This window comes from Mesorhizobium sp. SEMIA396, assembly GCF_024518615.1.
Lineage (GTDB): Bacteria > Pseudomonadota > Alphaproteobacteria > Rhizobiales > Rhizobiaceae > Mesorhizobium.
On the sequence record NZ_JANIFC010000013.1, the window covers coordinates 1 to 111,589 of the forward strand.

Annotated in this window: 116 protein-coding genes and 4 tRNA genes (1 of these 120 cut by a window edge); 29 read left to right on the forward strand and 91 right to left on the reverse strand. The window is 61.3% G+C overall.

The window, feature by feature from the left end:
* From NP503_RS26635 to NP503_RS26680, 10 genes are all read right to left on the reverse strand, one after another.
* Positions 1-829 (reverse strand): biotin/lipoyl-containing protein (locus NP503_RS26635; RefSeq protein WP_127272715.1); only part of this gene is annotated, 829 nt, incomplete at its 3' end.
* Between the two features lie 18 nt (positions 830-847).
* Positions 848-2,248, reverse strand: a complete 1,401-nt coding sequence (locus tag NP503_RS26640) for a pyruvate dehydrogenase complex E1 component subunit beta (RefSeq protein WP_127271464.1) — start codon at positions 2,246-2,248, stop codon at positions 848-850.
* 15 nt (positions 2,249-2,263) lie between these two features.
* Positions 2,264-3,301, reverse strand: coding sequence for a pyruvate dehydrogenase (acetyl-transferring) E1 component subunit alpha (pdhA, locus tag NP503_RS26645; RefSeq protein WP_127272717.1), 1,038 nt, complete (start codon positions 3,299-3,301; stop codon positions 2,264-2,266).
* 193 nt (positions 3,302-3,494) lie between these two features.
* Positions 3,495-3,818: a septum formation initiator family protein gene (locus NP503_RS26650; protein WP_127270588.1), complete on the reverse strand. Its 324-nt coding sequence runs from the start codon at positions 3,816-3,818 to the stop codon at positions 3,495-3,497.
* 162 nt (positions 3,819-3,980) lie between these two features.
* On the reverse strand, positions 3,981-5,255 hold the full coding sequence (gene eno / locus NP503_RS26655; RefSeq protein ID WP_127273626.1) for a phosphopyruvate hydratase: 1,275 nt from the start codon (positions 5,253-5,255) through the stop codon (positions 3,981-3,983).
* Between the two features lie 374 nt (positions 5,256-5,629).
* Complete coding sequence (locus tag NP503_RS26660) at positions 5,630-5,995, reverse strand: PRC-barrel domain-containing protein (RefSeq protein ID WP_127270592.1); 366 nt, start codon at positions 5,993-5,995, stop codon at positions 5,630-5,632.
* A gap of 85 nt (positions 5,996-6,080) precedes the next feature.
* Positions 6,081-6,284 carry a dodecin family protein gene (locus NP503_RS26665; RefSeq protein WP_013531476.1) on the reverse strand — a complete coding sequence of 68 codons (204 nt, stop codon included), beginning with the start codon at positions 6,282-6,284 and terminating at the stop codon, positions 6,081-6,083.
* A gap of 96 nt (positions 6,285-6,380) precedes the next feature.
* A complete protein-coding gene (gene kdsA, locus NP503_RS26670; RefSeq protein ID WP_236383487.1) occupies positions 6,381-7,241 on the reverse strand; it encodes a 3-deoxy-8-phosphooctulonate synthase in 861 nt (286 codons plus the stop codon).
* Entirely contained in the window at positions 7,238-8,128 is an 891-nt protein-coding gene (locus tag NP503_RS26675) for a VOC family protein (RefSeq protein WP_127269947.1), read from the reverse strand. The genes kdsA and NP503_RS26675 overlap by 4 nt, the downstream gene beginning before the upstream one ends.
* A gap of 112 nt (positions 8,129-8,240) precedes the next feature.
* A complete protein-coding gene (locus NP503_RS26680; protein WP_023812050.1) occupies positions 8,241-8,531 on the reverse strand; it encodes a Dabb family protein in 291 nt (96 codons plus the stop codon).
* 557 nt (positions 8,532-9,088) lie between these two features.
* Between NP503_RS26680 and NP503_RS26685 the strand changes: the two genes are divergently transcribed.
* Complete coding sequence (locus NP503_RS26685) at positions 9,089-10,345, forward strand: cyclopropane-fatty-acyl-phospholipid synthase family protein (RefSeq protein ID WP_127269951.1); 1,257 nt, start codon at positions 9,089-9,091, stop codon at positions 10,343-10,345.
* A 121-nt stretch (positions 10,346-10,466) separates the two neighbouring features.
* Positions 10,467-11,465: a glycerophosphodiester phosphodiesterase family protein gene (locus NP503_RS26690; protein ID WP_127272399.1), complete on the forward strand. Its 999-nt coding sequence runs from the start codon at positions 10,467-10,469 to the stop codon at positions 11,463-11,465.
* A 34-nt stretch (positions 11,466-11,499) separates the two neighbouring features.
* On the opposite strand, the gene NP503_RS26695 is transcribed toward NP503_RS26690, so the two are convergent.
* Both NP503_RS26695 and NP503_RS26700 read right to left on the reverse strand, forming a co-directional pair.
* Positions 11,500-13,476, reverse strand: a complete 1,977-nt coding sequence (locus NP503_RS26695) for a bifunctional 2',3'-cyclic-nucleotide 2'-phosphodiesterase/3'-nucleotidase (protein ID WP_127272400.1) — start codon at positions 13,474-13,476, stop codon at positions 11,500-11,502.
* A gap of 146 nt (positions 13,477-13,622) precedes the next feature.
* Positions 13,623-14,888, reverse strand: coding sequence for an NAD(P)/FAD-dependent oxidoreductase (locus NP503_RS26700; protein WP_127269074.1), 1,266 nt, complete (start codon positions 14,886-14,888; stop codon positions 13,623-13,625).
* Between the two features lie 163 nt (positions 14,889-15,051).
* Here NP503_RS26700 and NP503_RS26705 point away from each other — a divergent pair, with 163 nt between their 5' ends.
* Positions 15,052-15,705 carry a 5-formyltetrahydrofolate cyclo-ligase gene (locus NP503_RS26705; protein ID WP_127269075.1) on the forward strand — a complete coding sequence of 218 codons (654 nt, stop codon included), beginning with the start codon at positions 15,052-15,054 and terminating at the stop codon, positions 15,703-15,705.
* 145 nt (positions 15,706-15,850) lie between these two features.
* Here the strand turns inward: NP503_RS26705 and NP503_RS26710 are convergent, their stop codons facing one another.
* Complete coding sequence (locus NP503_RS26710) at positions 15,851-16,324, reverse strand: Lrp/AsnC family transcriptional regulator (protein ID WP_127269076.1); 474 nt, start codon at positions 16,322-16,324, stop codon at positions 15,851-15,853.
* A 155-nt stretch (positions 16,325-16,479) separates the two neighbouring features.
* On the opposite strand from NP503_RS26710, the gene ald reads away from it, so the two are divergent.
* Both ald and NP503_RS26720 read left to right on the forward strand, forming a co-directional pair.
* Positions 16,480-17,595, forward strand: coding sequence for an alanine dehydrogenase (ald, locus tag NP503_RS26715; protein ID WP_023812057.1), 1,116 nt, complete (start codon positions 16,480-16,482; stop codon positions 17,593-17,595).
* A 206-nt stretch (positions 17,596-17,801) separates the two neighbouring features.
* A complete protein-coding gene (locus NP503_RS26720) occupies positions 17,802-19,109 on the forward strand; it encodes an outer membrane protein (protein WP_127273684.1) in 1,308 nt (435 codons plus the stop codon).
* Between the two features lie 235 nt (positions 19,110-19,344).
* On the opposite strand, the gene NP503_RS26725 is transcribed toward NP503_RS26720, so the two are convergent.
* The 6 genes from NP503_RS26725 to NP503_RS26750 form a co-directional block, all read right to left on the reverse strand.
* The gene (locus NP503_RS26725; RefSeq protein ID WP_127273685.1) at positions 19,345-19,812 is read right to left on the reverse strand and encodes a DUF1203 domain-containing protein; all 468 of its coding nucleotides are present in this window, start codon (positions 19,810-19,812) and stop codon (positions 19,345-19,347) included.
* 156 nt (positions 19,813-19,968) lie between these two features.
* Positions 19,969-20,526: an OmpA family protein gene (locus NP503_RS26730; protein WP_127271734.1), complete on the reverse strand. Its 558-nt coding sequence runs from the start codon at positions 20,524-20,526 to the stop codon at positions 19,969-19,971.
* Positions 20,527-20,642: 116 nt separating this feature from the next.
* Positions 20,643-21,215: a GNAT family N-acetyltransferase gene (locus tag NP503_RS26735; protein WP_206517198.1), complete on the reverse strand. Its 573-nt coding sequence runs from the start codon at positions 21,213-21,215 to the stop codon at positions 20,643-20,645.
* Entirely contained in the window at positions 21,212-22,078 is an 867-nt protein-coding gene (gene sseA, locus NP503_RS26740; protein WP_127270594.1) for a 3-mercaptopyruvate sulfurtransferase, read from the reverse strand. Before sseA ends, NP503_RS26735 begins: the two co-directional genes overlap by 4 nt.
* Positions 22,079-22,117: 39 nt before the next feature.
* Entirely contained in the window at positions 22,118-22,861 is a 744-nt protein-coding gene (locus NP503_RS26745; RefSeq protein WP_127270595.1) for an alanyl-tRNA editing protein, read from the reverse strand.
* A complete protein-coding gene (locus tag NP503_RS26750; protein ID WP_127270597.1) occupies positions 22,861-23,895 on the reverse strand; it encodes a cysteine synthase A in 1,035 nt (344 codons plus the stop codon). The genes NP503_RS26745 and NP503_RS26750 overlap by 1 nt, the downstream gene beginning before the upstream one ends.
* A 328-nt stretch (positions 23,896-24,223) precedes the next feature.
* Between NP503_RS26750 and NP503_RS26755 the strand changes: the two genes are divergently transcribed.
* The gene (locus NP503_RS26755; protein WP_023812065.1) at positions 24,224-25,045 is read left to right on the forward strand and encodes an SDR family oxidoreductase; all 822 of its coding nucleotides are present in this window, start codon (positions 24,224-24,226) and stop codon (positions 25,043-25,045) included.
* A 78-nt stretch (positions 25,046-25,123) separates the two neighbouring features.
* Positions 25,124-26,098: a carboxylesterase gene (locus NP503_RS26760; protein ID WP_127271723.1), complete on the forward strand. Its 975-nt coding sequence runs from the start codon at positions 25,124-25,126 to the stop codon at positions 26,096-26,098.
* A gap of 103 nt (positions 26,099-26,201) precedes the next feature.
* On the opposite strand, the gene NP503_RS26765 is transcribed toward NP503_RS26760, so the two are convergent.
* Positions 26,202-27,623, reverse strand: coding sequence for a DEAD/DEAH box helicase (locus NP503_RS26765; RefSeq protein WP_127269639.1), 1,422 nt, complete (start codon positions 27,621-27,623; stop codon positions 26,202-26,204).
* Between the two features lie 408 nt (positions 27,624-28,031).
* Between NP503_RS26765 and NP503_RS26770 the strand changes: the two genes are divergently transcribed.
* Positions 28,032-29,564 (forward strand): acyl-CoA carboxylase subunit beta, encoded by a 1,533-nt coding sequence (locus tag NP503_RS26770; RefSeq protein WP_127269638.1) that lies wholly within the window; start codon positions 28,032-28,034, stop codon positions 29,562-29,564.
* A gap of 40 nt (positions 29,565-29,604) precedes the next feature.
* Here NP503_RS26770 and NP503_RS26775 read toward each other — a convergent pair whose 3' ends face one another.
* A complete protein-coding gene (locus tag NP503_RS26775; RefSeq protein ID WP_127373035.1) occupies positions 29,605-31,608 on the reverse strand; it encodes a hypothetical protein in 2,004 nt (667 codons plus the stop codon).
* A complete protein-coding gene (locus tag NP503_RS26780) occupies positions 31,605-33,149 on the reverse strand; it encodes an NAD(P)H-hydrate dehydratase (protein ID WP_127272668.1) in 1,545 nt (514 codons plus the stop codon). The genes NP503_RS26775 and NP503_RS26780 overlap by 4 nt, the downstream gene beginning before the upstream one ends.
* Positions 33,150-33,507: 358 nt before the next feature.
* On the opposite strand from NP503_RS26780, the gene NP503_RS26785 reads away from it, so the two are divergent.
* Together NP503_RS26785 and glnA are read left to right on the forward strand one after the other, a co-directional pair.
* Entirely contained in the window at positions 33,508-33,846 is a 339-nt protein-coding gene (locus NP503_RS26785) for a P-II family nitrogen regulator (RefSeq protein WP_006205430.1), read from the forward strand.
* A gap of 65 nt (positions 33,847-33,911) precedes the next feature.
* Positions 33,912-35,321, forward strand: coding sequence for a type I glutamate--ammonia ligase (gene glnA, locus NP503_RS26790; protein WP_127269124.1), 1,410 nt, complete (start codon positions 33,912-33,914; stop codon positions 35,319-35,321).
* Between the two features lie 742 nt (positions 35,322-36,063).
* Here the strand turns inward: glnA and NP503_RS26795 are convergent.
* Positions 36,064-37,104 carry a glutamine synthetase beta-grasp domain-containing protein gene (locus tag NP503_RS26795; RefSeq protein WP_127260164.1) on the reverse strand — a complete coding sequence of 347 codons (1,041 nt, stop codon included), beginning with the start codon at positions 37,102-37,104 and terminating at the stop codon, positions 36,064-36,066.
* Between the two features lie 316 nt (positions 37,105-37,420).
* Here NP503_RS26795 and NP503_RS26800 point away from each other — a divergent pair, with 316 nt between their 5' ends.
* A complete protein-coding gene (locus NP503_RS26800) occupies positions 37,421-37,618 on the forward strand; it encodes a DUF2735 domain-containing protein (RefSeq protein ID WP_127269123.1) in 198 nt (65 codons plus the stop codon).
* A gap of 96 nt (positions 37,619-37,714) precedes the next feature.
* On the opposite strand, the gene NP503_RS26805 is transcribed toward NP503_RS26800, so the two are convergent.
* The 9 genes from NP503_RS26805 to NP503_RS26845 form a co-directional block, all read right to left on the reverse strand.
* Positions 37,715-39,604, reverse strand: a complete 1,890-nt coding sequence (locus NP503_RS26805; protein WP_127276400.1) for an MFS transporter — start codon at positions 39,602-39,604, stop codon at positions 37,715-37,717.
* A gap of 190 nt (positions 39,605-39,794) precedes the next feature.
* On the reverse strand, positions 39,795-40,586 hold the full coding sequence (locus tag NP503_RS26810; protein ID WP_127270981.1) for an ATP12 family chaperone protein: 792 nt from the start codon (positions 40,584-40,586) through the stop codon (positions 39,795-39,797).
* Between the two features lie 12 nt (positions 40,587-40,598).
* Positions 40,599-41,471 (reverse strand): DMT family transporter, encoded by an 873-nt coding sequence (locus tag NP503_RS26815; RefSeq protein ID WP_164748929.1) that lies wholly within the window; start codon positions 41,469-41,471, stop codon positions 40,599-40,601.
* Positions 41,472-41,518: 47 nt separating this feature from the next.
* Positions 41,519-42,499: an RluA family pseudouridine synthase gene (locus NP503_RS26820; protein WP_127271590.1), complete on the reverse strand. Its 981-nt coding sequence runs from the start codon at positions 42,497-42,499 to the stop codon at positions 41,519-41,521.
* A gap of 62 nt (positions 42,500-42,561) precedes the next feature.
* Positions 42,562-42,936 (reverse strand): fluoride efflux transporter CrcB, encoded by a 375-nt coding sequence (gene crcB, locus NP503_RS26825; RefSeq protein WP_127268771.1) that lies wholly within the window; start codon positions 42,934-42,936, stop codon positions 42,562-42,564.
* Positions 42,937-43,007: 71 nt separating this feature from the next.
* The gene (locus NP503_RS26830; protein WP_127268772.1) at positions 43,008-44,666 is read right to left on the reverse strand and encodes a hypothetical protein; all 1,659 of its coding nucleotides are present in this window, start codon (positions 44,664-44,666) and stop codon (positions 43,008-43,010) included.
* 160 nt (positions 44,667-44,826) lie between these two features.
* Positions 44,827-45,657 carry an aspartyl/asparaginyl beta-hydroxylase domain-containing protein gene (locus NP503_RS26835; RefSeq protein WP_127268773.1) on the reverse strand — a complete coding sequence of 277 codons (831 nt, stop codon included), beginning with the start codon at positions 45,655-45,657 and terminating at the stop codon, positions 44,827-44,829.
* Positions 45,658-45,828: 171 nt separating this feature from the next.
* Positions 45,829-47,136, reverse strand: a complete 1,308-nt coding sequence (locus tag NP503_RS26840; RefSeq protein ID WP_127268774.1) for a replication-associated recombination protein A — start codon at positions 47,134-47,136, stop codon at positions 45,829-45,831.
* 48 nt (positions 47,137-47,184) lie between these two features.
* Entirely contained in the window at positions 47,185-48,672 is a 1,488-nt protein-coding gene (locus NP503_RS26845) for a DegQ family serine endoprotease (RefSeq protein WP_127268775.1), read from the reverse strand.
* A gap of 83 nt (positions 48,673-48,755) precedes the next feature.
* Here NP503_RS26845 and NP503_RS26850 point away from each other — a divergent pair, with 83 nt between their 5' ends.
* Positions 48,756-49,460 (forward strand): hypothetical protein, encoded by a 705-nt coding sequence (locus NP503_RS26850; protein ID WP_127271593.1) that lies wholly within the window; start codon positions 48,756-48,758, stop codon positions 49,458-49,460.
* A 22-nt stretch (positions 49,461-49,482) separates the two neighbouring features.
* Here the strand turns inward: NP503_RS26850 and rplQ are convergent, their stop codons facing one another.
* The 31 genes from rplQ to rpsL all read right to left on the reverse strand — a co-directional run bounded on the left by rplQ (position 49,483) and on the right by rpsL (position 68,585).
* Positions 49,483-49,914 (reverse strand): 50S ribosomal protein L17, encoded by a 432-nt coding sequence (gene rplQ, locus NP503_RS26855; protein WP_013531439.1) that lies wholly within the window; start codon positions 49,912-49,914, stop codon positions 49,483-49,485.
* Positions 49,915-50,018: 104 nt separating this feature from the next.
* The gene (locus NP503_RS26860; RefSeq protein ID WP_023812081.1) at positions 50,019-51,029 is read right to left on the reverse strand and encodes a DNA-directed RNA polymerase subunit alpha; all 1,011 of its coding nucleotides are present in this window, start codon (positions 51,027-51,029) and stop codon (positions 50,019-50,021) included.
* 102 nt (positions 51,030-51,131) lie between these two features.
* Positions 51,132-51,521 (reverse strand): 30S ribosomal protein S11, encoded by a 390-nt coding sequence (gene rpsK, locus NP503_RS26865; protein WP_006205444.1) that lies wholly within the window; start codon positions 51,519-51,521, stop codon positions 51,132-51,134.
* 161 nt (positions 51,522-51,682) lie between these two features.
* Positions 51,683-52,051 carry a 30S ribosomal protein S13 gene (rpsM, locus tag NP503_RS26870; RefSeq protein ID WP_013531437.1) on the reverse strand — a complete coding sequence of 123 codons (369 nt, stop codon included), beginning with the start codon at positions 52,049-52,051 and terminating at the stop codon, positions 51,683-51,685.
* A 209-nt stretch (positions 52,052-52,260) separates the two neighbouring features.
* Positions 52,261-52,857, reverse strand: coding sequence for an adenylate kinase (locus NP503_RS26875; RefSeq protein ID WP_013531436.1), 597 nt, complete (start codon positions 52,855-52,857; stop codon positions 52,261-52,263).
* Entirely contained in the window at positions 52,854-54,194 is a 1,341-nt protein-coding gene (gene secY, locus NP503_RS26880) for a preprotein translocase subunit SecY (protein ID WP_127271595.1), read from the reverse strand. The genes NP503_RS26875 and secY overlap by 4 nt, the downstream gene beginning before the upstream one ends.
* 192 nt (positions 54,195-54,386) lie before the next feature.
* Positions 54,387-54,863 (reverse strand): 50S ribosomal protein L15, encoded by a 477-nt coding sequence (gene rplO / locus NP503_RS26885; protein ID WP_013531434.1) that lies wholly within the window; start codon positions 54,861-54,863, stop codon positions 54,387-54,389.
* A gap of 22 nt (positions 54,864-54,885) precedes the next feature.
* Positions 54,886-55,083 (reverse strand): 50S ribosomal protein L30, encoded by a 198-nt coding sequence (gene rpmD, locus NP503_RS26890; protein WP_006205449.1) that lies wholly within the window; start codon positions 55,081-55,083, stop codon positions 54,886-54,888.
* Between the two features lie 24 nt (positions 55,084-55,107).
* A complete protein-coding gene (rpsE, locus tag NP503_RS26895) occupies positions 55,108-55,671 on the reverse strand; it encodes a 30S ribosomal protein S5 (protein WP_006333394.1) in 564 nt (187 codons plus the stop codon).
* Positions 55,672-55,819: 148 nt separating this feature from the next.
* On the reverse strand, positions 55,820-56,179 hold the full coding sequence (gene rplR / locus NP503_RS26900; protein ID WP_027038735.1) for a 50S ribosomal protein L18: 360 nt from the start codon (positions 56,177-56,179) through the stop codon (positions 55,820-55,822).
* 124 nt (positions 56,180-56,303) lie between these two features.
* Entirely contained in the window at positions 56,304-56,837 is a 534-nt protein-coding gene (gene rplF, locus NP503_RS26905; protein ID WP_013895694.1) for a 50S ribosomal protein L6, read from the reverse strand.
* An 89-nt stretch (positions 56,838-56,926) separates the two neighbouring features.
* The gene (rpsH, locus tag NP503_RS26910; protein ID WP_013531431.1) at positions 56,927-57,325 is read right to left on the reverse strand and encodes a 30S ribosomal protein S8; all 399 of its coding nucleotides are present in this window, start codon (positions 57,323-57,325) and stop codon (positions 56,927-56,929) included.
* A 12-nt stretch (positions 57,326-57,337) separates the two neighbouring features.
* Positions 57,338-57,643, reverse strand: a complete 306-nt coding sequence (gene rpsN, locus NP503_RS26915; protein WP_013895695.1) for a 30S ribosomal protein S14 — start codon at positions 57,641-57,643, stop codon at positions 57,338-57,340.
* Between the two features lie 27 nt (positions 57,644-57,670).
* A complete protein-coding gene (gene rplE, locus NP503_RS26920) occupies positions 57,671-58,249 on the reverse strand; it encodes a 50S ribosomal protein L5 (RefSeq protein WP_127270613.1) in 579 nt (192 codons plus the stop codon).
* Positions 58,242-58,556 (reverse strand): 50S ribosomal protein L24, encoded by a 315-nt coding sequence (rplX, locus tag NP503_RS26925; protein WP_013531428.1) that lies wholly within the window; start codon positions 58,554-58,556, stop codon positions 58,242-58,244. Before rplX ends, rplE begins: the two co-directional genes overlap by 8 nt.
* Before the next feature lie 12 nt (positions 58,557-58,568).
* The gene (rplN, locus tag NP503_RS26930; RefSeq protein ID WP_006205457.1) at positions 58,569-58,937 is read right to left on the reverse strand and encodes a 50S ribosomal protein L14; all 369 of its coding nucleotides are present in this window, start codon (positions 58,935-58,937) and stop codon (positions 58,569-58,571) included.
* Positions 58,938-59,020: 83 nt separating this feature from the next.
* Entirely contained in the window at positions 59,021-59,260 is a 240-nt protein-coding gene (rpsQ, locus tag NP503_RS26935) for a 30S ribosomal protein S17 (RefSeq protein WP_010909280.1), read from the reverse strand.
* A gap of 11 nt (positions 59,261-59,271) precedes the next feature.
* Positions 59,272-59,472 carry a 50S ribosomal protein L29 gene (gene rpmC / locus NP503_RS26940; RefSeq protein ID WP_006205459.1) on the reverse strand — a complete coding sequence of 67 codons (201 nt, stop codon included), beginning with the start codon at positions 59,470-59,472 and terminating at the stop codon, positions 59,272-59,274.
* 13 nt (positions 59,473-59,485) lie between these two features.
* Complete coding sequence (rplP, locus tag NP503_RS26945) at positions 59,486-59,899, reverse strand: 50S ribosomal protein L16 (protein WP_013531427.1); 414 nt, start codon at positions 59,897-59,899, stop codon at positions 59,486-59,488.
* Between the two features lie 27 nt (positions 59,900-59,926).
* Positions 59,927-60,652: a 30S ribosomal protein S3 gene (rpsC, locus tag NP503_RS26950; protein ID WP_013531426.1), complete on the reverse strand. Its 726-nt coding sequence runs from the start codon at positions 60,650-60,652 to the stop codon at positions 59,927-59,929.
* Positions 60,652-61,041, reverse strand: coding sequence for a 50S ribosomal protein L22 (rplV, locus tag NP503_RS26955; RefSeq protein WP_006205462.1), 390 nt, complete (start codon positions 61,039-61,041; stop codon positions 60,652-60,654). Before rplV ends, rpsC begins: the two co-directional genes overlap by 1 nt.
* A 2-nt stretch (positions 61,042-61,043) precedes the next feature.
* Positions 61,044-61,322, reverse strand: coding sequence for a 30S ribosomal protein S19 (gene rpsS, locus NP503_RS26960; RefSeq protein ID WP_006205463.1), 279 nt, complete (start codon positions 61,320-61,322; stop codon positions 61,044-61,046).
* A gap of 16 nt (positions 61,323-61,338) precedes the next feature.
* Positions 61,339-62,172, reverse strand: a complete 834-nt coding sequence (gene rplB, locus NP503_RS26965; protein WP_024505067.1) for a 50S ribosomal protein L2 — start codon at positions 62,170-62,172, stop codon at positions 61,339-61,341.
* Between the two features lie 22 nt (positions 62,173-62,194).
* Positions 62,195-62,488 carry a 50S ribosomal protein L23 gene (locus tag NP503_RS26970; RefSeq protein WP_013531424.1) on the reverse strand — a complete coding sequence of 98 codons (294 nt, stop codon included), beginning with the start codon at positions 62,486-62,488 and terminating at the stop codon, positions 62,195-62,197.
* Entirely contained in the window at positions 62,485-63,105 is a 621-nt protein-coding gene (gene rplD, locus NP503_RS26975) for a 50S ribosomal protein L4 (protein WP_013531423.1), read from the reverse strand. Before rplD ends, NP503_RS26970 begins: the two co-directional genes overlap by 4 nt.
* Entirely contained in the window at positions 63,105-63,833 is a 729-nt protein-coding gene (rplC, locus tag NP503_RS26980) for a 50S ribosomal protein L3 (RefSeq protein WP_013531422.1), read from the reverse strand. The genes rplD and rplC overlap by 1 nt, the downstream gene beginning before the upstream one ends.
* 61 nt (positions 63,834-63,894) lie before the next feature.
* Positions 63,895-64,203 carry a 30S ribosomal protein S10 gene (gene rpsJ, locus NP503_RS26985; protein ID WP_010909272.1) on the reverse strand — a complete coding sequence of 103 codons (309 nt, stop codon included), beginning with the start codon at positions 64,201-64,203 and terminating at the stop codon, positions 63,895-63,897.
* 69 nt (positions 64,204-64,272) lie between these two features.
* Complete coding sequence (tuf, locus tag NP503_RS26990) at positions 64,273-65,448, reverse strand: elongation factor Tu (RefSeq protein ID WP_013531404.1); 1,176 nt, start codon at positions 65,446-65,448, stop codon at positions 64,273-64,275.
* Positions 65,449-65,546: 98 nt separating this feature from the next.
* The gene (fusA, locus tag NP503_RS26995; RefSeq protein ID WP_027027748.1) at positions 65,547-67,637 is read right to left on the reverse strand and encodes an elongation factor G; all 2,091 of its coding nucleotides are present in this window, start codon (positions 67,635-67,637) and stop codon (positions 65,547-65,549) included.
* 29 nt (positions 67,638-67,666) lie between these two features.
* Positions 67,667-68,137 (reverse strand): 30S ribosomal protein S7, encoded by a 471-nt coding sequence (rpsG, locus tag NP503_RS27000; RefSeq protein ID WP_008875664.1) that lies wholly within the window; start codon positions 68,135-68,137, stop codon positions 67,667-67,669.
* Between the two features lie 76 nt (positions 68,138-68,213).
* On the reverse strand, positions 68,214-68,585 hold the full coding sequence (rpsL, locus tag NP503_RS27005) for a 30S ribosomal protein S12 (protein ID WP_006333356.1): 372 nt from the start codon (positions 68,583-68,585) through the stop codon (positions 68,214-68,216).
* 498 nt (positions 68,586-69,083) lie between these two features.
* On the opposite strand from rpsL, the gene NP503_RS27010 reads away from it, so the two are divergent.
* The gene (locus NP503_RS27010; RefSeq protein WP_127273529.1) at positions 69,084-69,365 is read left to right on the forward strand and encodes a transcriptional regulator; all 282 of its coding nucleotides are present in this window, start codon (positions 69,084-69,086) and stop codon (positions 69,363-69,365) included.
* A 182-nt stretch (positions 69,366-69,547) separates the two neighbouring features.
* Positions 69,548-70,474, forward strand: a complete 927-nt coding sequence (locus NP503_RS27015; protein ID WP_127271910.1) for a Gfo/Idh/MocA family protein — start codon at positions 69,548-69,550, stop codon at positions 70,472-70,474.
* A 374-nt stretch (positions 70,475-70,848) separates the two neighbouring features.
* On the opposite strand, the gene rpoC is transcribed toward NP503_RS27015, so the two are convergent.
* The 12 genes from rpoC to tuf (NP503_RS27075) all read right to left on the reverse strand — a co-directional run bounded on the left by rpoC (position 70,849) and on the right by tuf (NP503_RS27075) (position 87,360).
* Complete coding sequence (rpoC, locus tag NP503_RS27020) at positions 70,849-75,045, reverse strand: DNA-directed RNA polymerase subunit beta' (protein WP_013531415.1); 4,197 nt, start codon at positions 75,043-75,045, stop codon at positions 70,849-70,851.
* 147 nt (positions 75,046-75,192) lie between these two features.
* On the reverse strand, positions 75,193-79,329 hold the full coding sequence (gene rpoB, locus NP503_RS27025; RefSeq protein WP_127271908.1) for a DNA-directed RNA polymerase subunit beta: 4,137 nt from the start codon (positions 79,327-79,329) through the stop codon (positions 75,193-75,195).
* 251 nt (positions 79,330-79,580) lie between these two features.
* Positions 79,581-79,958: a 50S ribosomal protein L7/L12 gene (gene rplL / locus NP503_RS27030; RefSeq protein ID WP_023762907.1), complete on the reverse strand. Its 378-nt coding sequence runs from the start codon at positions 79,956-79,958 to the stop codon at positions 79,581-79,583.
* 54 nt (positions 79,959-80,012) lie between these two features.
* On the reverse strand, positions 80,013-80,531 hold the full coding sequence (gene rplJ / locus NP503_RS27035) for a 50S ribosomal protein L10 (RefSeq protein WP_013531412.1): 519 nt from the start codon (positions 80,529-80,531) through the stop codon (positions 80,013-80,015).
* A gap of 395 nt (positions 80,532-80,926) precedes the next feature.
* Positions 80,927-81,625 (reverse strand): 50S ribosomal protein L1, encoded by a 699-nt coding sequence (gene rplA, locus NP503_RS27040; protein WP_013531411.1) that lies wholly within the window; start codon positions 81,623-81,625, stop codon positions 80,927-80,929.
* Between the two features lie 4 nt (positions 81,626-81,629).
* A complete protein-coding gene (gene rplK / locus NP503_RS27045) occupies positions 81,630-82,058 on the reverse strand; it encodes a 50S ribosomal protein L11 (RefSeq protein WP_013531410.1) in 429 nt (142 codons plus the stop codon).
* A 159-nt stretch (positions 82,059-82,217) separates the two neighbouring features.
* Complete coding sequence (gene nusG / locus NP503_RS27050; protein WP_013531409.1) at positions 82,218-82,745, reverse strand: transcription termination/antitermination protein NusG; 528 nt, start codon at positions 82,743-82,745, stop codon at positions 82,218-82,220.
* A 27-nt stretch (positions 82,746-82,772) separates the two neighbouring features.
* A complete protein-coding gene (gene secE, locus NP503_RS27055; protein WP_013531408.1) occupies positions 82,773-82,976 on the reverse strand; it encodes a preprotein translocase subunit SecE in 204 nt (67 codons plus the stop codon).
* 397 nt (positions 82,977-83,373) lie between these two features.
* A tRNA-Trp gene (locus tag NP503_RS27060) sits at positions 83,374-83,449 on the reverse strand.
* Positions 83,450-83,641: 192 nt separating this feature from the next.
* Positions 83,642-84,139, reverse strand: a complete 498-nt coding sequence (locus NP503_RS27065; protein WP_127268201.1) for a metal-dependent hydrolase — start codon at positions 84,137-84,139, stop codon at positions 83,642-83,644.
* Between the two features lie 250 nt (positions 84,140-84,389).
* Positions 84,390-86,030: a hypothetical protein gene (locus NP503_RS27070; protein ID WP_127268200.1), complete on the reverse strand. Its 1,641-nt coding sequence runs from the start codon at positions 86,028-86,030 to the stop codon at positions 84,390-84,392.
* A gap of 154 nt (positions 86,031-86,184) precedes the next feature.
* A complete protein-coding gene (gene tuf / locus NP503_RS27075; RefSeq protein WP_013531404.1) occupies positions 86,185-87,360 on the reverse strand; it encodes an elongation factor Tu in 1,176 nt (391 codons plus the stop codon).
* Between the two features lie 447 nt (positions 87,361-87,807).
* Between tuf (NP503_RS27075) and NP503_RS27080 the strand changes: the two genes are divergently transcribed.
* From NP503_RS27080 to NP503_RS27090, 3 genes are all read left to right on the forward strand, one after another.
* The gene (locus NP503_RS27080) at positions 87,808-88,800 is read left to right on the forward strand and encodes a helix-turn-helix transcriptional regulator (RefSeq protein ID WP_127273425.1); all 993 of its coding nucleotides are present in this window, start codon (positions 87,808-87,810) and stop codon (positions 88,798-88,800) included.
* Between the two features lie 12 nt (positions 88,801-88,812).
* Positions 88,813-89,700, forward strand: coding sequence for a DMT family transporter (locus NP503_RS27085; protein ID WP_127272744.1), 888 nt, complete (start codon positions 88,813-88,815; stop codon positions 89,698-89,700).
* Between the two features lie 114 nt (positions 89,701-89,814).
* The gene (locus tag NP503_RS27090) at positions 89,815-89,952 is read left to right on the forward strand and encodes a hypothetical protein (protein WP_164749104.1); all 138 of its coding nucleotides are present in this window, start codon (positions 89,815-89,817) and stop codon (positions 89,950-89,952) included.
* A 75-nt stretch (positions 89,953-90,027) separates the two neighbouring features.
* Here NP503_RS27090 and NP503_RS27095 read toward each other — a convergent pair whose 3' ends face one another.
* A complete protein-coding gene (locus NP503_RS27095) occupies positions 90,028-90,285 on the reverse strand; it encodes a GlsB/YeaQ/YmgE family stress response membrane protein (RefSeq protein ID WP_013531402.1) in 258 nt (85 codons plus the stop codon).
* 132 nt (positions 90,286-90,417) lie between these two features.
* On the opposite strand from NP503_RS27095, the gene NP503_RS27100 reads away from it, so the two are divergent.
* Positions 90,418-90,888 carry a YidB family protein gene (locus tag NP503_RS27100; RefSeq protein ID WP_127268141.1) on the forward strand — a complete coding sequence of 157 codons (471 nt, stop codon included), beginning with the start codon at positions 90,418-90,420 and terminating at the stop codon, positions 90,886-90,888.
* Between the two features lie 74 nt (positions 90,889-90,962).
* Here NP503_RS27100 and NP503_RS27105 read toward each other — a convergent pair.
* Both NP503_RS27105 and NP503_RS27110 read right to left on the reverse strand, forming a co-directional pair.
* Positions 90,963-91,036 (reverse strand) — tRNA-Gly (locus NP503_RS27105).
* An 89-nt stretch (positions 91,037-91,125) separates the two neighbouring features.
* Positions 91,126-91,210, reverse strand: a tRNA-Tyr gene (locus NP503_RS27110).
* A gap of 198 nt (positions 91,211-91,408) precedes the next feature.
* Between NP503_RS27110 and rlmB the strand changes: the two genes are divergently transcribed.
* Positions 91,409-92,260, forward strand: a complete 852-nt coding sequence (gene rlmB, locus NP503_RS27115) for a 23S rRNA (guanosine(2251)-2'-O)-methyltransferase RlmB (protein WP_127273424.1) — start codon at positions 91,409-91,411, stop codon at positions 92,258-92,260.
* 50 nt (positions 92,261-92,310) lie between these two features.
* Here rlmB and NP503_RS27120 read toward each other — a convergent pair whose 3' ends face one another.
* From NP503_RS27120 to gcl, 3 genes are all read right to left on the reverse strand, one after another.
* Entirely contained in the window at positions 92,311-93,240 is a 930-nt protein-coding gene (locus tag NP503_RS27120) for a 2-hydroxy-3-oxopropionate reductase (RefSeq protein ID WP_127271587.1), read from the reverse strand.
* Positions 93,241-93,467: 227 nt separating this feature from the next.
* Positions 93,468-94,265, reverse strand: a complete 798-nt coding sequence (hyi, locus tag NP503_RS27125) for a hydroxypyruvate isomerase (RefSeq protein WP_127273670.1) — start codon at positions 94,263-94,265, stop codon at positions 93,468-93,470.
* Positions 94,266-94,275: 10 nt separating this feature from the next.
* Positions 94,276-96,057, reverse strand: coding sequence for a glyoxylate carboligase (gene gcl / locus NP503_RS27130; RefSeq protein ID WP_127272421.1), 1,782 nt, complete (start codon positions 96,055-96,057; stop codon positions 94,276-94,278).
* A gap of 214 nt (positions 96,058-96,271) precedes the next feature.
* On the opposite strand from gcl, the gene bhcR reads away from it, so the two are divergent.
* Entirely contained in the window at positions 96,272-97,093 is an 822-nt protein-coding gene (bhcR, locus tag NP503_RS27135) for an HTH-type transcriptional regulator BhcR (protein ID WP_127272422.1), read from the forward strand.
* Here the strand turns inward: bhcR and NP503_RS27140 are convergent, their stop codons facing one another.
* The 4 genes from NP503_RS27140 to NP503_RS27155 form a co-directional block, all read right to left on the reverse strand.
* The gene (locus tag NP503_RS27140) at positions 97,094-97,453 is read right to left on the reverse strand and encodes a hypothetical protein (RefSeq protein WP_127268085.1); all 360 of its coding nucleotides are present in this window, start codon (positions 97,451-97,453) and stop codon (positions 97,094-97,096) included.
* A gap of 182 nt (positions 97,454-97,635) precedes the next feature.
* Positions 97,636-97,941 carry a BA14K family protein gene (locus NP503_RS27145; RefSeq protein WP_127268086.1) on the reverse strand — a complete coding sequence of 102 codons (306 nt, stop codon included), beginning with the start codon at positions 97,939-97,941 and terminating at the stop codon, positions 97,636-97,638.
* A gap of 576 nt (positions 97,942-98,517) precedes the next feature.
* Complete coding sequence (locus tag NP503_RS27150) at positions 98,518-98,739, reverse strand: hypothetical protein (RefSeq protein WP_127268087.1); 222 nt, start codon at positions 98,737-98,739, stop codon at positions 98,518-98,520.
* Between the two features lie 224 nt (positions 98,740-98,963).
* Complete coding sequence (locus tag NP503_RS27155) at positions 98,964-99,131, reverse strand: hypothetical protein (protein WP_127268088.1); 168 nt, start codon at positions 99,129-99,131, stop codon at positions 98,964-98,966.
* Positions 99,132-99,287: 156 nt separating this feature from the next.
* On the opposite strand from NP503_RS27155, the gene NP503_RS27160 reads away from it, so the two are divergent.
* From NP503_RS27160 to NP503_RS27175, 4 genes are all read left to right on the forward strand, one after another.
* Positions 99,288-99,363, forward strand: a tRNA-Thr gene (locus NP503_RS27160).
* A 99-nt stretch (positions 99,364-99,462) separates the two neighbouring features.
* A complete protein-coding gene (locus tag NP503_RS27165) occupies positions 99,463-100,896 on the forward strand; it encodes a tyrosine-type recombinase/integrase (protein ID WP_164749065.1) in 1,434 nt (477 codons plus the stop codon).
* Positions 100,897-101,021: 125 nt separating this feature from the next.
* Positions 101,022-102,323: a hypothetical protein gene (locus NP503_RS27170; RefSeq protein WP_127268090.1), complete on the forward strand. Its 1,302-nt coding sequence runs from the start codon at positions 101,022-101,024 to the stop codon at positions 102,321-102,323.
* A gap of 10 nt (positions 102,324-102,333) precedes the next feature.
* On the forward strand, positions 102,334-103,044 hold the full coding sequence (locus NP503_RS27175) for an SOS response-associated peptidase (protein ID WP_127268091.1): 711 nt from the start codon (positions 102,334-102,336) through the stop codon (positions 103,042-103,044).
* Positions 103,045-103,185: 141 nt separating this feature from the next.
* On the opposite strand, the gene NP503_RS27180 is transcribed toward NP503_RS27175, so the two are convergent.
* Both NP503_RS27180 and NP503_RS27185 read right to left on the reverse strand, forming a co-directional pair.
* Positions 103,186-104,793, reverse strand: a complete 1,608-nt coding sequence (locus tag NP503_RS27180; protein ID WP_127268092.1) for an AAA family ATPase — start codon at positions 104,791-104,793, stop codon at positions 103,186-103,188.
* A 90-nt stretch (positions 104,794-104,883) separates the two neighbouring features.
* Positions 104,884-105,225 (reverse strand): hypothetical protein, encoded by a 342-nt coding sequence (locus NP503_RS27185; protein ID WP_236383438.1) that lies wholly within the window; start codon positions 105,223-105,225, stop codon positions 104,884-104,886.
* A 79-nt stretch (positions 105,226-105,304) separates the two neighbouring features.
* On the opposite strand from NP503_RS27185, the gene NP503_RS27190 reads away from it, so the two are divergent.
* Positions 105,305-105,559 (forward strand): hypothetical protein, encoded by a 255-nt coding sequence (locus NP503_RS27190; protein ID WP_164749064.1) that lies wholly within the window; start codon positions 105,305-105,307, stop codon positions 105,557-105,559.
* A 209-nt stretch (positions 105,560-105,768) separates the two neighbouring features.
* Here NP503_RS27190 and NP503_RS27195 read toward each other — a convergent pair whose 3' ends face one another.
* The 4 genes from NP503_RS27195 to NP503_RS27215 all read right to left on the reverse strand — a co-directional run bounded on the left by NP503_RS27195 (position 105,769) and on the right by NP503_RS27215 (position 107,884).
* A complete protein-coding gene (locus NP503_RS27195) occupies positions 105,769-106,275 on the reverse strand; it encodes a hypothetical protein (RefSeq protein ID WP_127272366.1) in 507 nt (168 codons plus the stop codon).
* A gap of 179 nt (positions 106,276-106,454) precedes the next feature.
* Complete coding sequence (locus NP503_RS27200) at positions 106,455-107,072, reverse strand: hypothetical protein (protein WP_127271074.1); 618 nt, start codon at positions 107,070-107,072, stop codon at positions 106,455-106,457.
* 185 nt (positions 107,073-107,257) lie between these two features.
* Positions 107,258-107,500, reverse strand: coding sequence for a DUF982 domain-containing protein (locus NP503_RS27205; RefSeq protein ID WP_127271076.1), 243 nt, complete (start codon positions 107,498-107,500; stop codon positions 107,258-107,260).
* 105 nt (positions 107,501-107,605) lie between these two features.
* Positions 107,606-107,884 carry a hypothetical protein gene (locus tag NP503_RS27215; RefSeq protein WP_164748846.1) on the reverse strand — a complete coding sequence of 93 codons (279 nt, stop codon included), beginning with the start codon at positions 107,882-107,884 and terminating at the stop codon, positions 107,606-107,608.
* A gap of 1,109 nt (positions 107,885-108,993) precedes the next feature.
* Here NP503_RS27215 and NP503_RS27220 point away from each other — a divergent pair.
* From NP503_RS27220 to NP503_RS27235, 4 genes are all read left to right on the forward strand, one after another.
* Positions 108,994-109,557, forward strand: coding sequence for a recombinase family protein (locus tag NP503_RS27220; protein WP_127268728.1), 564 nt, complete (start codon positions 108,994-108,996; stop codon positions 109,555-109,557).
* 285 nt (positions 109,558-109,842) lie between these two features.
* A complete protein-coding gene (locus tag NP503_RS27225; RefSeq protein ID WP_127268729.1) occupies positions 109,843-110,436 on the forward strand; it encodes a hypothetical protein in 594 nt (197 codons plus the stop codon).
* 221 nt (positions 110,437-110,657) lie between these two features.
* Positions 110,658-111,434 carry a hypothetical protein gene (locus NP503_RS27230; RefSeq protein WP_127268730.1) on the forward strand — a complete coding sequence of 259 codons (777 nt, stop codon included), beginning with the start codon at positions 110,658-110,660 and terminating at the stop codon, positions 111,432-111,434.
* On the forward strand, positions 111,431-111,589 hold the 5' end (the start) of the coding sequence (locus NP503_RS27235; RefSeq protein ID WP_127268731.1) for a hypothetical protein. It continues 225 nt past the right edge of the window; 159 of the gene's 384 nt are visible here — the first part of the coding sequence; the start codon lies at positions 111,431-111,433; its stop codon lies off the right edge, out of view. Before NP503_RS27230 ends, NP503_RS27235 begins: the two co-directional genes overlap by 4 nt.

Here is a 111,589-nt window from a genome sequence, read left to right on the forward strand (position 1 = left end):
CGCCCTTATCGGTCTTCTTCACCGGGGCTGCCGCATTGATCTGCGTGCGCAGCGCCAGCAGCGCATCGAGTTCGCAATCGAGCGTCAGGTAGAAATGCGGGATGGTGGTCTTGGCTTCGACCAGGCGCCGCGCGATGGTCTTGCGCATATTGTCATGCGGGACGAGGTCGTAGGAGCCCTGTTCGAACAGTTTCAGGATCTGATCATCCGACATCGCCTTCACCGCAGGCGCAGGAGCGCCAGCAGGAGCCTTGGCGGCAGGCGCCGCCTGGGCACCTCCACCGGCAATCGCCGCGTCGACATCCGCCTTCACCACCCGGCCATGTGGGCCGGTGCCAGTCACGGCAGACACATCGACACCGGCCTCCTTCGCGATGCGGCGCGCAAGCGGCGACGCGAAGGTGCGCTCGCCGGCCGCATGGCCGTTGGCAACCGGAGCCGCATCTGCCTTGGATGCGGTCGCGACCGGTTCGGCCTTGGGTGTCTCAGCCTTCGGTGCGTCAGCCTTGGGAGCCTCCGCTTTCGGCGTCTCGGCTTTGGCCGGTGCAGCACCGCCCCCGCTTTTCGCGGCGGCGCCTGCATCCTCACCTTCGGCGGCGAGCACGGCGATCAGCGCGTTGACCTTGACGCCTTCGGTGCCGGCGGGAACGACGAGCTTTGCCACCGTGCCCTCATCGACAGCCTCGACTTCCATCGTCGCCTTGTCGGTCTCGATCTCGGCAATCACATCGCCCGGCGAAACCTTGTCGCCCTCTTTCACAAGCCACTTGGACAGATTGCCCTCTTCCATCGTGGGCGACAGGGCCGGCATGGTGATGTTGATTGGCATTTTGTCCTCCCGCCCGGTTCAGCGATACGTGACGGCTTTGACCGCCTCGATGACTTCGCCGACATTCGGCAACGCCAGCTTCTCGAGGTTCGCCGCATAAGGCATCGGCACATCCTTGCCGGCGATGGTGATGACCGGCGCGTCAAGAAAATCGAAGGCGCGCTGCGACACCTGGTTGGCGATATGGTCGCCGACCGAGTTCTGCGGATAACCTTCCTCCACCACCACCAGGCGGTTGGTCTTCTTGACCGAGGCGATGATGGTGTCGAGATCGAGCGGCCGGATCGTGCGCAAGTCGATGATCTCGGCATCGATGCCAAGGCCACGCAGTTCCGCTTCAGCCTTGACCGCATAGGTCATGCCGATGCCGAAGGAGACGATGGTGACGTCCTTGCCTGATTTATGGATGCGCGCCTTGCCGATCGGCAGCACGAAATCGTCGAGCTTCGGTACGTCGAAGGACTGACCGTAGAGGATTTCATTCTCGAGGAAGATGATCGGATTGGGATCGCGGATCGCAGCCTTCAACAAGCCCTTGGCGTCAGCGGCGGTGTAGGGCATCACCACTTTCAGGCCCGGAATGTGGCTGTACCAGGCGGCATAGCACTGCGAGTGCTGAGCGGCGACGCGTGCGGCGGCACCGTTCGGTCCACGGAACACGATCGGCGCGCCCATCTGGCCGCCGGACATATAGAGCGTCTTGGCGGCCGAGTTGATGATCTGGTCGATCGCCTGCATGGCGAAGTTGAAGGTCATGAACTCGACGATCGGCTTCAGGCCGGCCATCGCCGCACCCACGCCAACGCCGGCAAAGCCATGCTCGGTGATCGGCGTGTCGACGACGCGCCGCGGCCCGAATTCCTGCAGCAGGCCTTGCGTGATCTTGTAGGCGCCCTGGTATTCGGCAACCTCCTCGCCCATGACGAAGACATCGCCGTCGCGGCGCATTTCCTCGGCCATCGCATCGCGCAGCGCTTCGCGCACCGTGGTCGAGACCATTTCCGTGCCGGCCGGAATGTCCGGATCGGCGGCGATTTCCGACTTCGGAGCAGCAGCCACCGGCGCAGCCGGCTTTGCGGCCTCCGCCTTATCCTCTGCCGCCGCCGGAGCCTCTGCCTTTGCAGGCGCTTCCGCCTTGGCGGGCGCCGCGGCCTTGCCGATATCCCCGGCACTTTCGCCGTCCTGTAGCAGCACGGCGATCGGTGTGTTGACCTTGACGCCTTCGGTACCGGCGGCGATCAGGATCTTGCCCAGCGTGCCTTCGTCAACGGCTTCGACTTCCATCGTCGCCTTGTCGGTCTCGATCTCGGCGATGACGTCGCCGGCGACGACTTTGTCGCCCTCGTTCTTCAACCACTTCGAAAGATTGCCCTCTTCCATGGTCGGCGAGAGAGCGGGCATGAGAATTTCGATCGGCATGTCCTTGCCCTCCCGTTACAATACGATATCGGTCCAGAGCTCGGACGGATCCGGCTCCGCGTCGTTCTGGGCAAATTCGGCGGCATCCGCGACAATGTCGCGGACCTCCTTGTCGATGGTCTTGAGCTCGTCCTCGGTCGCCCACTTCTTTTCCATCAGCCGTGCCTTGACCTGCTCGATCGGATCATGGTCCGAGCGCATCTTCTGCACTTCTTCCTTCGAGCGGTATTTCGCCGGGTCGGACATCGAGTGACCGCGATAGCGGTAGGTCTGCATTTCGAGAATGATCGGCCCGTTGCCGGCGCGGCACCATTCGGTCGCCTGGTCGCCGGCGGCCTTGACGGCGCGGACATCCATGCCGTCGACCTGGATGCCGGGAATCTTGAACGAGGCGCCACGGTGCGAAAAATTGGTTTCCGCCGAAGAGCGCGACACCGAGGTGCCCATGGCATAGCGGTTGTTCTCGATGATGTAGATCACCGGCAGCTTCCACAGCGAGGCCATGTTGAAGCTTTCATAGACCTGGCCCTGGTTGGCCGCGCCATCGCCGAAATAGGTCAGCGAAACATTGTTGTTGTCGCGGTAGCGGTTGGCGAAGGCCAAGCCCGTGCCGAGCGACACCTGCGCGCCGACGATGCCGTGGCCGCCGTAAAAGTGCTTTTCCTTTGAGAACATGTGCATGGAGCCGCCCTTGCCCCGGGACAGGCCGCCCCGACGCCCGGTCAACTCGGCCATGACGCCGCGCGGCGACAGTTCCATCGCCAGCATGTGGCCGTGGTCGCGATAGGCGGTGATCATCTGATCGCCATCGATCAGTGCCATCTTCATGCCGGTGACGACCGCTTCCTGGCCGATATAGAGGTGGCAGAAGCCGCCGATGAAACCCATGCCGTAAAGCTGGCCGGCCTTTTCCTCGAAACGACGGATGAGCAGCATGTGCCGGTAAGCGGCAAGCTCTTCGTCCTTGGTGAATTCGGCAGGCTTGGGGGCCGAAAGCCCCGATTTGCCGTCGGATTTGGATTTGGCAGGCGCTTTTCTGGCGGCGGTGGCCATGCATCACTCCCTGTTGGCGTCTCTTTGTGGACATTAGAGCAGATGAAATCTGCTCTGGGGAGATCAGCTCTTCCCCACCGATTTAAGGGAGGCTAACACGCGTCAAAGCGTTGCGCCATGCCGAATTTGCATAGCTGGCATGCGCCTAAGCGATTAAAATCATTGAAAATATTGATGATTAACTTGAAATCAGTTATTTCGACGAGGTCGGCAACATAATGGTGATTTCGTCAGCCTGGGACAGATTGAGCGCCTTGCGTGCCTGCTCATCGAGCATGTCCTTTTCGAGCGTGCCTTCATGCATCAACCGAACGCGGCGCTCGAGTTCCATGCGGCGCGCCTTGATCACATCGAGCTGGCCTTGCAGCGCCACCGTCTGGGCTTCCAGCTGATATTTCGAATAGATGCCGAATTCGCCGTGATAGGCGTGAAAGCCGAAATAGGCCAGGAACGCCACGCAAAGCGAGGGAATGATCAGTCGGCCGGTGTTTCTCTGCTTGTGCTGACGCGTCCACATGATCCAAATCCTCGCGGCCGCGAACTCAGGCGGCTCACGATCTTTTTCGCCCGATTGTGCTTAACGGACGGTTACGGGTGTCCTGTTGGGCGGCGTCGAAACAAAAAAGGGCGGGAATGCTCCCGCCCTTTTGTCCGGTATCGATGAGCCGGTGTTTCTGGATCAGCCCTTGACCACCGACTTGCCGGCATAGCTTGCCTGCTTGCCGAGTTCTTCCTCGATGCGGATCAGCTGGTTGTACTTGGCCATGCGGTCGGAGCGCGACAGCGAGCCTGTCTTGATCTGTCCGCAATTGGTGGCAACCGCGAGATCGGCGATGGTCGAATCCTCGGTTTCGCCCGAGCGGTGCGACATGACGGCAGTGTAGCCGGCCTTGTGCGCGGTCTCTACGGCGTCGAGCGTTTCCGTCAGCGAGCCGATCTGGTTGACCTTGACGAGGATCGAATTGGCAACGCCCATGCGGATGCCGTCGCGCAGCCGCGCCGTATTGGTGACGAACAGGTCGTCGCCGACCAGCTGCGTCTTTTTGCCGATCAGGTCGGTCAGGTACTTCCAGCCTTCCCAGTCGTCCTCGGCCAAGCCGTCCTCGATCGAGATGATCGGATAGTCGGCGGCAAGCTTGGCCAGGTATTTGGCCTGGGCCTTGGGATCGCGCGTCTTCTTCTCGCCCTCATAGACGTAGTTGCCGTCCTTGAAGAACTCGGTCGCGGCGCAATCGAGGCCGAGCGCGATCTCGTCGCCCGGCTTGAAGCCAGCCTGCTCGATCGATTCCATGATGAAATCGAGCGCCACCGGCGCGCTTTTCAGGTTCGGGGCGAAGCCGCCCTCGTCGCCGACATTGGTGTTGTGGCCGGCGTCTTTCAGTTTCTTGCGCAGCGTATGGAAGATTTCCGAACCCCAGCGGACACCTTCGCGCAGCGTCGGCGCGCCGATCGGCAGGATCATGAATTCCTGGAAGTCGATCGGGTTGTCGGCATGCGCGCCGCCATTGATGATGTTCATCATCGGTACCGGCAGGAGATGCGCCTTGGTGCCACCGACATAACGGTACAGCGGCAGACCGGCGGCATCGGCGGCCGCCTTGGCCACCGCCAGCGACACACCGAGAATGGCGTTGGCGCCAAGCCGGCTCTTGTTGGGCGTGCCGTCAAGCTCGATCATGGTCTGGTCGATATGGATCTGGTTTTCGGCTTCCATGCCGCCGATGGCCTCGAACAGCTCGCCGTTCACCGCTTCGACGGCCCTGAGCACGCCCTTGCCGAGATAGCGGGCGCCACCGTCGCGCAGTTCGACGGCCTCGTGGGCGCCGGTCGAAGCACCCGACGGCACCGCCGCGCGGCCCATCGAGCCGTCTTCGAGAATGACATCGACCTCGACGGTCGGATTTCCACGGCTGTCCAGGATTTCACGCCCGACAATGTCGATGATGGCGGTCATTTGCGATGTCCTCGATTGATCTGAAGAATGCCGCACGTCTTAGCCAAAGTGCTGCAAAAGGCAATCGGCCGGCCGGCAATTATTGCCGCGGCATCAGCCTCTGAACGATTCACGAAGCGCAAATCGCTGTCATCATAAGTCATGCACGGTCGGCTGACTTCCGGTTAAGGTGCAGCGCGCGGGGCGAAACAGGAGGAGTTTCGCCATGTCCCAGTTGAGTGGTATCGTGAGTCTGTTCCTGATCGCGGCGGCATTCCTGACGTCGTGCGACAATCAGCAGTCGCCGCCGAAGGCGATGGCCCCCTTACACGTCAGCGAATAAGCCAGAATACAAAGCGGCCCCGTCTCTCGACGGGGCCGCTTTGTCGTTGCTGTCAATGCCAGTAAGGCGTGACCTTGTAGTAATTGTAAGATTCGTCGCGCGCCGCCTCGCCATCCGCCCCGCTCAATTCGTTGATCGAATAGGCAGGCGCCGCCCTGAGTTGTTCCTTGGAAAACGGCACGACATAGCCACCCTTGTCCTCATCATAGTCGAGGCTCGCCCACGGAATGGCGTGATATTTTTCGCCAATGCCGAGGAAGCCGCCAAAACCGATCACCGCGAACATGATGCCGTTCGTCATCTTGTCGAGCATCACATCCTCGATGCTTCCGATGCTCGTGCCTTCGGTATTGTAGACCGATGTACCGATGACCCGTGAGGCGGCGATGGCTTGGGTGTGACCTGTCTGGGTTGTCATGATTGTGCTCCTCATTGTGGTTTAGAACCATACTTGGACAATGAGGGGCGCGGGCGAAGGTTCCCGACTTTTCGGCGACGCCCGGTCACTCCGCGAGGATGAAGGTAACCTTCATATTGACGCGATAAGCAACAATCTTGCCGTCTTGGACGACGATCTTCTGGTCCTGGATCCAGGCGCCCTCGACGTTCTTCAGGGTTTTCGAGGCGCGCGCAATTCCCTGTTCGATGGCGTCCTGAAAGCTCTTCTTCGACGACGATGTGATTTCGGTGACGCGGGCGACGGACATGGCTTCCTCCTGCCAAAACGCTCAGTTGCAAGGCAAGCGTATAGCCGGCTCGTGCCTTCCACAAGCGCCGGCGGTCGGCAGGGTATGCGTCCGGCCTTAGAGGCCCTTGGCGATACGGTCGAATGCCATCAGCCGCTCGAGCAGGGCTGGCATGTCCTTTAACGGCAGCATGTTCGGACCATCCGACGAGGTCGAATTGTCAGGATCCTGGTGGGTCTCGATGAACACGCCGGCAACGCCGACAGCGACGGCCGCGCGCGCCAGCGTCTCGACAAAACGACGTTCACCGCCCGAGGACCCACCCTGCCCGCCCGGTTGCTGCACCGAATGGGTGGCATCGAAGATCACGGGCGCGCCGATTTCGGCCATGATGGGAAGAGCGCGCATGTCGGAGACCAGCGTGTTGTAGCCGAAGGAGGCGCCGCGCTCGGTGGTCAGCACATTGGCATTGCCGGATCCGGTGATCTTGGCGACGACGTTCTTCATGTCCCAGGGGGCGAGGAACTGCCCCTTCTTCACATTGATAACCTTGCCGGTCCTTGCGGCGGCGACCAGCATGTCCGTCTGGCGCGACAGGAAAGCCGGAATCTGCAGGACATCGACATGCGGCGCGACGATCGCGCACTGCTCCTCGGTGTGGACATCGGTCAGCACGGGGAGCGAAAATTCCTTGCGCAGTTCGTCGAAGACGGGAAGGGCTGCGTCCATGCCGGCGCCGCGCGTCGCCGACAGCGAGGTGCGGTTGGCCTTGTCGTAGCTGGTCTTGTAGACGAGGCCTATGCCGAGCCTGCCGGTCAGTTCCTTCAGTGCGCCGGCCATGTCGAAGGCATGCTGGCGCGATTCAAACTGGCACGGGCCGGCGATCAGGGACAAAGCCGCCCTGTTGTCGAAGACGACATTGCCGACGGCTACAGACGAATTGGGCGCCATCGAATTGGACGCTTGCGGCTTGCTCATGGGATCTCCCGGAAGATAAAGGCCGCGCCCTGTCCGGGTGCACGCCGCACGACGATATCATTGCCCGCTATATCGTGTTGGACGGAATTGGCTGCAAGCAGCCTTGATGTCACATCGGCGTTCCGAACCGAAAAGACCACCGCTGCGAAGCGTAGATCTGTCGGCGCGCCGGCCGGCAGGCCGAAGCGCGCGGTGAAAGCCGCGCGGTCAAGCACGCTCAAATCCGCATTCGGCAAGGGAAAAATGCCGCCCTGCCCGTCGGCGGCCGGATCATCCACCGCCACGGAAATCAGCCCATGCTGCTTTCCGGGCGCATCGCTGACCGCCAAGATCTCGACAATTCCGGTCGCGCCGTTGGCGTGGGCCTGCAAAGCCGTGCGATCAACATCAGGCGCGTTGACCCGCTCGCAGGCAAACAGGAAGGCGTCCGTGGCCTCGGCTCCGGCCGCAAAGGCGAGCTTGAACGACGCGACGTCGCTTTTGCCGGCCGGGTCGGTGAAGGCGCGCGAAAAACCCAGCATGTCTCCCGCCGAGATGCCGGCATCGACATAGCGTGCATGGTCGGCATCGGCATTGCCCGTGCCCAGAACAATGGCGGAAAATCCCTCGTCGCCGTTGCTGTCGCGATAGGCGCGATCACGCGCGACGAAGACATTGCCGTCTGCGATAGCCTTTGCCGCCACCTGCTCGTCGCCGACCGCCAAAGGTTCGAGATAGGTGCCGTCGGCCAGGAAAACACAGCAGTTTTCCGTTCCGAACGGATGGATACCGGCCGGGGCAACGACGAAGCCAAGCGCGGTGAGCCGGCCTCGCGCCACATCGAGGCTGTGCGTCGGCAGCACCAGATGATCGAGCGGATGAGTGCCTGCGGCTGCGGTTTTGGTCATGCAGGCGCGATGTGCATCATTCCGCAAAGCCGTTCAAGACTTGATCGCAATACCGGCCAGTTCGCCCGTCAATTCACCGGCCGTCGAAAGGCGCCCTTGGAGCAAGGTTCGATCAGCTCCCCGCGACGACATCGGCGGAATAGCGCAGTTCACGCATTGGTTTGACCTTGCTGGTGGTCTGCGCGTAGAGCGGGTGCGCCTTGTAGGCGGCCAGCGCGGCGTCATCGGCGAACTCCGCATAGACGACCACGTCGACCTCATCGGACAGCGGGTCCACCTTGGTGTTGAGCGTGACCTCGAACAGGCTGGAATGAGGAATGTCGCCGAGCGCCAGCAAGCCGGTGCGCACGGCCTCGACATCCTCTTTTCGCCGCGCGCTGAAGAAAACGATATGCCGGATCAACCCCGCCTCCTCGATCAAAGTGCCGGGGTCTTTTGTGACGGCAGGACGTTGGCGTCAATCGACAAGGATGTCGCGGCTGCTGCCACTGGAGTTAAGCTTTGCTGGTAACATATCGCACAACATGGCTAAGCTCTCTCACAGCGGTGTCGAGATAGCGGCCCTGATTGTACATGCCATCCCAGATCAAAAAAAATGCGATGGCGGCAATGACGATTACATAACGCATGGCTAAATCTATCGCACAAGGAATTCTGCGGTCATAGGCGTTTTTTGACGCGCTGCGCCTTGGCTGTGCACAGGCACAGATGCCCGCCGGCGGGAGCAATCTGCTTGGCACAGCCCCGCTTGCAGCCTGCCCCTTGAAGTTTCCCCGCATGACGTGGAAGATTGTCGCACGGATTCACCGGGAAGCGCTGAAGCTCTGGTAGGGGGCGCGCACTTCGTTCGAGCCCGCTCGCCGACGAACCGGTCGCGGCGGCGTTCGAAGCTGGCGAATGATCCAAGAGAACCGTGGTCCGGCAATTTGCGCCGGCACCGCGGAAATCCAGGGGCATGAGATGGCGCAAAAGGAACATGTTGGCGTAGCATTGAGCGACGCGGTCAGGCTCGATGAATTCAACTTCGCGGAGATCGTCAAAGGTCTGCCGGCGAAAGCGCGCATGGTGCTGTCGGCGGCGATGAACCTGCCTCGCGGTTCGCTCAGGGTGAGGCTGCCGGACGGCCGCGCCGTGCTCGTCGGCGGCAAGGGACCTGGCCCGGATGCCGAACTGGTGCTGAAGAATTGGCGCTTGCCCGGCCGCGCCTTTTCCGGCGGCACGATCGGCGTTGCCGAATCCTATATGGACGGCGATTGGGAAAGCCCTGATGTGACCAGCTTCCTGGAGCTGTTCGTGGTCAATTCGGTCATTGGCGAGCGTATCGCGGGCGGCACCAGTTGGCTGATCAACACCGTCCAGCGCATCCGCCACTGGTTCAACCAGAACACGCGCACCGGTTCGAAACGCAATATCTCGGCGCATTACGACCTCGGCAACGCCTTCTACAAGGAATGGCTCGATCCGAGCATGACCTATTCCTCGGCGCTCTACACGACCGGTGCCAACGACCTGGAAGGCGCCCAGGCCGCCAAATATCGCGCTCTGGCGAAGGATACAGGGATCGGTCCGAAGGACCATGTGCTGGAAATCGGTTGCGGCTGGGGTGGCTTCGCCGAATTCGCGGCGCGCGAGATCGGCTGCCGCGTGACCGGGCTGACGATCAGCCGCGAGCAGCACGATTTTGCCACGGCTCGCATCGCCAGGGCTGGTCTTGCCGACAAGGTCGACATCAAGCTGCAGGATTATCGCGACGAAACCGGCACCTATGACCGCATCGCCTCGATCGAGATGTTCGAGGCGGTCGGCGAGAAATACTGGCCGGTGTTTTTCGGCAAGATGAAGGCCTGTCTAAGGCCTGGCGGCACCGCCGGCCTGCAGATCATCACCATCAACGAAGCCGCCTACGACACCTATCGCGCAAGGCCGGATTTCATCCAGCGCTACGTCTTCCCGGGCGGCATGCTGCCGACGCCGTCGATCCTGAAGGCGCTCGGCAAGGATCATGGCCTTGCCCATCTGCGCGAGCGCGTGTTTCCGGACGACTACGCGCGCACGCTTGCCGAGTGGCGCCACCGGTTCTGGGCGTCATGGGAAAAGATCGTCCCGCTCGGCTTCGACGACCGGTTCAAGAAGCTCTGGGAGTTCTACCTGCACTATTGCGAGGCCGGATTCCGCGCCAGCTACATCGACGTGCGCCAAGTGGTCTACAAGGCGTAAGCCGACACGCTCTTGAACAGGCTATGTCGAGCATGATCGCGACATAGCCGCGTCGTCGCCGTCAAAAAGTCCGATCGCGAAGCAGAATGCCGCGCAGGACGGACGAATCGGAAATCACCTGATGCGCAGACGGACGATCTTCTTCGGCGTCATTGGTGTCGCTGCGGTGGGCATCTGGCTCAACAACACCTCGCTGTTATCGAGTCGCCCCGCCGGCAAGCCGGAGATGCTTGCCCATCGCGGCCTTGCCCAGGATTATTTGCGCGCAGGCATGACAGGACAGACTTGCACGGCCAGTCGCATGTTGCCGCCGCGCCATGGCTACCTCGAAAACACAATTCCCTCGATGGAGGCCGCCTTCGCGCTGGGCGCTGACGCGCTCGAACTGGATGTTCACCCGACGACGGACGGCAAGTTCGCCGTCTTCCATGACTGGACGCTGGATTGCCGCACGGAAGGCAAGGGAGAAACGCGCAGCCATTCCATGGCCGAGTTGAAGACCCTCGATGTCGGCTATGGCTATACGGCGGATGGCGGCAAGACCTTTCCATTCCGCGGCAAGGGTATCGGCATGATGCCATCGCTGGATGAGGTTCTGGCGCACTTCCCGGCCCGCCGCTTCAACATCAACGTCAAGAGCAACGATCCGGGCGAAGGCGAAAAGCTGGCCGCCTGGCTTGCCACGCTGTCTCCAGCCGAGCGCGGTTATCTGTCGGTCTATGGTGGCGATAAGCCGATCGCCGCCGTCAAGGCAGCACTGCCGGACATGCATACGCTAAGCCGCGCATCGCTGACGCAATGCATCCTGCGCTATGCCGCGATTGGCTGGAGCGGCTACGTTCCGGATGCCTGCCGCAGAGGCACCTTGCTCATCCCCGTCAACGTCGCGAAATGGATGTGGGGGTGGCCGAACCGGTTTCTCGATCGCATGCAACGAGTCGACAGCCGCGTCTATCTGCTCGGCCCTTATTCCGGCGGCGACTTTTCGCAAGGGCTCGACGATCCCGAACTGATCAAGCAACTGCCGGACGGCTATTCCGGCGGCATTTCCACGGATGCGCTGGATCTCGTCATGCCTGACATCAAGGAACGTTTCGGCTCGGATCAATCCACGCCGTAAGGGGCTTGGATCGAGCCGCCCCGCAGCCCACCCTTCAAAGCAGGATGCGGTATTTCGCGAAGCCCGCCTCGCCCTCGCCCGCCGGTTCGATCTTCAGCGATTTCACCTGCGCAATGAAATCCTTGGCCCTGGGGCCGGTTTCGAAGACGGCGCTGGCTCCAGGCAGCGGTGCGAACGACCAGTTGTCGTCCGCCGACGGGTTGATCGTGCCCTCGCTGACGATATAGCGGACGATGACATCGCGATTGGTGTCCGGCGCCTCGTAGATGATCTTCGAGGCATTGATGTCGGGGAAATTGCCGCCGCCACCGGCCCGGTAATTGTTGGTCGCGATGACGAATTTCTGTTTAGGATCAATTGGTTTTCCATCGAAACTCAGGTCGACGATCCGATTGGCGCCAGCGTTGGCCAGCCCGCCCTTGGCATCGTATTTCGACGGCTGCGACAGATCGATCTTGTAGGTGACGCCGTCGATGACGTCGAAATTGTAGGACGGAAAATTAGTGTTGATGAGGGCCTGGTCGGCCTTATCAGGCTCGATCCGGTTGAAGATGCCGGCCGACATTTCCAGCCATTCCTTAACCTGCGCACCGGTGATTTCGACCGCACGCACGGTGTTGGGATAGAGATAGAGGTCGGCAACGTTCTTGATGGCGATGTCGCCCGCCGGCACGTCGGTATAGTAGTCGGCGCCGTTGCGCCCGCCGGCCTTGAACGGCGCGGCCGCCGACAGCAGCGGCACATCCTTCCATTGCGTGTTCTTGAGGATATCCCTGAGGTACCAGGTCTGCGCCTGGCTGACGACCTGCACCGACGGATCGTCGGCGACCAGCGCGAAATAGGAATAAAGCGGCGCGGAGGTCTTGCCGACGGGACGCCGCACATAGGCCAGCGTCGCCTGGTGGTCCTGGTCGAGGGCCGCGATGATGCGCTTGTCGTCCGGGACAGTCGGCTTGTTCTTGTTGTCGAGGCGTTCGAAGATCGGCCGCGCTTCGGAGGTGGCTGAAACGACCTTCCATTTCGACCCGTCACGCTCCAGCATCAGGTCGATCAGCCCCATATGCGAGCCCCAGAAACCGCCCATGACGGCGGGTTTGCCCTGCAGCGTGCCCTTTTGCGTGTCGACACCGTCGAGCGACTGGAAATCCTTCTTGCCGGGGAACACCAGATGCTGGTGGCCGGTGAACACCGCATCGATGCCGTCGACGCCGGCGACGAAGAACGAGGCGTTCTCCATCATGTCGCCCTGCTTCACGTCGATGCCGGAATGCGACAGCGCAAGGACGATGTCGGCGCCCTCCTCCTTCATCTGCGGCACCCAGGCCTTGGCCGCCTCGACGATGTCGCGCGTCTTGACGTTGCCCTCGAGGTTCTTGAGATCCCAGACCATGATCTGCGGCGGCACGAAGCCGATGATGCCGATCCTGATCGGCTGCTCGGCGCCCGAACCGTCCTTGATCTTCTTGTCGAGGATGACATAGGGCTTGAGATAGAGCTTGTCGTCGCGCGGGTTCGCGGCAAGCTCGGTGCCGCGGATCAAATTGGCGCAGACGAAGGGAAAATTGGCGCCGGCCAGCACCTTATCCAGGAACGACAGGCCGTAGTTGAACTCGTGGTTGCCCAGCGTGGAGCACTCGTAGCCAAGCAGGTTCATGCCTTTCATGATCGGATGCAGGTCGCCGTCCTTCAGCCCCTTCTCATAGGCGATGTAGTCGCCCATCGGATTGCCCTGCAGCAGGTCGCCATTGTCGATCAGCATCGAATTCACGGCTTCCTTGCGCACAGCATCGATGAGAGACGCCGTGCGCGACAGGCCCAGCGTGTCGTTCGTTTTGTCGGCGTAGTAATCGTAAGGCAGCACGTTCACATGGATGTCGGTGGTCTCCATGATCCGGAGATGGGCCTGGTTGCCTTGAGCGCGGGCGGAGAACGGATGCAGCATAATCAGTGCCCCTGCGGCGGCGCCCGCAAGGAGATCGCGGCGGGATATGGGATGGAGCAGTTGCGACATGTTTTCTCCTTCGACAACTGACAAGCCCTGCCCCGAAGCGAACTTCGCTCTGAAACCTGCTTAAGTCCATTCAACAAGTCGCGCGCATGAAGCCGCCACTCGATCAGCAACGGATGACGTGCGGATGAACGATCGGGGCGAGGAAATCAGCCCTTGTCGTCGTCGCCTTGGGTGATCAGCCGCGCGCTGCGCTGGCCTGTCGCGTAGATCCATAGCCAGCTCAGCGAAACCGCAAGCCGGTTGCGAAAACCGATCAGGAAATAGATGTGCGCCACTCCCCACAGCCACCAGGCCGCCCAGCCGGTCAGCTTGAGCCAGCCGAAATCGATCACCGCGGCGCGCTTGCCGATCGTGGCGAGATCGCCGGCATGCCTGTAGTGGAAAGGACGCGCGGTCGTGTCGCCGCCGAGCCTGGCCTTGATGGTGGCCGCAACATGTCGGCCCTCCTGCTTGGCGGAAGGCGCGACGCCGGGCACCGGCCGGCCATCGGGCCGCAGCACAAGGGCGGCGTCGCCGATGACGAAAATCTCCGGGCTGCCAGATACAGTCATATCGGGCTCGACCAGCACCCTGCCCGCGCGGTCCGCCTTCGCTCCCAGCCATTCAGCGGCCGGCGAAGCGGCAACGCCGGCTGCCCACAGGATCGTTCGGGCTGCCAGTTGCTTATCGCCAAATACAACACCTTCGGCGTCGCAGCTCGTGACGGCCCGGCCGAGCTCGACAGTCACACCGAGCCGCTCGAGCGCTTTGCTGGCATAGTCGGAAAGTTTCGGTGCGAAATTGGCCAGGATGCGGTCGCCGGCCTCGATCAGCACCACACGCGTCTGCCGCGTGTCGATGTTGCGGAATTCGCCGCGCAGCGTGTCATGCGCCAGCTCGATGATGGTGCCGGCAAGCTCGACGCCGGTCGGCCCGCCGCCGACGATCGCAATGGTCAGCAACGCCCGGCGTTTGGCGGGATCGGTCTCCCGCTCGGCCTGCTCGAAGGCCAGGAGAATTCGCCTCCGAATGCTGGTGGCGTCCTCCAGCGTCTTCAGGCCCGGGGCGAAAGGCTCCCATTCGTCGTGGCCGAAATAGGCGTGGCGGGCACCGGTGGCGAGCACCAGCGTGTCGTAGGCGACCGCGCTGCCGTCATCGAGCAGCACGCGCTTGCCGGCGCGGTCGACACCGGTGACATTGGCGAGCAGGGTCGTCACATCCTTGCGCTTGCGCAGGAGGTGGCGGATCGGCCAGGCAACCTCGGAGGTGGCCAGCGCCGTCGTCGCCACCTGATAGAGCAGCGGCTGGAAGAGGTGATGGTTGCGCTTGTCGATCATGGTGATACGCACCGGAGCGCCAGCAAGTGCACGGGTGAACTCGAGACCGCCGAAACCCGCGCCGACAACGACGACATGATGCCTGGCTTCATTCATTTCGTTCACCCCGATGGCAAGATTGGCTGTCCTGGATGTAGGTATTTTTGTGCAATGCAACAACAGATGGACGGTGCCCGAGACTCGTCGTTCCATGTCGTGAATGCACATGTTGTATCGTATCGCGAGGTATAGCGTCATCGAACACGCGATGAGGTGAGGCATGGCCAACGATCGTGACGACGATGCTCCGGCGCAGTATTCTTCGCCGCCCTGTTTCATGCACGAGCTCGATCCGGAATTCCGTGCGCCTTCGAGCGACTGGATCGATGTGAGACGCTGGCGCAAGGCCGAACGCGAACGGCTGATCGCTGCGCGTCTCGCCGTTTCGGCCGACGCGCGAGCGGTAATGTCGCAACGCATCGCCGATGGCCTCGACGCGATCATCGGCGAGATCGCCGGGCGCATGGTCAGTCTCTACTGGCCGTTTCGCGGCGAGCCGGATTTGCGGCCTTGGATGGCGTCCATAAACGAACGCGGCGGCCGCACCGCCCTGCCCATCGTCATCGACAAGGGGCACCCGCTGATCTTCCGCGCCTACAAAGCGGGCGACCGGCTGGAGAAAGGTGTCTGGAACATCCCGATCCCGGCCGAGGGCGATCCGGTGCTGCCGGACATCGTCATCTCGCCGATCGTCGGCATCGATCCCCAGAACTACCGCCTGGGTTATGGCGGCGGCTTCTTCGACCGCACGCTGGCAGCGATGCCGTTCAAGCCGCTGGTCATCGGCGTCGGCTACGAGCTGCAACGCATCGCGACCATCTACCCGCAGCCGCACGATATCCCGATGGATCGGGTGGTAACGGAGGCCAGCTAGTCCAGGCTGTGCTGAGATTCAGGTCAGGCCGAGTCGAAAATGGTCGCTTCCGAGAACGGGAGCGGAGCGTACTTTTCGTACGCGAGCACCGGAAGCGCAGGGAGCTACCATTTGCAGGCCGGCATCACCTGAATATCAACGCAGCCTAGGCCATTTCCGGCTTCATGCCCATGGCGGTCCTGTCGACGATTTCGCGTAGCGCAAAGGACGAATTGATTTTGGTCACATGCGGCATTGCCGACAGCCATTCCTTGTGGATGCGCTCATAGTCGACGAGATCCTTCGCCGCGATCCGCAGGATGTAGTCGTACTCGCCCGACATCAGGTGACAGGACAGCACGTTCGGGCAGCGTTTGATCGCCGCCTCGAAATCCGAAAGCGTCTTCTCGAACTGTCCCGACAGCGATATGTGCACGATCGCCGTCATCTGGTGGCCGAGTGCTGCATTGGAAAGCCGGGCATGATAGCCGCGGATGGTTCCGGATTTCTCCAGATTGTCGAGCCGGCGCGAACAGGCCGACTGCGACAGGCCGACCTTCTCGGCCAGTGCCGCATTGGGTATCCTGCCATCCTTCTGCAAAGCCTCGAGAATGGCGATATCAATCCTGTCGAGCCGCATTTTTCGTGAATCCTGCGAATATCCAGCTATTTCGCGCAACGATTATCGAAACCTGCCGGTTGGCGCAAGCGCATTCGCAAACACCTGCGCAACGATTCGTGGTTCACTCCATCCATACAGGGAACGAGCCCAAAGGGCCGGATCAGGAGAAGAAAATGCGCGTCGGCTGCCCCAAGGAAATCAAGAACCACGAATACCGCGTCGGCCTCACCCCCGGCTCGGTCCGCGAATATGTCGCCCATGGCCACGAAGTGCTGGTTGAGACCGGGGCCGGTGCCGGCATCGGCGCCGATGACAACGCCTATCGCGCCGCCGGCGCCACGATTGCCAAGACGGCCGCCGAGGTGTTCGCCAGGTCGGACATGATCGTCAAGGTCAAGGAGCCGCAGCCCAGCGAATGGGCGCAGCTTCGCGAAGGCCAGATCCTGTACACCTACCTTCACCTTGCTCCGGATCCGGAGCAGACCAAAGGCCTGCTTGCGTCCGGCGTGACGGCAATCGCCTACGAGACCGTGACCGACGACCGTGGCGGCCTGCCGTTGCTGGCGCCGATGTCGGAAGTTGCCGGACGTCTGTCGATCCAGGCCGGCGCCACGGCGCTGCAGAAGGCCAATGGCGGCCGCGGCGTGCTGCTCGGCGGCGTGCCCGGCGTGCTGCCCGGCAAGGTCACCGTGCTCGGCGGTGGCGTCGTCGGTCTGCACGCGGCCAGGATGGCGGCCGGCCTTGGCGCCGACGTCACCATCATCGACCGCTCGATCCCGCGCCTGCGCCAGCTCGACGACCTCTTCGCCGGCCGCGTCCACACCCGTTACTCGACTGTCGAGGCGCTGGAAGAAGAGTGTTTTTCGGCAGACATCGTCGTCGGCGCGGTGCTGATCCCGGGTGCCGCGGCGCCAAAACTGGTTTCGCGCGAAATGCTGTCGGGCATGAAGAAAGGCTCGGTGCTGGTCGACGTCGCCATCGACCAGGGCGGCTGCTTCGAGACCTCGCACGCCACCACTCATGCCGAGCCGACCTATGAGGTCGACGGCGTCATCCACTATTGCGTCGCCAACATGCCCGGTGCCGTGCCGGTCACTTCGGCCCACGCGCTCAACAACGCGACGCTGCACTATGGCCTGCAGCTTGCCGACAAGGGCCTGAAGGCGCTGGTCGACGATCATCACCTGCGCAACGGCCTCAATGTCCACAAGGGCAAGATCACCAACCGGGCAGTCGCCGAGGCGCTCGGCTACGAACTGGTCGAGCCGAAAGCCGTTCTCGCCGCCTGATTTTCGCGAGAACAGCTCCTTTCAATCCAGCCCGCCGGTTCCAAGCCGGCGGGTTTTTTCTTGCGAGCCTGTTTTTCAGGCAAAGCATGGCGTCGAAAGATGTGACGCAACGGCACTTTGCTCATCATTGTTGCATATTTGTCATTCCCGTACCGACCGACTCCCTGCTAGAGACATTCTGGGTTTACTCATTGGGGTACGGGCATATGTTCATTCGCACATCCGCGAAATCTTTTCTTCTTGGTGCTGTTTCTGCTGTGGCTTTGATGTCTGCTGCTCATGCAGCAGATGTCGTCCAGCCGGTAGAAGAAGCTGCCGGCTTTAACTGGAGCGGCCTCTACGTTGGTTTTGGCGTCGGTGCCGGTGCCAACGTACACGAGCTCGGCAGCGATTTTATTCCAATCTCGCTGAACGGCATTGGTGGCGAAGGCGTCTATGGTGAGCTGACGGTTGGCTATGACTATATGGTCTCGCCCCGGTTCCTCATCGGCGGTCTGCTGGACGCTCACGTGGGCAACATCAAGACCACGCTGGACATTACGGGGTTCGACGCTTCGATCAAGGAAACCTACGGTTTCGACGCTGGCCTGCGTCTCGGCTACCTCTTGACGCCGAACACTCTGGGCTACGTGCTGGGTGGCTATTCCTGGCAGAAGTACAAGCTCGATACGAACGCCGGCTTCGACTTTGATTGGGATCAGAGCGGGTATTTTGTCGGAGGTGGCATCGAAACGGCCATCAACAGCAATTGGACGATCAAGACTGAGTATCGCTATACGGGCTTCGGGACCAAGGACGATCTTCTTTCCGAGGCTGGCATTGTCGGAGTACCGGACGGTCTCCTGAATCTTGACACCTCGCGCCATACTTTCCAGATCGCAGCCAATTACCGTTTCGGTGCACAGAACGGCGGCGGCGCTGCCTTCGAGACGCCAGCCTACAACTGGACCGGCTTCTATATCGGTGGCGCTGGTGGCGCCGGTGCGTCCGTGCATCAGATCAACGTTCCGCCGCTCGGCGACCTGGAATTCAATGGTCTCGGTGGCGAAGGTGCCTTTGGTGAACTGAACGTCGGCTACGATCATGACTTCGGCAGCTGGGTCGCAGGCGTCATGGTCGATGCACGCTACTCCGGCATGACTTCCAAGCTGGATCTCGGCGGCGGGTCGATCAACGTCGATACCGACTATGGGTTCGATGTGCTGGGCCGCGTCGGCATGAAGATGAACGAATCGACCCTTGCCTATGCGCTTGCCGGCTACAGCTGGCAGCATTTCGATCTGAACGCTTCCGACCCGATCGGCGACATTCTCGACTGGGGTTCCAGCGGTTTCTCGGTTGGTGGCGGCCTGGAAACGGCTCTGTCCAGCAATGTCACCGTTGGCCTCGAATATCGCTATTCGCAGTTCGCCGAGAAGGACTTTTCTTCGGAATTCGGCGCACCCGACGACACCCTTACCTCGACTTCCTCTTTCCACACCGTGCGTCTCGGCGCGAAGTACAAGTTCAACTAAAAGGCCCTCCAGCCAAACAGTTGCAGCCCGTCGGCCATGCCGGCGGGCTTTTTTTTATTGCTCGAATCTTTCCGCGCCAAACGCAGGCAACAAAAAAGCGGAGCCAAAGCCCCGCTTCCTCGATGTCGAGATTTACCGCCGGTTCATCCGCGGTCGGCAAATCGATCGACAATAGCTTTCTATCGCGAATATGCGACGGGAGTACGACAACTGTTTCCAGCGGCTAATCTCAGCCTCAAGCGCGCTCGATGCGGCACTGGTAGCAATTGTTGCGCGCCGAACGGACATGGACGTAGGCGATCTCGTCGCGTTCGAACAGCGTCTCGGCCCGTGCAGCAATTGCCGTGGTCGGGATGACGCCGCCGCTGCCGTAGACGATGCGATCATCCCTGCCATAGCCGCGCACGATGTAGTCGGGGCTTTCGAGAATCTCGGGCAGCGCCTCGCTCTCGGCAGCGCGGTCGCATTCCTCGCCATGCAGGAAGATCGGCCCCGTTTCAGCATAGGGCTGAAGCTGCGGGAATGGCCGGTACGCCAGAACAAGATAGGCGTCGCCGGCGGCGATGTTCTTCAAGCAATGCCGGCAAGGCATGCCGTCACCGTCGGAGATCTTTCGCTCGGGCATTTGGCCATAAGCATCGATCCCGCCGCGCTGCAGCGTCCTGACACCTTCGGTCGGCAAAGCTTTGAACTGGATGGTCATGGAAAATCTCCGGTGTGGTCTACCGGAAATTATCCCTTTGAACTCTCGCCGCCCACCCGATTCCTGCCAGATATCGAAGAGCCGGTCGCCCGTCGGCGACCGGCTCTCATCAAGTCCCGTCGAAAGCGCCGTCTAACTAAAATTCAGAGCTGCGGCTCAACGGATGAAATCGTCGAAGCGGCGCAGTGTCACCCGGCGATTCTGCCAGTTTTCGTTCTGCGTCTGCACCAGCAAAAACTCTTCGCCATAGCCGACTGTCTCGAGAGCATGACCCGGCACGCCGAATTCGCGCACCAATGTGCGCTTGAGCGAAGCGGCGCGCTGTTCGGACAGAGCCTGATTCGACTGGAAGGAGCCGACGGCGTCGGTGTGGCCCTCGATCAGCACGCGGGCGCCGCGATCGCGGCGCAGGATGCGCCGCAGCGCGTCGGCAATGGTCTCGATCTTGTCGTATTGCGAGTTGGCAATAGCCGCCGAACCGAAGGCGAAGTTGATCGACTGGATATCGATCGAGCGGGCCATGCGGCGCAAATCCGGGCGCCGCTTGAATTCGCGGATGGTGACGCGCTCGTTCGGCCGCAATTTCACCCGCGGCGCCGCCTCGAGCTTCCGCTCGATCGTCGCGGCCGAAGGCGTTGTCGCCTGGGCTGCGGCGAGGCTTGGCATGGCAATTGCCGCGATCAGCGCGGCGGCAAGTGTACGGCGGGTCAGCATATCTTCGTCTCCTTCGGCCTTGGCCGCATTGATGGTGCCGGCAACATGCCAAAAACAGCCTGAAGGGCCGATGAACGGCGGGTTCAGATTCGAACCCGTGTCAGCTTCCGGCTAGTCTAGGGCCGCATGACGCTGGCCGCGCGCTCGGTGAAAGGCAGCGGATGGACGATTTCCCTCTTTTGCGCCACCGGTGCAAAGCCGAGCTTCTGGTAGAGCGGCAGAGCCGCCGGATGATCGAGCGTGCAGGTCTGCACCGTCACCCGCTTCGGCCCATGCGACCATGCGGCGGCGATCGCGGAGCCCAGGAACCAGCGGCCGATGCCTTGCCCGGTGGCATGTTCCATCATGCCGAAATAGGCGAGTTCGACTTCTTCCGGCAGATGCGGCTTGAGATCGAAGAAGCCGGCGGGCGCGCCGTCGAGGTAAAGGACCCTGATGTCGCGATCCTCACGATGGATGCCGGCGGAAAGCTCGTCGTCATCCAGCCTCAGCACATTGACCCAGTGCCATTTGCGCCCCACCCGGTCCATCAGATAGCGGTAAAAATGCAGCGGAATGTCCTTGGTCTTCAGCAGCGCGACCTGACGGTTATACGGCACAGGCGGCGAATAGGCCGGAGGCACATGCATCTCGAGGAACGTCACCGTGACTTCGATGTCTTCCAGCGCGCCGTTTTCCACCGTCTTCATTCCTTGCCGATCACAACGGGGCCGGTCACGACAGGCGTGTCGGAAAGCCCGCCCCACTCCGTCCAGGAGCCGTCGTAAAGCCTGTTGTTTGTATGGCCAAGCGTTTCCAGCGCCAGCGTCACCACCGCCGCGGTAATACCGGAGCCGCATGAAGTGACGACAGGTTTCGACAGATCGATGCCGGCCTCCTCGATCACCTTGCGCAGACGGTCCTTCGACAGCAGCTCGCCATTTTCCGACAGCGCCGAATAGGGCAGATTGCGCGCGCCGGGCATATGGCCGGAGCGGATACCCGCGCGCGGCTCAGGTTCAGTGCCGGTGAAGCGGCCCGGTCCACGGGCGTCGGCGATCTGGCTCGCCTTGGTGTCGACGATCCCGCGCATGTCGGCGAGGCTGGCGACGCGCCCGGCGTCGAAATCGGCATGAAACACGCTTGGCGCGATCTTGGTCGGTTCGGCCGTCACCGGCCTGCCGGCGGCTTTCCAGCCATCGAAGCCGCCCTCCAGAATATAGGTCTGAAAGACGCCCATCACCCGGAACATCCACCACGCCCGGGGTGCGGAGAAGAAACCCGGCCCGTCGTAGACGACGATGGTGTCATCGGCCGAAACGCCCATGGCGCCGACATACTGGGCAAAATGCTGCGGCGACGGCAAGGTATGCGGCAGGGGCGAATCCGGGTCCGAAACGGCATCCTGATCGAGAAAACGTGCGCCCGGGATATGGGCCGACTCATACTCGCCGCGCGCATCGCGCCTCTGCGCCGGGAGATACCAGGATGCGTCGATGATCGTCAGGCCCGGCTCGCCGAGACGTTGCTGCAGCCAGTCTGCGTCGACGGTGAAGGGGCTGTCCTCGGCCATTTTGTTCTCCTGCTCGCTTTTTGGCGATCACTGTCCTGTTCAGTTTGCCGGCATCGGCCCAAAGCGGATGCGGAAGCGCCGGTTCTCGCGGCCCTTCTTCTCGATCTTGCCGATGTGGATTTCGCCGACTTCGGCGGTGCTTTTCACATGGGTGCCGCCGCAGGGCTGGCTGTCCACCGAAGCGTTGTCGCCGATACAAACCAGGCGGATCTTGCCTGTGCCCACCGGCGGCCGAACGTTCTTGGATTTCACCAGGCCGGGATTGGCGGCCAGGTCTTCGTCACTGATCAGCCTGACAAAGATCGGATGATCGGCCCGCACCAGGTCCATCAGCCCGGCGGTGACGTCCTCCTTGGTGAAGCCGGCATCCGGAGCGTCGAAGTCGACACGGCTGTCGTCCTCGGAAACCGAGGCACCGGTGATCGGGAACGGGCAGACGACGGTGAGCAGATGGCAAGCCGCGTGCATGCGCATCAGGAGATGCCGCCGCTCCCAGTCGATCGCCAGCCTCAGCGCCTCGCCTGGCTGCGGAACCGCCTGCTCCGGCGCCGGCACGTGTATGATCTCGTCCTTGGTCTCACCGGTGAGGGTGGCGGCAATGACGATACGGCTGCCGTCGCCGCGTTCGAGATACCCGGTATCGCCCGGTTGGCCGCCTGAAGTGGCGTAGAAGATGGTCCGGTCGAGGATGATACCGCCGCGATCGTTGACGGCAACGACCGTTGCGTCCGCCGTCCGCAGATAGGCATCGTCGCGAAACAGGGCGTCCGTCCTGTTTGCCATCACGCGACCTTTTCGAACGGCACCGGAATTGTGCTCTTCAGTTCCATCCAGCCTGGCACCGGCAGCTGCTTTTCGCGCAGGAATTCCGGGTTGAACAGTTTTGATTGATAGCGCGTGCCATAATCACAAAGAATGGTCACGATGGTGTGGCCGGGACCTAATTCCCTGCCCAGACGGATCGCGCCGGCTATGTTGATGCCGGTCGAGCCGCCGACGCAAAGGCCCTCTTCCTGGATCAGGTCGAAGACGATCGGCAGCGCATCCTCATCGGGGATCTGGAATGAAAAATCCGGCGTGAACCCTTCGAGATTGGCGGTGATGCGCCCCTGCCCGATGCCTTCGGTGATCGAGCTGCCTTCGGACTTCAGCTCGCCGCTGGTGTAGAAAGAATAGAGCGCGGCCCCCAGCGGATCGGCGAGCGCGATCTTCACATCCCGGCTTTTGGCCTTCAGTCCGGAGGCGACGCCGGCCAGCGTGCCGCCAGAACCGACCGCCGACACGAAACCGTCGACCTTGCCGCCGGTCTGGTTCCAGATCTCCTCCGCGGTGGTGCGGATATGGCCGTCACGGTTGGCGACATTGTCGAACTGGTTGGCCCAGATGGCGCCGTTCGGTTCTGTCTTTGCCAGTTGCTCGGCCAGCCGCCCCGACAGTTTCACGTAGTTGTTGGGATTCCTGTAGGGCACGGCCGGCACCTCGATCAGCTCAGCGCCGAGCAGCTTGATCGTGTCCTTCTTTTCCTGGCTCTGCGTATCGGGAATGACGATGACGGTCCGGTAGCCGAGCGCCTTGGCGACCAGCGTCAGCCCGATGCCGGTATTGCCCGCCGTTCCCTCGACGATCACGCCGCCGGGCTTCAGCAGCCCGCGCTTCTCGGCGTCGCGGATGATGAACAGGCCCGCACGATCCTTGACCGACTGGCCGGGATTCATGAATTCGGCCTTGCCCAGGATCTCGCAACCGGTTTGTTCCGAAGCTTTGTTGAGGCGGATCAGAGGCGTGTTGCCGATCGCGTCGATCACAGAACGGGGCATTCAGGATTCCTTGTGTAGGTGCGCCGAAACCCTAGAAACCCGAAGCTGCGGTTTCAAGGCAAGAATTTGTCTGGTCCAGTCGCATTTGCAGTGCTGTTGTTGCGTCGGCGCTTCCCGAGGCTGGCCTCTTGCGCCACTGTTCATTTCCGGCTGACGTTGAAAAGCGGCTTTTCATTCGATTTCTTCACCGCTAGAGCAATTCCAGGAAAAGTGTGAAACGGTTTTCCGTCCGGAATTGCGTAGAAACAAGGAGATAGAGCAGTTCGCCGTTTCCGTGAAACGGTGAACCGCTCTAGAGCAAAGCACCAACAAGTCGACAGGGCGCAGCATGACACTCTACCGGGCTAACCCGAAGCACGGCGTCGCCTGGATCACGGGCGGCTCAAGCGGCATCGGCCGTGCGCTGGCCAGGGATCTTGCTTCCCAGGGCTATGCCGTCGCGGTGACGGCGCTTGACGACGATCCGATCGACACGCTTGTCGTCGAGACCGCGCAGATGCCGGGCAGTGTCACGGCCTTTCCCTGCGATGTCACCGACGAGCCGCGCATGGCAAGAACCGTCGCCGCGATCGAGAAGGAGCTCGGTCCCATCGTGCTCGCCATCTTCAATGCAGGGAACTACATTTCGACGCCGGGGGAGAATCTTGTCGTCAACGACTTTCGCCGGTCCTTCGAGGTCAATTATTTCGGCATCATCAACGGCCTCGTGCCCGCGGTCGAACGCATGCGTGTGCGGGCGCGCGGCCATGTCGTGCTGGTCGGCTCGGTGACATCCTATTTCGGCTGGCCGACAACGGCCGCCTATGGCGGCACCAAGGCGGCCATCAACATCCTGGCCGAGTCGCTGAAGTATGATTTCGACAAGATGAACGTGCGTATCCAGGTGTTCAATCCCGGCTTCATCGACACCCCGCTGACCGAGAAGAACATGCTGCCTATGCCGGGACTGATGCCGGTCAGCCGCGCATCGCGCCGCATGGCGCGGGGCATCAAGTCGGGCGGCTTCGAAGTCCATTTCCCGCGCCGGACCAGCTGGCCCCTGAAACTGCTCGGCCTGCTGCCGAGGCCGCTGTGCAGAGGGTTTATCAGCCTGATGACCAGTTGGAAGGCGCGGCCGCTGCATTACGACCGCAAACCCCCGATCGAATAGGACGCCGGCGAAATTGGCAGGCCCACCGTTTCGGGCCGCCTGGGTCATGGTTGAGACAAGTGCTGCGTGGAGTCTGCGATGGGGCGACGGATCGTGCTTGCTGTGCTGGGCCTGATCGCCATTCTCGCACTGGCCTTCGTGCTCGGCCCGCGCGTTCGCGTCGACACCACGATCCGTTTCGATCCCTCGCTCATCGCTGACGATCCGCAGGCCTATGTGGCAAAGGCGGAAGCCGCCATCCCCGGAATCCGTGACGGGCTGGAAAAAGAGATCGTCTGGGCCGATCCGTTGGTGCATGCCAGGACGCCGCTGTCGATCGTCTACATCCACGGCTTTTCCGCATCGAAGGGCGAGGTCCGCCCGCTGCCCGACGAAGTGGCGGAACAGCTTGATGCCAATCTCTTCTACACCCGGCTCACCGGTCACGGGCAGGATGGCGCGGCGATGACGCAAGGCAGCATCAACGCCTGGATCAACGACTATGAGGAAGCGCTCGCCATCGGCCGGGCGATCGGCGACAAGGTGATCGTCATCTCGACGTCGACCGGCGGCTCGCTGGCGGTCTGGGCGGCAACGCAGCCCGGTGCATCGGACGAGGTGGCGGCGATTGCGTTCATCTCCCCGAACTTCGGCGTCAAGGCTTCGGGCGCCGAGATCCTGACCATGCCGTGGGGCAAACAAATTGCCAGGCTGGTCGCCGGCAAGGAACACAGCTTCGTGCCGCGCAACGCGCTGAATGAAGAATTCTGGACCACCCGCTATCCGATCGAAGCAACCTTGCCGATGCAGGCGCTGACCGAGCTTGCCTATGGCGCGCCGGTGGAGAAGGCGACCATCCCTGCTTTGTTCATCTTTTCTGATTCGGACAAAGTGGTGCGGGCCGACCGCACCCGCGAGATTGCCGGGCGCTGGGGCGCGCCGCATGAACTGGTTCCGGTCGATGACACCGGCGACCCGGACAGTCACGTCATTGCCGGCGACGCGCTGTCGCCATCGACCACGGCGTTTCTGGCGCAAAGGATCGCCGTCTGGATCGAAGCGGTGGTGAAGTAAGCCGACGAAAAAGGGCGGCCGAAGCATCGCTTCAGCCGCCCTTTCCTTGGTCTGTCCCGGCAATCAGCCAGGCTAAGCCTGACTGATTACAACGCGATCTGGCTTACGCAGCCCGCGCAGCCGGACGCTTGCCGCCGAAGCGACGCTTGTTGTTGCCTTTGAAGGCCGGCTTGGCGCCTTCCGGCTTGCGCTCGCCTGCGAAGGCAGGCTTGTCGCCGAAGCGCTTCTTGCCAAAGCCGTTGCCCTTGTTCTCGCCACCGGGCCGCCTGCCGTCGCGACGGCCATTGCGGTCGTTGCGATCATTGGCCGGCTCGAAGCGCTCGTTCTTTTCAGCCGGATTGCGCAGCGGATCGGGGCTGCCGAGATGGTCGGCAACGATCGGCAGCTTGGTGCGGATGATGCGCTCGACCTGGCGCAGCTTGCTGTTCTCGGAAGGATCGCAAAGCGTGATCGCGATGCCGTCCATGCCGTTGCGGCCGGTACGTCCGATGCGGTGGACGTAGCTCTCGGCTTCATCAGGCAGGTCGAAATTCACGACATGGCTGATGCCGGGGACGTCGATGCCGCGCGCCGCAATGTCGGTCGCCACCAGAATGCGCACCGAGCCGTCGCGGAAATCGTTCAGCGCTTTCTGGCGGGCATTCTGCGACTTGTTGCCGTGGATGACGGCGGCCTTGAAGCCGTCGCGCTCTAGGTCCTTGGTCACCCTGTCGGCACCATGCTTGGTGCGCGAGAAGATGATGACGGACTTCATCGCCTCGTCGGCGAGCATCGTCGACAGAACCTGGCGCTTCTGCTTGGTGCGGGCAAAGACGACGCCCTGCACGATCTCGGCCGCCGCCGTGCTTTGCGGCGCGACTTCGACGCGGATCGGGTTCTTCAGCAGGCCCTTGGCCAGTTCGGCGATTTCATTGGGCATGGTCGCCGAGAACAGCACCGTCTGACGGTCGGGCGCCGTCGCCTTGGCGATGCGCTTGACGTCGTTGATGAAGCCCATGTCGAGCATGCGGTCGCCTTCGTCGAGCACCAGCCATTTGGTGTCGGCAAGCACGAGGTCGCCCTCACGCACAAGGTCGGTCAACCGGCCGGGCGTGGCGATCAGGATGTCGACGCCGGGAGCAACCTTCTTCACCTGACTGAAGCGGGACACGCCGCCGAGCACGAGCGCGGTCGAGACATGCGCACCCTTGGCGAGGATCTTGATCGTGTCTTCGATCTGCACGGCGAGTTCGCGCGTCGGCGCCAGAATCAGCGCACGCGCCGTCTTCGGCCGGCGCTTGGTGCCAAGCGCAATGATCTTCGACAAGATCGGCAGCGCGAAGGCCGCGGTCTTGCCGGAGCCGGTCTGGGCGATGCCGAAAATGTCACGGCCTTCCATCTGAGGGGGGATCGCCTGTGCCTGGATCGGCTTCGGCTCGGCGAAGCCGGCGTTGTGGGTGGCCTTGAGCAGCGCGCCCGTAATACCCAGTGCCGCGAAACCGGTGAGTTCCGCAGTGCTACCGGGCAAAGTGTTTTCGTTGGTCAAAATAATCTTCTTTCACGCGGCTTCTGGCCGCAAACATCGATGGCGGCAGGGCGCAACCTGCCGTCGAAAAATCTGTGATGAACGACAAGGCGGGCGGACGTATTCGTCCACTCGGCTGCGCTGTCGTGCCCGCAGGCATCATGCCACGGGGCTTTTTCACCGCTTTGTGATTTACCGGAAAAAGGGCCGATATACCGGAAAGAGGGAAAACAGACGCAACCAGTCTCATTCGTCGAGAAGGCCGGATTCGTTCCCGGCCCAAGCGCCTATGGGCTGCATATGGCTGAGTTCGCCGCCAAATGCAAGGGGCGTCATGCTGCAGCGCAACAAAACCCGTGGCGCAAGCGGCGCTTGCGCTCGCTTGCCGGCACGATTACCACGAAATGCCACTGGCTTGGGAGGTAATCGATGAAAGACGTTCTCAAGGAACTCGAGCGCCGCCGCGAGATTGCCCGCATGGGCGGCGGCCAGGCTCGCATCGATGCCCAGCACAAGAAGGGCAAGCTCACCGCGCGCGAACGCATCGAGGTGTTTCTCGACGAGGGCTCGTTCGAGGAATTCGACATGTATGTCGAGCACCGCTCGACCGACTTCGGCATGGAGAACACCAAGATCGCCGGCGACGGCGTCGTCACCGGCTGGGGCACCGTCAACGGCCGCCCGGTCTACCTCTTCGCCAAGGACTTTACCGTATTCGGGGGCTCGCTGTCGGAAGCGCATGCCGAGAAGGTCATCAAGGTGCAGGAGATGGCGCTGCGCAACCGGGCGCCGATCATCGGCCTCTACGATGCTGGCGGCGCGCGCATCCAGGAAGGCGTGGCAGCACTCGGCGGCTATGCCGAGATCTTTCAGCGCAACGTGCTGGCCTCAGGCGTCATTCCGCAGATTTCCGTCATCATGGGACCGTGCGCCGGCGGCGACGTCTATTCGCCTGCCATGACCGACTTCATCTTCATGGTGCGCGACACTTCCTACATGTTCGTCACCGGACCGGATGTGGTGAAGACCGTGACCAACGAGACGGTGACCGCCGAGAGCCTCGGCGGCGCTTCCGTCCATACGACGAAATCGTCGATCGCCGACGGAGCCTATGACAATGACGTCGAGGCGCTGCTGCAGATGCGCCGGCTGGTCGACCTGCTGCCGGCTTCCAACACATCGGAGCTTCCCGAGATCGAATGCTACCAGTCGGTCACCGACCATGATTTGTCGCTCGACCGGCTGATTCCCGACAACGCCAACAAGCCCTACGACATCAAGGAACTGATCATGAAAGTTGCCGACGAAGGCGACTTCTTCGAAATCCAGCAGAACTTCGCCAAGAACATCGTCACCGGGTTCGGGCGCGTCGAGGGCCGCACCGTCGGCTTCGTCGCCAACCAGCCGATGGTGCTGGCCGGCGTGCTCGATTCCGACGCCAGCCGCAAGGCGGCCCGTTTCGTGCGCTTCTGCGACTGTTTTTCGATCCCGATCGTCACCTTCGTCGATGTCCCCGGCTTCCTGCCTGGCACCGCGCAGGAATATGGCGGGCTGATCAAGCATGGCGCGAAACTCCTGTTCGCCTATGCCGAGGCCACCGTACCGAAGATCACCGTCATCACCCGCAAAGCCTATGGCGGCGCCTATGACGTGATGGCGTCGAAACATCTGCGCGGCGACATGAACTATGCCTGGCCGACGGCGCAGATCGCGGTGATGGGTGCCAGGGGGGCGGTCGAGATCATTTATCGCAAGGACATCGGTGACATCGAAAAGATCGCAGCCCACACAAAGGCTTACGAGGATCGCTTCCTGTCGCCCTTCGTCGCCGCCGAGCGCGGCTATGTCGATGAGGTGATCATGCCGCACTCGACCCGCCGCCGCATCGCGCGCGCGCTGCGCATGCTGCGCAACAAGGACATGCAGAACCCCTGGAAGAAGCACGACAACATCCCGCTGTGAGGCGTGGCTGGGCATCTATCCGAGGTAACCGTCGGGCAGCTCACTCCTCTTCCGCCGCGCCAAATCCCGCCCCCATGGTGGCGCGGACAGGGCTGCCCCATGGCGTCGCGTGATTGTCGATACGCATCTGGAAGATAAAGTAAGTCGGCGAGCAGAAGCCGATGCCTTTCACCTTGCCGATGCCCGGCGTGTCAGGCGGCAGTGACTGGCACATATAGTCCTCGCGGCAGAAATGATCGGCCGAACAGGCCGGCCGGTTGCCGCGATTGACGGCGCCGCCAAGACATTGGTCGAAATTGTTGGTGGCCACGCAGATATCGAATTTCTTGCCGCCGACCAGCCCGCAAATCTCGTTCGGCATCGGCTTGCCGGCTTTGAAGGCCGCGAAGTCGCGGTCCTTGTCGTCGCAGCCGCGATAAGCGATCCCGCCCGGCACGCCGATCTTCGGCGGCCGGCAGGTATAGGCGGTGCGCGAGACATCCGGGGCGAAGGCCGCGAACTGGCCCGATCTGCTGTAGCGGTCGTTGAAAGGCTGCACCGCGTTGCTGGCGATCGAGCCGGTCAGGCAGGGGTGGCCGGAAAACATTTTTTCGCTGTCCTTGGGCAGCAGGCATTGCGCCAGTTTCGTGTGCACGCCTGAAGCGGTGGCCAGCGGCGTGCAGACGGTGCCGCCGTCGCATTGCCAGGTCGCGCCGAACCGCGCGGCATCTTCCGGCATCAGGCAAGGCATGGCCATCTCCGCCGGCGCGTAATCAACCGCGTCGGCGTTCGTCCAGACCGCCGGCGGCGCAAAGGAGAGCGGACGGAAGCGGTTCGGCTGCTTGCCTTCGGCCGTGGCGGCGAGCCACGCCTGGCGCCGCGGGATCTCGGCATGAAGATGCGGCGAAATCCCGACCTCGATGCGGTTCAACGGCGATGTCGTCTTGTCGTCTAGCCCGATGAAATGGAAACCGGCCGTCGAACCCGCCTGATGGCAACCCTGGCAGGCGCCATTGTCCAGCCGCTCGACCAGCGCTTCCGGCGTGCGCACCAGTTTCAGCGCGGAATAATCGAGCGGTGCGAAATCCTTGGGCTGGAATAATTGCGTAAACGGATGATTGGCCTGCCGCGCGCTGCCGAAGGTCGACCATGATATGATCTTTCTGGCCAGGAACTCGTCGGGGATTTGATAGACGCCTTCGTCAACCGCCGGCAAATTGGCGCCGACATAGGCGGCAAGCCGTGCTTTCAGCGCCGCGTCCTGCGAGAGCCGTGCGGTGTCGGGCGTGTTCTCCAGCGGCTTCTCGCTGATTTCGGCGCCATCGATGCCGAATACCCGCATGAGATAGGCCGCCTGCCCGCCGAACTCGGTTTCCTGGCCGGACGGGAAGCGCACCACCTGCGCGTTGAGCTCCAGCTGCTTGAAGGTCAGCCCGGCCTTCTCCAGCGGCCCGCCGGTCAGCCAGCCGGCATCGACGCTCTCGTCAAGCTGTGGCGTCCAGCGTCCGGCAGTGCCGACGCAGCCGCCATCGGCATCGGGCGCGGCGCTGTAGACGGCATTGAAATTGAACGGCAAGCGCGATGCCAGCAGCTTGCCGTTCTTGCGAAAACTGTAGGCCAGGCGGTAGATGAAGCGCACCTCGCCGCAGCTCCTGTCGCCTTGCAGCAGCATGAAATCGCGACGGTCGAGCCGGTTGACGACGCCGACCAGCCGGAAGCGCGCGGCATCGGTCTTCAGCCAGCGCATGTCCATGATGCGGCCGACATTGCCGTCTGTCACCTCGTAGAGCGGCCGCCCGCCGGCCTTCATCTCGGCGCGGAGCGCCGCAACATCGGAGGCAACGATGTCAACGATGGCGTGATAGGCGGGGGCCTCGTCGTAAAGCGTCTTTAGACCGTCCTCGCCGTCAACCCCCAAAACATCGGCGAAGCCGAAACCCCCGGCATCGAGCGCGGCGAGCACCGCCGGATTGTCGACGACGGTTACAGGGCCGACGGCGCGCGCCGTCGACGCCATGAAGACAGCGATGAGGGTGGCAAGCAGCGGAGCCAGGGCGCGGTTCATAGAACAGCCGTGCGCGCGTCGAAGAGTTCACGCAACACCGGCAGCAGCGCCAGCGGCAGATCCTCGGCGATCAGGCCGGGTCCGAACCGGCTGCCGGTTTCGGCGTGTAGCCACACCGCCGCGCAGGTGCCCTCGAAGGGCGGCATGCCTTGTGCGAGCAGACCGGCGATGATGCCCGACAGCACGTCGCCTGACCCGGCCGTGGCCAGCCACGGAGCGCCGTTGGAGTTGATGGCTGCCTTGCCAACAGGCGCGGCTATCACCGTGTCGGCGCCCTTGTAGACGATCGTTGCGTTGGCCCGCGCGGCAGCCGCTCGCGCCTTGTCCAATTTCGACATGGTTTTGTCCCCGGCGATATCTGGGAACAAGCGGCCGAATTCACCCTCATGCGGCGTGATCACCAACACTGGAGCGTTTGGCTGACGAGCGGCTTCGAACAGCGCCTGCGGCTGATGGGCCAGAGAGGTAATGGCATCGGCATCAAGCACGATCGCTCCTCCATGGTTTGCAGTTTGCGATGCGCGTGCACCCTCCGCCAAGGTCTTGATCAGTTGCAGGGCGAAATCGCCGACCTTGGGCTTTGGCCCGAGCCCCGGTCCAAACACCAGCGCCTCGGGATGGCGCGCCGTCAGAAATTCCTGCACCTCCTCGAATGACCCCGCCTCTCGCAGCATGATCGAGGTGAGGTGTGTCGCGTTCACCTGCATGGCATTGCCAGGCGACAGCACGGTGACCGCCCCTGCCCCGCTTCTGGCGGCGGCCATCGCCGACAGCCGCGCCGCGCCGGTAGCACTGGGACCGCCGGAAAAGACGCCGACATGGCCGCGCTTGTATTTATGCGCGTCCACCGCCGGCACCGGAAATTCCCGCAACCACAGATCCGGCACATTTTCGAAGGTCGAGACGGCGAGCTGGGCGATGATGCCGTCGCCGATGCCAATATCGGCGAGCACGATCTCACCGCATTGCCCGCGCCCCGGCAGCAGCAAGTGGCCGGGCTTTTTCCGCGCGAAGGTGACGGTGACCTCGGCACGAAACGCCCTGCTCAATATTTCGCCGCTGGCTCCCGAGACGCCCGACGGCAGGTCGATCGCGACCACAGGCAGGCGCAGGGCTGTCACTGTATCGACAGCTTTCGCGGCATCGCCGGACAGCGGCTTGGACAGCCCTGCCCCATAGAGCGCGTCGATCACGATCGAGCCGAACTCGGCGTCGAAATCAGACAGCGGCCGGGACTTGACCAGGGATTCCGCGGCGGCGAGCGCCGCATCGCTTTCCGGCCTCGGCGCTCCGGATGACCAGATCGTTGTGCCGACGCCGCTGCCGGCCAGGAGGCGTGCGACGACATAGCCATCGCCGCCATTGTTGCCGGGACCGCACAGCACATGGACATGCGGCGCTGCGGGATAACGCTTGAGAATCTCGGCCGCGACCGCTTCGCCCGCGCGCCGCATCAGGCTGATTCCATCGGCCGGACCGGCCGCGATCGTCAGCCGATCAGCCTCGCTCATTTCGGCCGGGGAAAGAAGTTCGTTGCTCATGGATTGCCGATCCGCATGCTATCAAGCATTGTCCAATTTCGATCCTAAGCAAACAAGGGGGAGTTGCCGAGATCTGCAGCCATAACGTCGGCACGAAGGCATTGCGGGCAGAAAATTGCCTGCGGGATAGGCGATATGCCTGATTTTTGTGCGGACGCAGGTGCTGGCGCTGTGTAGGCTCTGGCAGCCCATGCCGCTTCCGGTGCAGCGAATGACGCGAATTTGCATCCCGGTGCGGCGCGGCTTTGAAATCTTATGAGACCGCTTCGAATCCGCTGAATTGGCACAGTTCGTGCTTGATGGAGGCGCAAGCGGGGGGTCACAACCCGTTTTTTTGGCAGTGGAGGCCACTTTTTACATGAAAAAGATCGAAGCGATCATCAAGCCATTCAAGCTGGACGAAGTGAAGGAAGCGCTTCAGGAGGCCGGACTGCAAGGCATAACCGTCACCGAGGCAAAGGGCTTCGGTCGTCAGAAGGGCCATACCGAACTCTACCGCGGCGCCGAATATGTCGTCGATTTCCTGCCCAAGGTGAAGATCGAGGTCGTGCTTGGCGACGACGCGGTCGAAGGCGCCATCGAGGCCATCCGCAAGGCGGCCCAGACGGGCCGCATCGGTGACGGCAAGATCTTCGTCTCCAACATCGAGGAAGTCGTGCGGATCCGCACCGGCGAAACGGGCATGGACGCGGTCTGAACCGACCGCCCCATCCTCCTGAAAACGTCATCATCAAAAAAAGTCATCACACAGGGATACACGACATGACGACAGCCAAAGACATCATGAAGCAGATCAAGGACAACGACGTGAAATTCGTCGACCTGCGCTTCACAGACCCGAAGGGCAAGCTGCAACACGTGACGATGGATGTCATCGAGGTCGAGGAAGACATGTTCGCCGATGGCGTGATGTTCGACGGCTCGTCGATTGCCGGCTGGAAGGCCATCAACGAGTCCGACATGGTGCTGATGCCCGACCCGGAAACGGTTCACATGGATCCGTTCTTCGCCCAGTCAACCATGGTCATCCTGTGCGACATCCTCGATCCGGTTTCGGGTGAATCCTACAACCGCGATCCGCGCGGCACGGCCAAGAAGGCCGAGGCTTACATGAAGGCCGAAGGCATCGGCGACACCATCTTTGTCGGCCCGGAAGCCGAATTTTTCGTCTTCGACGACGTGAAGTACAAGGCCGATCCCTACAACACCGGTTTCAAGCTCGACTCCACGGAACTGCCGTCGAACGACGACACCGACTACGAGACCGGCAATCTCGGCCACCGTCCGCGCGTCAAGGGAGGCTACTTCCCGGTGCCGCCGATCGACAGCGCGCAGGACATGCGCTCGGAAATGCTGACCGTGCTCGCCGAGATGGGCGTGCGCGTCGAAAAGCATCACCATGAGGTGGCGGCGGCGCAGCACGAACTCGGCATCAAGTTCGACGCACTGGTACGCAACGCCGACAAGATGCTGATCTACAAATATGTCGTGCACCAGGTCGCCAATGCCTACGGCAAGACGGCGACCTTCATGCCGAAGCCGATCTTCGGCGACAACGGCTCGGGCATGCACGTCCACATGTCGATCTGGAAGAACGGCAAGCCGACCTTCGCCGGCAATGAATATGCCGGTCTGTCGGAAAGCTGCCTGTTCTTCATCGGCGGCGTCATCAAGCATGCCAAGGCGATCAACGCATTCACCAACCCGCTGACCAATTCCTACAAGCGCCTGGTGCCGGGTTACGAAGCGCCGGTTCTGCTCGCCTATTCGGCGCGCAACCGCTCGGCGTCCTGCCGTATCCCGTTCGGCTCGTCGCCGAAGGCCAAGCGCGTCGAGGTCCGCTTCCCCGATCCGGGCGCGAACCCCTACCTCGCCTTCTCCGCGCTGCTGATGGCCGGCCTCGACGGTATCAAGAACAAGATCCATCCCGGCCAGCCGATGGACAAGGATCTCTACGACCTGCCGCCGAAGGAACTGAAGAAGATCCCGACCGTCTGCGGCTCGCTGCGCGAAGCCCTGCAAAGCCTCGACAAGGACCGCGGCTTCCTGAAAGCCGGCGGCGTCTTCGACGACGACCAGATCGACAGCTACATCGAGCTGAAGATGGCCGAAGTGATGCGCTTCGAAATGACCCCGCATCCGGTCGAATACGATATGTATTACTCTGTCTGAGGCTTCAAGCTCAGACTAAGATACGCCATAATAACCAAGCCCTTGAAAGACTTCCCTCTTTCAAGGGCTTTTTGCTGCGCTCCAATAGGAATTGCCAGCTGACCGGCATGTCTCGCCTGCGCGGCAGCCACGCATGGACAGCCATATTGGTCTTTCGTCTTCGACGATCATACGATGCCTGGATTCTGGACCCACGGTCCATCGGAGCGGCCGGCCTGAGCGCGTCGGTCCGGTGACTTCAATCACTACTCGGCGATGTCCGGTGAAGATCAAGGCGGCCGGTCGGTCGCCAACGTTGGAGCCAGGAGCGAGCGGAGCACTGTCTCAGGCTACAGTGACCGCTCGTCCGGCGCCCACGCCAATGCCGCCGTTCAGAAAACCCCGCCCGTCCGAACAGCATTGCGTGACGTAACCCCAAGGCCTGCGAATACGCATGCCGTAGCGTGATCTGTCAACGCTGCAAGCCGGGCCGCGAATGACCGATTCTGCTGTATGAACAGATGCTTATGGAAGGTCCATTGCCCCAGATAAGGGCTGGAAAAGGCGCTTTTCCGGGCTTTATAGGGAGTGATCGCCGGAGGCTCACATGGCTGCGGCCAGAACTTCCGGGCGATTTGCGACCGCGTGAATTCCCTGACTTTTTCTGGGTATGTTTTACCAGGAATGCCGTCAGCCGGGTAACGGCCAAAAAAGAACCCCGGCGCGAAACGCCGGGGTCATCTTGTCATGCAGTCCGAAACGCTTACGCGGCGGCCGAAACCTGAGCGCTTGCCGGAACCGAGGCGATCGTCTTCAGGATCTGCGAGGCGATCTGGTAGGGGTCGCCCTGCGAGTTCGGACGGCGGTCTTCCAGATAACCCTTGTAGTCGCTCTTGATGAAGGAATGCGGCACGCGGATCGAGGCGCCACGGTCGGCAATGCCATAGCTGAACCGGTTCCACGGCGCGGTCTCGTGCTTGCCGGTCAAACGCTTGTCGTTGTCCGGGCCATAGACGGCGATGTGATCCATCAGGTTCTTGTCGAAGGCCGCCATCAGCGCTTCGAAATAGGCCTTGCCGCCGACTTCGCGCATATAGGCGGTCGAGAAGTTGGCGTGCATGCCAGAGCCATTCCAGTCGGTGTCGCCGAGCGGCTTGCAGTGGTATTCGATGTCGATGCCGTACTTCTCGGTCAGGCGCTGCATGAGGTAGCGGGCCATCCACATCTGGTCGGCGGCTTTCTTGGAGCCCTTGCCGAAAATCTGGAATTCCCACTGGCCCTTGGCAACTTCGGCGTTGATGCCCTCGTGGTTGATGCCGGCGGCGAGGCAGAGGTCGAGATGCTCCTCGACGATCTGGCGCGCGACGGAGCCGACATTGGAATAGCCGACGCCGGTGTAGTACGGACCCTGGGGTGCGGGATAGCCGCTCTCGGGGAAGCCGAGCGGCCGGCCGTCCTTGTAGAAGAAATATTCCTGCTCGAAGCCGAACCAGGCGCCCTCGTCATCGAGGATGGTGGCGCGCTTGTTGGAGGCATGCGGCGTGACGCCATCGGGCATCATGACTTCGCACATGACCAGCACGCCGTTGGTACGGGCGGGATCCGGATAGACCGCAACCGGCTTCAGCACGCAATCGGAGCTGTGCCCTTCGGCCTGCTGGGTCGAGGAACCATCGAAGCCCCACAGCGGCAACTGCTCGAGATCAGGGAATTCGGCGAATTCCTTGATCTGCGTCTTGCCGCGAAGGTTGGGGACCGGGGTATATCCATCGAGCCAGATATACTCGAGCTTGTATTTCGTCATTCTAGCCTCTCGTTGCTTGATCACCGAACACTGAACGGCGTCGACATGCGTCTGCCGTCAGCAGCCGGCCTGCCGCATTCTTAAAATGCAATTCGTGTGCCATTCTTGGTGTGAAGGGTGCGGCAAAATTGACCCGGTATCCACTCGAAGTCGGTGATCCGCCTAAGCGATGCGTTCCGATCAATCACAGTCGTTCTTTGCACAAATAGTGTGCAATTGCTGATCTTTTCATAGGCATATTGCCTAACTTGATTGCAGACCTTATCTTCGGATCAAGTTGAATCGAAAAGGTTCGGCAGAAGAAAGGAACCCGGCAATGGAAATCATTTCCACACGACCGTCGGCCACAATTTTGATGTTCCCGGTGGCAGCGCGCGCCGCTGCCTCAAATTTGAGCGGCAAGGCTAAGTTTGCGGCAGAGCTTGCCTCGCTGCGTGGTGCCCGCGCAGACTTCGGCGACGGCTGGTACCATGAGGCAGCCATCGAGGATGAGACCCGGGGCCGCAAGAGCTGACACAAAGGGCAGCAGCCCTCGCCAACGAATTGGCCTGAAAAGAGAAAGCCCGGCGCGATTGCTCGCGCCGGGCTTTCTTTTGAACACCGGGCCTGCCTACTCCTTGGCGTGCAGGTCGGTGCCGAGCGTATCCTTGACGAAGATCATGCCGATGACCAGCGTTATCGCCGCGATCACCACCGGATACCAAAGGCCATAGTAGATGTCGCCCTTATAGGCGCTGAGCGCGAACACGGTTGCCGGCAGCAGGCCGCCGAACCAGCCATTGCCGATGTGATAGGGCAACGACATGCCGGTGTAGCGAATGCGGGTCGGGAACATCTCGACCAGGATCGCCGCGATCGGCCCATAGACCATGGTCACGAACAGCACCAGGATGAACAGGATGCCGATCGTCATTGGCCAGTTCACTGCTGCAGGATCGGCGAACATGGCGAACGCGCCACCACCCGGAATGTTGTAGACGGTGACTTCGGGTGCGCCCGCCGCCTCGTCGGTGGTCAGCAGCTTGTCCTTGACTGCCTGGTCGATCGGCACCGTCGCCTTCTCACCGGCACGGATGGCAGCGGCATCCAGCTTCAGTTCCGGGTTGGCGGCAACAAACGCATCGAGCTTCTGGTCCGCAACCTTGGCTGCCGCGCGCTTCAGCGGATAGCCGCCGTCCTGCAGCGACATGTTGACGGCCTTGATGAAGGCGGTTTCCTTGGCCTTGGCCTGATCGCCGGCGGCGATGGCGTCATAGGACTCGACCGTCTCGTTGCCGATCTTGACAGATGCGGGTGTGCCGGCGGCGGCCGTCGACACGACGTCATAGGGAACCGAGTTCTTGGTCAGGAACGAGGTCGCGATATCGCAGGATGTCGTGAACTTCGCGGTACCCACCGGATTGAACTGGAACTTGCAATCTCCAGGTGCCGCCGTCACCGTCGCCCGCGTGTTCTGCTGGGCTGTGGCAAGCGCCGGATTGGCAGCCCAGGTCAGTGCCTTGAACAGCGGGAAGGTGCATACAATCGCTAAGGCAAGGCCCGCCATGATGATCGGCTTGCGGCCGATCTTGTCGGAGAGCCAGCCGAAGACGACGAAGAAGATCGAGCCTACTGCCAGGGCGATCGCGATCATGATGTTGACCGATTGCGCGTCGACCTTGAGCACGTTGGTCAGGAAGAACAGCGCATAGAACTGGCCGTTATACCAGACCACGGCCTGACCGGCGGTGAGGCCGAGCAGCGCCAGCAGTGCGATCTTGGCATTCTTCCATTGACCGAAGGCTTCCGTCAGCGGCGCCTTGGAGCCCTTGCCCTCATCCTTCATGCGCTGGAAGGTCGGCGATTCGGAAAGCGAAAGCCGGATCCAGATCGAGATGCCTAGCAGCAGGAAGGATACGAGGAACGGAATACGCCAGCCCCAGGCAGCATAGTTTTCCTTGCTCAATGAAGCCTGTACGATCAGGATCACAACCAGCGACAGGAACAGGCCCAGCGTCGCCGTGGTCTGGATCCACGAGGTGTAGTAGCCGCGCCGGTTGTCCGGCGCATGTTCGGCGACGTAAGTGGCCGCGCCGCCATATTCGCCACCCAGTGCCAGACCCTGCAGCATGCGCAGGATGATCAGGATCACCGGAGCGGCGATGCCCAAGGTCGCATAGCCAGGCAGCAAGCCGACCAGGAAGGTCGACAGGCCCATGATCGTCATGGTGACGAGGAAGGTATATTTACGGCCGACAAGATCGCCGATGCGGCCGAACAGCAATGCGCCGAACGGGCGCACCAGGAAGCCGGCAGCGAAGGCCAGCAGCGCGAAGATATTGCGGGTCGCTTCCGGGATGGCTGGACTGAAAAAGGTCGAACCAATGAACACTGCCAGCGAGCCGTAGAGATAGAAATCATACCATTCGAAAACGGTGCCGAGCGAGGAAGCGAAGATGACTTTCTTCTCCTCCCGCGTCATGGCGCGGCTTGCTCCGCCGGCGGTCGATGCTATTGCCATTTCGTTATCCTCCCGTGAGACCCGTTCTCGATGCTGCGCGACACCGTCCGCGTTCTCCTCCGAGCACGGACTCAACGACAGCCATTCGGGAAAAATGACAGAAAGCGCCCGCCAAAGGCAGCGCGTCTTTGGGATTATGACTTTGGTATTAGGTGCGCTGCGGGATGAAACCGGGCGAACTGGGAAACCCTTAGCCCTTGAGCGCTTCCAGCAGGCCGACAGCAGCCATCATGTCGTGCTTGCGAGCCGCGCGGCGGGCAACGGCTTCGGCGTCCTGCCCCCAATGCTCGATCTGCCAGTCCTCGTCGACATGAGCCGCGGCCCATGCAGCCTCAGCGTCGATCTCGCCGAAATCGACAGCCAGCGCCAGCAGCGCCGAACCTGTGAGCGACGTCATCACATGGATGGCGGCGAGACGCAGCGGCTCTGTTCGCTGGGCAAGATGGCTGCCCAGCACCGCGATGGTCTCGCGCGGCTGCTCGACATGGATGATCCCCTCGGCGAGATTGAAGCGCACCCCAAGTGTTCCCCTCGCCCAGTCTATCACCGAGTCCCAATGCTGGTTCTGCCGCTCCACCAGCCCTTGCGGCGCGTCGGCGCGGTAACAGAGCAGATCGGACGAGGCGAAGCGCAGAATGTCTTCCAGCACCGCCTGCGGGTCGCTGGCGACGCCATCGATGGCGGTGTTCACAAGCCGCATCACCGGCATGGTCACCGGATTGATGGTCTCGCTTTGGGTGGCGAACTCGTCGGCGACGAGCGCGGCTGCCGCCTCGGTAGGCACTGCCAGCAGCGCCTTGCCCGGCGTGCGCACCGGCTTGCCGTCGAGATGCACGGCAAAGCCGCCTTCGACCGGCGCGACCGAGACGGTCTTGTAGAAGCGCTTCGGCAGAGGCGTCTTCATCTGGATTTGGGCGCGGCGCACCGGATCCGGATCCGAAAGATATTTGCCCGCTTCAAGGTCGTTGAGGATGTCACGCATAGAAGGTCTCTCTTACACCGGCGTCAGCTTGCGCACTGGCCGGTTGACGATGATCAGGCCGGCGGCAATCAGGCCAAGTGCCAGGAAAATGCGCATGGTCAGCGGCTCATTCAAGAACATGGCGCCGCACAGCACGCCGAAAACCGGCGACAGGAAAGTGAAACTGGACAGGCCTGACGCCGGATAGCGCCGCAACAGCCAGAACCACAGCACATAGGTGAAGGCGACGATGTAGACAGCCTGGAAGAGCAGCGCCAAGGTCGGCAGCACGGTCGGGTCGCGAACGGGCGGGCCGGCGAGAGGCAGCACCAATATGCCGACGATCGCTGCCCCGGCGAGTTGGTAAAGCAGAAGCTTCTCGGCGCTCGCCTCGACCAGCTTCGACCGCTTGATGAGGATGTTGGTCAAAGCCCAGAAGAATCCGGAGCCGAGGCTCAGCAGATCGCCGAACAGCATGTCTCCGCCGCCGCCAAGCTTGTCGGAAAACACCGCGACAAGGCCGGCAAAGGCCAGCAGCAGGCCAAGGAATTTCCTCAATGTGATCTGCTCACCGAGCAGGAAATGGCCGCCGAGCAGCATCCAGAACGGCATCGTGTTGACCAGCAGCGTGTTGCGGGCAACGGTCGTATGCTCCAGGCCGACATAAAGGCAAAGGAACTCGATGCCGAAAAGCGCGCCAACCACGATGCCGGCGAGCAAGGTCCCGTCGCGCGTGAAAAGCGCGATGCCGCGCCACCGGCACCAGGCAAAGACACACAGGCCGCCGATGATCGAGCGCGCGATCGACAGGAAGACCGGGTCATAACCAGCGTAGGAGATCTTGGCGGCGACGTAATTCAACCCCCAGGAAAAGGTCAGCCCGACCATGATGGCGGCGGCGGCCATGTCGACCGTGTCGCGCCGGTCGAGCGCGTCACTGGCGCCGCTCACGATCAGTCCTCCGCGCTGGCGTCGTCGAAGCCGATCAGGTTCCAGCTCTGGCGCATGTGCGGCGGCATTGGCGCGGTGACATCGATGACGCCCTTGTCGGGATGCGGAATGATGATGCGGCGGGCGTGCAGATGCAGGCGGTTTTGAATGCCCCCTGGAAAGTCCCAGTTGGTGTCGGCCTCGAAATATTTCGGATCGCCCAGGATCGGGCAGCCGATGTAGGCGGCGTGGACACGAAGCTGGTGGGTGCGGCCCGTATAGGGCTCCATTTCAAGCCAGGTCATCGTCTGCGCAGCCTGCTCGATGATGCGGTAGTAGGAGACGGCGTGATCGGCGCCCTTTTCGCCATGCGCGGCGACACGCACGCGGTCACCGTCCGGCGTCGGCTCCTTGATCAGCCAGGTCGAGATCTTGTCCTCGCGCTTGGGCGGCACGCCCTTGACCAGCGCCCAATAGGTCTTCTTGGTCTCGCGGGCGCGAAACGCTTCCGAGAGCTTCATGGCGGCCAGCCGGGTGCGGGCGACGACCAGAACACCTGAAGTGTCGCGGTCGAGCCTGTGAACCAGTCTGGGCTTCTCGCCCTTCTGGCTGCGCCAGGCCTCCAGCATGTCGTCGACATTGCGGGTGACGCCCGAGCCGCCCTGCACCGCAAGGCCCGCCGGCTTGTTGAAGACGAAAACCTTGGGATCTTCATGGATCAGCATTTTCGACAGGACATCGGCATCGCCCTGGTTGCGGATCGAGTGGCCGGTCAGCGCACTCTCGCCCTTCTTGTCGACCTCGAGCGGTGGGACGCGAACCATCTGGCCGGGCTCGACACGGGTGTCGGCCTTGACCCGTCCGCCATCGACGCGGATCTGGCCGGAGCGCAGAAGCTTCTGCAAATGGCCGAAACCAAGGCCCGGGAAATGGGTCTTGAACCAGCGGTCGAGCCGCATGCCCGCCTCGCCGGCCTCCACCGTGATCTGTTCAACGCCTGCCATGTTTTTTGTCGCTTATCCGTTTCCCGAGCGAAGCTCGGCCTGTTCTTGGCGCGGCAATAGCACTAAGGCAGGCTTCTTGCGAGCCAAAGTCCCAGAAACAGGGCGATAATGGCGCCAATGACGCTGGCAAGGGCATAAGCCAGCGCAGGCAGCGTGGCTCCCCGCTCCCACAGCGTCGCGAAATCGAGCGAAAAGGCGGAGAAGGTGGTGAAGCCGCCGAGAATGCCGGTAGCAACGAACAGCCTGACCTCGTTCGATCCGCCACGGCGCATCATGGAGGCGATGAACAGCCCCATGGCGAAGGAGCCAATGATGTTGATGGCCATCGTGCCCCAGGGATAGCTGGGGCCGACAAAACGCAGCGCGCCGATGTTGGTAAGGTGACGAATTCCGGCACCGATGCCGCCACCGACGACGACGAGAAACAGATTGAACATGACCGTTTACTGCCCCCGCACGGCTGCCCCGTCAATCCCTCGTTGCGGGCGCAACCGCACGCAGATCGAGCTCACCACTCAGGCGTTGCCCATCCCGGATATTTTTTCCTGAACTCGTTATAGAGGTCATCGACCTCCGTTTTGCCGATAGGGCGCACCTGTTCGTAGAGGTAGCCCTTGACGTCGCCGGACAGCTGGTAAGCCGCTATGCGCCTGTATGCTGCGCCAATGCCTTTGCCCTCGACGATGTATTGGTCCGGTATCGAGACACAGAGCTGCGCGCCCTGCTGCAGATGGATAACGGGCGGGTCGGTCACGACAACGTATTTGGACTTCAACGCCGCCGGTCTGAATCGATCGCGACTATCGACCTGACAAGCCCACTCGATGCGAGGGTAAAGGTCCTTGTCCATTTCATACAGCAATGAATCGCTCATGATCCCGCTGGATGCAAACACCGACAACCGGTCCCCAGGTCCCATCTTTCCAAGAAGGTCATCGATAAGGCGCCTGTATTCTGGAAGATTGTCGAGGTGCAGCGGGAGCGTGGCTTCCCTGGCAAAGACGTAGCTGATCGGCGACAGAACCTGGCGGCCAGTCGGGAAAAAAGTACCGAAAAACGCCAGCCCGGCGGCAACGGCTATCGCGGCGTTCGACCATCGCGATCTCAGTGCCGGCATCGAAACGATCGCAACGATTGCCTGGGCGTAGGTAGGAAAGAGCCAAAGAAATACCGGCACCGAATGATGGCGATCCGGGTCCTGCATGCGGGTGAAGAGGACGAAGGTGAGTGCCGAAGCAACGGCACAGAACAGGGAAAATCTGTTTTGGCGTATAATGGAGATGTAAAGGCCAAATACGATCAACAGCCAGTTCACATAGCTGAGCCGGGATCCCACCTGGACAATCTGCGAAACGAAGTCCGTCTTGTATCCGCTGTAAAGATCGCCATAGCTGGTTCCCAGTATCTTGAAGATCAAGGGTTGCTGGAAGGTCAGCGCGGCTCCGACAACCACGAGGATCGCACACAGGCCTCCGACGGCGGCATTGCGGAGTGCCGGAAAGTCCCGATCTTTGGCAACCTGCAGAAAACAGAAGAAGGCTGCGGAAATTCCGAGCCCGATGACAGGATAGGCGTGCCAGCGGCGCAGCACGAACGCCAACCACAGGCATACGCCGACACGTATTCCGCTGATCACCGGTTCATGGGTCAGGAACCTCGATTTCCAGAGAAAATAGGTTGCCGCGCAAAGCGCGAGACAGCCGGCAATGTCAGGCAACCCACGGAGCGTCGCCGCCCAGAACGGCGTGTAGAGAAAGGCCGCAATCCATACGGTGAGCCAGCTTCGGCATGAAGACGTCCCGGTCGCCGCCTCCAGATAGCTAATTCTGCCGATGAGAAGAGCGGTCGGGACCAGATAAACAGCAACTATTCCGGCGATATAGGAAAACCTCGAATCGCCAAAAATGATGTGAAACGGCATCAGCGGCACCAGGATCGCCGCACTGTAGTCATCCGTGGCGATCGAGGTCCTCAAATGGCTGAGCCACTCGAGAGGGCTCTGAATCAAGAGCGTGCCTTGCCGGCTGAACGTGTCGAAATAGGCAGCGAAGTCCCAGTAATAGACAGGCTGCTCAAGCCCTACATAGGTGAGAGCAAGAGCAACTCCCAGCAGAGCGGTGCACACATATGTCGTTGCCCAAAATCCGAGAGATCTGTTCTTCGTCACTTGAAGCCGCCAGAAGGAGAAGAGGCAGAACTGTCAAAGTCAGCCCGGGGCCGCCGTTCATGCAGCCAGGAGCCGTTCCGGCGCATGAGCGGCCACAAGGATGGCCAAGTCTCACACGCAGAGCACCCAAATGCCGCCGGCAGCGCCGGTTTTCTAAAGCTCAGGTCGTGCCGGCATTCTTCGGCTTGGTCGAACCGATCATCTTCCAGTTCTTGTAGAACATGGAATTGATGCGCTCGACGCTGACCGAGACGATTGAGAGCATGCCCGCGATCAGTCTGGGAACCGGAGACGGCCGGATGATGTCCATGAAGACGCAGTAGCGGCGTCCGTCATACTCGTTGACCGAGCGATGCAGCAGCGTGTCGTCGAAGATGAACAGCGGATTGTCGTACCAATAATTCTTGACGTTGCCGCACTCGACGAAAATCTCCGACTTAACCGGGATCAGATTGTAGAGGATGCGCAGGCTGAGCCGCAGCGGGCCGAAATGCCAAGACGTCGATTCGCGCTTGCTGAAGACGGAAACGGCTATGGTCTTGATGTACTTGAAGTCCTTGTTGAACTCGGCGACGTTGTCGATCCTGTGCTTACCGTACCACTGGTAGACATACATGCCGCGCCGGCCGGCGCCGAAATTGGCGTCGATATCGGCAATGATCTCATCTTTGCGCGCCTTGAAGATGTCCAGGACCTCGTTGACCTCGCGCTGATAGTCGGCGGGAAACTGCTCCAGCTTCCAGACACCTGGATTTCTGTAGCACAAGAGGTCGACCAGCAGATTGAACGGCGAAAGCAGCCAGGTGAACAGGCCGTTGCCGAGAAAATAGCCTGAGAACAGCGACAGATCCTTGCGGTCGTTGCGCAGCACGTCGATCAGGCCGCAGATGATGAAGATCGTCGTCAGGATGGGAATGAAATAGAAGCCAAGGGCGAGAAGCGGGATGGCAATGGCGAATTTGCGAAGGGACTTGCGAAGGGTTTTTGTCATTTTTCCACGCGCGGAGCGCGATCCTGTTGCGAATGAAGTGCCCAAATCACGGCAACGACCACCGCCCGGTCGTGCGCCTTGATAAGGTTTTTTGGGTTACCACACAACGGCCCTGCTATCGTGGCCGGCTGGCTGCCTGGTGGATCTGGCCAACGGCCTCACGCAAGCCTGCTACTCCCGCTCCTTGCGCAGCTTCGCCCAATAGTCGAGCCGCTTCCTGATGTCGCGCTCGAAGCCGCGCTCGGGCGGATCATAGAAGGTCTGGCGGCCCATCTTCTCGGGAAAATAATCCTGCCCCGAAAAGGCATCCGGCTCGTCATGGTCGTAACGATAGCCGGCGCCGTAATCCTCCTCTTTCATCAGCTTTGTCGGCGCGTTGAGGATGTGCTTGGGCGGCAGCAGCGAGCCGTGTTCCTTCGCGGCCCGCGTGGCAGCCTTGAAAGCATTGTAGACGGCGTTGGATTTGGGCGCGGTGGCGAGATAGACGGTGGCCTCGGCAAAAGCCAGCTCGCCCTCGGGCGAGCCGAGATAGTCGTAGGCATCCTTGGCGGCATTGGCGACGACAAGCGCCTGCGGGTCGGCAAGGCCGATGTCTTCCATGGCCATGCGCACCAGCCGGCGGCCTAGATAGAGCGGATCCTCGCCGGCATCGAACATGCGTGCGAGATAGTAGAGAGCCGCGTCAGGGTCTGAACCGCGTACCGATTTGTGCAGCGCCGAGATCAGATTGTAATGGCCGTCCTGGCCCTTGTCGTAGATCGGCGCGCGGCGCTGGACGATGCGCTGCAGTCCCTCGGGATCGAAGACCTCGCCGGGTTTGGCTGCCCGCCAGACTTCTTCCGCGAGCGTCAGCGAGGCCCGGCCGTCGCCATCGCTCATGCGGATGAGCATGGTCCGCGCCTCGTCGTCGAGCGGCAGCGCCCTGCCCTCGGTCTCCTCCGCCCGCACCATCAGCTTGGAGATGCTCTCCTCGCCAAGCGAATGGAAGACCAGAACGCGCGCGCGTGACAACAAAGCGGCATTCAGTTCGAAGGACGGGTTTTCGGTCGTGGCGCCAACCAGCACGACTGTCCCGTCCTCCATGACCGGGAGAAAGCTGTCCTGCTGGGCACGGTTGAAGCGATGGATCTCGTCGACGAACAGCAAGGTCTGGCGGCCATTGGTGCGGCGCAATTTGGCCGCTTCGAACACCTTTTTCAGGTCGGCGACGCCGGAAAAGACAGCCGATATCTGCTCGAAGGCCAGGCTGGTTTCGCCGGCAAGCAGGCGCGCCACGGTGGTCTTGCCGGTGCCGGGCGGCCCCCAGAAGATCATCGAGCCGAGCGAGCCGGAACCGATCAACCGGGTCAGCGCGCCGTCAGGGCCGGTCAGATGCTCCTGGCCGACGACCTCGCCAAGGTTTCTCGGCCGCAGCCTGTCGGCCAGCGGCCGCCCAGGCGGGGTCTTTTCCGGTTCATCGACGCTGAACAGATCGGCCATGCACTTCTTTTTCGTTGGAGCATGAGCCCGAATGCACGGAACCCAGCCCTAATAACGCAACACCTGACGCATTATCTGCCCGCCACGCTCGACGGTAAAGCGCCACCAGCGCGTATCCGTCCTGGCCGCCAACTCCAGGGTCGCCGCGGTATCGATGGTGGTGCCGTTCACCTCGCGCACGATGTCGCCCGGCTGGAAGCCGAAATCGGCGGCCGGAGAATCACGGTTGATGTCGACCACGGTGACGCCCTTGATGTCCGTGCGCAGGCCAAGCCGCTGCGCGAGCCGGGGCGACAGCTCCGCGACCTTGGCGCCCGAAAACGGGCTGCGGCCATGCAGCGTCACCTCGGCAGCTTTCATGCCTTCCGGAGCACGCTCCAGCGCAATATCCATCGCCGCCTGCTGGCCCTTGGTCAAAACCGCGAAATTGGCGGTGGTGCCGATCGACAGCGTCGCCATCCGGTAGTCCAGCGCTTCGATGCTCTCGACCGGCTTGCCATTGAGTTGCAGCACCACGTCGCCGGGCTTGAGTCCTGCCTTGCCGGCCGGACCGGTCGCCTCGACCGACGAGACCAGCGCACCGGTCGGCTTCTCCATGCCGAGCGATTCGGCGATCTGCGGCGTCACCGATTCGAACTCGGCGCCGATATAGGGCCGTTCGAAGAAGTCGAGCCCGGCCTTGGCCGCGTCGGCAAAAGCGCGGACCATATTCGAGGGAATGGCGAAGCCGATGCCGATCGAACCGCCGCTGCGGCTGTAGATGGCGGTGTTGATGCCGACCAGCTGGCCGCCCATGTTGATCAGCGCGCCGCCGGAATTGCCAGGATTGATGGCGGCGTCGGTCTGGATGAAGAAGCTGGAATCGGAGACGCCGATATGGCTGCGGGCCAGTGCCGAGACGATGCCGCTGGTGGTGGTCTGGCCGACGCCGAAGGGGTTGCCGATGGCCAGCAACAGGTCGCCGACCTCAAGCGCGTCGGAATCGCCGATGGCGATAACCGGAAACGGCTTGTCCGAGGTGATCTTGAGCACGGCGAGGTCGAGTGTCTCGTCCTTGAGCAGCACCTTGCTGTCGAACTCACGCCCATCAGCGGTCGCCACCTTGACCCGGTCGGCATCCTTGATGACGTGGTAATTGGTGACCACGACGCCGGTCGGATCGACCAGCACGCCGGAGCCGAGCGAAGACTGTGCACGCGGCTGCGAGCGACCGAAGAATTCCTCGAAGAACGGATCGCCGTCGAAAGGCGACGTGACCTTGGCCGTCTGCGAGGCATAGACGTTGACCACGGCCGGGGCTGTCTGCTTGACCAGCGGCGCAAACGACAATTGCACCTCCTCGCGGCCGAAGGGTACGCGCTTGTCGGGACCAGCCGTGGCGTTTTCGCCTTCCACGCCATGCAGCAGGTCGGTCAGCACATCGGACAGGCCGGGATCGGTCTTCGTCTCCTCGGCCAATGCCTGCCTGACCACCGGTGCGGCCGCAAACGCCATGATGGCGAAAAGCAGAACAAGGGGCAGTCTTCTGGCGCGCATTCGCGAATCCTCCAAGGCAAGTTCGGGGGCATTGTCCCGACGATTGTGCAAAATGAAAGGCTAAGCCGCTGAAATCCGACTATTTGGGCAGCAAAACAGCTACAGCTGACCTTGAAACCGAAAACCTCGTGGCCCTGATGAAAAAACAACTCCTGTCTTTCCGTGACTTTTTGAAGACCGGCAGCTTGGGGCCGATCTCCCCCGACATGACAATGGCCGAGATTATCGAAGTGCTCGGCATGCCTGAGCATGTCGATCCAGATTACTGGACGTTCGGAAAGCTCGAAATTTCCTTTGATATCACGCCGCCTCGCCAGATGAACTGGTTTCAAATTGAGCAGGCCAGTTACCTCAAAGGCGATTTGGAGGCTCTCACCACTCGCTTTGCACTCTCCCTGGACGGGTTCAGCGGAAAGACAAAGCCATCAGAGTTCCTGGGTGCCGGCCTTTGGACTCCAGATCAGGCCAAGGTTTTCTACGCGGCATCCGGCCATGACATCGGGATGAACATCTGCGCCGGACCGATTCAGATACATTTTCATGTGGCTGCCGACTTCATCGGCAACCAAGATGCCGAAACCTATTTGAAGGCCTCCTCCCCGTCGCAAGCGATGGCGAAAATCGATTCTCGAGCCGTCCTCGACAGTATCTATTCATATCCTTACCCGAACACTGAAGAGGTACCGGGTGCATTCGATTGGAAGCTGTTGAGCGGAAGCCAGTACCTGGCGCTGGCCGATGGACAGCAAACATCGGCAAACAAAAAAGGGGCCCGCAGGCCCCTTTGAACTCATTTGGGAAAACCGAGCCTTATGCGGCTGCGGCGTCCGCGTCAGCGCTTTCGGCTTCGATGCGAGCGCGGTCGCCGGCGCCTTTGGCCGAAACGTCGCGATCGACGAACTCGATGACGGCCATGGCGGCGTTGTCACCGTGACGGAAGCCCGCCTTCATGATGCGCAGATAGCCGCCATTGCGGTTGGCGTAGCGCGGCGCGATGGTGTCGAACAGACGCTTGACGACGCCTTCATTGCCGATCTGGGCAATGACCTGGCGGCGGGCATGCAGGTCGCCGCGCTTGCCGAGCGTCACCAGCTTCTCGACGATCGGACGCAGGTCCTTCGCCTTCGGCAAGGTCGTGACGATCTGCTCGTGCTCGAGCAGCGACACGGCGAGGTTGGCGAACATCGACTTGCGATGGCTAATGCTTCGGGCGAAGCGACGGCCTTTGAAACCGTGGCGCATGGCTCTTTTCCTTCTTCAGTTGTTCAAGAGGCCGCGGCCTCTGATGGTTTTCCGCATGACCGTCGGATCGAGCGGCCCACGCCGCCCATCCTTGGAATTCATGCTCAATATTGGTCTTCGTAACGCTTAGCGAGATCTTCGATGTTTTCCGGCGGCCAGTCCGGCACTTCCATGCCGAGGTGCAAGCCCATCGCCGCCAAGACTTCCTTGATCTCGTTCAGCGACTTGCGGCCGAAGTTCGGGGTGCGCAGCATCTCGGCTTCGGTCTTCTGGATCAGGTCGCCGATATAGACGATGTTGTCGTTCTTCAGGCAGTTGGCCGAACGCACCGAAAGCTCGAGTTCGTCGACCTTCTTGAGCAGCGCCGGGTTGAAGGCGAGCTCGGTGACGGCCTCGGCGGCGACTTCCTTCTGCGGCTCGTCGAAGTTGACGAACAGGCCGAGCTGGTCCTGCAGGATGCGGGCGGCGAAAGCCACCGCGTCCTCGCCGGTGATCGAACCGTCGGTGTCGATCGTCATGGTCAGCTTGTCATAGTCGAGAACCTGGCCCTCGCGGGTGTTCTCGACCTTGTAGGAGACCTTCTTGACCGGCGAATAAAGGCTGTCGACCGGGATCAAGCCGATCGGCGCGTCTTCGGCGCGGTTGCGGTCGGCCGGCACGTAACCCTTGCCGGTGTCGACGGTGAATTCCATGCGGATTTCAGCGCCTTCGTCCAGCGTGCAGATGACGTGGTCGGGGTTGAGGATCTCGACGTCGCCAACCGTCTGGATGTCGCCGGCAAGAACAGCACCCGGTCCCTGCTTGCGAACGACCATGCGCTTGGGACCATCGCCTTCCATGCGGATGGCGATTTCCTTGATATTCAAGACGATGTCGGTCACGTCCTCGCGCACGCCGGCGATGGACGAGAATTCATGCAGAACGCCGTCGATCTGCACGGCGGTAACAGCCGCACCGCGCAGCGAAGACAGAAGCACGCGGCGCAGCGCGTTGCCCAGCGTCAGGCCAAAGCCACGCTCGAGAGGCTCGGCGACCAGCGTGGTCAGCGTCTTCTTCTTCGACGAGAACTCGATCTTGTTCGGCTTGATCAGTTCCTGCCAATTTTTCTGGATCATGATGCTTTCCTTCCGTTGACCCGCCACCATCCAATCGTGGCGGGCGACCTGGAATGCCGCGGAGGAGCGCCCAAGGGCGCTCGCGCGGCGTTCGGTAAATGCTTAGACGCGACGCTTCTTGCGCGGGCGGCAGCCATTGTGCGGGATCGGCGTCACATCACGGATCGAGGTGATGGTGAAGCCGGCCGCCTGCAGGGCGCGCAATGCCGATTCACGACCGGAGCCGGGTCCGCAGACCTCGACTTCGAGCATGCGCATGCCGTGTTCCTGGGCCTTCTTGGCAACATCCTCGGCAGCCATCTGGGCAGCGAACGGGGTCGACTTGCGCGAACCCTTGAAGCCCTGGGCACCGGCCGACGACCAGGCAATCGAATTGCCCTGCGCGTCGGTGATGGTGATCATCGTGTTGTTGAAGGTCGAATTGACGTGGGCAACGCCCGACGAGATGTTCTTGCGTTCGCGACGGCGAACACGAGCGGCTTCCTTGGCCATGATAGTCCTTTCAGTTGATCTCTACACCGCCGTAATGCCAGCGGCTCCACCTTCGTAAGGAAGTAGGGGAATAGGGCAGTAAGGGAGTAGGGAAAAGTGCGACCCGACTGGCGGGCATTCCCTACTGCCTTACTCCCCTACTCCCTTATTCCCCTAAAAAATTACTTCTTCTTGCCGGCGATCGACTTGGCCGGGCCCTTGCGGGTGCGCGCATTGGTATGCGTGCGCTGGCCGCGGACCGGCAGCGAGCGGCGGTGACGCAGGCCGCGGTAGCAGCCGAGGTCCATGAGCCGCTTGATGTTCATCGAGACTTCGCGGCGCAGGTCGCCTTCAACCTGGTAATCGCGGTCGATGGTTTCGCGGATCTGCAGCACTTCCGCGTCGGTAAGCTGGTTGACGCGGCGCTCGGCCGGGATGCCGACCTTGTCGACGATCTCCTGGGCGAACCGCTTGCCAATGCCGTGAATGTATTGAAGCGCAATGACAACGCGCTTGTTGGTCGGAATGTTGACGCCGGCTATACGAGCCATGTTCTTCCCTTCTCCATGTGGGCCGGCCAACCTCAAAAACGAGGCGGGCACGGCGCTGTCTTAAGTTGCCCCGCGTCCGGTGGAGGCCGGCCCATGCGGGAGTTTCCAGTTCAATGCGGCTGCCTTGCCCTTGCGGACAAGCAAAGCTCATGCCTGATAGGAAGACGGGCCGCCATACCGCAGCGAACCGCCTCCGTCAAGTGCAATCGTTAATTTCCCCGCACTGCGTCCTTGAGCACCGCTTCGATCTGTTCCGTCACGGCGTCGATATCGGCCATGCCGTCGACACTGCGGAGCTTGCCCTTGGCATAGTAGTAGCCAATCAGCGGCGACGTCTTCTTGTAGTATTCCCTCAGGCGCTCTTCGAACACGGTCGGGTTGTCGTCCTTGCGAACGGGAAGGCCGGCGGCCTGCGCCTCGTCGGCGCGCTTGACGATCCGGCCAACCAGGGCCTTGTCGTCGACGACGAGCTCAATGACGGCGTCGAGGCCCTGGGAGCGATCCGACAGCATCTGCTCGACCGCATCCGCCTGCACCAGGGTCCGCGGATAGCCGTCGAGGATGAACCCCTTGGCGCAGTCGGGCTGATCGATACGCTCGGCGACGATCGCGTTGACGATCGCGTCGGACACCAGTTCACCGGCATCCATCACCGCCTTGGCGCGCTTGCCGACTTCGGTGCCTGCCTGGACGGCAGCACGCAGCATGTCGCCCGTCGAGAGCTGGGGTATGCCGTGTTTTTCTACCAGTCTTTGTGCTTGCGTCCCCTTGCCCGCTCCTGGCGGCCCAAGCAATATCAACCTCATCTGGCTTTCTTCCCCCCGCGCAGCTTCGACTTCTTGATCAGGCCTTCATACTGGTGCGCGATCAGGTGGCCCTGAATCTGCGCAACCGTATCGAGCGTGACACTGACCACGATCAGAAGCGATGTGCCACCAAGGTAGAATGGTACGCCAGTCGCCGAGATCAGGAACTCCGGCAACAGGCACACCAGCACCAGATAGATGGCGCCGACGACGGTGATGCGGGTGAGAACGTAATCGATGTAATCGGCGGTGCGCTCGCCCGGACGATAGCCCGGGATGAAGCCCGAATGCTTCTTGAGCTGGTCGGCGGTTTCCTTCGGGTTGAAGACAATCGCAGTGTAGAAGAAGGCGAAGAACGCGATCATCGCCGCATAGAATGCCATATAGAGCGGCTGGCCGTGGCCGAGTGCGGCCAGGATCGTGCTTGCCCAGCCCGGCATGTTGGTCGTCTGCGAGAAGCCCGCGACGGTGGCCGGCAGCAACAGCAGCGACGAGGCGAAGATCGGTGGAATGACGCCCGCCGTATTGAGCTTCAGCGGCAGGTGCGATGTATCGCCCTGGAACATGCGGTTGCCGACCTGGCGCTTCGGATACTGGATCAGCAAGCGGCGCTGGGCGCGCTCGAAGAACACGATGAGCGCAATGACGACGACGGCGAGCACGATGATCGCCAGGATCAGGCCGGTCGACAGCGCGCCGGTGCGGCCAAGCTCCAGCGTGCCGGAGATGGCGTGCGGCAGGCCGGCGACGATGCCGGAGAAGATGATCAGCGAAATGCCGTTGCCGATGCCGCGGGCGGTGATCTGCTCGCCGAGCCACATCAGGAACATGGTGCCGCCGAGCAGCGTGAGGACGGTCGAGACGCGGAAGAACATGCCGGGATCGCTGACGATGCCGTTGCCGCCTTCCAGACCGACCGAAATGCCATAGGCCTGAACCAGCCCAAGCAGCACGGTACCGTAGCGCGTGTACTGGTTGATGACCTTGCGGCCCTGCTCGCCTTCCTTCTTCAGCGCTTCCAGCGACGGGATGACCGAGGTCATCAGCTGCATGATGATGGAGGCGGAGATGTAAGGCATGATGCCGAGCGCGAAGATCGCCATGCGCTCCACGGCGCCGCCGGCGAACATGTTGAACATGCCAAGCACGCCCTTGCTCTGCGAGGAGAAGGCCTGGGCGAAGGCGTCGGGATTGATGCCGGGAAGCGGGATGTAGGTGCCGAGGCGATAGACGAGCAGCGCGCCGATCGTGAACCAGATGCGCTTCTTCAAATCCTCCGCCTTGGCGAAGGCCGAGAAATTCAGATTCGAGGCTAATTGTTCAGCAGCCGAAGCCATGCCTGATTCTCCGCTTGGTAACGCTTGATGGCCCTGAGGTCAGGCGGCGCGTTTCACCGAAGCTCACGAGATAAGCTCCGGGCTCTAAACATGCAAGCGGCCGCGTTGACGCGGCCGCCTCGTCGAGCAGATCAAAGCGCAATCGTGAGCAAAAACGGATCCCACTCCTGCCGATCGCGCTTCAAATTGCCGTTACTCGGCAGCTGCCTTTTCCTGCGGCAGCTTGACCGAACCGCCGGCCTTTTCGATCTTCTCGATCGCGGCCTTGGAGGCGCCGGCGACGTCAAAGGCGAGCTTCGCCTTGATCTCGCCGTCCGAGAGGATGCGCACGCCGTCCTTGACGCGGCGGATGACGCCGGCGGCAACCAGCGATTCAGCCGTCACGGTCGCCTTGGCGTCGAGCTTTTTGGCGTCGATGGCCACCTGGATGCGGGCCAGCGACACGACGGTGAAGCTCTTGGCGAAGATGTTATTGAAGCCACGCTTCGGCAGGCGCCGGTAGAGCGGCATCTGGCCACCCTCGAAGCCGTTGATGGCGACGCCGGAGCGCGCCTTCTGGCCCTTGACGCCGCGACCGCCGGTCTTGCCGGAGCCGGAGCCGATACCACGGCCGAGACGCTTCTTGGAGTGCGTCGCGCCGTCCTTGTCACGCAGATCGTTGAGTTTCATCTGAGTTCTCCTGCGCTCTGGCTCAGCCCTCGTCCACGACGCGGACGAGATGCTGGACGGCAGCGATCATGCCGCGCACGGAGGGCGTATCTTCCAGCGTGCGCTGCTTGTGCATCTTGTTGAGGCCGAGGCCGACCAGCGTCGCGCGCTGCTCCTTCGGACGGCGGATCGGCGAACCAATCTGCTCAACGGTGATGGTCTTGGTTGCTTTCTTGGCCATGGTCAAAATCCCTGGTCAGATCGACTATTCTTCAGCCGCAACGGCGGTGCCGCGGCGGGCCTGAAGGGTCGAATACTTGATGCCGCGAGCAGCAGCCACATCCTTGGGATGCATCTGGCTCTTCAGCGCGTCGAAGGTGGCGCGAACCATGTTGTAGGGGTTCGACGAACCCATCGACTTGGCGACCACGTCATGCATGCCGAGCGTCTCGAAGACAGCGCGCATCGGGCCACCGGCGATGATGCCGGTACCTTGCTTGGCGGCGCGCAGCAGCACGCGTCCAGCACCCCAGCGTCCTTCGACGTCGTGATGCAGCGTACGGCCCGAGCGCAGCGGCACGAAGATCATGTCGCGCTTGGCCGATTCAGTTGCCTTGCGGATGGCTTCCGGCACTTCGCGCGCCTTGCCGTGACCAAAGCCGACGCGGCCCTTCTGGTCGCCGACGACGACGAGTGCTGCAAAACCGAAGCGACGGCCGCCCTTGACGACCTTGGCGACGCGGTTGATGTGGACGAGCTTGTCCACCATGCCGTCATCGCGTTCTTCACGATCGCGGCCGCGGCCGCCATCCCTACGTTCCTGTGCCATATCCTGTTCCTTGTTTTTTTCCGGAAGCACGGTTGCTGATAAGATCCGGTGCCTCGCCCCGAATAAATCGGGAAACGGTCACCGGGGGCGAAATCAATTCCTTCGCATAATCCCTATCCGAAAAGTCTGCAACTTTTCGGGACTATGCTTAGAAGCTCAAGCCGCCTTCGCGGGCAGCCTCGGCGAGCGCCTTGACGCGGCCGTGATAGATGTAGGCACCGCGGTCGAAAACGACTTCCTTGACGCCGGCCTTGGTGGCGCGCTCGGCGATCAGCTTGCCGATCGCGGCGGCGGCGGCGGTGTCGGCGCCGGTCTTGAGCGAACCCTTGAGGTCCTTCTCGAGCGTCGAAGCGGCAGCGATGGTGTGGCCCTTGGCGTCGTCGATGACCTGCACGTAGATGTTCTTCGACGTGCGGTGGACCGACAGACGCGGACGCTCGCCGGCGACCTTCTTGATCTGACGACGGACGCGCTGCGCGCGGCGCTGCGTGGATTCCTTGGTACCCATGATGGTCTTCCTTGCCTTCAAAAAACGGGGGCCGCCATATGCGGTAGGCGAAAGCGCCTCCCGCGACCGCTCCCCGCGGCGTTACACTTTTTGGCTTGGCCTCAACTTCCCGAGGCCAGGCCCGCTACTTCTTCTTGCCTTCCTTGCGGACGATCTTCTCGCCGGCATAGCGGACGCCCTTGCCCTTGTAGGGCTCGGGACCGCGATACTCGCGGATCTCGGCCGCAACCTGGCCGACTTGCTGCTTGTCGATGCCGGCCACGGTGATTTCGGTCGGCTTCGGCACGGTAATGGTGATGCCGGCCGGCGTCTCATAGACGACGTCATGGCTGAAGCCAAGCGCCAGCTGCAGGTTCTTGCCCTGAAGTGCCGCGCGATAGCCGACGCCGGTGATCTCGAGCTTCTTCTCGAAACCGTCCTTGACGCCCTGCAGGATGTTGACGATCTGCGTGCGCGACATGCCCCACTTGGAGCGGGCGGTCTTGGTCTGGTCGCGCGGCTGGACAGCGATCTCGCTGCCTTCCATCTTGACCAGCACTTCGTCGTTCACCACGAACTTCAGCTCACCCTTGGGGCCCTTCGCCGTCACGGTCTGGCCGTTGACGGTCGCGGTCACGCCCTGCGGCAGCGAAACGGGTTTCTTTCCAATACGAGACATTTTGTTGTCCTCGTCACTTCTCTTGTTTCAGGTCTCTGTCTTCGGGAACGATCCGAAGACCGGATTCCACTTTGCGGTCAACTGCCAGATCAGAAGATCTGGCAGAGGATCTCACCGCCGACGTTCTGTTCACGTGCTTCATGGTCGGCCATCACGCCCTTCGGTGTCGAAAGGATGGCGATGCCGAGGCCGTTGGCGACCTGCGGAATCGACTTGGCCGAAACATAGACGCGGCGGCCTGGCTTCGAGACGCGGGCGATTTCGCGCACGACCGGCGCGCCGTCGAAATACTTCAGCTCGATCTCGATTTCGGACTTGCCGTTGTCGAAGTCGGTCTGGCTGTAATCGCGGATATAGCCTTCAGCCTTCAGCACGTCGAGGACGCGGGTGCGCAGACGCGAAGCCGGCGTCGAAACGCTCGACTTCTTGCGGCCATACGCGTTGCGGATGCGGGTCAGCATATCGCCGAGAGGATCGCTCAATGACATGTTATGTCCTCCTTACCAGCTCGACTTGACCAGGCCCGGGATCTGGCCGTTATTGCCGAGATCACGAAGCGCGATGCGCGATACTTTGAGCTTGCGATAGTAGGCGCGCGGACGGCCGGTGACTTCGCAGCGGTTGCGGATGCGGATCTTGGCCGAGTTGCGCGGCATGGCGGCAAGCTTGAGCTGAGCGCGGAAACGCTCTTCCATCGGCTTGGACTGATCCATGATTATCGCCTTCAGGGCAGCGCGCTTGGGACCGTACTGGTCGGCAAGCTTGCGGCGCCTGTTGTTCTTCTCGACTGAGCTGGTCTTTGCCATTTCAGATTTTTCCTTTTCTCGCTGCCGTTACTGGCGGAAGGGGAAGTTGAAAGCCTTGAGCAATGCCCTGGCTTCGTCATCCGTCTTCGCAGTCGTACAAACGATGACGTCCATGCCCCAGATCTGATCAACCTTGTCGTAGTTGATCTCCGGGAACACGATGTGTTCCTTGATGCCCATGGCGTAGTTGCCACGGCCATCGAAGCTCTTCGGATTGAGCCCGCGGAAGTCGCGGACGCGTGGCAGTGCGATGTTCACGAGACGGTCGAGGAACTCGTACATACGTTCCTTGCGCAGCGTGACCTTAGCGCCGATCGGCATCTTCTCGCGGACCTTGAAGCCGGCGATCGAGTTGCGGGCGCGGGTGACGACGGCCTTCTGGCCGGCGATCATCGCCAGGTCTTCGGCCGCGATCGAAGGCTTCTTCGAATCGGCGGTCGCTTCGCCAACGCCCATGTTCAGCACGATCTTGTCGATGCGCGGAACCTGCATCTCGTTGTCGTAGCCGAACTGTTCCTGCAACGCCTTGCGGATGGTCTCGTTGTAGACCTGCTTGAGGCGCGGCGTGTTGTTCGCGGTCGCCTGCTTGGATTGAGCCTTAGCCATTGATGACTTCTCCCGAGCGCTTGGCGACGCGCACCTTCTTGCCGTCCTTCTGGAAGATGAAACCGACGCGGGTCGGCTTGCCATCCTTGGGGTCGGCCAGCGCGATGTTCGACAGCTGGATCGGCGCTTCCTTGGTGATGATCCCGCCCTCTTGGGACTGGGACTGCTTCTGGTGACGACGGATCATGTTGACGCCGCGCACCAGCGCGGTGTCTTCCTTCGGCTGCACCGAGAGGACTTCGCCCGAACGGCCCTTGTCCTTGCCGGCCAGCACGACGACCTTGTCGCCTTTTCTAATCTTTTGCATTGGTCCGGCTCCTTACAGCACTTCAGGCGCGAGCGAGATGATCTTCATGTGGTTCTTGGCGCGGAGTTCGCGCGGAACCGGTCCGAAGATACGCGTGCCGATCGGCTCTTTCTTGTTGTCGACGAGAACGGCCGCGTTCTTGTCGAAACGGATCACGCTGCCGTCCGGGCGGCGGATGTCCTTGGCCGTGCGAACCACGACCGCCTTCATCACATCGCCCTTCTTTACGCGGCCGCGCGGAATGGCTTCCTTGATCGACACCACGATGATGTCGCCCACGGAAGCGTATTTCCGCTTCGAGCCGCCCAGCACCTTGATGCACATGACACGACGGGCGCCGGAATTATCCGCGACGTCGAGGTTTGTTTGCATCTGAATCATGACTGGCCGCCTTCTTCTCTTCTAACGGGATGGGCTCAAAGCCCCTCCCCGGTCTGTCCAAAATTCGTTGTTTACGCCCGAGGTCAGGCTTGGTCCGAAGACACGACGATCCAGCGCTTGTCCTTGGAAATCGGCTTCGATTCCTGGATGAACACCTGATCGCCGACCTTGTGGGCGTTGTTTTCGTCGTGCGCCTTGTACTTCTTGGTCATGCGCACGGTCTTCTTCATCACGGGATGCGTGAAGCGCCGTTCGACCTTGACGACAACCGTCTTCTCGTTCTTGTCGCTGACGACGGTGCCCTGCAGAATGCGCTTTGGCATGGTTTTCGTCCTTAAGCCTTCTTAGCCGCGGACTTTTCCGCAGCGATGGTCTTGATACGCGCAATATCCTTACGGACCTGTCTCACGCGCGCGGTCTTCTCGAGCTGGCCGGTGGCCTTCTGGAAGCGCAGGTTGAACTGCTCCTTCTTCAGGCTGGCCAGGTCGTCGGTCAGCTGGTCCTGGGTCTTGGTCCGGATGTCTTCGGCTTTCATGATCAGCCCGTCCTTATTCTGCGATGCGCTGCACGAAGCGCGTCTTGACCGAGAGCTTGGCCGCGCCGAGACGCAGTGCCTCACGGGCGGTTTCTTCATTGACGCCGTCGATCTCGAACATGATACGGCCCGGCTTGACGCGCGCCGCCCAGTAGTCGACCGCACCCTTGCCCTTACCCATGCGGACTTCGGTCGGCTTCGAAGTGACCGGCACGTCCGGGAAAATACGGATCCAGACGCGACCAGCGCGCTTCATTTCACGCGTGATCGCGCGGCGGGCCGCCTCGATCTCACGTGCGGTGACGCGGTTCGGCTCAAGCGCCTTCAGCCCGAAACCACCGAAATCCAGGTTGGTGCCGCCCTTTGCGGTACCATGGATACGGCCCTTGAACTGCTTGCGGAACTTTGTGCGCTTTGGCTGCAGCATCGTTCTAACTCCAAATTCCTAAATGTCTCAGGCGTTTTCGCGACGACGACCGCGTTCGCGATCACCACCACCGCCATGCGCTGCATCGCTTTCGCTGGCCCGACGCTCCGAAGCCATCGGGTCATGCTCAAGGATTTCGCCCTTGAACACCCAGACCTTGACGCCGCAGATGCCATAAGCCGTGTGCGCTTCGGCCGTACCGTAGTCGACGTCCGCACGCAGCGTATGCAGCGGCACGCGGCCTTCGCGATACCATTCCATGCGCGCGATCTCGGCGCCGCCGAGGCGGCCGGCGCAGTTGATGCGGATGCCTTCGGCCCCGAGGCGCATCGCCGACTGAACGGCACGCTTCATGGCGCGGCGGAACGCGATACGACGCTCGAGCTGCTGGGCGATCGACTGGGCGACCAGGGTCGCGTCGATTTCCGGCTTGCGCACTTCAACGATGTTGAGGTGCGTCTCGGACTTCGTCATCTCCATCAGCTTCTTGCGAAGCTTCTCGATGTCGGCGCCCTTCTTGCCGATGATCAGACCCGGGCGCGCGGCGTGGATGGTGACGCGGCACTTCTTGTGCGGACGCTCGATCACGACCTTCGAGATGGCAGCCTGCTTGAGCTCCTTCTCGAGATACTTGCGGATCTTGATGTCCTCATGCAGCAGCTTGCCGTACTCGCCGGTGTTCGCGAACCAGCGCGAATCCCAGGTGCGGTTGATGCCGAGGCGAAGACCGATCGGATTGACTTTCTGGCCCATTATGCGGCCTCCCCTTTTTCTTCGACTTCACGAACGACGATCGTGAGGTGCGAGAACGGCTTCTCGATACGGCTGGCGCGACCGCGGCCACGGGCATGGAACCGCTTCATGACGATCGACTTGCCGACATAGGCTTCCGCCACGATCAGTGCATCGACATCCAGGTCGTGGTTGTTTTCCGCGTTGGCGATTGCCGATTCCAGCGTCTTCTTGACCGTGCCGGAAATCCGCTTGGCCGAGAATTCGAGATCGGAAAGCGCTGTCGCGACCTTCTTGCCGCGGATCAGCGCGGCAACGAGGTTCAGCTTCTGCGGGCTGATACGGATCGTGCGCAATACGGCGCGCGCTTCGTTATCAGCAAGCCTGCGCGGAGCTTTGGCCTTGCCCATGATTATTTCCTCTTCGCCTTCTTATCCGCGCCGTGACCGTAATAGGTCCGGGTCGGAGCGAATTCACCGAACTTGTGACCGACCATGTCCTCGTTCACCGAGACGGGAACATGCTTCTGGCCGTTGTAGACACCGAAGGTGAAGCCGACGAACTGCGGCAGGATGGTGGAGCGACGGCTCCACATCTTGATCACCTCATTGCGACCACCTTCACGAACCTTGTCCACCTTCTTGAGAAGGTAGCCGTCAATGAAGGGGCCTTTCCAAATCGAACGAGTCACTTGGCGTTACCTCTTCTTAGCTCTTGCGCTGATGGCGCGAGCGCAGGATGAACTTGTCGGTCGCCTTGTTGGACCGCGTCTTCTTGCCCTTGGTCGGCTTGCCCCAGGGCGAAACCGGATGGCGGCCACCCGAGGTGCGGCCTTCACCGCCGCCGTGCGGATGGTCGACCGGGTTCATGGTCACGCCGCGATTGTGCGGGCGCTTGCCACGCCAAACCGTGCGACCGGCCTTGCCGTCATTGATGTTGCCGTGGTCCGGATTGGACACGGCGCCGACAGTGGCCATGCAGGAGCCGTGAACGACACGCTGCTCGCCCGAATTGAGGCGCAGGATCGCCATGCCCTGGTCACGACCGACTAGCTGACCGTAACCACCTGCCGAACGGGCGACCTGAGCGCCCTTGCCCGGCTTCAGCTCGATGTTGTGGACGATGGTGCCGACCGGCATCGAAGCCAGCGGCATCGCATTGCCCGGCTTCACATCTACCGATTCACCGGAGACGATCTTGTCGCCGGGAGCCAGACGCTGCGGAGCGATGATGTAGGACAGCTCGCCATCGTCATACTTGATCAGCGCGATGAAGGCGGTGCGGTTCGGATCGTATTCAATGCGCTCGACCGTGCCGACGACGTCGAACTTGCGGCGCTTGAAGTCGATGATGCGGTACGAACGCTTGTGACCACCGCCGATGAAGCGGGCGGTGATGCGACCGTGATTGTTGCGGCCGCCCGACTTGGTCAGGCCTTCGGTCAGACCCTTGACGGGCTTGCCCTTGTAAAGACCCGAGCGGTCGACGATGACCAGCTGACGGGTGCTGGGCGTTACCGGGTTGAATTTTTTCAGTGCCATTGTTCTGTCCTCGCGGCCTTGCTCAGAGACCCGTCGCGACGTCGATCGACTGACCATCGGCCAGCGTCACAACCGCCTTCTTGACGTCGCTCTGGCGGCCAACCGTGCCACGGAAGCGCTTGATCTTGCCCTTGCGGACAAGCGTGTTCACGGCCATCACCTTGACGCCGAACAGCGCTTCGACGGCGGCCTTGATTTCCGGCTTCGACGCCTTCTTGGCGACGTTGAAGACGACCTTGTTCTGCTCGGAGGCCATGGTCGACTTTTCGGTGATCGCCGGCGAGACGATCACGTCGTAATGACGAAGGTCGGTCATTTAAAACGCTCCTCGAGAGCCTCGACGGCGGCCTTCGAAAGGACCAGCGTGCCGCGGCGCAGAATGTCGTAGACGTTGATGCCCTGGATGGGCAGCACGTCGATGTTGGGGATGTTCGTCGCCGCCAGCTTGAAGTTCTTGTCAAGCTCGGCGCCGCCGATCAGCAAAGCGTTGGTCAGGCCCAGCGTCGCGAAATTCGCGATCAGCGCCTTCGTCTTGGCCTCGGTCAGCTTCAGCTCGTCGATGATGATGATCGACGCGCTCTTGGCCTTGGCCGAGAGAGCATGCTTGAGGCCGAGAGCACGAACCTTCTTCGGCAGTTCGTGCTCGTGGCTGCGAACGACCGGGCCGTGGGCCTTGCCGCCGCCGCGGAACTGCGGAGCGCGTGCCGAATGGTGACGGGCGCGACCCGTACCCTTCTGCTTGTACATCTTGGCGCCGGTGCGCGCGATCTCGGCGCGACCCTTGGTCTTGTGCGTGCCCTGCTGCTTCTTGGCAAGCTGCCAGCGCACGACGCGCTGCAGGATGTCTTCGCGCGGATCAAGGCCGAAAATCTCGTCGGAGAGTTCCACCTTGCCGGCGTCCTTGCCGCCCAGCGTTGTGATCTTGAGATCCATTATTCCGCTCCCTCTGTGGCCGGAGCCTCGTTCTTGGCGCCACTTTCGGCAGCAACGGCGCGGATCGCGGCAGGCTTCGGCGCATTGGCCGGCAGTGCCACCTTGGCCGCATCGCGGACCAGGATCCAGGCGCCCTTCGATCCGGGAACCGCACCGCGGATCAGGATCAGGCCGCGGTCGGCGTCGGTCGATACGATCTCGACATTCTGCGTGGTGACGCGGGTGTCGCCCATGTGGCCAGCCATATGCTTGCCCTTGAACACCTTGCCCGGGTCCTGGCGCTGGCCGGTCGAACCGTGCGTCCGGTGCGAAACCGAGTTACCGTGCGTTGCACGGCCACCGCCCATGTGGTGGCGCTTGATGACGCCCTGGAAGCCCTTGCCGATCGTCGTGCCCGTCACATCGACCTTCTGGCCGGCGACGAAGTGCTCGACGGTGATCTCGGCGCCGACATCGATCATGTTGTCGGCGGAGACGCGGAACTCGGCGACCTTCGCCTTCGGCTCGACGGAAGCGGTCGCGAAATGGCCGCGCATCGCCTTCGACGTGTTCTTCACCTTGGCAAGGCCAACGCCGAGCTGAACGGCGGTGTAGCCATTCTTCTCTTGCGTGCGCTGGGCCACGACCTGGCAGTTCTCCATCAGGAGAACGGTGACGGGAACATGTTCCCCGGCATCGTTGTAGATGCGGGTCATTCCCACCTTCTTTGCAATCACACCTGAACGCATCGGTTCAATTCCTTTAGAGTTCCGGGCCAGGGGCACCGCCCCTTACCGCGCTCTCATTCCCTTAGAGCTTGATCTCGACGTCGACGCCGGCGGCCAGATCGAGCTTCATCAAAGCATCGACCGTCTGCGGGGTCGGATCGACGATGTCGAGCAGACGCTTGTGCGTGCGCATCTCGAACTGCTCGCGGCTCTTCTTGTCGACGTGAGGCGACCGGTTGACCGTGAACTTTTCGATCCGCGTCGGCAGCGGAATGGGGCCGCGGACGTTTGCGCCGGTACGCTTGGCCGTCGACACGATTTCCTTCGTCGAGGCGTCGAGCACGCGGTGGTCAAACGCCTTAAGGCGGATGCGGATATTCTGTCCGTTCATGCGTCACTTCCTTGTTCTGGCGCGGCGCGGGCAACTCCCGCGCCCGCGACAGATCGGTTTAAGTCCAAATTACTCTTTGATGGTGACGACGATGCCGGCACCGACGGTGCGGCCGCCTTCACGGATAGCAAAGCGCAGCTTCTCCTCCATGGCAATCGGCACGATCAGCTCGACATCGACCGTGATGTTGTCGCCCGGCATCACCATTTCGGTGCCTTCCGGCAGCGACACGATGCCGGTCACGTCGGTCGTGCGGAAGTAGAACTGCGGACGGTAGTTGGTGAAGAACGGCGTGTGACGGCCACCTTCATCCTTGGTCAGGATGTAGGCTTCGGCCACGAACTTCTTGTGCGGCTTCACCGTGCCCGGCTTGGCCAGAACCTGGCCGCGCTCGACACCTTCACGATCAACGCCGCGCAGCAGCGCGCCGATGTTGTCGCCGGCCTGGCCCTGATCGAGCAGCTTGCGGAACATCTCGACGCCCGTGCAGGTCGTCTTGGTCGTCGGACGGATGCCGATGATCTCCAGCTCCTCGCCGACCTTGACCACGCCGCGCTCGACGCGGCCGGTCACGACCGTGCCGCGGCCCGAGATCGAGAACACGTCTTCGATCGGCATCAGGAACGGCTTGTCGAGCGGACGAACCGGCGTCGGAATGTAGGCATCGACCGCAGCCATCAGCTCGCGGATCGCGTCTTCACCGATCTTCTTGTCGGAATCTTCCAGCGCAGCCAGAGCCGAACCCTTGACGATCGGAATGTCGTCGCCGGGGAACTCGTTCTTGGTCAGAAGCTCGCGAACCTCGAGCTCGACCAATTCGAGCAGCTCGGCGTCGTCGACCTGGTCGACCTTGTTCAGGAACACCACGATCGACGGCACGCCGACCTGACGCGCCAGCAGGATGTGCTCGCGGGTCTGCGGCATCGGGCCGTCGGCAGCCGACACGACCAGGATCGCGCCGTCCATCTGCGCGGCACCGGTGATCATGTTCTTCACATAGTCGGCGTGGCCGGGGCAGTCGACGTGAGCGTAGTGCCGGTTGGCCGTCTCATATTCGACGTGCGCCGTCGAGATCGTGATGCCGCGCGCCTTTTCTTCAGGGGCAGCGTCGATCTGGTCGTAGCGCTTGTATTCGCCAAAATACTTGGTGATCGCCGCCGTCAGCGACGTCTTGCCATGGTCGACGTGGCCAATCGTGCCGATGTTCACGTGAGGCTTGTTACGCTCGAATTTACCTTTGGCCATAATCGTTCTCCGTCTATTCTACCCGCTAAGGGGAAATTGTTATTCGCTCTTCAGATCCGGCACCGCGCAAGGAGCGCGACCCGGTGGCTAAGAAACCCTTAGGCGTATTTCTTCTGGACTTCCTGAGCCACTGCGGTCGGAACCGGCTCATAGTGATCGAACTGCATGGTGTAGGCCGCACGGCCCTGGCTCATCGAGCGCAGGTTGTCGACATACTTGAACATGTTGGCGAGCGGCACCATCGCGTTGATGACGACGGCGACGCCGCGCGCTTCCTGGCCCTGGATCTGGCCACGACGACCGTTCAGATCGCCGATGACGCTGCCGACGTAATCTTCCGGCGTCACCACTTCGACCTTCATGATCGGCTCGAGCAGCTGCACGCCAAGCTTGGGTGCGGCTTCACGGAAGCAGGCGCGGCCGGCGATTTCGAAGGCCAGAACGCTGGAGTCGACATCGTGGTAAGCGCCGTCGATCAGCGTCGCCTTGACGCCGATCATCGGGAAGCCCGCGAACGGACCCGAGGTCATGACGCTGTTGATGCCCTTTTCGACACCGGGGATGTATTCCTTCGGCACGGCGCCGCCGACGATCTTGGTCTCGAACTCGAACTCGCTGCTGTCCGGGTTCGGCTCGAAGACGATCTTGACGCGAGCGAACTGACCGGTACCGCCGGTCTGCTTCTTGTGCGTGTAGTCCTGCTCGTGCCTGCGGGTGATCGTCTCGCGATAAGCCACCTGCGGTGCGCCGACATTGGCCTCGACCTTGAACTCGCGACGCATACGGTCGACGATGATGTCCAGGTGAAGTTCGCCCATGCCGGAAATGATGGTCTGGCCGCTTTCCTCGTCGGTCTTGACACGGAAGGACGGATCCTCGGCGGCCAGGCGGTGAAGGGCGAGGCCCATCTTTTCCTGGTCGTTCTTGGTCTTCGGCTCGATGGCGATCTGGATGACCGGATCGGGGAATTCCATGCGCTCGAGAATGACCGGATGCAGCGGATCGCTCAGCGTGTCGCCGGTGGTCGTGTCCTTGAGACCGGCAAGAGCAACGATGTCGCCGGCAAAAGCCTCTTCGACGTCGGCGCGCGAGTTCGCATGCATCTGCAGCATGCGGCCGATGCGCTCTTTCTTGCCCTTCACGGTGTTGTCGACCGAGATGCCCTTGGTGAGCCTGCCCGAATAGATGCGGGCAAAGGTCAGCGAACCGACGAACGGGTCGTTCATGATCTTGAAGGCGAGCATCGACAGAGGCTCGTTGTCGTCGGCGTGACGCTCGATCTCGGCGTCGGTCTTGGCATCGACACCCTTGATGGCGGGAACATCGGCCGGCGACGGCAGATATTCGACGACGGCGTCGAGCAGCGGCTGCACGCCCTTGTTCTTAAAGGCCGAGCCACAGAACATCGGGTAGAACTTGACCGCGATGGTGCCCTTGCGGATCAGCGCGCGGATCTCGTCATTCGACGGCATCTTGCCTTCGAGGTAATTCTCAAGCGCCGTCTCGTCCATCTCGACGGCGGCCTCGATCATCTTCTCGCGGTATTCTTCGGCACGAGCCTTGAGGTCGTCCGGGATCTCGACAACATCCCAGGCAGCGCCCAGCGTCTCGTCGCGCCAGACAAGCGCGTTCATCTCGACGAGGTCGACGACGCCCTTGAACTCGGTCTCGGCGCCGATCGGCAGCTGCATGACAACGGCATGCGCACCGAGGCGCGAACCGATCATCTCGACCGAGCGGTAGAAGTCGGCGCCGATCTTGTCCATCTTGTTGCAGAAGATCATGCGCGGAACGCGGTACTTGTCGGCCTGGCGCCAGACGGTCTCGGTCTGCGGCTCAACGCCGGCATTGGCATCGAGCAGCGCGATGGCGCCGTCGAGCACGCGCAGCGAACGCTCGACTTCGATGGTGAAGTCGACGTGGCCGGGGGTGTCGATGATGTTGAAGCGGTGCATCTTGCCGTCACGAGCCTTCCAGAAGGTCGTGGTCGCGGCGGAGGTGATCGTGATGCCGCGCTCCTGCTCCTGCTCCATCCAATCCATGGTGGCAGCGCCGTCGTGGACTTCGCCGATCTTGTGCGACTTGCCCGTGTAGTAGAGGACGCGCTCGGTGGTCGTCGTCTTGCCGGCGTCAATATGCGCCATGATACCGAAATTGCGGTAGTCTTCGATTTTGTATTCGCGGGCCATCGTAGCTGCCTCTCAGTCTCGTTCGCGCTTTACCAGCGGTAGTGCGCGAAAGCGCGGTTGGCTTCAGCCATCTTGTGGGTGTCTTCACGCTTCTTGACAGCCGTGCCGCGGTTGTTGGCCGCATCCATCAGCTCGCCGGAGAGGCGGTCGACCATCGTGGTCTCATTGCGATTGCGGGCCGCAGCGATCAGCCAGCGAATGGCCAATGCCTGGCGGCGCTCGGGGCGCACGTCGACCGGAACCTGGTAGGTGGCGCCACCGACACGACGCGAACGCACTTCAACATGCGGCGCGACATTGTCGAGCGCCTGATGGAAGACGGTGACCGGCTCCTGCTTGGTCTTCGACTGAACCTGGTCGAGCGCGCCGTAGACGATGGTCTCGGCGACCGACTTCTTGCCGTCATACATGACGGCGTTCATGAACTTGGTGACGATCAGATCGCCGAACTTCGGGTCCGGATTGATCTCACGCTTTTCTGCACTGTGACGACGCGACATGGTTTTTGTCTCTCAATCTCATAACCCGACGCACCCAAGGAGCGCCAAGGCCGGAAAATCTTACTTCGGACGCCCCTTACTTCGGACGCTTGGCGCCGTACTTCGAACGGCGCTGCTTGCGGTTCTTCACACCCTGCGTGTCGAGCACGCCGCGGATGATGTGGTAGCGAACGCCCGGAAGATCCTTGACGCGGCCGCCGCGGATCATCACCACGGAGTGTTCCTGAAGGTTGTGGCCTTCGCCGGGGATGTACCCGATCACTTCAAAACCATTGGTCAGGCGGATCTTGGCCACCTTGCGCAGCGCCGAGTTCGGCTTCTTCGGCGTCGTTGTATAGACGCGCGTGCAGACGCCCCGCTTCTGCGGGTTCTGCTGCATGGCCGGGACCTTGTTGCGCTTCACCGGCGCAATGCGCGGCTTGCGGATCAGCTGGTTGACGGTAGGCATTAAACCCTCTTGTCTCTCAATTCCGTGTCTCGCCCGGTCAGGGCCGCTCAAAGCGTCATTTCCATACGCAAATTCGGGCCATAAGCCGCGCCTCGCGGTCTTGCCCGAACAAAAGGCAGAGGAAGCGGAAGCCGCTTCGTGCACGCCGGAAATGTCTTTTCGCTCGTAAAACGAACCCTGTTTGAGGCAAACTCCAAAGCGTGTCGCTTCGGAAGGGAGAGCCTCACATCGGTTCTGACTGGGCGGCTTCTACTCGTAAGACCGCGGACCGTCAAGCCCGGAGCATCAAATATTGCGCGCCGACCAAGGCTTGGCAGCCATGCGAAAACCGCATGTAATTTTCTTTCGCATTTTTGCAAGAGCGAGGAAGAAAGTGACAAGCCTTCAGGCAAAGTGAATGGGTTTGCGCTGTTGCGCGGCCTTGCTTCATGCGAAAAGGCCGCATGAGCAGTCAAAACCCCCCTCGCCCGCCCACCCGCTGCCAAGAGGAATCGGCCCGTGAACGACAATGAAGAACGCCCGGTCACCATCATCACCGGCCGGGTGTGGAAGAAAAAAGGCGGCAAACCGGAAGGCGTCCACGTCATGCTGGTCGCGCCCGACGACGATTCGGCGGTGCGCCGGGCACTCGAATCGCTTGCCGCCGAAGGGTACGCCGAGGCCGAACTCGACCAGATCGGCGACATGGACGGCATCCCCGACGACGAGCCGCATATCTCCGCCTTCCAGGGCGCGCTCGAAGGCGAAGTGTCGATCGTTACCTTCGACGTGCCGATCTGACTCCAACCCCCGGTCCAGCTTTCGAATCGACTGCCGAGACGAATCGGCGATCGAGGCATTCCCAGCCGACAAAATACGCACTGCCGCTCGAGGAAGGCTGAGTTTGGCTGCTTGGCTTCGGCTTGCCCGGGGCAAGTGTTCTGATAAGAAACCATCACCATCATCAAACAGACGGAGCGGCCGTGTCCCAGCCCATCAAGATAGGCATCGTCGGCGTCGGCAAGATCGTCCGCGACCAGCACCTACCGGCCCTGGCGAAAGACCAGGACTATCGCCTCATCGCGGCCGCCAGCCGTCACGGCAAGGTGGATGACATCACGAATTTTCCTGACATCGAAGCCATGCTCGACGCTGTGCCCGAGCTCGAGGCCGTGTCGCTCTGCATGCCGCCGCAGTTCCGCTACGATGCGGCGCGGACGGCACTGATGGCCAAGAAGCATGTCTTCCTGGAGAAGCCGCCTGGCGCCACTGTCAGCGAGGTCGAGGACCTCAAGACATTGGCCGCACAGAACGGGGTTTCGCTGTTCGCCAGCTGGCACTCGCGCTATGCGCCGGCCGTAGAGGCCGCGCGTGCATTCCTCGACAAAGCCAAGATCAGGTCGGCCGCCATCAACTGGAAGGAAGACGTGCGCCGCTGGCACCCGAACCAGGAATGGATCTGGGCTCCCGGCGGTTTCGGCGTCTTCGATCCCGGCATCAACGCGCTGTCGATTGCCACCCATATCCTGCCGGCGATGTTCATCACCTCGGCGGTGCTGGATTTTCCCGAAAACCGCGCCTCCCCGGTTGCCGCGCGCGTCGCCTTCCGCACCTCGAACGGGTTGCCGGTGACGATGGACCTCGACTGGCTGCAGACAGGCCCGCAAAGCTGGGACATCCTGGCCGACACCGACAAGGGCGCGATGGTGCTGTCGGGCGGCGGCTCGAAGCTCGCCATCGACGGCAAGGTGGTTCATGACGAGCCGGAGGCCGAGTACCCGATGCTCTACAAGCGCTTCGCCGAGATCGTCCGCGCCGGCACCTCCGATGTCGATCTGGCGCCGCTGCAGCATGTCGCTGACGCCTTCATGCTCGGCAAGCGCAACGTGGTCGAGGCGTTCTTCGATTGACAATGGGCTGTGAAGAGCGACCTCGCTCCGATCCCCACTTTCCGGATCATTTGCGAAGGGCGCGCCGCCCCTCATTGTCCTGCCGGACATTTCTCCCCGTATAGTGACGGGGAGAAAGGGGCAATGGCGACGCCGGCGTTCGCCCTGCAAGGTCGCCGATTGGCGAAATCGTCAGCGACGGCGTCCTTCTCCCCGTCACTATACGGGGAGAAGATGCCGGCAGGCAGATGAGGGGCGGCGCCAGCCTGCAAAACAAGGCACCAGACGATGCTCCTCACTTCGCCACCGCCACAAAGTTCGGCTCCAACGCAATGAAAAAAGGCCGCCGGGTCGCCCCGACGGCCTTTTTTTGCCTGAGATTCCAACCGCCGCGCTTACTGCGCGGCGGTTGTCATGTCGGCCAGCATCGGCTCGGCGACTTCCGCACCCGAGGCCTTGCGGCGCTCGTCGATGATCAGTTCGTCGCGCGAGGTGGCGATGCGCCGGATCTGGCTCATCGTGCCGCCGGTACCGGCCGGGATCAGCCGGCCGACGATGACGTTTTCCTTCAAGCCCTGCAGCATGTCGGTCTTGCCGGCAACCGCAGCCTCCGTCAGCACCCGGGTCGTTTCCTGGAAGGAGGCGGCCGAGATGAAGGACGGCGTCTGCAGCGATGCCTTGGTGATGCCGAGCAGCACCGGCAGGCCTTCGGCCGGCTTCTTGCCGTCCTCGACCAGACGCTCGTTGACCTCTTCCAGTTCGATCACGTCGACATGATCGCCCGGGATGTAGGTCGAATCGCCCTGCACCGTGATCTCGACCTTCTGCAGCATCTGGCGAACAATCACCTCGATGTGCTTGTCGTTGATCGACACGCCCTGCAGACGATAGACTTCCTGGATCTCGTTGACGAGGTAGGAAGCAAGTGCCTCCACGCCCTTGATCGCCAGGATGTCGTGCGGCGCCGGATTGCCGTCGAGGATGTAGTCGCCCTTCTCGATGACGTCGCCGTCCTGGAGATGGAACGGCTTGCCCTTCGGGATCAGGTATTCGACCGGCTCAAGCGTCGAGTCATGCGGCTCGATGATGATGCGACGCTTGTTCTTGTAGTCGCGGCCGAAGCGGATCGTGCCGTCGATCTCGGCGATGATGGCGTGATCCTTCGGACGACGTGCCTCGAACAGCTCGGCAACACGCGGCAGACCGCCGGTGATGTCCTTGGTCTTGGCGCTTTCCATCGGAATACGCGCCAGCACGTCGCCGGGGCGAACCTGCGAACCCGGCTCGACCGAAAGAATGGCCTCGACCGAGAGCAGGAAGCGGGCGTCGCCGCCCTTCGACAGCTTGCCGACCTTGCCCTTGGCGTCCTGGATCGCAATCGCCGGCTTCAGGTCGTTGCCGCGTGGCGTCGAGCGCCAGTCGATGACCTCACGCTTGGTGATGCCGGTCGACTCGTCGGCCGTTTCCTGAACGGAAATGCCGTCGACCAGATCCTCGTACGACACCCTGCCCTCGATTTCGGTGAGGACCGGACGGGTATAGGGATCCCACTCGGCGATACGCTGGCCGCGCTTCACCTTGTCACCATCGTCCACGAAGATGCGCGAACCATAGGTGAGGCGGTGCGAGGCGCGCTCCTTGCCGGCTTCGTCGAGGATCAGAACCGCCATGTTGCGGCCCATGACCATCTGCTGGCCGTCGGAGTTGCGCACCACGTTGCGGTTGCGGATCTCGACCTTGCCCTCATACGAGGCTTCAAGGAACGAGCTGTCCACGACCTGCGCGGTACCGCCCATGTGGAAGGTACGCATGGTGAGCTGGGTGCCCGGCTCGCCGATCGACTGCGCCGCGATGACGCCGACGGCTTCGCCCTGATTGACCGGGGTGCCGCGGGCCAGATCGCGACCGTAGCAGACCGCGCAGACGCCAACCCTGACTTCGCAAGTCAGTGCCGAGCGGATGCGGACCGACTGGACGCCGGCCTTTTCGATCTGTTCCACGTCACGCTCGTCCATCAGCGTTCCGGCCTTGACCAGGATCTCGCCCGACACCGGATGGGTGATGTCGTCGAGCGACGTACGGCCCAGCACGCGCTGGCCGACCGAAGCGACGACCTGACCGGCATCGACGATCGGCTGCATGGTGAGGCCCTTGTCGGTGCCGCAGTCGACGGAGTTGACGATGCAATCCTGCGCCACGTCGACCAGACGACGGGTGAGGTAACCCGAGTTCGCCGTCTTCAAGGCGGTGTCGGCCAGACCCTTGCGGGCGCCGTGGGTCGAGTTGAAGTACTCGAGCACGGTCAGGCCTTCCTTGAAGTTCGAGATGATCGGCGTCTCGATGATTTCACCCGACGGCTTGGCCATGAGGCCGCGCATGCCGGCAAGCTGGCGCATCTGGGTGGGCGAGCCACGCGCACCGGAGTGCGACATCATGTAGATCGAGTTCATCGGCTTCTGACGGCCATTGTCCTCGAACTCGACCGCCTTGATACGGGCCATCATTTCGTCGGCGACCTTTTCCGAGCACTTGGCCCAGGCGTCGACGACCTTGTTGTACTTCTCGCCCTGCGTGATCAGACCGTCATTGTACTGCTGCTCGTATTCCTTGGCCAAAGCCTCGGTGTCGGAGACCAGCTTGATCTTGGCATCCGGGATCAGCATGTCGTCCTTGCCGAACGAAATGCCGGCACGGCAGGCATGGCTGAATCCGAGCGCCATGATGCGATCGCAGAAAATGACCGTCTCCTTCTGACCGCAATGGCGGTAGACGGTGTCGATCATCTTGGAGATGTTCTTCTTGGTCATCTCCTGGTTGGCGGTCTCGTAAGGCACGTTGACGTTCTTCGGCAGAAGCTCGCCGATGATCATGCGGCCAGGCGTCGTGTCATGGATCTTCGACACGACCTTGCCTTCGGCGTCGACCGTACGGAAACGACCCTTGATCTTGGAGTGCAGCGTCACCGCCTTGGTCTCGAGCGCGTGCTGGAGTTCGCCCATGTCGGCAAACACCATGCCCTCGCCCGGCTCGTTCTGGTTGACGATCGAGAGATAATAGAGACCCAGAACCATGTCCTGCGACGGCACGATGATCGGCGCGCCGGAAGCCGGGTGCAGGATGTTGTTGGTCGACATCATCAGCACGCGGGCTTCAAGCTGCGCTTCCAGCGACAGCGGCACGTGAACGGCCATCTGGTCGCCGTCGAAGTCGGCGTTGAAGGCCGTGCAGACCAGCGGGTGCAGCTGGATCGCCTTGCCTTCGATCAGGATCGGCTCGAACGCCTGGATGCCGAGACGGTGCAGCGTCGGCGCACGGTTCAGCAGCACCGGATGCTCGCGGATGACCTCGTCGAGGATATCCCAGACTTCCGGACGCTCCTTTTCGACCAGCTTCTTCGCCTGCTTGACGGTCGAGGAGTAACCCTTGGCGTCGAGACGGGCGTAGATGAAGGGCTTGAACAGTTCGAGCGCCATCTTCTTGGGCAGGCCGCACTGGTGCAGCTTGAGCTCCGGACCGGTCACGATGACCGAGCGGCCGGAATAGTCGACGCGCTTGCCGAGCAGGTTCTGACGGAACCGGCCCTGCTTGCCCTTGAGCATGTCGGACAGCGACTTCAGCGGGCGCTTGTTGGCGCCGGTGATGACGCGGCCGCGACGGCCGTTGTCGAACAGCGCATCGACGGCTTCCTGCAGCATGCGCTTTTCATTGCGCACGATGATGCCGGGAGCGCGCAGCTCGATCAGCCGCTTCAGACGGTTGTTGCGGTTGATGACGCGGCGATAGAGATCGTTCAGATCCGACGTGGCGAAGCGGCCGCCGTCCAGAGGAACCAGCGGACGCAGGTCCGGCGGGATCACCGGAACCACCTTCATGATCATCCATTCCGGACGGTTGCCGGATTCCATGAAGTTCTCGACGACCTTGAGCCGCTTCAGATACTTCTTCTGCTTCAGCTCGGAGGTGGTCGAAGCCAGTTCCGAACGCAGGTCGCCGGCGATCTTCTCCAGGTCCATGCCCGCCAGGAGGTCATGAATGGCCTCGGCGCCGATCATGGCGGTGAAACTATCCTCGCCATACTCGTCGACGGCGATCATGTACTCTTCCTCGCTGAGCAGCTGGTGCTCCTTCAGCGCGGTGAGGCCAGGTTCGGTGACGATGTAGTTCTCGAAGTAGAGGACGCGCTCGATGTCCTTCAGGGTCATGTCGAGCAGCGTGCCGATGCGCGACGGCAGCGACTTCAGGAACCAGATATGGGCGACCGGAGCCGCCAGCTCGATATGGCCCATGCGCTCGCGGCGAACGCGCGACAGCGTGACTTCGACGCCGCACTTCTCGCAGATGACGCCCTTGTACTTCATGCGCTTGTACTTGCCGCACAGGCACTCGTAGTCCTTGATCGGGCCAAAAATGCGCGCGCAGAACAGACCGTCACGCTCCGGCTTGAAGGTGCGGTAGTTGATGGTCTCCGGCTTCTTGATCTCGCCGAAAGACCAGGACAGAATCTTCTCAGGGCTGGCAAGCGATATCCGAATGGAATCGAACACCTGCGCAGGCGCCTGCGGATTGAAGAGATTCATGACCTCTTGGTTCATGCCGTTCTCCTTTTCGGGGTCCTCGAAAACCCCTTGCATCTAGCGCGGGCCAAACGCCCGCCGTCGTGTGTCGGCCACCGGCCGAAGAATTTGGTGCGTTCGGTCGCGATTTCCGCGACCGAACGTCTTGTTTACTCGGCCGCGCCCCTATTCGGCAGCATCGGGCAGCCGGACAGGGTTGTCGTCGAGCTTGGTGTTCTCCAGCTCGACATTGAGGCCGAGAGACCGCATTTCCTTGACGAGAACGTTGAAGCTCTCGGGGATGCCGGCCTCGAAGGTGTCGTCGCCACGCACGATCGCCTCGTAGACCTTGGTACGACCGGCGACGTCGTCGGACTTCACCGTCAGCATTTCCTGCAGCGTGTAGGCGGCGCCGTATGCTTCGAGCGCCCAGACCTCCATCTCGCCGAAGCGCTGGCCACCGAACTGCGCCTTGCCGCCCAGCGGCTGCTGGGTAACGAGCGAGTACGGACCGATCGAACGCGCGTGGATCTTGTCGTCCACGAGGTGGTGAAGCTTGAGCATGTAGATGTAGCCCATCGTCACCTTGCGATCGAACGGCTCGCCCGTGCGTCCGTCATAGAGCTGCGACTGACCGCTGGTATGCAGGCCCGCCTGCTCCAGCATGATGTTGATGTCAGCCTCATGCGCGCCGTCGAACACCGGGGTCGCGATCGAGACGCCGCGGCGCATCTGCTCGCTGAGGCGAACAATGCTCTCGTCGTCATAGTCACGAACCGGCTCGTTGCGGTCGTTGGCCGGGATGAAGCTCTCGAGCGTCTTGCGCAGCGGCTTGATGTCGCCGGCTGCCTTGTACGTGTCGATCAGCTCGCCGATCTTCTTGCCCATGCCCGCGCATGCCCAGCCCAGATGCGTTTCCAGGATCTGGCCGACATTCATGCGGCTCGGCACACCCAGCGGGTTGAGCACGATATCGGCATGCGTGCCGTCCTCGAGGAAAGGCATGTCTTCGACCGGAACGATCCGCGACACGACACCCTTGTTGCCGTGACGGCCGGCCATCTTGTCGCCGGGCTGCATCTTGCGCTTCACGGCCACGAAGACCTTGACCATCTTCATGACGCCCGGAGGCATTTCGTCGCCGCGCTGGACCTTCTCGACCTTGTCCATGAAACGCTGTTCGAGCGCCTTCTTGGAATCGTCGTACTGGCCACGGAGCGCCTCGAGTTCGCTCTGGAGCTTTTCGTTCTCCACGGCAAACTGCCACCACTGCGAACGCGGATACTCGTCGAGCGTATCCTTGGACAGCGTCGAGCCCTTCTTGAAGCCCTTCGGTCCGGCGATCGCTTCCTTGCCGACGAGCACGTCGGAAAGACGCGCGTAGACGTTACGGTCCAGAATGGCCTGTTCGTCGTCGCGGTCCTTGGCGAGGCGTTCGATCTCCTCGCGCTCGATCGCCATGGCGCGCTCGTCCTTCTCCACACCGTGGCGATTGAAGACGCGCACCTCGACGACCGTGCCGAAAGTGCCCGGAGGCATGCGCATCGAGGTGTCGCGCACATCGGATGCCTTTTCGCCGAAGATGGCGCGCAGAAGCTTCTCTTCCGGCGTCATCGGGCTTTCGCCCTTCGGCGTGATCTTGCCGACCAGGATGTCGCCCGGCTGAACTTCGGCACCGATATAGACGATGCCGGCTTCGTCGAGGTTCTTCAGCGCTTCTTCCGAGACGTTTGGAATATCGCGCGTGATTTCCTCCGGTCCGAGCTTGGTATCGCGCGCCATGACCTCGAACTCCTCGATGTGGATCGAGGTGAAGACGTCATCGGCGACGATGCGTTCGGACAGGAGGATCGAGTCCTCGTAGTTGTAGCCGTTCCACGGCATGAACGCGACCAGCACGTTGCGGCCGAGCGCCAGATCGCCGAGCTCGGTCGACGGACCGTCGGCGATGATGTCGCCCTTGTTGACCCGGTCACCCATGCGAACCAGCGGACGCTGGTTGATGCAGGTGTTCTGGTTCGAACGCTGGAACTTCATCAGCCGGTAGATATCGACGCCGGACTTGCCCGGATCGAGATCTTCGGTGGCGCGGATAACGATACGCGTCGCGTCCACCTGGTCGACGATGCCGCCGCGGCGGGCGCCGATGGCGGCGCCCGAGTCACGGGCGACGATCGGCTCCATGCCGGTGCCGACGAACGGCGCCTCGGCGCGCACCAGCGGCACGGCCTGACGCTGCATGTTCGAGCCCATCAGAGCGCGGTTGGCGTCGTCGTTTTCCAGGAACGGGATCAGGGCCGCGGCCACCGACACCATCTGCTTGGGCGACACGTCCATCAGATCGACGTTTTCGCGCGGCGCCATCATCACTTCGCCGGCGCTGCGGCAAATGACGAATTCGTCGACGAAACCACCGTTCTTGTCGAGCTCGGCGTTGGCCTGCGCGACATGGTGCTTGGCCTCTTCCATCGCGGAGAGATAGACGACGTCATTGGTCAGCTTGCCGTCGACGATCTTGCGGTACGGGCTCTCGATGAAGCCGTATTTGTTGACGCGTGCGAAGGTGGCCAGCGAGTTGATCAGACCGATATTCGGGCCTTCCGGCGTCTCAATCGGGCAGATGCGGCCGTAATGCGTCGGGTGCACGTCGCGCACTTCGAAGCCGGCGCGCTCGCGGGTCAGACCGCCCGGTCCAAGCGCCGAGAGGCGGCGCTTGTGGGTGATCTCCGACAGCGGGTTGGTCTGGTCCATGAACTGCGACAGCTGCGAGGAACCGAAGAACTCGCGCACGGCGGCAGCCGCCGGCTTGGCGTTGATCAGGTCCTGCGGCATGACCGTGTCGATCTCGATCGAGGACATACGCTCCTTGATCGCGCGCTCCATGCGCAGCAGGCCGACGCGGTACTGGTTTTCCATCAGCTCGCCGACCGAACGCACGCGGCGGTTGCCGAGATTGTCGATGTCGTCGATCTCGCCCTTGCCGTCGCGCAGCTCGACCAGCGTCCTGACCACGGCCAGGATGTCGTCCTTGCGCAGCACGCGCACGGTGTCCTCGGCCTTGAGCTCGAGACGCATGTTCATCTTGACGCGGCCGACGGCCGACAGATCGTAGCGCTCACTGTCGAAGAACAGCGAGTTGAACATGGCTTCGGCGGTTTCGAGCGTCGGCGGCTCGCCGGGGCGCATGACACGATAGATGTCGAACAGCGCGTCCTGGCGGCTCTCGTTCTTGTCGACGTTGAGCGTGTTGCGGATATAGGCGCCGACATTGACGTGGTCGATGTCGAGAACCTTGATCTCGTCTTCGCCGGTGCCGAGCAGAACCTTCAGCGTCTTCTCGTCGATCTCGTCGCCGGCCTCGAGGAAGATCTCGCCGGTGGCGTAGTTGACGATGTCCTCGGCCAGATAGTTACCGAGCAGGTCCTCGTCGGTGGCCTTGATCGCCTTCAGACCCTTTTCGCCAAGCGCCCTCGCCTGGCGGGCGGTGATCTTCTTGCCGGCTTCGACGACGACTTCGCCGGTATCGGCATCGACCAGGTCGCCGACGGCCTTGAGGCCGCGGAAACGCTCGACGTTGAACGGAATGCGCCAATGGTCGCCGGCGCGCTTGTAGGTGATCTTGTTGTAGAAGGTCGACAGGATCTCTTCGCCGTCCATACCGAGCGCCATCAGCAGCGACGTCACCGGAATCTTGCGGCGGCGATCGATGCGGGCGTGCACGACGTCCTTGGAATCGAACTCGATGTCGAGCCACGAGCCGCGATAGGGGATGACGCGCGCGGCAAACAGAAGCTTGCCCGACGAGTGCGACTTGCCCTTGTCATGGTCGAAGAAGACGCCCGGCGAGCGGTGCATCTGCGAGACGATGACGCGCTCGGTGCCGTTGACGATGAAGGTGCCGTTCAAGGTCATGAGCGGCATGTCGCCCATGTAGACGTCCTGCTCCTTGATGTCCTTGATGGACTTGGCGCCGGTATCCTCGTCGATATCGAACACGATGAGGCGCAGCGTCACCTTCAGCGGCGCGGCATAGGTGAGGTCGCGCTGACGGCATTCGTCAACGTCGAATTTCGGTCCTTCGAACTCGTACTTCACGAACTCCAGCATCGAGGAGCCGGAAAAATCGGAGATCGGGAAAACCGACTTGAAAACAGCCTGCAGTCCCTCGTCCGGACGCCCGCCCTTGGGCTCCGCCACCATCAGGAATTGATCATAGGATGCCTTCTGAACCTCGATGAGGTTCGGCATCTCCGCAACTTCCGGGATCTTTCCGAAGAACTTGCGTACGCGTCTGCGGCCATTGAAAGTCTGGGTCTGGGCCATCGTCGCTCCTTAGCTCTAAACTCGGGACGAGCCTCGCCGCGGCTCGCCTTGCATTCTGGGCCACCTTGGCGGCAACCCTCTGTCTGTTTTCCCGGCGCCTGTCGGCGGCCGGCTAGAACGGGAGAAAACCCGTTTCCTGAAGGCCGGTTTTCGGCCCTCAGGAAAGAGGTTCTCGTAGATCTCGCGTTACGCGTGCTCCCTCCGGGCGAAGGGAGTGGCGGACGGCGCGAGGCCGCCCGCCGCTTTCACGATTACTTCAGGTCGACCTTGGCGCCGGCTGCTTCCAGCTGGGCCTTGAACTTGTCAGCGTCGGCCTTGGAAACGCCTTCCTTGACCGGCTTCGGAGCCGCTTCGACCAGATCCTTGGCTTCCTTGAGGCCAAGACCGGTGATGGCGCGGACTTCCTTGATGACGTTGATCTTCTGAGCGCCTGCCTCGGTGAGGACGACGTCGAATTCCGTCTTTTCCTCGACCGGAGCAGCAGCGGCCGCACCACCGCCAGCGGCGGCAACAGCCACCGGAGCAGCGGCGGAAACGCCCCACTTTTCTTCCAGAAGCTTCGACAGCTCGGCCGCCTCGAGGACGGTCAGCTTCGAAAGGTCGTCTACGATCTTTGCGAGATCAGCCATTGTTGTGTTCCTTCATAAGGTTCGAACGTGTGTTTGTGATAGCGAGGAACGGCCTCATGCCGCCTCGTCCTTCCGGGCGTAAGCGCCGATGACGCGCGCGACCGAGGCCGCTGGCGCATTGACGATCTGGGCGATCCGGGTTGCCGGCGTGGCGATCATGCCAACCAGCCTGGCGCGCAGCTCATCGAGCGACGGAAGTGTGGCGAGTGCCTTCACACCGTCGGCATTGAGCGAGGTGGTGCCCATTGCGCCGCCGAGAATGACGAGCTTGTCATTTCCCTTGGCGAAATCGGACGCGACCTTCGGCGCCGCAATCGGATCCTCCGAATAAGCAATCAGCGTCTGTCCCTTGAACAGCTCGATGATCGATGCGGAGTCCGTGCCCTGAAGAGCGATTTTGGCGAGACGGTTCTTCGCGACTTTGACGGTGCCACCGGCGGCGCGCATTTTCGACCGAAGGTCGTTCATTTGCGCGACGGTGATACCGGCGTAGTGGGCCACGACCACTGAACCTGCGTTCGAGAACGCACCGTTCAGGCCCGTGACGAGTTCGCGTTTTTCCGCTCTGTCCACTGCCTATCTCCAGTTGACCCCAATCCTGTTAACGGGAACATCCCATTGACGAGGACAGGCGTCGGGTTGCCTTTTGTCGGCCGGGCCATCCAGTAACGGATCTCCCGAACGACGCTCGAGGATCCTGCCCCCTTTCGCCACATCGACGGTCAAGCCGGCGATGCGCAGACAAAAGGCAAACACGGTTCGAACCTTTCATTGGAGCAATCGCTCCGTTGTCCGGTCTTCACCCGTCTCATGCAGGCCCAAATCGAATTAAGGCTTCTGGGCCGCCTGCAATCTCGGACAGGATGTCCGGAAACCTCTCGGCTTCCGGTACCGGGCCGCCAACTAGGTCGGAGGCCCGGAATTCTTTGCAGATCAGCCGTTTACCGGCCGATCTCGATCAAAACTTATCAGGACGCGTTGAGCGTCGCGACGTCGAGCTTGAGGCCCGGGCCCATCGTCGAGGTGACCGACACCTTCTTGACGTAGTTGCCCTTGGCGCCAGTCGGCTTTGCCTTGGTCACCGCATCGGCGAAGGCGCGGATGTTCTCTTCCAGGGCCTTGACGTCGAACGACACCTTGCCGACGCCGGCATGGACGATGCCAGCCTTCTCGACACGGAACTCGACGGCGCCGCCCTTGGATGCCTTGACGGCGGCGGCAACGTCGGTGGTGACGGTGCCGACCTTCGGGTTCGGCATCATGCCGCGCGGGCCGAGCACTTTGCCCAGACGACCGACGAGCGGCATCATGTCCGGCGTGGCGATGCAGCGATCAAAATCGATCGTGCCCTTCTGGACGATGTCGACCAGATCCTCGGCACCGACGATGTCGGCGCCGGCGGCGCGCGCTTCGTCGGCCTTGTCGCCACGGGCGAACACGGCGACACGCACCGAGCGGCCGGTGCCGTTCGGCAGGTTGACCACGCCGCGGACCATCTGGTCGGCATGGCGCGGGTCGACGCCGAGGTTCATGGCGACTTCGATGGTCTCATCGAACTTCACCGAGGAACGGTCCTTGAGCAGCTTCAGCGCATCGCCCAGGGCATAAGCCTTGTTGGGATCGATGCCTTCGCGGGTCTTCGATACGCGCTTTGCAATCTTTGCCATGATCTTAGCCCACCACTTCCAGACCCATCGAGCGGGCGGAGCCCTCGACCATGCGCATGGCCGCTTCGACGTCGTTTGCGTTCAGGTCTTTCATCTTCGCGGTGGCAATCTCGCGGACCTTGTCACGCGAAACCGTACCGGCCTTGACCTTGCCCGGCTCCTTGGAACCGGACGTCAGGTTCGCCGCCTTCTTCAGGAAGTAGCTCACCGGCGCCGTCTTCATGACGAAGGTGAAGGACTTGTCCTGATAGTAGGTGATGACGACCGGAACCGGCGATCCCTTTTCCATTTCCTGGGTCTGCGCGTTGAACGCCTTGCAGAATTCCATGATGTTGATGCCACGCTGACCAAGCGCCGGGCCGATCGGGGGAGACGGCGTCGCCGATCCCGCTTTCACCTGGAGCTTGAGCTGGCCTGCAATTTTCTTAGCCATCTCTTTTCCTGCCTTTGTCTATGCCGGTCATGCCGGCGGTTGCAGTCTGGTGGTGCGGTTCGCGCAGCCGGCTAAAGCCGCACTCGCCTCCCACCGTCTCAGGCCGCGCGCTTCCGCGCCGCCTCCCCTGATCGCCAAACCGGCGTCAGGGATTTCGGATCAGCCCTTTTCGACCTGTCCGAATTCCAGATCGACCGGCACGGCGCGCCCGAAGATCGAAACTTCCACCTTGAGCCGCGCCCGCTCCTCGTCCACTTCCTGGACGAAACCGTTGAACGACGCGAACGGACCATCCGAAACGCGGATCGCTTCGCCGATCTCGAACGTGACCGAGGGCTTGGGCCGCTCGACGCCTTCCTGCACCTGGTTCAGGATGCGCTGGGCTTCCGCCTCGGTGATCGGCACCGGCTTGGAGTCGCCCAGGAAGCCGGTGACCTTCGGTGTGTTCTTGACCAGCGAGAACACGGCGTCGGTCAAATTGGCCTTCAGCAGCACATAGCCCGGGAAGAACTTGCGCTCGGCATCGACCTTGCGGCCGCGGCGAACTTCGACGACCTTCTCGGTCGGAACCACGATCTGGTGGATGTCGGCGGACAGGCCCTTCTGCTTGGCCTTGTTCTCGATATCCTCGGCGACCTTCTTTTCAAAGTTCGAATAAGCGTGGACGATGTACCAGCGCGCGGTCATTTCAAGACTTCTCCGTAATCGCCGGACTTAGCGTCCGATGCCCAGAATCTGTTCGACCGCAAGGCCCATGAGCTGATCGGCGGTGAAGAAAAAGATCATCGCGATCACTGCGAAGGCCAGAACCATCACCGTCGAGATCATCGTTTCGCGTCGCGACGGCCAAGTCACCTTGGCGGTCTCCGCGCGAACCTGCTGGAGAAAGACGAAAGGATTTGTGGTTTTCGAAGCCATATGCCGCTCTGTCTTCAAGACCCGTTGGCCGGGTCTCCTGGATGATCCCGCTGGCCGGGACGTGCCGCCTGAGCCCAATCTCGCGCCGAATCAGCGCAATCATTTCGCCCATGCAAATCAGACGCGTAAAGCCGGTTTCCCAGCTCCACGCGTCGCGTGTCTGTTTCGTCTACATAAAACCGATTCTTGATCCACGCAAGTGGCAAGTCTCCGCTTTATGACCAAACACCGCCTCGGAACCATCCAGTCGTTCCGTCCCGGCTATGGCGCTCTTATGCCCCAATCGACCCTATATGGCAAGCGGGTCGCCGATTTTCAAAGGCCAGAGCATGGAAATATCGCTTTGAAACGCCATTTCGAAACGGCGAAACATTGCGTTGAATGCCATTCCAAGAAATGGCACGGGCAGCAGGGCTCGAACCTACGACCTGCGGTTTTGGAGACCGCCGCTCTACCAACTGAGCTATGCCCGTATCGTGCGCATGTCGGCGCAGAAGGCGCTTCCTAAAAGCTTCCGCACGCTCTGTAAAGAGCGGTTTGCAAGCAAACGCGCCTTAATCCCGACAAGGCCATCCGGGTCGATCCCAAGCTCCGGCCTGAAGTCGCCAGCGCGCGGTGGCGTGATTGAGAGAGACGTCGCCTGCCCTCTTCGATGTGGAGCGTCCTCAAGCGGCATTCGTGGCAGGCTGCGGTCGCCCGCGTGCAAGCCAAAGCGCCCAGCCGCATATCAGGAGTTCGCATGCGAACGTCCAGTGCAGCAAAAAGCTGAGCACCCAATTGCTGAAGTCCGCCGGTACAGTGACGAGTTCGAACGCCCGCCGATCGAATGGCATCAGCCACAATATCGGCGACGCCAGCGTATCGAGGACCATATGCAGCATGGCGGCGGCAAAGAAGGCAGCCGTGGCTGCCAGATACGAGCGGGCGCGCCAGCTGACGAATAGCAACGACAGCGCCCCTGCGGCCGCCCAGAACAGCGGCCAATGCGTCATATAGGAGTGATGGCGGGTGCGTCCGCCGTCGATGAAATGGAAATACAGCATATCGATATCGGGGATGACACTGCCGACTATGGCGGCCCCGACGATAGCCGGGCTGCCAGGCCACTGCCTGCGCATGAACGTTCCGAGAATATAGCCACTTGGAAGATGGGCGATCAGCATCTCGGGACCGTTCACGGTTGCAGGCCAGTGCAGCATTCCGCCCTATTGTGGCGTTATTCCGGATGCCTGCGCCCGATACGTTTCGTGCCGATCATGGTTTCGTACCGGTGGCTTATAGGGGCCGCCCGGCACGCCCCAACCCAGGCCGGCATCGATCCTCCGCCTGCCTGGCGCCGCCAGCAGCGACGATAGCGGAACAATCGGAAGCGGCTCAAGCTGCCTCATGCCCGGTTTCCGGCTCCGCCGCACACTACAATTTGGCCGGCGCATCAGCCTCGGCATTGGCGGAAGGCCGGATCCGGCAATTCTCGGGTCTTGGCACCGCCTCGCAAATGGTGGCACCGGTCAGCGCGTCGACCGATTGCAGGCCGGTCGTCAGGCCGACCTTCAGCATCATGCCGGGTTCCAGCCGGCGCTCGACCGAGCGCCGCTCGATCGCTGCGAACAGGGCGGGACCGATCGCCATCTCCTCGAGATAGGCCTTGACCATCTGCTTTTGCCCCATCGGGTAAAGGCTAAGCCGCGCCTGGGGACCGACAAACCGCCTGATGCCGCCGGCAAGCATCAGCGCGCAGGCCGAATCGCACTCCACGCCGGCATCGATGCTCAGCCCGGCATAGGCGCCCTCTTTGGCCAGGCAATTCCACGCCCCTGGGTCACAGCCGACGAAATCGGTGCGGCCAACGGCGACGTCGAGCTTCTTTTCATGGATAAGCCGTCCTGCCGCCAGGGCGCTGAGCAGGTCGCCTCCCCTCGAACTGATCACGACAGGCAGTTGCCGTTTGCCAAGCATGGCGAGCAATTGGCGCAGCTTCTGCGGGGTCCGGGGGGTGATCGCACCTTCCGCCGAAATCCATTCCGGGCAGTCTGGATTGCAGAGTGGATTGGTGCCGCGAACGACAACGAAGCGCATGTCCTCATCGCGCCGCGCCGCCTCGGGTTCGATCGCCGGCGGAGCAGACTTATCCGCGGTCGCCGTCAGGCCGTCAGGCTTGTTCCCCGGCATTTCCCGGCAATTCGCGGCCAGGCGACCGGGCTCGCACAGGCTTGCCGCGGTCAACACGCCTACAGCGTCCGTGCTGGTGACCAGCTTCATCGCCAGCATGTCGTCGAGGGCGATCTGGTGGATTTCGCTGGCCGGGGTGCCCTTCATCGTTTCGAGCATGCTTTGTTCGATGCCCATCTGTTTCAGGTAGGCCGCCAGCTTTTTCTCAACCGCCTTGCTCATCTCGTAGGTCTTGTAGCTGCCGGCGTTCTTGCGGCTGACGATCTTTGTGTTGAGGATCTTCTTCTTGCCTCCCACGACGCGATAGGTGGTCCGGTATTGCAATTTCGTACGGATGTAGGTCGTGGTGATCTGATGGACGCCGAGATAGGCCCATTCGCCGGCCACCCGCCTGATACCGCCGGCAAACATCAGAGGACAGGCGGAATTGCACATGGCGCCATAGTCGATGACATCGCCGAAGTAGCGGGCGTCACGGCCCTGGCAGCCCTTCGCATCGGGCTGGCAGCTGGAAAACACCGTCTTGCCGATGGCGATATCGAACTTGTTCTTGCGGATCAGCCGGCCAAGCGTCAGCGCCGCCTCGACATTGCCGCCGGGAGAATCGACGACAACAGGCAGTTTCCGCCCACCAAGCGTCTTCAGCATGCGTTTGAAGAGTGCCGGCGTGCCGGCTTCTATCGAGCCCTCGGCCGATATCCATTCCGGGCAGATCGGCTCGCACCCCGGTGCGTTGCTGCGAACGATGCCGAACCGCATCGTCGGCCCAAGATCCGGCGCCGCATCCGCCGCAAAGGCTCCCGGGCCTGCGGCAAGCAATGCGAGCAGCCAGGTCAGAGCCAGCGGCCACAATGCCCGACGATGGAAAAACCGCCTTGGAACCATTTGAAAAAAGCCCCTCGATGCAACCTATACTAGTCGAGGCCCGGAGCCTTGCAACAGGGTTCGGCCGACTGGGCCGCAACCGATAGCCTCGCAAAAGAAAAGGGCGGCCCGAAGACCGCCCTTTTCTTGTCGATCCGGCGAATGCCGGGCTCGATTATTCCTTGATGGTGACGACGATGCCGGCACCGACGGTGCGGCCGCCTTCACGGATAGCGAAGCGCAGCTTCTCTTCCATGGCGATCGGCACGATCAGCTCGACATCGACCGTGATGTTGTCGCCCGGCATCACCATTTCGGTGCCTTCCGGCAGCGACACGATGCCGGTCACGTCGGTCGTGCGGAAGTAGAACTGCGGACGGTAGTTGGTGAAGAACGGCGTGTGACGGCCACCTTCATCCTTGGTCAGGATGTAGGCTTCGGCCACGAACTTCTTGTGCGGCTTCACCGTGCCCGGCTTGGCCAGAACCTGGCCGCGCTCGACACCTTCACGATCAACGCCGCGCAGCAGCGCGCCGATGTTGTCGCCGGCCTGGCCCTGATCGAGCAGCTTGCGGAACATCTCGACGCCCGTGCAGGTCGTCTTGGTCGTCGGACGGATGCCGATGATCTCCAGCTCCTCGCCGACCTTGACCACGCCGCGCTCGACGCGGCCGGTCACGACCGTGCCGCGGCCCGAGATCGAGAACACGTCTTCGATCGGCATCAGGAACGGCTTGTCGAGCGGACGAACCGGCGTCGGAATGTAGGCATCGACCGCAGCCATCAGCTCGCGGATCGCGTCTTCACCGATCTTCTTGTCGGAATCTTCCAGCGCAGCCAGAGCCGAACCCTTGACGATCGGAATGTCGTCGCCGGGGAACTCGTTCTTGGTCAGAAGCTCGCGAACCTCGAGCTCGACCAATTCGAGCAGCTCGGCGTCGTCGACCTGGTCGACCTTGTTCAGGAACACCACGATCGACGGCACGCCGACCTGACGCGCCAGCAGGATGTGCTCGCGGGTCTGCGGCATCGGGCCGTCGGCAGCCGACACGACCAGGATCGCGCCGTCCATCTGCGCGGCACCGGTGATCATGTTCTTCACATAGTCGGCGTGGCCGGGGCAGTCGACGTGAGCGTAGTGCCGGTTGGCCGTCTCATATTCGACGTGCGCCGTCGAGATCGTGATGCCGCGCGCCTTTTCTTCAGGGGCAGCGTCGATCTGGTCGTAGCGCTTGTATTCGCCAAAATACTTGGTGATCGCCGCCGTCAGCGACGTCTTGCCATGGTCGACGTGGCCAATCGTGCCGATGTTCACGTGAGGCTTGTTACGCTCGAATTTACCTTTTGCCATTGTCTCTTTCCTTGGACGGCCCGGATCTTCAGTTCGGTCGAAGACCTTCAGTTCAGTCGAATGCGGGGCGATTAGCGACAAAGGCCAAAAAACACAAGCGTCTTTTGGCCGGGTGCCGTCTCACTCAGTCCGAACCATCGATCCGATTGCGGGATGAGACGCAGATATAGGAAGGCGAACCGTCAAATGGAATGGGCGTTGCATACTGGATCCGAAGCCGAGGATCGGGCGCTTGTCGATATGGCGAATATCTGGTTTGCTCAGCCGATACAGGTCATTCATATCGCTAGCGCGATGGCTGGGCGGATCGTTCGTTCCCGTGCCGATTGAGGGGCAACTTTCATGGAAGATCTGATCGACCGAATCTACGAAGCCGCATTCGTGCCAGAGCTGTGGCCGGTGGTGCTTGACGGCTTGAGCACGATGTCGGGATCGGTAGGCGGCGCCTTGCTGGTCGCCAGCGAGGCTCATCCGCCGCGGTTTGCGGCATCGGCATCGATTATGGATGCGCTGATTGAATTCTCTTCCGACGCGTGGCGAAACAACGATCGTCCGTTGCGCTGGAAGCCTAGTGTCGATGGGTTTCTTCGCGACGTCGAACTCTTCAGTCCGGACGAATTGGAAACCGATCCGATGAGACACGAATTGATCAGGTACGGATTGGGCTGGCAAACCGGCATGGTCATACCGATGACCAATGGCGAGGTCGTGATCTACAGTGTGGAGCGTCGTCTGCAGGACGGTCCGCATGACCCAACCTCCATCGCCTCGCTCAACGTCCTTCGCCCGCATCTTGCCCGCGCCGGGCTTGTTGCGGCAAGGCTTGGCCTGGAGCGGGCGTTGGCCACCGTATCGGCCCTGCAGAGCGTTGGGCTTCCTGCCGCAGTCATGTCGGCCGGCGGACAGGTGGTTGCCACCAACGGACTGTTCGATGCGTTGCCGTCCATTTTTCAGCCGCTGGCGTATGACGGCTTGGCAATCGGCGATCCGAAAGCCGATTTGCTGTTCCAGGAGGCAGTCAGGAGCACTTCGGCTGCCATCGTGCCAATCGTCAGGTCCATTCCCGTTCGCCAGACGATCGATCAACCCGCTGTCGTCCTGCATGTGTTGCCGCTTCGCCGATCGGCAAGGGACATATTCGCAGGTGCAAACATCCTTGTCGTTGCAGCGTCGATCCGCATGGGCAACCAAGAGCCGTCGCCGCAAATTCTGAGCGCGCTCTTCGATCTGTCTCCGGCCGAGGCAAAGCTTGCCGCATCGCTGGTATCCGGCCGTCCGCTGAAAGCGGCGGCACTTGACCACGGGATCACGGTCAAAACCGCCCGTACCTACCTTGAGCGCGTCTTCTACAAGACCGGCACCGGCCGTCAGAGCGAATTGGTGGCGTTGCTGAGCGGCGCTGCCCCATTGGCACCTCTTGCCGCCACCACCCGCCTCTGATCTTGTGGCCGGATGCATTTCATCCCTGCCTCTATCCGCGGCCCGCTGTTCATGATCGTCTCGACGGGGTCGTATCTCGTCAACGACACGATGATGAAGCTCGCGACAGCAGGCCTGCCGTCCTACGAAGTGTTGTTTCTGCGCGGTGCCGCGGCAGCCCTCTGGGGCTTCCCGCTGTTGTTCGCGCTGGGCTACGGCAAGCAGATCCCGCTGATCTTCGACAAGCGCGTACTGAGCCGGAACATGCTCGAGCTGGCGGCGATCCTTTGCTATGTCGTCGCGCTCGCCAACATGCAGATCGCCGATTCTACCGCGCTCGGACAGATCACGCCGCTCTTGATGCTGGTCGGCTCCTCGATCCTGTTTGGCGAGCGGATCGGCGGCCGGCGCATGGCGCTGATCGGGCTCGGCTTCGTTGGAGCGCTGATGGTGGCGCAGCCGACCATGCAAGGCATTTCGGTCTACGCCTTGCTGGCGCTCGGCAATGCCACATTTGCGGCGGCGCGCGACCTTGCCGGCCGGCGGGTCGCGGCCGAGGTGCCGGGGATGATCGTGGCGATCTCCGCCGTCGTGGTGGTGCTGATCGGCGCCGGCGCCGCGCATCTGGTTTCCGAGCGTTGGGTCATGCCCGGGGCACATCACCTGCTGCTGATGGCCGGCGCCGGATTTTTCCTGATCTTCGGCCATTTCTTCATCTTCATGGCCTATCGCATCGGACCGACCAGCGCCGTGGCGCCGTTCTACTATTGCTTCACCGTCTGGGCGGTCATTTCGGGCCTGCTGGTGTTCGGGCAATTCCCCAACGCGCTGGCGATCTGCGGCATCCTGCTGGTCATCGGCAGCGGGCTGACCATCGTGTCGCTGGATCAGCGTCGCCGCCGGCTGGCCGTCGTGGCGTAACCTTGGCACCCAGGCAGGTGCTCACGAGGCGTTGCCGGGCCGAAAAAGATCGTCTAATCGGCGAAGCAACGTTCGATCGACGACGACATGATCAATCAGCCAGCGGAGTTCCCCGTGACCGATTTTGACCAAAACAACAACTCCGACGCCGAGCACAAAGCCGCTATCCGCAAGTCGCTTGTCGGCTGGGCGGTGTTCATCGCCGGAACGCTGATCTTTTTCGTCGCCGCCGATGCAGTGCTGATGCCATAGACGAGCCGCTGCACGTACCGGCCTGAAGCCGGTCTTGCCTTCAGAAACTCGAAACCTCAGACGATCGGCAGGCGCCTAAAGCGTCCGCCTTGCGCTGAACTGATGGTAGGCCCACAGAACGACCACCGCGCCGATGACGGCAACGATCAGGCTGTAGATGTTGAGGCCGGTGACGCCTGACGCGCCGAAGGCACTGAAGATCAGACCGCCGACAATGGCGCCGACGATGCCAAGCACGATGTCCATGATGACACCCTGGCCGGTCTTGTTGACGATCTTGCTGCCTATGAAGCCGGCGACCACGCCGAGAATGATCCAGCTGATGATACCCATTTTTTCCTCTCCATCCCCTCGCCAGCCGAACATTTTCATAGGATTGTCAAAACCTCAAGCCAGCTTGAAATTCCGCCCGAATGCTTCATTGTTGAGGAGGGGTCGGGCCTTGGTCGCTATGGAGGATCCACTATGGGACTTTTTGACAATGCCGTTCCCGGCGGCAACATCACCAAACCCCTGATGATCGCGCTCGGCGCATTGCTGGTCGGCAAGATGCTGAGCGGCAGAAGTGCCGAAGCGCCAGAACAGTCTCCCGCGCCCGCTCCGACCGCCCCCGTTCCCGTCCCTACGGAAACCACATCCGCCGATGGTGGCCTGGCTGGCGGCTTGGGCGGCCTGCTCGACAAGCTCAGAAATGCCGGCCACGGCAATGCCGCCGACTCCTGGGTCGGCACCGGGCAGAACCAGCCGATCAACGCCAACGATCTTGGCGCCGCGATCGGACCGCAGATCATTCGCGAGATCGCGCAACGGACCGGGCTGGACGAGCAGGAACTGCTCAAGCAACTGTCCACCGCCCTGCCCGGCATCGTCGACAGACTGACGCCGAACGGCCAGGTGCCGCAGCAGCACCAGGTCGCCACCGCGTTCAACAGCTGACGCGGCAGCCACGACAATTGGAGCGCTGCGCCTCGTGCGCAGTGTTTCGGTTTGCCGGTGATGGGATGAGTGTCTGGAGCGGGTAGCGGGAATCGAACCCGCATATTCAGCTTGGAAGGCTGCTGCTCTACCACTGAGCTATACCCGCGCCTTACCTGAAGTACCGGATTCATCCGAAAAGCGCCATGCACTTTTCGGTCCGATTCTTGTCGCGTTTCAGGGCTTCCGGGCCGGCAGTGGTGGAGAGGGTTGGATTCGAACCAACGTAAGCTAAGCTAACGGATTTACAGTCCGTCCCCTTTAACCACTCGGGCACCTCTCCAGTCTGCCGCCGGAGCCATGCAACGAGGCATTCACGCCGATCCGGACCCGAGTTATGTGTTCTCCGAAACCAGCGCAGCGCCTTATGGCGGCAAGCCCATTGGGTGTCAACCGCGCAACCATGGTTTTTCGTTTCTGTTCGCCGGCTGTGACGGCGGGCCATATCCTTGGCCGGAGGACACCGCTATAGAAGCCAGCCATGAGCGATAAAACCAACACTCCCAAAGACACCCATTACGCCAAGCTGCGCCGCGCCTATCGCGACGAGAAAAGCGGCGGCGCGCCGGCGTTCCGGCCCCGACAGCCGGTTCCGCCGGGCGAAAATGCCGCGGACGGGCTGGTGAGGCTCTACGGCCTGCACACGGTGCGCGCCGCACTCGACAATCCGCGCCGCAAGATCAGGAAGATGCTGGTGACGCGCAATGCGGCCGAGCGCCTCGAAATAGCCGATCTCGCCGCCCTGCCCTTCAAGATCGAACTGGTCGAACCCAGGGACATCGACAAGATCACCGGGTCGGACGCCGTGCATCAGGGTGTGCTGATCGAGGCCGAGCCGCTGAAAGCCAAGCGGCTCGATGCGCTTGGTGACGCGAAGCTGGTGCTGGTGCTCGACCAGATCACCGACCCGCACAATGTCGGCGCCATCCTGCGCTCCGCGGTCGCCTTCGGCGCCGGCGCGCTGATCACCACAGCCCGCCACAGCCCGCAGGAATCGGGCGTGCTGGCGAAATCCGCCTCCGGCGCGCTGGAGCACATCGACCAGATCGAGGTGAAGAACCTCGCCGACGCGCTCGGCCAGCTGCACGAGGCGGGCTTTCGCACCATCGGGCTTGATTCGGACGCGCCGGCCGAACTCGAAAAGAGCTTTGCCGGAGAAAAGATCGCCCTGGTGCTGGGCGCCGAAGGCAAGGGCCTGCGCCAGAAGACCCGCGAGACGGTGACGACGCTGGCGCGGCTCGACATGCCCGGCGCCATCCATTCGCTCAACGTGTCGAATGCCGCGGCGATCAGCCTTTACGTGGCGAGGAAGTTTTTAGCGAGTAGCGAATAGCGAATAGCGAATAGCGAAAGTCGAATCCCGGCTATTCGTGGCTGCAATCCCTAATCCCTAATCCCTATTCCCCATTCGCTATTCGCTATTCGCTCCTTCCCCACCTCATGCCCCGCCATCCGCTCCAGCGCCCTGACCAGCGCCGAATGATCTTCCTTGGCGCCGCCATTGGCCGCGCAGGAATTGAACAGCTGCTGAGTCGTCGAGGTGTTGGGCAAGGAAACGCCGAGCGCCTTCGCGCCCTCCAGCGCGAGGTTCAGATCCTTCTGGTGCAGTTCGATCCGAAAACCCGGCGCGAAGGTGCGCTTGACCATGCGCTCGCCATGCACTTCCAAAATGCGCGAAGCCGCCAGCCCGCCCATCAGCGCCTGCCTGACCTTGGCCGGATCGGCGCCGGCTTTCGAAGCAAAAACAAGCGCTTCGGCGACAGCTTCAATGGTCAGCGCGACGACGATCTGGTTGGCCACCTTGGTGGTCTGGCCAACCCCGTTCGGCCCGACCAGGGTAATGTTCTTGCCCATCTTCTCGAACACGGGCCTGGCGCGCTCGAACGGGTTTTCCTCGCCGCCGACCATGATGGTCAGCGACGCCGCCTTGGCGCCGACCTCGCCGCCCGAGACCGGTGCGTCGAGATAGTCGCAGCCGAGATCGTTGATCTTCTTCGCGAACACCTTGGTCTCGATCGGCGAGATCGAGCTCATGTCGATGACCAGCTTGCCCTTGGCCAGGCCGGACGCGACGCCGTTGTCGCCGAACAGCACATCGGCGACCTGCGGCGTGTCGGGCACCATCAGGATGATGATGTCGGCGGCCTTGGCCACGGCGGCATGGCCGGTGACGGTCTTCAGGCCCTTGGTGACGAGATCGGTGGAGGGTTTCGATCGATGATCGCTGGTGATGACATGATAGCCCGCGTCCAGCAGATGCCCCGCCATCGGCGCGCCCATGATGCCAAGGCCGATGAAACCGATGGTTTCCATTTGTTTTCTCCGTCTTTTGTTAGGTCGCGTTCTGTCACGCCCCCCTCTGTCCTGCCGGACATCTCCCCCACCAGGGGGAGATTGGACATCACCACTGCCTTGGCCAATTGTTGAAGCTGCCAAAGTTGCGAGCCGACGCCGAAGCTGCCGATCTCCCCACCCGTGGGGGAGATGGCCGGCAGGCCAGAGGGGGGCGCGAAGGAACGCGACTTCTATTGCGATCGCCGCTAAGCCGCAGCGCTTCCCTGCCCGCTCAAATCCCGAAACCACCCCAACCCAGCTTCCGTCCCGGCCTTCGGCTTGTATTCCGCCCCGACCCATCCGGCATAACCAATGCGGTCGATATGCTCGTACAGGAAGGGAAAATTGATCTCGCCCGTCCCCGGCTCGTGACGGCCGGGATTGTCCGCAAGCTGGATATGCGCGATGCGGTCAAGGTTTGCCTCGATGGTACGGGCGAGATCCCCCTCCATGATCTGCATGTGATAGATGTCGTATTGCAGGAACAGGTTTTTCGAGCCGACGCGATCGATCAGCGCTAGCGCCTGGTCGGAGTAGTTGAGGAAGAAGCCCGGAATATCGCGCGTGTTGATCGGCTCGATCAGCAGCCTGATGCCGGCCTGCTCCAGCTTTTCCGCCGCGAAGGCGAGGTTTTCGGCAAAGACATCCTCCAGCACCTTGCGGTCGGCGGCGGCCGGCGCGATGCCGGCCAGGCAATTGACCTGCTCACAGCCGAGCGCCTGCGCGTAGGTGATCGCCTTGGCGACGCCTTGGCGGAATTCCGGCACGCGGTCCGGCAGCACGGCAATACCGCGTTCGCCCTTGCCCCAGTCGCCCGCCGGCAGGTTGAACAGCACCTGGGTCAGACCGTTCTTCTTCAACCGGGCGGCGACGACATCGGGCGCATGGTCATAGGGGCCGATATATTCGACGCCCTTGAAGCCGGCGCGGGCGGCGGCATCGAAACGATCGAGGAACTCATGCTCGCCAAAGAGCATCGACAGATTGGCTGAAAAACGCGGCATTCTTTTTCTCCTAATCCAACATCACGATCGCCGTCGGCGCATCCTCGTGGCTTTCGGCAAGCTCCTCGAATTCGGTGATCTTGTCGATCTCGGTGCCCATGGAGATGTTGGTGACGCGTTCGAGGATGAATTCAAGCACGACCGGAACCCGGTGCTCTTTCATCAGCCGCTGCGCCTCCTTGAAGGCTCCGGCGAACTCTTCCGGCTTGCGCACCCTGACCGCCTTGCAGCCCATCGCTTCGGCGACGGCAACATGGTCGACGCCATAGCCTGCCTCGGGATCGCCTGCCCGGTTGATGTTCTCGAAGGCAAGGTCGACCTCGAAGTCCATCGAAAACCCACGCTGCGCCTGCCGGATCAGGCCGAGATAGGCGTTGTTCACGACGACATGCAGATAGGGCAATTTGTGCTGTGCGCCGACCGCCAGTTCCTCGATCATGAACTGGAAATCATAGTCGCCCGACAGCGCCACGATGGTGCGGTCGGGATCGGCGGCGCGCACGCCAAGGGCTGCCGGCAAGGTCCAGCCAAGCGGGCCGGCCTGGCCGCAATTGATCCAGTTGCGCGGCTTGTAGACATGCAGGAACTGCGCGCCGGCGATCTGCGACAGGCCGATCGTGGTGACATAGGTGACGTCGCGGCCGAACGCCTTGTTCATCTCCTCATAGACACGCTGCGGCTTCAGCGGCACCTGGTCGAAATGCGTCTTGCGCTTCATCGTCTTCTTGCGGGCCTGGCATTCCTTCGCCCAGCCGGACCAGTCGCGCAGTCTGCCTGATGTCTTCCATTCAGTGGCGACGTCGAGCAGCATCTTCAGCGCCGCGCCCGCATCCGAAACGACACCGAGATCCGGCGCGAAGACACGGCCGATCTGCGTCGGCTCGATGTCGACATGGATGAACTTTTTGCCCTTGGTGTAGACATCGACGGAGCCGGTGTGGCGGTTGGCCCAGCGGTTGCCTATGCCGAAGACGAAGTCGGCTTCCAGCATCGTCGCATTGCCATAGCGGTGCGAGGTCTGCAGCCCGCACATGCCGGCCATCAGCCGGTGGTCGTCGGGGATAGCGCCCCAGCCCATCAAGGTCGGGATGACCGGCACGCCCGAAATCTCGGCGAATTCGATCAGCAGGTCCGACGCATCGGCGTTGATGATGCCGCCGCCGGCGACGATCAGCGGCTTTTCGGCCGCGTTGAGCATGGTCAACGCCTTTTCGGCCTGGGCGCGCGTCATCGCCGGCTTGAACGGCGTCAACGGCTCATAGGCATCGATGTCGAATTCGATTTCGGCCAGTTGCACATCGACAGGCAGGTCGATCAGCACCGGGCCCGGCCGCGACGAGCGCATCAGGTGAAACGCCTTCTGCAGCGCCATGGGGACGAGATAGGGCTCCATGACGGTGACCGCCCATTTGGCGACCGGCGCGGCAATGGCTGATATGTCGACGGCCTGGAAATCCTCCTTGTTCAGCCGCGCCCGCGGCGCCTGCCCGGTGATGCACAGGATCGGAATGGAATCCGCGGCAGCCGAATAGAGCCCTGTGATCATGTCGGTGCCGGCCGGACCCGAAGTGCCGATGCACAGGCCGATATTGCCTGCCTTGGCGCGGGTAAAACCTTCCGCCATGTGCGAGGCGCCCTCGACGTGACGGGCTAGCACGTGGCGGATCGTTCCCCTCGCCTTCAGCGCCGAATAGAACGGATTGATCGCCGCGCCCGGCACGCCGAAAGCGCAGGAAATGCCTTCCTTTTCAAGAACGAGAACCGCGGCATCGACAGCGCGCATCCTGGCCATTTTCCAGCCCTCCACGGGGTTTGTCATTGTTGGATTGGCCAAGGATGTCAGCACGCCGGGTATTTTTCAATTTTTTCAGAATATTTTTTCATTTCTAGAAAACGGCATTATCATTCTGATGTTATTTGGTTTTCTGTTTTCCAAGAACTCGGGTAGCGATCGTAGTGAAAAACTTTTTCATTGCGCATTTTGCGAAACGACCGAGAATGGCGGCATGGAAACGACCGAAAAACGGCAGCGCGGCCGGCCGCGCGCTTTCAACGGGCCCTCGGAGGCCACTTCGGTGCAGTCGCTCGACAGGGCACTGCGCATCCTGGCCATTGTCGCGGAAGGCAGCGGCCTGTCGCTGAGCGAGATATCGGCACAAAGCGGCCTTGCCGCCTCCACCGCCTACCGCATGCTGACGACGCTGCAAAACCACGGCATGGTCGAATTCGACACATCAGACCAGCTGTGGTCGATCGGCGTCGAGACCTACCGCATGGGCGCGGCCTTCCTGCGGCGCCGCAAGCTGGTCGACCGCGCGCGTGTGGTCATGCAAGAGCTGATGGAAAGAACCGGCGAGACCGCCAATCTCGGCGTCGCCGAGGACGATTGCGTGGTCTTCGTCAGCCAGGTCGAGACGCACCAGGCGATCCGCGCCTTCTTCCGTCCGGGCACACGCAGTCCCTTCCATGCGTCGGGCATCGGCAAGGCGGTGCTGGCGCATCTCGAGCCGGAGCGCGTCGGAAGCATCCTGCGCAAGGCAGGCCTGCAGCGCTTCACGGAGAGGACGCTGTCCGACATTTCGTCGCTTGCCCACGATCTGGCGCGGATCAAGCTGCGCGGCTGGTCGGTCGACGACGAGGAGCGGCACCCCGGCATGCGCTGCGTGGCAGCCGCCATCTTCAATGAATTCGGCGAGCCGATCGGCGGCGTCTCGGTGTCGGGACCAACGGTGCGGGTGACGCCGGAGCGGTTGGCCGAGATCGGCCCGCTGGTGCGCGATGCCGCCGCCGAGGTGACCAGGATGATCGGCGGCGTGCGAGCCGGCTGATCAGCCCGTCCCGGGCAGCGCGCTCCTGGTCGCGATATCAAAGAAATCGAGAAGGATGGCCATGCCGACGCCACAGGCGGTGAATATCAGGCCGGCCATGAAGATGCGGTTGGCGCGTTCATAGATGCGCCGTTGCAGGCATTTCGTGTCGAGCAGCAGCGAGAGCGCCCGCATCTGCAAGGCAATGCCGGCCAGGATCGGCAGGACGGCGACAAGATGGTAGGTCTGCCACGGGATCGGGTTGGCGGCCCAATGCGTGATGAAGCCCAGCGAAAACGCCAGCAGGATGCCGACGGCAGTGACGGTGCCGTTGCGGAAAACCGTTTCGACCAGATCTTCCCTGGGGTCCTGCTCGTCCAAAGGTCTCTCCCCGCGTTTCGCGGTCAGAATAGACGCTCGGAAAATCTCTGTACACCGCCCGGTCTGCCGCCCAGGCCAATCCTTTCTGCGCTGAATCGGCCGGTGGAGCACGCACCGCTACCATCCAGACAGCAGAAGAGGGGCTCGCATGGGCCCCTCTGTTGCTGAAACGGTCCTCCCCTCTAAAGACGGCAGTAGTGGCGGTATCCGTCGCGGCCGAGATAGGTATCGGAGTCCGCGTCGTAGCTGGCATAACGATCGTAGCAGCGGCGGACATGCCACGAGCCGCCGCCTTCGTCGACATAGACGGTGCGCGGCTGGGCGAGCAGGCTGCCGAGGACAAAGCCGCCGACGCCGGCGGCAATGCCGATACCGAGACCGTGATTGTGGTGATGGCTGTGAGCGGCCGAAGGCTGCACGGTGCCGGCCAGCGTGGCGGCGGCGACGGCGGTGGCGATAAGGCCGGAAACGAGTGTGTTCTTGAACATGACGATCTCCTTGCTTCGTTGACCGAGGCGATCCATCCGCCTCTTGATCATCTGTCGTCGCAGCCAGGAAAAAGGTTCGAATCTTTTGTCGATCTTCTGGGATCGAAGGTCTTTGTGACGGCGACGGGAAGAGGTTGGCGAGAACATTGACGATGCAGATCTCCCCCGATGGACGTCTACGCTATGCACATACCTTCTGATCTGCCCGATGCCTGATTACCACGTGGTTCCCCCAATCCGTCGCTGCTTCGCAGCGCCACCTTTCCCCCCTCCGGAGGGAAAGGAAAGGAGCGTTGCTGGACGAGCGTTAACGGCAAAAGCTTGGCGCCTTTCCTCTACCCCGTCGATCGGGGGAGAGGTGGCTCGGCGAAGCCGAGACGGAGTGGGGGTCGACCTGCGCCGCATAAGACAATGCATGCTCCAAGCTGCCATGCACCCTATCGCCAAAGACCAGTTGTTTGGAAATGTGTGCATGCCGTAGCTTGCGGGGGAGATCGCTAGCTTGCCCGCCTACATCGCAACGCCGAACGCAAAAAGGGCGGCCGAAGCCGCCCTTTTGGGAATTGGGTCCCTCCATCAAAGGAAAATGATCACCCTGCCGTGCCTGTGGTGATGGTTGTTGTGGTGGTTATAGTGCTTCCACCAGAACTTCTTGAAGTGCTTCTTGTGATGTTTGTGGTTGTGGTTGTGATGATGGCCGTGCATGCCGTGGGCTGACGACGTGCCGACAGTGCCGGCGAGCGCGCCGGTGGCGACGAAGATGGCGACGAGGCCTGAGGTAAGAGTGCGCTTGAACATGATGATCTCCTGGATCTTTTGATCGAGGCGACCCATTCGCCTCTAACCATCAGTCGGCGCGGCGCGGCAAAAGGTTCGATAGGTCGAAGAGATTTTTTGTGGGGCCTTTGGCCCGAGCGAATAGTGAATAGCGAATAGCGAGTAGGAAAAGGCAGGAACGCCACTTACCAATCGCTACGTTGCCGTTCCCTATTCGCTATTCGCTACTCACTATTCGCTCTCTCTCACCCCATCCCCGTGACATGGCGCAGCCAGAACGCCAGCGCGATGAAGCCGATGATGGTGGTGACGCCGGTCCAGTCGACATTGGCCTTCTTCACATCGCTGATGATTTTCACCAGCAGCATCCAGGCCACGAAGATGATCGGGAGAATGATGACTAATCTGATCATGCCACACCCCTGCTCGAAGCGATTGCACCCTTCCCTAGATGTAGGAAGCAATCCGGCGGTTTTCAGGATGCCCTCGTCGACGGGCCATGTGGCATGCCGGGGAAAAACGGAGTTTTGTCTTTACTGGCGCAACAAATATGCTAACCGGAGCGCCGTGCCCTTGTAGCTCAGCTGGTAGAGCAGCGGTTTTGTAAACCGAAGGTCGGCGGTTCGATTCCGTCCGGGGGCACCAGTTTCCACCCGACAATCCCCAGAAATCAAGGAACTCAAGGGTTTCAACGTCCCCCGAGGTACACCAAAAGGTACACCGAGGGGTACACCGAGGATGAAAATGGCACTGGAACATGTCCAGCCGCGCGGCAATAGGAAGGTCTATCGAAGGAAGGTGCCCAAGGCACTTCAAGGCATTCTGGGCAAGACAGAGATGGTGCTTCGCCTCGGCAAAACCGACGCCGAGGTGCGCAAGCAGTATGACGCCACCCACGCCGAGGCGGAGCAAATCTTCGCCAAAGCATGGGACGAGTTGCACGGAGTGAAGGCGCCCAAAGCGAAGCTCACAGCGCGCGAACTGTTCGACCAAGCAACCAAGCGACTTCGGGACCTCGGCTTCAACCCGTATCGCGCTGGCAGCGGCGATCCTGATGATCCTGAGGAACGATCGGAATGGATTGCTCGCGATGTCGTCGCTGAGCAGATCGCTAAAGGCTATCCGAGGGACGAAGAGACCGACCACCCCGTTGGCGTCTCTGACGAGGACCGGGCACTGCTGACGCTACTGACCTCCTCAAATAAGCCGGTCGGTCCCTCGCCCACCCTAGAGGACGCCAAGCGGGTCTATCTGAACGACCGTTTCACTAAGACCAATCCTTCCGAGAAATCGAAGAAGCGGGACCAGCAACAAGCCGACCGTGTGGTCGGGCACGTGAAGTCGGCTCTCGGCTTTGACCCGGTGCTGGCGGACATGAAGCGTGCCGACGCCAGAACCGTCGCCAACGCCATGTTGAAGGAAATCCCGACTGCTGCGACTGTGGACCGATACCTCAATGTCGTGCGCGCAATCGTTGCCCATGGCATTCGCGAGTTCGACCTAACCGGCACAAAGAACCAATTTGAAAAGCTTGATGTTGCCGACAGCAGTAGGGAGCCGGACAAGCGAAAGAGGCTTCCCTTCACCCCGGAGCAATTGGCCGCGACGCGGGAGCGGGTGCTTGACCGCGCCGCCAGCGATCTCCAACAAATTTGGAGGCTCCTAGAGGGCACCGGCTGCCGTCTATCCGAGATTACCGGGCTTCGGGTCAGCGACGTTATGCTGGAGGCCAAATATCCACACATTGACGTCGAGTGGCACGACGAGCGCCGCGTCAAAACCGAAGTGTCTCGTCGGAAGGTCCCGCTCATTGGCGACGCCCTTCAGGCAGCACATGAAGCCGTCGAGGCGGCAGGCGAAAGCAAGATGCTGTTTGCCCGTTACGGTCATGAAGGCGGTGGCGACAAAGCCTCGGCCGCGCTTGGTAAGCACGTTAGAGCCGCAGTGACCGACAAGAAGGTAACCACCCACTCATTGCGGCACCGAATGGAGGACTTGCTGGTGATCGCTTGGGTCCCCGAGAAGCTCAAGCGCTCGATCATGGGCCACTCAGGGGGTGGTGCGGGAGACAACTACGGCGGCGAAGAAGCGCGGCTGAAGGTGGCGACTGAGGCAATGCTGAAAGCACTTGGAGAAGAACACATCGAGAGGCCTTCCGAACTGTCTGAAATGACGTAGAACTGCCGAGCAAATGACATGAAGGAGGTTTCTTGACCCCAGCATCCGCTCCAGTGCCTATACGGACGCTAGATCGCTGGCGGCATCTGCTCAAACCGCTTCCAATCACAATCGACTGTCCGACGATGAAGATGATCGGCGGTGACTTTGAACCTCCGGTCTTTGCCGGCTCAGGTCGCATTGTAATTAAGAGCTTCACCGAAATTGAGTATCGGATGTATGCCACACCATCAGACAGTGCGGATGCGTTCAAGCGGCTCGCTAAGCAGCAGAAAGATCCCTACGATACCTCCAACACCTTTCGCCTCTTTGCCACGGACATACAGGGAACTGAGTGGGCAGCAGGCTGGACAAATCCGCAGCTAGGAGAGACGAAGACGGGCATTTGGGAGTTGTGGGGCGAGTTGGACTCGCTTCTCACTAGCGCGTCCGGGCGATGGGTTTCCCAACTATCGAGCGTGGAGTTGGTCTTTCAGCCTGAGGTGCGGGTGCCTGTAGAGAAGGCGATGGTTACGGTCACCACGCTTGATGACGTCGAGGTCGAATATAGTCGCCGGCTCGCCAAGCAAACAGTACAGGTTCTCGGTTCCGAAATTGAGTTCTTCCGTACGAAGGACGGAAGCGCTCTCTGGGTTACGGCTACGTCGTCCAAGGCGCTGCCGCACCCATGTACCGAGAATTGGCTGAGCGAGCCGTTGCGAATCTTGCTGGGTCAGTTAATTTTTCCTCGCCTCGTGGCGCGGAACTTTGGAGATGGCAGAGCACAGGTCTGGCTGCGACCGTCTCCAAGGCGTTTTATAGACTCGGGCATTGCCTCATTGGTGGATGGAAATCCCTTCGAATCAAAGCCGGACTTCTGGACCCTCTACGGGAAATTGCTCGAACATGTTGCGAATACGCGTGACGAAGGGGGGCATCTAAATTCCGAGCCGCATCTGATCACACGCCTTTACGAAGAGATCATACAAGCGACACAAGGATCGCGCTGGGTGCTTTGCCTTACTTTGGCGAGCGTCGCAGAGGGTCTTGCAAAGCTGTTGATGGGGCCAACTCCACTGAAGGCCGACTTCGTCGAGAAGGACTTGAGCGCGCTTCGGGATCACACTCAGACCTGGGACGGCGACGCGAGGCTGAAGAGGCGCATTCTTGACGAATTAACTAGAGCTGAAACAAAGACCGTGTCCAGTTTCCTAGGGGACCTTCGGCAGGGGGGCGCCGTCACAGCCGCGAATGTCAGCGCTTGGAGGAAGCTGCGAAATTCCGTGATGCATGGCAACTTGGTCTCGCCATATTCGACGAGAGAAGAAGATCAGCGCATCCTAGATTTGGCTGATCTCGTCCACCGATTGACGCGAGTAATTGTCGGCATCGACGCTAGGCAGCAACCGATCCTTGGCTCTGGATTAGTCAGCGAAGGCCACGCCTAAGGAACCAGCCATGTGCAACCTCTACAACCTCACCACGTCGCAAGAGGCCATCCGCCAATGGACCGGCACCTTGCGGGACATCTTGGGCAACCTTGAGCCGTCAATTGACATCTACCCCAACCGGCCCCCCGGTCCTGTAGTTCGCAATGCGTCGGACGGGCAACGCGAGCTTGCCAATCTGCTGTGGGGGATGCCGACGCCCGTAGAACATGTGAAAGGCAACGCCGATTACGGCACTACCAACGTGCGCAAGACCCACCTTGCCTACTGGCGGCAATACCTCGGCGTAGAGCATCGCTGTGTGGTTCCAGTGACGAGCTTTGCCGAGCCGAGCCCAGAGAAGAATGACAAGGACCCCCAGACTGGCGTTCAGCGGAACTATTGGATTGCCTTGAATGAAGACCGCCCGCTGTTCTTCTTTGCAGGGGTTTGGACGCATTGGCATGGGGTGCGCAAGGTGAAGGACGGTCCCGGCGACCATGAGGTCTATGGGTTCCTCACAACCGAGCCTAACGCCCTCATCAAGCCGATCCATGCGAAGGCCATGCCGGTGATCCTGACGACGAAAGAGGAAACCGAGACGTGGCTACGAGCCCCATGGTCGGAAGCAAGGGGCTTGCAACGCACCGCGCCTGACGATGCCCTTGTGATCGTCGACAAACCGGCCACGCAGATCAAGTTTCCGCTGGGCAAGAAAGATGGCCGACTGCCGTTGCTGTGAAGCTACCGAAGGGGACGACTTCGGCAACGGACATTTGTTTACCAAAGGCTAACGGACAGGCTGGACTACGAACTCCGGCATCAATCGCGGCACCAAATGCATGCAGTGTCCAATGCAGGCGCTAAAGCGTATGTCGAGGTCCTATCGCGGTTGAATTGTGGGAAGAACCCGGCGAAGGGCTTGCGTAAGTCCGGGAACCAAATTGTTGCGCAAGACGCGAGTTATCCACATTTCGAACTCGCTCATTGTCGTGTTCTTGAGATGTCTGGCCACGAGAGCCATCAGTCCCTTGTTGTCGTAGTGCTTGGCCAATTCGGCCATGTCCTGGTTTGCCACAGCGGCATCGATACGGGCCGTCGCTTCGGCTCCAATTGCGGCAATGTCCAGTGCTGCCGTCTTTGTGGCAAATTCGGCTGCGATTTCTGCAACCGTAGTTGCGCCGCTGAGATCAATCATCTTCAGGGTGCGGTCAATTCGTCGCCGGCAGTATCGCGCGATAGTGCCCGCAGCCGATGCTGGAGTGACGTCAGCGAAGACGGCTTGTCTCAGCGCGTCGAGCCGACTATCGAGATCTCCCCCGTTATAGCCCTCATGCTCCGCAATTCTGCGCCCCACTTCAGGAAGCAGGAAGACATTCTCGATCTCTGAAACCGGTAGGACGGCGACGCCGAGCCGTGCCAGATTCGCAATTTCTGGCCCTGAATAGTCATCGGCGTCTACGATCCCGGAACAGGTCACTCGTGTAAGGTCCGCGTTAGCGCGCATTGTTACAACTGAATGAATTACTTCTTCGCATGAACCGCGCGGGATGACTGTCCACTCGGGATAGCAGCAGCGATATATGACGGTGTCGAGACTTGTGCTGCCGCCTTCGACGAAGAGAATCGGGCGACGGCTCCCAAGGATGAGCGTCGCAATCTGCTCATCGAAACCGGTTTCTTCTGGCACCGGTTCGATCACCCAACCGGTCTTGGGATTGTAGTCCCGGATCACAATCTTTTGGGCAACCCGTGACGCGGCAAATTCGAGGTCATGTGTAATGAAGATGAAGGCACAATCGGGGCGTGCAGCCTCCATCTCGTCCCATAGTTTGGCCATGATAGATCGATGAACGTGCAGCTCCGGCTCGTCAAAGATAAGGAGCGTGTCGGGATCGGCGGCGAGAACTTGACCAATCATGTAGAACACTGACCGCTCGCCATCGCTCATGTCCTTGGCGTTATATTCCGTCTGCGATCCTGTGATTTGAACACGGATGTCGTCGCCGGAGATAACAAGCCTGCGGTGAGGCAGTAGCCGCTGCCAGATGCCGGCCAACAGCTCAAACTTGGTCGGCTCTGCCGCACCTGCATCGCCGGCCCTGACTCTCTGGTGGGTCTGCAGCGTCTTGTTGGTCTGATCGGCAAAGAGGGCCTGCAGTAGCACGTCGAAATCATTGAGGAGTCCAGTCGCCATGTCGCCTCGCCAGCGGCTTCCAACACGATGCCCAAGGTTCGCATCCGTACGGGAATTTCCTGTTCGAAGGCCCAATTTCGCATTCCGCTCGGTGATCTTGGCTACAGCGGGATTTAGCGTCAGCGCCCTGTGCGCGGAAATACGGTGCGCCCGGAGTTGGAGCTGATTCTCTATCTCCACGGCGAGGCGCGTCTTGCCTCCACCGTTTGAGCCGACAAATATCAGGGAAGTGCCTGGCAGCATGGCGAAGGGAATTGAGCTGGTAGGACTTGGGATCGTGAAATTAAAAGGCATTGGTGATCAATCTCTTGATTATTTGACCCACCGTACAAGACGAAAGGACGCCGCGCCAAGTGATCAAGCCCAATGGACGCTTTGTGGCCCTCAGCCTTCATCCCGCCAGACAACTCGCCGTACCATCCTGATTTCTGCAAGCCGCGTAACCCTGATGCCCTGCCTTTCTCGGGCCGATGGATTTTGTGTTTCGGCATCCATGTACTCATTCTTGCCGCACCGCTTGCAACTCATTTTGCCTCCCACCAATTCCGCTTCAATGTCCCCGAAGATTTCCTTCAGATCACTCGGCAGATACCATCGTTTGACGTTGCACAGACCGCACCGGACCAGCACAAGCTGCCCAATCTCGTGGGCATTGCCAAGCTTCCATTCGCCGCCGCGCCTTCGTCTTCCACCAGTGTCAGCCATAGCCCCAAAATAGGAACTCATTCCTCGCTTGGTCAATCCGCTCTTGACATTTATGTTCTCTTTTTGTTCACTAACGATCGAGACATTAGGAGACGCTCACATGGACCACATTGTGACGCTGGACAGCCGACAAGAAGCCGCCCTTCAAGCCGTCGCCGACAAGTTCGTTGCCGTTCACAGGGGCGACGTGATGAAGGCGCTCAAGGAAATGATGGTCCTCAACGGTCGCCTTCAGGACCAGCTTGACGCGCGCTCTATGCCGCGCCGCGCAAGCCGCAAGGAGGGGAACGCAATGGCCCACACGATGCGCGTAGAGGCAGTAGCCCACAGCGGGAACTCGTCTAAAGCGAACTGATCTGGCAGCCAACTCAGGGCGCGGATGGAGAGGCGGGAAATTTGAGAGAACGGCCCCAGCAAACGTGCTATGAATGGATCTAGGCAGAAAGAGACCGAGGCACCTGCTATGTCTGAAAAAGAGCCTGAACCACCGCCGCCCCCACCCCCACCGCCGCCTCCCACCGATTGGGATAGTCGAAAGAGCGAAGACCCGCCGAAGCGCGAACGCTAAAGCAAATTCGGCATCACTGCCGCCAATCCGCCGACTACCAGCGCGACCATGGGAGACAGGATGCCGCCCAGCTTTGCCCATCGCAGAGCTGAGGCTTGGCTTTCGTTGACAGATTTATTGATCTCGTGCTTTTCAGCGAGGACCTTGAGGTATTGCCGGAAGACTTCCTCACGGGTCCCCGTGGCATCTGCTGCCCAGAGCCAGAAGTCGGCACCCCTACCGGGAAGATTTATGATCCGAGGACTGATTACGCGGAAGCACTGCCAAGCCGAATAAACCATGGCGAGCGTAGCGGCTGCTAGCGACCACGCGAGTGGGGTCTGGATCAAAGTGTGGGGGACGATTACCGACGCAAAACCCGCACCAGTGGCAGTGGCCACGGTCAGGAAAAGTCGCATCAAGGCCAAGGCTTGATTATCTGAGGCTATAATTAGACCAACCAAAGCGTTGTGCCTGAAGCGCGCGTCTTCGATTGCTAACTTCCAATCATCAGGATTGAGCATCGCTGTCCTTAGTTCTTGGCCGCATCACATGCGAGCTTCTTTTCCGCTCTTCCCAAGCGCTTGTAGAAATCGTATCCCGATAAGCCTACCTCTTTGGTCCCCTTAGTTCTTCTAAGGTGTGACCGGGGCACAGATACTTAGGAGCGCGGCTCTATCACACGAGGCAAACCCGGCTTGCGTTAACCGGCGCTCGGATGATCTTCTCCCTCGGGAGAGATCGAGCCCAGTCCAAAGAGCCCGCCGAGCCCCAGTAGCCCACCACCGGTCGGAGCAGACCCTTTACCGTCAGGCTCACGCATTAAAGCTTCCGCGATACGTTGAAGCTGCATCCGGCCTTCGATCAGTCTTAATTCGTTATCGATCTTGTTGATGTTGTCGATGTGGCTAAGGAGTGTGCCTGTGGACCAATCTGTGGCGGGCCACTCAAGCTTGCTATTCGCCGACACCCGGAAGAACTCAACCCCATCAGATACGCTGCTAGCTCGAAATGGCGTGTGAGCAACGATATTGCGAAGCTCACCGCACTTCCTGGCCTGCTTTGCCAGTTCATCGAATTTCGCCGCTAGACTTCGATCAGAGATAAAGTGATCAACCAGCGTACGCAGAGTTTTGATCTTCTCATCGAAACCCATGTTTCTATTGATGATGACACGGCGGGCACCACTGACGCCAAGCACCTCTCCCAGAGCGTCTCCGATGCCAGCCTCAAGAAGTGCGAAATAGCCCATAAATGCACCAATTAGATAGAATGCTCTCGCGTCCGGACCCATTTCGAGTAGTTCGCTCTTGGTCAGCATTCAGGCAGCCTACCGAGTCTTTACCGATATAGCTATTGGACAGCCACCCGGCCGCTCATGAGAACCCCTGTTCTTTCGCAGTAGACGCATTGGTCCTCAAAGTCGTCCATGCAGAGCTGCCCTAGCAGTTCTCTCTTTGGTGTGGCCGAGGGTGCTTAGGGAGACTGCCGTAGTCAGGAGACCACCTACAAAGACCGAAGCATCCCCTGCTCCTTAGCAGCCTCCTCAAAGGCCTTCTGGACATCCTGGGGTGACGCTCGGTCCTCGAAGCAGTCGATGCAGAGCTGCACCGCCTTGTTCCACTTCGGTCCCTTCTCGGGCCACTTCATGAGTTCCTCAGCGGCGGTCTCGACGTTGCTGACGCCCAGCGTGATGCCGACCTTCTCGGTTCTGACGGGGACCACAGGGCTGAACCAATGGAGTTCCATCAGATGAACCTACGGTGGGAGAGCCTGCACTTGAGGTCTTCGGCATTCAGTAGGTCTACGAGATCGTCCGCATATTCCCTATTGAGGCCTATCGCTGGCCAACCATCAGGCGAAACCGGCTGCCCGGTGAACACGTCGAACACCGTCCAGGTCCCGTCTGGGTCTCTCCTCAGGTCGTACCTCAACTGCCTCATCAGGGTAATTTAGGGTTTCCTGATGAGCCTCTTCAATGGCGTCGAGCAATGAGGCTAGAGTTGGTGGTAACTCAGGGTCAACTTCCAGCCCGAAGGCCTGCTGAACCTGGTGGCGGTTGTCCTCGTTTCGGATCAGCTCCAGCAGATGGTCGGCAACGGTCTTGTGACCGGCTTTGTCACGCTTCGTCATCAGGGAGTCCCCACGAGTCCTGGCGCCTTTAACTTATTGTCCGATAAATGGTTCCATTGGGTCTTGCCTTAGGTCGTACCTCTGCTGTGCCATGAGGTCATTCGTTGCGTTTCCGATCTAACTCGTCAAGCATGGACCGATGCTGCTCGGACATATCCCAATCCACTGGGAGGTTCAGCAGTTGGCGGATTTGATGGCGCAGTGTCTCTGAAGTAATCCACGTCCGAATGAGACGCGATGTAGCCTGCTGTTGCTCGGGAGAAAGCTCTTCCATGGTCAGCCCACACGGTTAGCACCGAGCCCAACCCTTTGGTGACCTTAATGGTTCCCCCGAAGGATTGCCTGAAGAGATTTAGAGCAGCGCCTATTTCGGCGCGAGGGCCTGAAGCAGTTCATCGCCGCGAAGCCCGGATTGGTATGCTCCCATTAGGCTTTCGGCGGCTGTGGTAGCTTCAGGGCTTCGGCGGGTGATCCCACGCAGCGAACAGAGTTGATCGAACATTTCCTGGAGAACGGCTATCTCTTCAGGTTCGAAGGTGCCGTTAGCTAGCTGTGTTATCGGCATGTCGTCCTCTGCACTGATTTTTTCAGGATCATTCTAGCGGAACGAAGGCGATGTCAATGCGGGACCGAAGGCCCATATGGGGTCGGAATATTTGGCAGAAATTTCTGAGCGGGTGATCGGATAACTGGCACGCGCGCCGACCCCCCGTACCCCCTTTGTTGCCACGCTTGGCGCGGGGTGGTTTGTCGGAAATAGGTGTAGAGTGCCTCATGACCGATGACCCAGCCTTCCATATCGTCCTGGCTACCGTGCTTCGCCGCACCCTCGGCGAAACCCGCGTCGAAATGGTTCAAGCCCATGCCGCTCTCGCTGAAGTTCGGATGAACGTGAGGGACGACACCGCGCGCCGCTATCATGTGCGCCTAGGTCTCACCACAACGGCACCCCTCCGCCGTCCTTGAGTGGTCCTTAGCTCCCACGCGCTACGGCGGCGACCCATTCTGTCCTGTCCACAAACCTATACCTTCGTGAACACGATGCTTGACATGTGCACCAATCGTCCACTAAGTGATGTACACCAATTCTCTTAGAGGAAAGTGCACACATGATCATCGGCTATGCTCGCGTTAGCTCCACTGGCCAAGACCTCGACACCCAGCTTGAGAAGCTTGCGGCTGCCGGTGCTGAAAAGGTCTTCAGCGAGAAGCGGTCTGGTTTGGACGAGACGAGGCCCGAGCTTGAGAAGGCTCTGGAGTTTGCCCGTGAGGGTGACGTGTTCGTGGTGACCAAGGTGGACCGTCTGGCGAGATCAGCGGCGCACCTCCACCAGATCGTCGGGACGCTCGACAAGAAGGGCGTTGGTTTCAAGGTGCTGGACGACGCCTCGCTCGACACCACCACCCGAACGGGCAAGCTGGTCTTTGGTATCCTCGCCAGCATCGCCGAGTTTGAGACGGCCCTTCGGAAGGAGCGCCAGATGGAAGGCATCGCCAAGGCGAAGGCAAAGGCAGCGGCCCAAGGCGAGCCATGGAAGACCGGCAGGCCGGTGACGCTCGACCATGCCCTGATCAGGGCCCTGAAGGCTGACGGGCGCTCTGTGAGGCAGATTGCAAAGGAAGCCGGGTGCTCACCTTCAGCGGTCCAGAAGGTTCTGACAGCCGCTGGCTGACGACAAGCCACACCACTAGCACTACGAAGGCGGCTTCCAATGCCACCAGCACGATGAACGCGCGTCGTCACCGACTGACAACGGCCACCATCAGCACCTATCCAACGCTCCTCCCCCAAGCTGACCCGCGCGGTTCTCCCCTGCATTGCGATTGCCTGTTGCCTTGTTTGCTCCTTCCGGGGCGACTGGACGTGGCACTTGGCGGGTCAGCTTTGGTGAGGCGCGTTTGTCCTTATCCGTGCATTTCCATGGGGACAGCCTCTTCGACCACCCAACAAAGGAGCAATGGAATACACGACCGAACTACTCGACCGAACCACCGGCGACCTCGACACCGTCTCACTCGGCAACTGGGTCACCGTGACTGAATACGGCATCCTGAAGGGTGTCGGAACTCGGCAAGTCCGAGCAGTCTTGTCCCACCTCGGGCTACTCCAAGAACACCTTGAGGTGTCTAAGTCAGGGCACTCTCGGGTAGCCCGAAGACGCCTTACGGACGAAGCCGTCAAAGCCGGTCTCGGCAAGCGCATCTATCCAAGGAAGGCGGGGAGCTATCCCTTCGATGTCCTATCGCCGGAGGGCCAATCTTGGGCCGACCTCAGGTGGGAGGATGCGGTCAAGACCATGGCGTCTGAGATCGCTTCAAGCCCAATCGTCATAACGGCCAAGGAATGCCTCGACAGCTTCAAGGCTTCTCGTCGGTCAGAAATGACACCTCAGATGGAAGTCTGCTTCCTGTCCGACCACTTCCCTGACCTCCCCCAGGTCGACATCTGCAGGATCACCGGAGCATCGCCCCGAATGGTTTCCCTGCATGTGAACACCCGAGCGGACCAGATCAGGGCATGGAAGGCTTGGAAGCTGAAGGTTCTTCCGTGACCAAGCACGCCACCTTCCATTCATGATTGACACCTGCGGTTGGACTTCGAATTGAACCCGGACTGGGGATTTCCCTCCTTGGTCTCTCCCTTCGGTGGTCTTCAACCCGAGGGTTCCCCTATGTCCCCAATTGGTCCGCCTTCGGGCGTTCCCTGACTACGTCACCATGATCGTCATCCGACTGGATACCTACATTACACAAGGAGTTACATCGTCGAAAAATGACTACCGATGAGAAGGCGCTGGCGACCCTACGTCAGCCCGGATGGGACCCGAACGGGCTCCATGACCAATACGTTACCGAACATGTCGTGACGGCTTTCCTTGCGCCCTACCGGGACAGCCACCCCGAGGGTCGACCACTTCACGAACACCGGCTTGGAGCGTCGTGGACGGGGCCAAGGAATGCGGCTGGGGATCAGACCTATCTGCCGTCGCTATGGGCCATCCTCGACCATGTGGCCGACGTCAAGGACCTAACTGACAGACAGGTGGTCCATCTCGTCATGACCTCGACCGACAGCGAAAGCTACAAGCCGGAAGAGTGGCAGACTATGGTCGAGGGCAAGATTGCTGAGGCCAAGGTCCGTCACGATGCCAAGCGCAAGAACGAGAGAAATAACCACGACGATGAACGGGCCGAGCGAGGGGGCCGGGAACGGTTGACGCTCGACCACCTACCGGGCCAGCGGGTGATACCTGACGAGGCCATTTCACAGCGCGCGAAGATGCGCCGAACGAAGTCACTGAAGGAAGCGAAGCAGCGGCGAGACCAGAGGCGGAAGACTGCCGAGGGTGTCGTGATCCAACCGAAGAAGGAGGAGTGGCGGGCGATGAGCCCCGAGCAAGTGAAGCAGTATCACCAGACTATGGAGCGGCTGGTTGCCATGGGTGCCCTCGACCCGTTCACCGTGGACGAGATCGAGAACCCCGAGGGCTCGCCAATAGCGTATCTCTACCGAATGGGTCGGATGACCGCCAAGGGTGACCGGGCATGACGTTCGATGACATCAGGCGGCGTGACTGGGCTGCGACCTATCCCACGCGAGAGGCAGCCCTTGCCTTGGTCGAATGGATCAAGGCCGATGACTGGGAGACCATCTCGCAGCTAGACCGGAGACTGCCGGGGATCGGCATCGAATGGACCCAGAGC

Excerpts from the sequence above, each read along its gene's own strand:
- gcl (WP_127272421.1), bottom strand. The coding sequence starts at position 96,057 with ATGGCCAGGATGCGCGCTGTCGATGCCGCGGTTCTCGTTCTTGAAAAG.
- tuf (WP_013531404.1), bottom strand. The coding sequence starts at position 65,448 with ATGGCCAAAGGTAAATTCGAGCGTAACAAGCCTCACGTGAACATCGGC.
- NP503_RS26720 (WP_127273684.1), top strand. The coding sequence starts at position 17,802 with ATGTTCATTCGCACATCCGCGAAATCTTTTCTTCTTGGTGCTGTTTCT.
- NP503_RS26970 (WP_013531424.1), bottom strand. The coding sequence starts at position 62,488 with ATGACCGACCTTCGTCATTACGACGTGATCGTCTCGCCGGCGATCACC.
- NP503_RS27165 (WP_164749065.1), top strand. The coding sequence starts at position 99,463 with ATGGCACTGGAACATGTCCAGCCGCGCGGCAATAGGAAGGTCTATCGA.
- rpsG (WP_008875664.1), bottom strand. The coding sequence starts at position 68,137 with ATGTCGCGTCGTCACAGTGCAGAAAAGCGTGAGATCAATCCGGACCCG.
- rpsQ (WP_010909280.1), bottom strand. The coding sequence starts at position 59,260 with ATGCCAAAGCGCATTCTGCAGGGCACCGTCGTCAGCGACAAGAACGAG.
- bhcR (WP_127272422.1), top strand. The coding sequence starts at position 96,272 with ATGGAAACGACCGAAAAACGGCAGCGCGGCCGGCCGCGCGCTTTCAAC.
- NP503_RS26755 (WP_023812065.1), top strand. The coding sequence starts at position 24,224 with ATGACACTCTACCGGGCTAACCCGAAGCACGGCGTCGCCTGGATCACG.
- rplE (WP_127270613.1), bottom strand. The coding sequence starts at position 58,249 with ATGGCTAAGGCTCAATCCAAGCAGGCGACCGCGAACAACACGCCGCGC.
- rpmD (WP_006205449.1), bottom strand. The coding sequence starts at position 55,083 with ATGGCCAAGAAAGCAACCAAGACCATCACCGTTGAGCAGATTGGTTCG.
- NP503_RS27085 (WP_127272744.1), top strand. The coding sequence starts at position 88,813 with ATGCATTTCATCCCTGCCTCTATCCGCGGCCCGCTGTTCATGATCGTC.
- crcB (WP_127268771.1), bottom strand. The coding sequence starts at position 42,936 with ATGTTCAATCTGTTTCTCGTCGTCGTCGGTGGCGGCATCGGTGCCGGA.
- rplF (WP_013895694.1), bottom strand. The coding sequence starts at position 56,837 with ATGTCTCGTATTGGAAAGAAACCCGTTTCGCTGCCGCAGGGCGTGACC.
- rplK (WP_013531410.1), bottom strand. The coding sequence starts at position 82,058 with ATGGCTAAGAAAATTGCAGGCCAGCTCAAGCTCCAGGTGAAAGCGGGA.
- NP503_RS27200 (WP_127271074.1), bottom strand. The coding sequence starts at position 107,072 with ATGCTGACCAAGAGCGAACTACTCGAAATGGGTCCGGACGCGAGAGCA.
- NP503_RS26800 (WP_127269123.1), top strand. The coding sequence starts at position 37,421 with ATGGAAATCATTTCCACACGACCGTCGGCCACAATTTTGATGTTCCCG.
- rpsJ (WP_010909272.1), bottom strand. The coding sequence starts at position 64,203 with ATGAACGGACAGAATATCCGCATCCGCCTTAAGGCGTTTGACCACCGC.
- NP503_RS27175 (WP_127268091.1), top strand. The coding sequence starts at position 102,334 with ATGTGCAACCTCTACAACCTCACCACGTCGCAAGAGGCCATCCGCCAA.
- NP503_RS27180 (WP_127268092.1), bottom strand. The coding sequence starts at position 104,793 with ATGCCTTTTAATTTCACGATCCCAAGTCCTACCAGCTCAATTCCCTTC.
- NP503_RS26665 (WP_013531476.1), bottom strand. The coding sequence starts at position 6,284 with ATGTCCGTCGCCCGCGTCACCGAAATCACATCGTCGTCGAAGAAGAGC.
- hyi (WP_127273670.1), bottom strand. The coding sequence starts at position 94,265 with ATGCCGCGTTTTTCAGCCAATCTGTCGATGCTCTTTGGCGAGCATGAG.
- NP503_RS26725 (WP_127273685.1), bottom strand. The coding sequence starts at position 19,812 with ATGACCATCCAGTTCAAAGCTTTGCCGACCGAAGGTGTCAGGACGCTG.
- NP503_RS26810 (WP_127270981.1), bottom strand. The coding sequence starts at position 40,586 with ATGCGTGACATCCTCAACGACCTTGAAGCGGGCAAATATCTTTCGGAT.
- secY (WP_127271595.1), bottom strand. The coding sequence starts at position 54,194 with ATGGCTTCGGCTGCTGAACAATTAGCCTCGAATCTGAATTTCTCGGCC.
- NP503_RS26795 (WP_127260164.1), bottom strand. The coding sequence starts at position 37,104 with ATGACGAAATACAAGCTCGAGTATATCTGGCTCGATGGATATACCCCG.
- rplO (WP_013531434.1), bottom strand. The coding sequence starts at position 54,863 with ATGAAACTCAACGATCTGCGTGACAAGGACGGCGCGACGCACTCCAAG.
- NP503_RS26660 (WP_127270592.1), bottom strand. The coding sequence starts at position 5,995 with ATGACAACCCAGACAGGTCACACCCAAGCCATCGCCGCCTCACGGGTC.
- rpsH (WP_013531431.1), bottom strand. The coding sequence starts at position 57,325 with ATGTCATTGAGCGATCCTCTCGGCGATATGCTGACCCGCATCCGCAAC.
- NP503_RS26745 (WP_127270595.1), bottom strand. The coding sequence starts at position 22,861 with ATGGCAAACAGGACGGACGCCCTGTTTCGCGACGATGCCTATCTGCGG.
- NP503_RS26735 (WP_206517198.1), bottom strand. The coding sequence starts at position 21,215 with ATGAAGACGGTGGAAAACGGCGCGCTGGAAGACATCGAAGTCACGGTG.
- rlmB (WP_127273424.1), top strand. The coding sequence starts at position 91,409 with ATGAGCGATAAAACCAACACTCCCAAAGACACCCATTACGCCAAGCTG.
- NP503_RS27190 (WP_164749064.1), top strand. The coding sequence starts at position 105,305 with ATGGACCACATTGTGACGCTGGACAGCCGACAAGAAGCCGCCCTTCAA.
- NP503_RS27205 (WP_127271076.1), bottom strand. The coding sequence starts at position 107,500 with ATGGAACTCCATTGGTTCAGCCCTGTGGTCCCCGTCAGAACCGAGAAG.
- NP503_RS26685 (WP_127269951.1), top strand. The coding sequence starts at position 9,089 with ATGGCGCAAAAGGAACATGTTGGCGTAGCATTGAGCGACGCGGTCAGG.
- NP503_RS27185 (WP_236383438.1), bottom strand. The coding sequence starts at position 105,225 with ATGAGTTCCTATTTTGGGGCTATGGCTGACACTGGTGGAAGACGAAGG.
- rpsL (WP_006333356.1), bottom strand. The coding sequence starts at position 68,585 with ATGCCTACCGTCAACCAGCTGATCCGCAAGCCGCGCATTGCGCCGGTG.
- NP503_RS26840 (WP_127268774.1), bottom strand. The coding sequence starts at position 47,136 with ATGGCCGATCTGTTCAGCGTCGATGAACCGGAAAAGACCCCGCCTGGG.
- rpsC (WP_013531426.1), bottom strand. The coding sequence starts at position 60,652 with ATGGGCCAGAAAGTCAATCCGATCGGTCTTCGCCTCGGCATCAACCGC.
- rpoB (WP_127271908.1), bottom strand. The coding sequence starts at position 79,329 with ATGGCCCAGACCCAGACTTTCAATGGCCGCAGACGCGTACGCAAGTTC.
- rpsN (WP_013895695.1), bottom strand. The coding sequence starts at position 57,643 with ATGGCAAAGACCAGCTCAGTCGAGAAGAACAACAGGCGCCGCAAGCTT.
- NP503_RS26815 (WP_164748929.1), bottom strand. The coding sequence starts at position 41,471 with ATGGCCGCCGCCGCCATCATGGTCGGGCTGACCTTTTCCTGGGGGTTG.
- NP503_RS26805 (WP_127276400.1), bottom strand. The coding sequence starts at position 39,604 with ATGGCAATAGCATCGACCGCCGGCGGAGCAAGCCGCGCCATGACGCGG.
- NP503_RS26770 (WP_127269638.1), top strand. The coding sequence starts at position 28,032 with ATGAAAGACGTTCTCAAGGAACTCGAGCGCCGCCGCGAGATTGCCCGC.
- NP503_RS27155 (WP_127268088.1), bottom strand. The coding sequence starts at position 99,131 with ATGATCAGATTAGTCATCATTCTCCCGATCATCTTCGTGGCCTGGATG.
- NP503_RS27095 (WP_013531402.1), bottom strand. The coding sequence starts at position 90,285 with ATGGGTATCATCAGCTGGATCATTCTCGGCGTGGTCGCCGGCTTCATA.
- NP503_RS26705 (WP_127269075.1), top strand. The coding sequence starts at position 15,052 with ATGGCCAACGATCGTGACGACGATGCTCCGGCGCAGTATTCTTCGCCG.
- NP503_RS26640 (WP_127271464.1), bottom strand. The coding sequence starts at position 2,248 with ATGCCGATCGAAATTCTCATGCCCGCTCTCTCGCCGACCATGGAAGAG.
- rplX (WP_013531428.1), bottom strand. The coding sequence starts at position 58,556 with ATGCAAAAGATTAGAAAAGGCGACAAGGTCGTCGTGCTGGCCGGCAAG.
- rplP (WP_013531427.1), bottom strand. The coding sequence starts at position 59,899 with ATGCTGCAGCCAAAGCGCACAAAGTTCCGCAAGCAGTTCAAGGGCCGT.
- NP503_RS26700 (WP_127269074.1), bottom strand. The coding sequence starts at position 14,888 with ATGAATGAAGCCAGGCATCATGTCGTCGTTGTCGGCGCGGGTTTCGGC.
- NP503_RS26835 (WP_127268773.1), bottom strand. The coding sequence starts at position 45,657 with ATGACAAAAACCCTTCGCAAGTCCCTTCGCAAATTCGCCATTGCCATC.
- NP503_RS26845 (WP_127268775.1), bottom strand. The coding sequence starts at position 48,672 with ATGCGCGCCAGAAGACTGCCCCTTGTTCTGCTTTTCGCCATCATGGCG.
- rpoC (WP_013531415.1), bottom strand. The coding sequence starts at position 75,045 with ATGAACCAAGAGGTCATGAATCTCTTCAATCCGCAGGCGCCTGCGCAG.
- NP503_RS27170 (WP_127268090.1), top strand. The coding sequence starts at position 101,022 with ATGAAGATGATCGGCGGTGACTTTGAACCTCCGGTCTTTGCCGGCTCA.
- rpsM (WP_013531437.1), bottom strand. The coding sequence starts at position 52,051 with ATGGCTCGTATAGCCGGCGTCAACATTCCGACCAACAAGCGCGTTGTC.
- nusG (WP_013531409.1), bottom strand. The coding sequence starts at position 82,745 with ATGACCGCGCGCTGGTACATCGTCCACGCTTATTCGAACTTTGAAAAG.
- rplD (WP_013531423.1), bottom strand. The coding sequence starts at position 63,105 with ATGGATCTCAAGATCACAACGCTGGGCGGCAAGGACGCCGGCAAGGTG.
- ald (WP_023812057.1), top strand. The coding sequence starts at position 16,480 with ATGCGCGTCGGCTGCCCCAAGGAAATCAAGAACCACGAATACCGCGTC.
- NP503_RS26675 (WP_127269947.1), bottom strand. The coding sequence starts at position 8,128 with ATGACCAAAACCGCAGCCGCAGGCACTCATCCGCTCGATCATCTGGTG.
- NP503_RS26775 (WP_127373035.1), bottom strand. The coding sequence starts at position 31,608 with ATGAACCGCGCCCTGGCTCCGCTGCTTGCCACCCTCATCGCTGTCTTC.
- NP503_RS26860 (WP_023812081.1), bottom strand. The coding sequence starts at position 51,029 with ATGATCCAGAAAAATTGGCAGGAACTGATCAAGCCGAACAAGATCGAG.
- NP503_RS26750 (WP_127270597.1), bottom strand. The coding sequence starts at position 23,895 with ATGCCCCGTTCTGTGATCGACGCGATCGGCAACACGCCTCTGATCCGC.
- NP503_RS27150 (WP_127268087.1), bottom strand. The coding sequence starts at position 98,739 with ATGTTCAAGCGCACTCTTACCTCAGGCCTCGTCGCCATCTTCGTCGCC.
- NP503_RS26710 (WP_127269076.1), bottom strand. The coding sequence starts at position 16,324 with ATGCGGCTCGACAGGATTGATATCGCCATTCTCGAGGCTTTGCAGAAG.
- fusA (WP_027027748.1), bottom strand. The coding sequence starts at position 67,637 with ATGGCCCGCGAATACAAAATCGAAGACTACCGCAATTTCGGTATCATG.
- NP503_RS26875 (WP_013531436.1), bottom strand. The coding sequence starts at position 52,857 with ATGAGGTTGATATTGCTTGGGCCGCCAGGAGCGGGCAAGGGGACGCAA.
- rpmC (WP_006205459.1), bottom strand. The coding sequence starts at position 59,472 with ATGAAAGCCGAAGACATCCGGACCAAGACCCAGGACCAGCTGACCGAC.
- NP503_RS27225 (WP_127268729.1), top strand. The coding sequence starts at position 109,843 with ATGGAATACACGACCGAACTACTCGACCGAACCACCGGCGACCTCGAC.
- rpsE (WP_006333394.1), bottom strand. The coding sequence starts at position 55,671 with ATGGCACAGGAACGTAGGGATGGCGGCCGCGGCCGCGATCGTGAAGAA.
- NP503_RS27195 (WP_127272366.1), bottom strand. The coding sequence starts at position 106,275 with ATGCTCAATCCTGATGATTGGAAGTTAGCAATCGAAGACGCGCGCTTC.
- NP503_RS26695 (WP_127272400.1), bottom strand. The coding sequence starts at position 13,476 with ATGTCGCAACTGCTCCATCCCATATCCCGCCGCGATCTCCTTGCGGGC.
- rpsK (WP_006205444.1), bottom strand. The coding sequence starts at position 51,521 with ATGGCCAAGGAAGCCGCTCGTGTTCGCCGTCGCGAACGCAAGAACATC.
- NP503_RS27070 (WP_127268200.1), bottom strand. The coding sequence starts at position 86,030 with ATGGTTCCAAGGCGGTTTTTCCATCGTCGGGCATTGTGGCCGCTGGCT.
- rplV (WP_006205462.1), bottom strand. The coding sequence starts at position 61,041 with ATGGGCAAGGCCAAAGCTCCGCGCAGGCTTGCTGATAACGAAGCGCGC.
- secE (WP_013531408.1), bottom strand. The coding sequence starts at position 82,976 with ATGGCTTCGAAAACCACAAATCCTTTCGTCTTTCTCCAGCAGGTTCGC.
- NP503_RS26730 (WP_127271734.1), bottom strand. The coding sequence starts at position 20,526 with ATGCTGACCCGCCGTACACTTGCCGCCGCGCTGATCGCGGCAATTGCC.
- rplB (WP_024505067.1), bottom strand. The coding sequence starts at position 62,172 with ATGGCACTGAAAAAATTCAACCCGGTAACGCCCAGCACCCGTCAGCTG.
- eno (WP_127273626.1), bottom strand. The coding sequence starts at position 5,255 with ATGACCGCCATCATCGACATTGTCGGGCGTGAAATCCTGGACAGCCGT.
- NP503_RS26650 (WP_127270588.1), bottom strand. The coding sequence starts at position 3,818 with ATGTGGACGCGTCAGCACAAGCAGAGAAACACCGGCCGACTGATCATT.
- rplN (WP_006205457.1), bottom strand. The coding sequence starts at position 58,937 with ATGATTCAGATGCAAACAAACCTCGACGTCGCGGATAATTCCGGCGCC.
- rplQ (WP_013531439.1), bottom strand. The coding sequence starts at position 49,914 with ATGCGCCACGGTTTCAAAGGCCGTCGCTTCGCCCGAAGCATTAGCCAT.
- NP503_RS27230 (WP_127268730.1), top strand. The coding sequence starts at position 110,658 with ATGACTACCGATGAGAAGGCGCTGGCGACCCTACGTCAGCCCGGATGG.
- NP503_RS27220 (WP_127268728.1), top strand. The coding sequence starts at position 108,994 with ATGATCATCGGCTATGCTCGCGTTAGCTCCACTGGCCAAGACCTCGAC.
- NP503_RS26780 (WP_127272668.1), bottom strand. The coding sequence starts at position 33,149 with ATGAGCAACGAACTTCTTTCCCCGGCCGAAATGAGCGAGGCTGATCGG.
- tuf (WP_013531404.1), bottom strand. The coding sequence starts at position 87,360 with ATGGCAAAAGGTAAATTCGAGCGTAACAAGCCTCACGTGAACATCGGC.
- NP503_RS27145 (WP_127268086.1), bottom strand. The coding sequence starts at position 97,941 with ATGTTCAAGAACACACTCGTTTCCGGCCTTATCGCCACCGCCGTCGCC.
- NP503_RS27215 (WP_164748846.1), bottom strand. The coding sequence starts at position 107,884 with ATGACGAAGCGTGACAAAGCCGGTCACAAGACCGTTGCCGACCATCTG.
- rplA (WP_013531411.1), bottom strand. The coding sequence starts at position 81,625 with ATGGCAAAGATTGCAAAGCGCGTATCGAAGACCCGCGAAGGCATCGAT.
- glnA (WP_127269124.1), top strand. The coding sequence starts at position 33,912 with ATGACGACAGCCAAAGACATCATGAAGCAGATCAAGGACAACGACGTG.
- NP503_RS26785 (WP_006205430.1), top strand. The coding sequence starts at position 33,508 with ATGAAAAAGATCGAAGCGATCATCAAGCCATTCAAGCTGGACGAAGTG.
- NP503_RS26760 (WP_127271723.1), top strand. The coding sequence starts at position 25,124 with ATGGGGCGACGGATCGTGCTTGCTGTGCTGGGCCTGATCGCCATTCTC.
- NP503_RS27065 (WP_127268201.1), bottom strand. The coding sequence starts at position 84,139 with ATGCTGATCGCCCATCTTCCAAGTGGCTATATTCTCGGAACGTTCATG.
- sseA (WP_127270594.1), bottom strand. The coding sequence starts at position 22,078 with ATGGCCGAGGACAGCCCCTTCACCGTCGACGCAGACTGGCTGCAGCAA.
- NP503_RS27120 (WP_127271587.1), bottom strand. The coding sequence starts at position 93,240 with ATGGAAACCATCGGTTTCATCGGCCTTGGCATCATGGGCGCGCCGATG.
- pdhA (WP_127272717.1), bottom strand. The coding sequence starts at position 3,301 with ATGGCCACCGCCGCCAGAAAAGCGCCTGCCAAATCCAAATCCGACGGC.
- rplL (WP_023762907.1), bottom strand. The coding sequence starts at position 79,958 with ATGGCTGATCTCGCAAAGATCGTAGACGACCTTTCGAAGCTGACCGTC.
- NP503_RS26820 (WP_127271590.1), bottom strand. The coding sequence starts at position 42,499 with ATGGCAGGCGTTGAACAGATCACGGTGGAGGCCGGCGAGGCGGGCATG.
- kdsA (WP_236383487.1), bottom strand. The coding sequence starts at position 7,241 with ATGAGCAAGCCGCAAGCGTCCAATTCGATGGCGCCCAATTCGTCTGTA.
- NP503_RS27100 (WP_127268141.1), top strand. The coding sequence starts at position 90,418 with ATGGGACTTTTTGACAATGCCGTTCCCGGCGGCAACATCACCAAACCC.
- rplR (WP_027038735.1), bottom strand. The coding sequence starts at position 56,179 with ATGGGTACCAAGGAATCCACGCAGCGCCGCGCGCAGCGCGTCCGTCGT.
- NP503_RS26690 (WP_127272399.1), top strand. The coding sequence starts at position 10,467 with ATGCGCAGACGGACGATCTTCTTCGGCGTCATTGGTGTCGCTGCGGTG.
- rplC (WP_013531422.1), bottom strand. The coding sequence starts at position 63,833 with ATGCGTTCAGGTGTGATTGCAAAGAAGGTGGGAATGACCCGCATCTAC.